92 protein-coding genes (1 of these 92 running past the window's edge) are annotated in these 115,343 nt (G+C 40.4%); 43 read left to right on the plus strand and 49 right to left on the minus strand.

Translation table 11 applies throughout. The annotated features are described in order from the left end of the window. Nucleotides 1–286: 286 nt before the first annotated feature. From cofH to AACW45_RS08055, 3 genes are all read left to right on the plus strand, one after another. The gene (gene cofH, locus AACW45_RS08045) at nucleotides 287–1,420 is read left to right on the plus strand and encodes a 7,8-didemethyl-8-hydroxy-5-deazariboflavin synthase subunit CofH (protein WP_190632524.1); all 1,134 of its coding nucleotides are present in this window, start codon (nucleotides 287–289) and stop codon (nucleotides 1,418–1,420) included. Nucleotides 1,421–1,509: 89 nt separating this feature from the next. Beyond that, nucleotides 1,510–1,911, plus strand: coding sequence for a photosystem II protein Psb27 (psb27, locus tag AACW45_RS08050; protein WP_190549469.1), 402 nt, complete (start codon nucleotides 1,510–1,512; stop codon nucleotides 1,909–1,911). Between the two features lie 573 nt (nucleotides 1,912–2,484). Continuing rightward, a complete protein-coding gene (locus AACW45_RS08055) occupies nucleotides 2,485–3,984 on the plus strand; it encodes a family 10 glycosylhydrolase (RefSeq protein WP_190632525.1) in 1,500 nt (499 codons plus the stop codon). A 289-nt stretch (nucleotides 3,985–4,273) separates the two neighbouring features. On the opposite strand, the gene AACW45_RS08060 is transcribed toward AACW45_RS08055, so the two are convergent. Together AACW45_RS08060 and polA are read right to left on the minus strand one after the other, a co-directional pair. Further along, a complete protein-coding gene (locus AACW45_RS08060) occupies nucleotides 4,274–5,242 on the minus strand; it encodes an alpha/beta hydrolase (RefSeq protein ID WP_190632526.1) in 969 nt (322 codons plus the stop codon). A 332-nt stretch (nucleotides 5,243–5,574) separates the two neighbouring features. Continuing rightward, nucleotides 5,575–8,496 (minus strand): DNA polymerase I, encoded by a 2,922-nt coding sequence (gene polA / locus AACW45_RS08065; protein ID WP_190632638.1) that lies wholly within the window; start codon nucleotides 8,494–8,496, stop codon nucleotides 5,575–5,577. Between the two features lie 478 nt (nucleotides 8,497–8,974). Between polA and AACW45_RS08070 the strand changes: the two genes are divergently transcribed. Continuing rightward, nucleotides 8,975–9,850 (plus strand): Cof-type HAD-IIB family hydrolase, encoded by an 876-nt coding sequence (locus AACW45_RS08070; protein ID WP_190632527.1) that lies wholly within the window; start codon nucleotides 8,975–8,977, stop codon nucleotides 9,848–9,850. A gap of 248 nt (nucleotides 9,851–10,098) precedes the next feature. Here the strand turns inward: AACW45_RS08070 and AACW45_RS08075 are convergent, their stop codons facing one another. The 3 genes from AACW45_RS08075 to AACW45_RS08085 all read right to left on the minus strand — a co-directional run bounded on the left by AACW45_RS08075 (nucleotide 10,099) and on the right by AACW45_RS08085 (nucleotide 14,018). Continuing rightward, nucleotides 10,099–11,205, minus strand: a complete 1,107-nt coding sequence (locus AACW45_RS08075) for an EcsC family protein (RefSeq protein ID WP_190632528.1) — start codon at nucleotides 11,203–11,205, stop codon at nucleotides 10,099–10,101. 904 nt (nucleotides 11,206–12,109) lie between these two features. Further along, nucleotides 12,110–12,940 carry an alpha/beta fold hydrolase gene (locus tag AACW45_RS08080; protein ID WP_190632529.1) on the minus strand — a complete coding sequence of 277 codons (831 nt, stop codon included), beginning with the start codon at nucleotides 12,938–12,940 and terminating at the stop codon, nucleotides 12,110–12,112. Between the two features lie 352 nt (nucleotides 12,941–13,292). Then, the gene (locus tag AACW45_RS08085; RefSeq protein ID WP_190632530.1) at nucleotides 13,293–14,018 is read right to left on the minus strand and encodes a lysophospholipid acyltransferase family protein; all 726 of its coding nucleotides are present in this window, start codon (nucleotides 14,016–14,018) and stop codon (nucleotides 13,293–13,295) included. Nucleotides 14,019–14,389: 371 nt separating this feature from the next. On the opposite strand from AACW45_RS08085, the gene metG reads away from it, so the two are divergent. The 3 genes from metG to lptC all read left to right on the plus strand — a co-directional run bounded on the left by metG (nucleotide 14,390) and on the right by lptC (nucleotide 18,043). Beyond that, a complete protein-coding gene (metG, locus tag AACW45_RS08090) occupies nucleotides 14,390–15,991 on the plus strand; it encodes a methionine--tRNA ligase (RefSeq protein ID WP_190632531.1) in 1,602 nt (533 codons plus the stop codon). Between the two features lie 163 nt (nucleotides 15,992–16,154). Further along, entirely contained in the window at nucleotides 16,155–16,784 is a 630-nt protein-coding gene (locus tag AACW45_RS08095; RefSeq protein WP_096643008.1) for a LabA-like NYN domain-containing protein, read from the plus strand. Then, complete coding sequence (gene lptC, locus AACW45_RS08100; RefSeq protein WP_190632532.1) at nucleotides 16,784–18,043, plus strand: LPS export ABC transporter periplasmic protein LptC; 1,260 nt, start codon at nucleotides 16,784–16,786, stop codon at nucleotides 18,041–18,043. Before AACW45_RS08095 ends, lptC begins: the two co-directional genes overlap by 1 nt. An 85-nt stretch (nucleotides 18,044–18,128) precedes the next feature. On the opposite strand, the gene AACW45_RS08105 is transcribed toward lptC, so the two are convergent. The 11 genes from AACW45_RS08105 to AACW45_RS08155 form a co-directional block, all read right to left on the minus strand. After that, the gene (locus tag AACW45_RS08105) at nucleotides 18,129–19,454 is read right to left on the minus strand and encodes a D-alanyl-D-alanine carboxypeptidase (protein ID WP_190632533.1); all 1,326 of its coding nucleotides are present in this window, start codon (nucleotides 19,452–19,454) and stop codon (nucleotides 18,129–18,131) included. An 805-nt stretch (nucleotides 19,455–20,259) separates the two neighbouring features. Further along, nucleotides 20,260–21,780, minus strand: coding sequence for a peptidoglycan-binding domain-containing protein (locus AACW45_RS08110; protein WP_190632534.1), 1,521 nt, complete (start codon nucleotides 21,778–21,780; stop codon nucleotides 20,260–20,262). A 642-nt stretch (nucleotides 21,781–22,422) separates the two neighbouring features. After that, nucleotides 22,423–22,986 carry an SH3 domain-containing protein gene (locus AACW45_RS08115; protein ID WP_190632535.1) on the minus strand — a complete coding sequence of 188 codons (564 nt, stop codon included), beginning with the start codon at nucleotides 22,984–22,986 and terminating at the stop codon, nucleotides 22,423–22,425. Nucleotides 22,987–23,146: 160 nt separating this feature from the next. Further along, nucleotides 23,147–24,658 (minus strand): AAA family ATPase, encoded by a 1,512-nt coding sequence (locus tag AACW45_RS08120; protein ID WP_190632536.1) that lies wholly within the window; start codon nucleotides 24,656–24,658, stop codon nucleotides 23,147–23,149. Nucleotides 24,659–25,108: 450 nt separating this feature from the next. After that, nucleotides 25,109–25,615 carry a YceD family protein gene (locus AACW45_RS08125; protein WP_190539689.1) on the minus strand — a complete coding sequence of 169 codons (507 nt, stop codon included), beginning with the start codon at nucleotides 25,613–25,615 and terminating at the stop codon, nucleotides 25,109–25,111. Between the two features lie 149 nt (nucleotides 25,616–25,764). Next, a complete protein-coding gene (locus AACW45_RS08130; RefSeq protein WP_190632537.1) occupies nucleotides 25,765–26,280 on the minus strand; it encodes a Jag family protein in 516 nt (171 codons plus the stop codon). Between the two features lie 2 nt (nucleotides 26,281–26,282). Continuing rightward, entirely contained in the window at nucleotides 26,283–27,428 is a 1,146-nt protein-coding gene (yidC, locus tag AACW45_RS08135) for a membrane protein insertase YidC (RefSeq protein WP_190632538.1), read from the minus strand. A 236-nt stretch (nucleotides 27,429–27,664) separates the two neighbouring features. After that, nucleotides 27,665–28,054, minus strand: a complete 390-nt coding sequence (locus tag AACW45_RS08140; protein WP_096643017.1) for a PH domain-containing protein — start codon at nucleotides 28,052–28,054, stop codon at nucleotides 27,665–27,667. After that, nucleotides 28,041–28,463 (minus strand): ribonuclease P protein component, encoded by a 423-nt coding sequence (gene rnpA, locus AACW45_RS08145; protein ID WP_190632539.1) that lies wholly within the window; start codon nucleotides 28,461–28,463, stop codon nucleotides 28,041–28,043. The genes AACW45_RS08140 and rnpA overlap by 14 nt, the downstream gene beginning before the upstream one ends. A 24-nt stretch (nucleotides 28,464–28,487) precedes the next feature. Then, nucleotides 28,488–28,622 carry a 50S ribosomal protein L34 gene (gene rpmH, locus AACW45_RS08150; RefSeq protein ID WP_015139827.1) on the minus strand — a complete coding sequence of 45 codons (135 nt, stop codon included), beginning with the start codon at nucleotides 28,620–28,622 and terminating at the stop codon, nucleotides 28,488–28,490. A 201-nt stretch (nucleotides 28,623–28,823) separates the two neighbouring features. Then, nucleotides 28,824–29,336, minus strand: coding sequence for a DUF2808 domain-containing protein (locus tag AACW45_RS08155; protein ID WP_190539697.1), 513 nt, complete (start codon nucleotides 29,334–29,336; stop codon nucleotides 28,824–28,826). Between the two features lie 815 nt (nucleotides 29,337–30,151). Between AACW45_RS08155 and AACW45_RS08160 the strand changes: the two genes are divergently transcribed. The 4 genes from AACW45_RS08160 (at nucleotide 30,152) to AACW45_RS08175 (ending at nucleotide 35,181) form a co-directional block, all read left to right on the plus strand. Beyond that, complete coding sequence (locus AACW45_RS08160) at nucleotides 30,152–31,315, plus strand: Re/Si-specific NAD(P)(+) transhydrogenase subunit alpha (RefSeq protein WP_190632540.1); 1,164 nt, start codon at nucleotides 30,152–30,154, stop codon at nucleotides 31,313–31,315. 101 nt (nucleotides 31,316–31,416) lie between these two features. Beyond that, nucleotides 31,417–31,710 (plus strand): NAD(P) transhydrogenase subunit alpha, encoded by a 294-nt coding sequence (locus tag AACW45_RS08165; protein ID WP_096643021.1) that lies wholly within the window; start codon nucleotides 31,417–31,419, stop codon nucleotides 31,708–31,710. Next, nucleotides 31,707–33,110, plus strand: coding sequence for an NAD(P)(+) transhydrogenase (Re/Si-specific) subunit beta (locus AACW45_RS08170; RefSeq protein ID WP_190632541.1), 1,404 nt, complete (start codon nucleotides 31,707–31,709; stop codon nucleotides 33,108–33,110). The genes AACW45_RS08165 and AACW45_RS08170 overlap by 4 nt, the downstream gene beginning before the upstream one ends. Before the next feature lie 235 nt (nucleotides 33,111–33,345). Beyond that, entirely contained in the window at nucleotides 33,346–35,181 is a 1,836-nt protein-coding gene (locus AACW45_RS08175) for a pentapeptide repeat-containing protein (RefSeq protein ID WP_190632542.1), read from the plus strand. A gap of 200 nt (nucleotides 35,182–35,381) precedes the next feature. Here AACW45_RS08175 and AACW45_RS08180 read toward each other — a convergent pair whose 3' ends face one another. From AACW45_RS08180 to petN, 4 genes are all read right to left on the minus strand, one after another. Then, on the minus strand, nucleotides 35,382–35,648 hold the full coding sequence (locus AACW45_RS08180) for a hypothetical protein (RefSeq protein WP_313933769.1): 267 nt from the start codon (nucleotides 35,646–35,648) through the stop codon (nucleotides 35,382–35,384). Between the two features lie 119 nt (nucleotides 35,649–35,767). Further along, entirely contained in the window at nucleotides 35,768–38,911 is a 3,144-nt protein-coding gene (locus AACW45_RS08185; protein ID WP_190632543.1) for a GAF domain-containing protein, read from the minus strand. A gap of 251 nt (nucleotides 38,912–39,162) precedes the next feature. After that, nucleotides 39,163–39,324, minus strand: coding sequence for a hypothetical protein (locus tag AACW45_RS08190; protein ID WP_190539707.1), 162 nt, complete (start codon nucleotides 39,322–39,324; stop codon nucleotides 39,163–39,165). Nucleotides 39,325–39,331: 7 nt separating this feature from the next. Next, nucleotides 39,332–39,421: a cytochrome b6-f complex subunit PetN gene (gene petN, locus AACW45_RS08195; protein WP_010998401.1), complete on the minus strand. Its 90-nt coding sequence runs from the start codon at nucleotides 39,419–39,421 to the stop codon at nucleotides 39,332–39,334. Between the two features lie 211 nt (nucleotides 39,422–39,632). Between petN and AACW45_RS08200 the strand changes: the two genes are divergently transcribed. From AACW45_RS08200 to AACW45_RS08220, 5 genes are all read left to right on the plus strand, one after another. Continuing rightward, a complete protein-coding gene (locus tag AACW45_RS08200; protein ID WP_190632640.1) occupies nucleotides 39,633–40,082 on the plus strand; it encodes a hypothetical protein in 450 nt (149 codons plus the stop codon). Nucleotides 40,083–40,191: 109 nt separating this feature from the next. Next, nucleotides 40,192–40,758 carry a 3'-5' exonuclease gene (locus tag AACW45_RS08205; protein ID WP_190632544.1) on the plus strand — a complete coding sequence of 189 codons (567 nt, stop codon included), beginning with the start codon at nucleotides 40,192–40,194 and terminating at the stop codon, nucleotides 40,756–40,758. A 256-nt stretch (nucleotides 40,759–41,014) separates the two neighbouring features. Further along, nucleotides 41,015–41,353 carry a carbon dioxide-concentrating mechanism protein CcmK gene (locus AACW45_RS08210; protein ID WP_096643033.1) on the plus strand — a complete coding sequence of 113 codons (339 nt, stop codon included), beginning with the start codon at nucleotides 41,015–41,017 and terminating at the stop codon, nucleotides 41,351–41,353. A 9-nt stretch (nucleotides 41,354–41,362) separates the two neighbouring features. Beyond that, complete coding sequence (locus AACW45_RS08215; RefSeq protein ID WP_190632545.1) at nucleotides 41,363–42,553, plus strand: pyridoxal phosphate-dependent aminotransferase; 1,191 nt, start codon at nucleotides 41,363–41,365, stop codon at nucleotides 42,551–42,553. A gap of 192 nt (nucleotides 42,554–42,745) precedes the next feature. Further along, on the plus strand, nucleotides 42,746–43,183 hold the full coding sequence (locus AACW45_RS08220) for a secondary thiamine-phosphate synthase enzyme YjbQ (RefSeq protein ID WP_190632546.1): 438 nt from the start codon (nucleotides 42,746–42,748) through the stop codon (nucleotides 43,181–43,183). Nucleotides 43,184–43,257: 74 nt separating this feature from the next. Here the strand turns inward: AACW45_RS08220 and AACW45_RS08225 are convergent, their stop codons facing one another. Continuing rightward, the gene (locus tag AACW45_RS08225; RefSeq protein WP_190632547.1) at nucleotides 43,258–43,935 is read right to left on the minus strand and encodes an SDR family oxidoreductase; all 678 of its coding nucleotides are present in this window, start codon (nucleotides 43,933–43,935) and stop codon (nucleotides 43,258–43,260) included. 1,259 nt (nucleotides 43,936–45,194) lie between these two features. Between AACW45_RS08225 and AACW45_RS08230 the strand changes: the two genes are divergently transcribed. Then, nucleotides 45,195–45,941: a hypothetical protein gene (locus tag AACW45_RS08230; RefSeq protein ID WP_190632548.1), complete on the plus strand. Its 747-nt coding sequence runs from the start codon at nucleotides 45,195–45,197 to the stop codon at nucleotides 45,939–45,941. Between the two features lie 180 nt (nucleotides 45,942–46,121). Further along, nucleotides 46,122–47,186, plus strand: a complete 1,065-nt coding sequence (locus AACW45_RS08235) for a methyltransferase (protein WP_190632549.1) — start codon at nucleotides 46,122–46,124, stop codon at nucleotides 47,184–47,186. 196 nt (nucleotides 47,187–47,382) lie between these two features. Here the strand turns inward: AACW45_RS08235 and AACW45_RS08240 are convergent, their stop codons facing one another. Beyond that, complete coding sequence (locus AACW45_RS08240; RefSeq protein ID WP_190632550.1) at nucleotides 47,383–53,001, minus strand: ATP-binding sensor histidine kinase; 5,619 nt, start codon at nucleotides 52,999–53,001, stop codon at nucleotides 47,383–47,385. A gap of 254 nt (nucleotides 53,002–53,255) precedes the next feature. Here AACW45_RS08240 and AACW45_RS08245 point away from each other — a divergent pair, with 254 nt between their 5' ends. The 8 genes from AACW45_RS08245 to AACW45_RS08280 all read left to right on the plus strand — a co-directional run bounded on the left by AACW45_RS08245 (nucleotide 53,256) and on the right by AACW45_RS08280 (nucleotide 63,433). Beyond that, the gene (locus AACW45_RS08245) at nucleotides 53,256–53,423 is read left to right on the plus strand and encodes a hypothetical protein (protein ID WP_190632646.1); all 168 of its coding nucleotides are present in this window, start codon (nucleotides 53,256–53,258) and stop codon (nucleotides 53,421–53,423) included. A 204-nt stretch (nucleotides 53,424–53,627) separates the two neighbouring features. Next, on the plus strand, nucleotides 53,628–53,999 hold the full coding sequence (locus tag AACW45_RS08250) for a hypothetical protein (protein ID WP_190632551.1): 372 nt from the start codon (nucleotides 53,628–53,630) through the stop codon (nucleotides 53,997–53,999). Between the two features lie 403 nt (nucleotides 54,000–54,402). Next, nucleotides 54,403–56,196, plus strand: a complete 1,794-nt coding sequence (locus tag AACW45_RS08255; protein WP_190632552.1) for a WD40 repeat domain-containing protein — start codon at nucleotides 54,403–54,405, stop codon at nucleotides 56,194–56,196. Between the two features lie 563 nt (nucleotides 56,197–56,759). Continuing rightward, nucleotides 56,760–57,404: a PEP-CTERM sorting domain-containing protein gene (locus AACW45_RS08260; protein ID WP_242045782.1), complete on the plus strand. Its 645-nt coding sequence runs from the start codon at nucleotides 56,760–56,762 to the stop codon at nucleotides 57,402–57,404. 359 nt (nucleotides 57,405–57,763) lie between these two features. After that, complete coding sequence (locus tag AACW45_RS08265) at nucleotides 57,764–58,081, plus strand: hypothetical protein (RefSeq protein ID WP_086691328.1); 318 nt, start codon at nucleotides 57,764–57,766, stop codon at nucleotides 58,079–58,081. A gap of 300 nt (nucleotides 58,082–58,381) precedes the next feature. Further along, on the plus strand, nucleotides 58,382–60,109 hold the full coding sequence (locus AACW45_RS08270; RefSeq protein ID WP_190632553.1) for a succinate dehydrogenase/fumarate reductase flavoprotein subunit: 1,728 nt from the start codon (nucleotides 58,382–58,384) through the stop codon (nucleotides 60,107–60,109). 505 nt (nucleotides 60,110–60,614) lie between these two features. Next, nucleotides 60,615–63,221 (plus strand): PAS domain-containing sensor histidine kinase, encoded by a 2,607-nt coding sequence (locus AACW45_RS08275; protein ID WP_190632554.1) that lies wholly within the window; start codon nucleotides 60,615–60,617, stop codon nucleotides 63,219–63,221. 2 nt (nucleotides 63,222–63,223) lie between these two features. Next, on the plus strand, nucleotides 63,224–63,433 hold the full coding sequence (locus tag AACW45_RS08280) for a hypothetical protein (protein ID WP_190632555.1): 210 nt from the start codon (nucleotides 63,224–63,226) through the stop codon (nucleotides 63,431–63,433). Between the two features lie 4 nt (nucleotides 63,434–63,437). On the opposite strand, the gene AACW45_RS08285 is transcribed toward AACW45_RS08280, so the two are convergent. The 8 genes from AACW45_RS08285 to AACW45_RS08320 all read right to left on the minus strand — a co-directional run bounded on the left by AACW45_RS08285 (nucleotide 63,438) and on the right by AACW45_RS08320 (nucleotide 72,479). Further along, nucleotides 63,438–64,892 (minus strand): hypothetical protein, encoded by a 1,455-nt coding sequence (locus AACW45_RS08285; RefSeq protein WP_242045496.1) that lies wholly within the window; start codon nucleotides 64,890–64,892, stop codon nucleotides 63,438–63,440. A 26-nt stretch (nucleotides 64,893–64,918) separates the two neighbouring features. Next, the gene (locus AACW45_RS08290; RefSeq protein ID WP_190632556.1) at nucleotides 64,919–65,578 is read right to left on the minus strand and encodes an FHA domain-containing protein; all 660 of its coding nucleotides are present in this window, start codon (nucleotides 65,576–65,578) and stop codon (nucleotides 64,919–64,921) included. A 222-nt stretch (nucleotides 65,579–65,800) separates the two neighbouring features. Continuing rightward, nucleotides 65,801–66,022 (minus strand): type II toxin-antitoxin system HicB family antitoxin, encoded by a 222-nt coding sequence (locus AACW45_RS08295; RefSeq protein ID WP_190632557.1) that lies wholly within the window; start codon nucleotides 66,020–66,022, stop codon nucleotides 65,801–65,803. Between the two features lie 59 nt (nucleotides 66,023–66,081). Further along, entirely contained in the window at nucleotides 66,082–67,362 is a 1,281-nt protein-coding gene (locus AACW45_RS08300; protein WP_190632558.1) for a vWA domain-containing protein, read from the minus strand. A gap of 146 nt (nucleotides 67,363–67,508) precedes the next feature. Then, nucleotides 67,509–68,498 (minus strand): PP2C family serine/threonine-protein phosphatase, encoded by a 990-nt coding sequence (locus tag AACW45_RS08305; protein ID WP_199331090.1) that lies wholly within the window; start codon nucleotides 68,496–68,498, stop codon nucleotides 67,509–67,511. 45 nt (nucleotides 68,499–68,543) lie between these two features. Continuing rightward, entirely contained in the window at nucleotides 68,544–70,721 is a 2,178-nt protein-coding gene (locus AACW45_RS08310; RefSeq protein ID WP_190632559.1) for a serine/threonine-protein kinase, read from the minus strand. Nucleotides 70,722–70,877: 156 nt separating this feature from the next. Beyond that, nucleotides 70,878–71,234, minus strand: a complete 357-nt coding sequence (locus tag AACW45_RS08315; protein WP_190632560.1) for a hypothetical protein — start codon at nucleotides 71,232–71,234, stop codon at nucleotides 70,878–70,880. A 30-nt stretch (nucleotides 71,235–71,264) separates the two neighbouring features. Continuing rightward, the gene (locus tag AACW45_RS08320; protein WP_190632561.1) at nucleotides 71,265–72,479 is read right to left on the minus strand and encodes a hypothetical protein; all 1,215 of its coding nucleotides are present in this window, start codon (nucleotides 72,477–72,479) and stop codon (nucleotides 71,265–71,267) included. 306 nt (nucleotides 72,480–72,785) lie between these two features. Here AACW45_RS08320 and AACW45_RS08325 point away from each other — a divergent pair, with 306 nt between their 5' ends. Then, the gene (locus AACW45_RS08325) at nucleotides 72,786–73,139 is read left to right on the plus strand and encodes a DUF760 domain-containing protein (RefSeq protein ID WP_190632562.1); all 354 of its coding nucleotides are present in this window, start codon (nucleotides 72,786–72,788) and stop codon (nucleotides 73,137–73,139) included. Nucleotides 73,140–73,297: 158 nt separating this feature from the next. Here the strand turns inward: AACW45_RS08325 and AACW45_RS08330 are convergent, their stop codons facing one another. From AACW45_RS08330 to pilM, 4 genes are all read right to left on the minus strand, one after another. Further along, a complete protein-coding gene (locus AACW45_RS08330) occupies nucleotides 73,298–75,736 on the minus strand; it encodes an AMIN domain-containing protein (protein ID WP_190632563.1) in 2,439 nt (812 codons plus the stop codon). A gap of 134 nt (nucleotides 75,737–75,870) precedes the next feature. Next, a complete protein-coding gene (locus tag AACW45_RS08335; RefSeq protein ID WP_190632564.1) occupies nucleotides 75,871–76,644 on the minus strand; it encodes a pilus assembly protein PilO in 774 nt (257 codons plus the stop codon). Next, a complete protein-coding gene (locus tag AACW45_RS08340) occupies nucleotides 76,641–77,411 on the minus strand; it encodes a PilN domain-containing protein (protein WP_190632565.1) in 771 nt (256 codons plus the stop codon). The genes AACW45_RS08335 and AACW45_RS08340 overlap by 4 nt, the downstream gene beginning before the upstream one ends. Nucleotides 77,412–77,415: 4 nt before the next feature. Beyond that, entirely contained in the window at nucleotides 77,416–78,522 is a 1,107-nt protein-coding gene (pilM, locus tag AACW45_RS08345; protein ID WP_190632566.1) for a type IV pilus assembly protein PilM, read from the minus strand. Nucleotides 78,523–78,663: 141 nt separating this feature from the next. Here pilM and AACW45_RS08350 point away from each other — a divergent pair, with 141 nt between their 5' ends. Next, complete coding sequence (locus AACW45_RS08350; RefSeq protein WP_190632567.1) at nucleotides 78,664–79,965, plus strand: ABC transporter substrate-binding protein; 1,302 nt, start codon at nucleotides 78,664–78,666, stop codon at nucleotides 79,963–79,965. A 115-nt stretch (nucleotides 79,966–80,080) separates the two neighbouring features. Here AACW45_RS08350 and AACW45_RS08355 read toward each other — a convergent pair whose 3' ends face one another. The 5 genes from AACW45_RS08355 to AACW45_RS08375 form a co-directional block, all read right to left on the minus strand. Beyond that, complete coding sequence (locus AACW45_RS08355) at nucleotides 80,081–81,148, minus strand: sensor histidine kinase (RefSeq protein ID WP_190632568.1); 1,068 nt, start codon at nucleotides 81,146–81,148, stop codon at nucleotides 80,081–80,083. A 5-nt stretch (nucleotides 81,149–81,153) separates the two neighbouring features. Next, nucleotides 81,154–82,320: an FIST signal transduction protein gene (locus tag AACW45_RS08360; protein ID WP_190632569.1), complete on the minus strand. Its 1,167-nt coding sequence runs from the start codon at nucleotides 82,318–82,320 to the stop codon at nucleotides 81,154–81,156. 344 nt (nucleotides 82,321–82,664) lie between these two features. After that, nucleotides 82,665–83,915: a glutamate ligase domain-containing protein gene (locus AACW45_RS08365; RefSeq protein WP_190632570.1), complete on the minus strand. Its 1,251-nt coding sequence runs from the start codon at nucleotides 83,913–83,915 to the stop codon at nucleotides 82,665–82,667. Between the two features lie 163 nt (nucleotides 83,916–84,078). Then, a complete protein-coding gene (locus AACW45_RS08370) occupies nucleotides 84,079–84,204 on the minus strand; it encodes a photosystem II protein Y (RefSeq protein ID WP_045870083.1) in 126 nt (41 codons plus the stop codon). Nucleotides 84,205–84,407: 203 nt separating this feature from the next. Continuing rightward, nucleotides 84,408–84,938, minus strand: coding sequence for a gamma carbonic anhydrase family protein (locus tag AACW45_RS08375; RefSeq protein WP_190632571.1), 531 nt, complete (start codon nucleotides 84,936–84,938; stop codon nucleotides 84,408–84,410). A gap of 317 nt (nucleotides 84,939–85,255) precedes the next feature. Between AACW45_RS08375 and AACW45_RS08380 the strand changes: the two genes are divergently transcribed. The 5 genes from AACW45_RS08380 to map all read left to right on the plus strand — a co-directional run bounded on the left by AACW45_RS08380 (nucleotide 85,256) and on the right by map (nucleotide 91,074). Next, on the plus strand, nucleotides 85,256–85,774 hold the full coding sequence (locus AACW45_RS08380) for a TIGR02652 family protein (protein ID WP_445223156.1): 519 nt from the start codon (nucleotides 85,256–85,258) through the stop codon (nucleotides 85,772–85,774). A 92-nt stretch (nucleotides 85,775–85,866) separates the two neighbouring features. After that, on the plus strand, nucleotides 85,867–86,292 hold the full coding sequence (locus AACW45_RS08385) for a VOC family protein (protein WP_190539803.1): 426 nt from the start codon (nucleotides 85,867–85,869) through the stop codon (nucleotides 86,290–86,292). A gap of 140 nt (nucleotides 86,293–86,432) precedes the next feature. Beyond that, nucleotides 86,433–89,312 carry a M16 family metallopeptidase gene (locus tag AACW45_RS08390; RefSeq protein ID WP_190632573.1) on the plus strand — a complete coding sequence of 960 codons (2,880 nt, stop codon included), beginning with the start codon at nucleotides 86,433–86,435 and terminating at the stop codon, nucleotides 89,310–89,312. 162 nt (nucleotides 89,313–89,474) lie between these two features. Next, nucleotides 89,475–89,891, plus strand: coding sequence for a cupredoxin domain-containing protein (locus AACW45_RS08395; protein WP_242045507.1), 417 nt, complete (start codon nucleotides 89,475–89,477; stop codon nucleotides 89,889–89,891). Between the two features lie 355 nt (nucleotides 89,892–90,246). Further along, nucleotides 90,247–91,074 (plus strand): type I methionyl aminopeptidase, encoded by an 828-nt coding sequence (gene map, locus AACW45_RS08400; RefSeq protein ID WP_190632575.1) that lies wholly within the window; start codon nucleotides 90,247–90,249, stop codon nucleotides 91,072–91,074. 39 nt (nucleotides 91,075–91,113) lie between these two features. On the opposite strand, the gene AACW45_RS08405 is transcribed toward map, so the two are convergent. After that, nucleotides 91,114–93,159, minus strand: a complete 2,046-nt coding sequence (locus AACW45_RS08405) for an amylo-alpha-1,6-glucosidase (RefSeq protein WP_190632576.1) — start codon at nucleotides 93,157–93,159, stop codon at nucleotides 91,114–91,116. A gap of 138 nt (nucleotides 93,160–93,297) precedes the next feature. Between AACW45_RS08405 and AACW45_RS08410 the strand changes: the two genes are divergently transcribed. The 3 genes from AACW45_RS08410 (at nucleotide 93,298) to AACW45_RS08420 (ending at nucleotide 95,397) form a co-directional block, all read left to right on the plus strand. After that, entirely contained in the window at nucleotides 93,298–93,909 is a 612-nt protein-coding gene (locus AACW45_RS08410) for a peroxiredoxin (RefSeq protein ID WP_190632577.1), read from the plus strand. A 266-nt stretch (nucleotides 93,910–94,175) separates the two neighbouring features. Beyond that, nucleotides 94,176–94,721: a peroxiredoxin family protein gene (locus AACW45_RS08415; RefSeq protein ID WP_190632578.1), complete on the plus strand. Its 546-nt coding sequence runs from the start codon at nucleotides 94,176–94,178 to the stop codon at nucleotides 94,719–94,721. Between the two features lie 19 nt (nucleotides 94,722–94,740). After that, entirely contained in the window at nucleotides 94,741–95,397 is a 657-nt protein-coding gene (locus tag AACW45_RS08420; protein ID WP_190632579.1) for a glutathione S-transferase family protein, read from the plus strand. Nucleotides 95,398–95,461: 64 nt separating this feature from the next. Here the strand turns inward: AACW45_RS08420 and AACW45_RS08425 are convergent, their stop codons facing one another. Continuing rightward, the gene (locus AACW45_RS08425; RefSeq protein ID WP_190632580.1) at nucleotides 95,462–96,442 is read right to left on the minus strand and encodes a DnaJ C-terminal domain-containing protein; all 981 of its coding nucleotides are present in this window, start codon (nucleotides 96,440–96,442) and stop codon (nucleotides 95,462–95,464) included. Nucleotides 96,443–96,854: 412 nt separating this feature from the next. On the opposite strand from AACW45_RS08425, the gene trxA reads away from it, so the two are divergent. Further along, the gene (gene trxA / locus AACW45_RS08430; RefSeq protein ID WP_190632581.1) at nucleotides 96,855–97,172 is read left to right on the plus strand and encodes a thioredoxin; all 318 of its coding nucleotides are present in this window, start codon (nucleotides 96,855–96,857) and stop codon (nucleotides 97,170–97,172) included. A 75-nt stretch (nucleotides 97,173–97,247) separates the two neighbouring features. Here the strand turns inward: trxA and prmA are convergent, their stop codons facing one another. The 4 genes from prmA to AACW45_RS08450 all read right to left on the minus strand — a co-directional run bounded on the left by prmA (nucleotide 97,248) and on the right by AACW45_RS08450 (nucleotide 102,455). Further along, nucleotides 97,248–98,168, minus strand: coding sequence for a 50S ribosomal protein L11 methyltransferase (gene prmA, locus AACW45_RS08435; RefSeq protein WP_190632582.1), 921 nt, complete (start codon nucleotides 98,166–98,168; stop codon nucleotides 97,248–97,250). A gap of 72 nt (nucleotides 98,169–98,240) precedes the next feature. After that, nucleotides 98,241–99,821, minus strand: a complete 1,581-nt coding sequence (gene serA / locus AACW45_RS08440) for a phosphoglycerate dehydrogenase (protein WP_190539769.1) — start codon at nucleotides 99,819–99,821, stop codon at nucleotides 98,241–98,243. Nucleotides 99,822–100,083: 262 nt separating this feature from the next. Continuing rightward, nucleotides 100,084–100,212 carry a hypothetical protein gene (locus tag AACW45_RS08445; protein WP_277880343.1) on the minus strand — a complete coding sequence of 43 codons (129 nt, stop codon included), beginning with the start codon at nucleotides 100,210–100,212 and terminating at the stop codon, nucleotides 100,084–100,086. 173 nt (nucleotides 100,213–100,385) lie between these two features. Further along, nucleotides 100,386–102,455, minus strand: a complete 2,070-nt coding sequence (locus tag AACW45_RS08450; protein ID WP_190632583.1) for a serine/threonine-protein kinase — start codon at nucleotides 102,453–102,455, stop codon at nucleotides 100,386–100,388. 105 nt (nucleotides 102,456–102,560) lie between these two features. Between AACW45_RS08450 and AACW45_RS08455 the strand changes: the two genes are divergently transcribed. Further along, a complete protein-coding gene (locus AACW45_RS08455; RefSeq protein WP_190632584.1) occupies nucleotides 102,561–103,406 on the plus strand; it encodes a Uma2 family endonuclease in 846 nt (281 codons plus the stop codon). A 402-nt stretch (nucleotides 103,407–103,808) separates the two neighbouring features. Here the strand turns inward: AACW45_RS08455 and AACW45_RS08460 are convergent, their stop codons facing one another. Further along, a complete protein-coding gene (locus AACW45_RS08460) occupies nucleotides 103,809–104,681 on the minus strand; it encodes an HIT family protein (protein ID WP_190632585.1) in 873 nt (290 codons plus the stop codon). A 236-nt stretch (nucleotides 104,682–104,917) separates the two neighbouring features. Here AACW45_RS08460 and AACW45_RS08465 point away from each other — a divergent pair, with 236 nt between their 5' ends. Next, nucleotides 104,918–108,376 (plus strand): HEAT repeat domain-containing protein, encoded by a 3,459-nt coding sequence (locus tag AACW45_RS08465; RefSeq protein WP_190632586.1) that lies wholly within the window; start codon nucleotides 104,918–104,920, stop codon nucleotides 108,374–108,376. Here the strand turns inward: AACW45_RS08465 and AACW45_RS08470 are convergent. Next, nucleotides 108,373–108,576, minus strand: coding sequence for a hypothetical protein (locus tag AACW45_RS08470; RefSeq protein ID WP_190632587.1), 204 nt, complete (start codon nucleotides 108,574–108,576; stop codon nucleotides 108,373–108,375). The two genes, AACW45_RS08465 and AACW45_RS08470, sit on opposite strands and share 4 nt — an antisense overlap. A 414-nt stretch (nucleotides 108,577–108,990) precedes the next feature. Between AACW45_RS08470 and AACW45_RS08475 the strand changes: the two genes are divergently transcribed. The 3 genes from AACW45_RS08475 (at nucleotide 108,991) to AACW45_RS08485 (ending at nucleotide 111,048) form a co-directional block, all read left to right on the plus strand. Next, a complete protein-coding gene (locus AACW45_RS08475; protein WP_190539777.1) occupies nucleotides 108,991–109,467 on the plus strand; it encodes a hypothetical protein in 477 nt (158 codons plus the stop codon). A gap of 1,055 nt (nucleotides 109,468–110,522) precedes the next feature. Beyond that, nucleotides 110,523–110,768, plus strand: coding sequence for a hypothetical protein (locus AACW45_RS08480; RefSeq protein WP_096604706.1), 246 nt, complete (start codon nucleotides 110,523–110,525; stop codon nucleotides 110,766–110,768). Continuing rightward, nucleotides 110,749–111,048 carry a hypothetical protein gene (locus tag AACW45_RS08485; protein ID WP_096644228.1) on the plus strand — a complete coding sequence of 100 codons (300 nt, stop codon included), beginning with the start codon at nucleotides 110,749–110,751 and terminating at the stop codon, nucleotides 111,046–111,048. The genes AACW45_RS08480 and AACW45_RS08485 overlap by 20 nt, the downstream gene beginning before the upstream one ends. Before the next feature lie 791 nt (nucleotides 111,049–111,839). Here AACW45_RS08485 and panB read toward each other — a convergent pair. Continuing rightward, complete coding sequence (panB, locus tag AACW45_RS08490; RefSeq protein ID WP_096644227.1) at nucleotides 111,840–112,610, minus strand: 3-methyl-2-oxobutanoate hydroxymethyltransferase; 771 nt, start codon at nucleotides 112,608–112,610, stop codon at nucleotides 111,840–111,842. 189 nt (nucleotides 112,611–112,799) lie between these two features. Then, nucleotides 112,800–113,915 carry a ligand-binding sensor domain-containing protein gene (locus AACW45_RS08495; RefSeq protein ID WP_190632588.1) on the minus strand — a complete coding sequence of 372 codons (1,116 nt, stop codon included), beginning with the start codon at nucleotides 113,913–113,915 and terminating at the stop codon, nucleotides 112,800–112,802. A gap of 849 nt (nucleotides 113,916–114,764) precedes the next feature. On the opposite strand from AACW45_RS08495, the gene AACW45_RS08500 reads away from it, so the two are divergent. Further along, nucleotides 114,765–115,343, plus strand: the start of a protein-coding gene (locus tag AACW45_RS08500) for a form I ribulose bisphosphate carboxylase large subunit (RefSeq protein ID WP_096644225.1). Its footprint extends 852 nt past the window's final position; the window shows 579 of its 1,431 coding nt (coding positions 1–579); the start codon lies at nucleotides 114,765–114,767; its stop codon lies off the right edge, out of view.

The raw sequence follows: 115,343 nt of genomic DNA on the forward strand, positions 1-115,343 counted from the left end.
GGGGAGATAAGACCAAAGATGGGGCGAAAGTCTCACCTGCGGCACTCGCCTGTGAGTACAGAAGCTCAGGGTGTAGCGAAGCGAAACCCTGAGTAGTTCACTTTCACCAACCAGTAACTAACTCAACAACAGTACTCGGTCAAAGTAGAAAGTAAAATCTACCCTAATATAGATTAAAGATAAATTTTAAATGTAAATTAAGTAACAATTATCACTTATAATTAGTCGCTGAGATCCCTATTGAGATTCCTGGCAAAATAAAAGAAGTAACTTGATTTTCACTCCTGTGAAGCATAAAACTGTTGATGATATTCTCGACCGTGCCTTACTGGGATACGATATATCCCCAGTCGAGGGAGTGGTGTTATTAAAACAAACAGAAGAAGAAGCGATCGCTCTGATTCAAAATACAGCCGATAAACTCCGCCAGCGTCAAGTTGGTGATGTAGTTACCTACGTCATCAATCGTAATATTAACTTTACTAACATTTGCGAGCAGCATTGTAGTTTTTGTGCATTCCGACGCGACGATGGAGATAATGGTGCTTACTGGTTAGATTGGGCACAAGTGTTAGAAAAAGCTACAGATGGGGTAAAACGAGGTGCAACGGAAATCTGTATGCAAGGGGGATTGAACCCACAAGCCTTGATTAATGGCAAATCCCTGCCTTATTATCTCAAGTTAGTAGAAACTATTAAGCAGGAGTTTCCCCAGCTACACTTACACGCTTTCTCGCCCCAAGAAGTACAATTTATCGCCAGACTTGATGGACTGGAATATGCTGATGTGATTGCGGCTTTGCGGGATGCCGGTGTTGGTTCTATGCCAGGAACAGCCGCCGAAGTGTTAGATGATGAAGTGAGGCGGGTACTGTGTCCCGAAAAAATTGATACAGCAACTTGGTTAGAAATTGTTAGTACAGCCCATCAATTAGGCTTGCATACTACTAGTACAATGCTGTCAGGACATATTGAAAGCAAAGAACAGCAAATCGCACATTTAGAGAAATTGCGATCGCTACAAATGACAGCCATGAAAAACGGCTATCCGGCAAAAATCACTGAGTTTATTTTATTACCTTTTGTTGGGCAGGAAGCACCCAAACCTTTACGGCGGCGGGTAGGACGCGATCAACCGATTTTAAGTGATAGCTTACTGTTGACGGCTGTAGCGCGGATTTATTTGGGAAATTGGATACCTAACCATCAACCAAGTTGGGTAAAGCTGGGGCTAGATGGAGCGACAACAGCTTTATTTTGGGGTTGTAACGATATTGGCGGCACATTGATGGAAGAACATATTACCTCAATGGCGGGTGCGGTAGGCGGTACATCAATGGAAGCAGAAACCCTGCAAAATGCGATCGCTTCCTTAGGTAGACCTTACCAACAAAGAGACACTCTCTATCAAAAACATTGAATTCAATACTGATGCTTCATCCTTCGTCATGATCCCCCGGATACCAATCCAAGATACTATGGACGTTGATTTATGCATTATTTCAGTACATGCTTATGAAGCGCTATTGGTCGCGTCTGCTTGCCCTGGTTTTAGTTGTAACCATCGGCTTAATGGGCTGTTCTAGCCCTGATAGTTTGACAGGAGATTATCGCCAAGACACCTTAACGGTAATCCAAACTTTAAGAAACGTCTTAGAGTTATCAGATGATTCACCAAGTAAAGCAGCAGTTCAAGCAGAAGCGCGTCAAAAAATAAATGACTTTTCAGCCCGCTACCAAAGAGCTAACTCTGTTTCTGGACTTAGCTCCTTTACTACCATGCGTACAGCCTTAAATTCCCTAGCAGGACATTACAGTTCTTACCCCAATCGTCCTGTACCAGAAAAACTCAAAAATCGTCTAGAACAAGAGTTTAGTCAGGTAGAGGCGGCGCTAAGACGCGGTGCGTAACTGTCAATAAAATACAGTCAGACAATTTTAGATTTTGCGAACAGCTTTAAAATCTAAAAATTGGCACAGTCAAGAGTCTTATTAAATTGGGACTCTTGGCAAATTTGTTTAGCTTAGTAGACTCATTAAACACTTTTTAAATTTTGCATTTAAATTCATCAATAAGAAAATAGCATTTTCTCTGCTATCATCTCCAGTACCTAAATTTGTTCATCGGGATTAACTTATCTCCTCTACCTGATGCCATAAACGGGTAATATCTTGGATGACAAGCAAATCATCAAAAATTGGGTAATTACCTGAATCTGTTTTAAAAATCCAATTAATAACAAAATCCGGCAACATAAATAGCGGTTTGAAAGTCGGAAAAAATAGGCTTCAAAGCCCCTATTTACTCAATAGAGAATTTGACATCCATCAATCTCAGTTATGTAATTGAAAGTTGATGGTCAGACTGCTTGTATAAAAGCTTTTAGCCCAAAAATCTGGACAAGAGCAATCAATCAAAGATTGTTAAATTCCAGCCTGTGCCCAGCTTTTACAGCCAGTCTACTTTTCCTGCTACCTTGAAGTATGTTTAACCTTTCCTTGAACGTTACGAAATCAAAGTCATTTACCCGAAGCCTCTTAGCTGCGATTTTCACTAGTAGTTTATTGACTCCCTATTTGGCAAATCAACCAGCACAGGCGCAAGTGCAACAATATTGCCAACTATCGCCAAAAGCTGTCAAAGAAAAAGAAAACTTACGTTTGGCAGCACTAAGAGGTAATTCAGAAGCGCAAAAGCGTTACCAGCAGATATTAAAACAACATGCGCAGGAAATGCAGGCTTGTCGTAATCGCACCTGGCCGCAAAATCAAGCTATTTGGTTGCGCTTATATCCTTGTGACATTCAACCTGGGTTACTCGATCACATGATGGATCGGATTGTAAATCTGGGCTATAACCAAGTTTATGTGGAAACCTTTTATGATGGGCGAGTATTATTACCAGCCGCCAGTAACCCGACAGCTTGGCCTTCTGTGATTCGCAATCCAGGTGCAGAGAAAGTAGATTTGCTAGCAACGGCGATTCAAAAAGGGCGACAACGGGGTTTAAAAGTTTACTCGTGGATGTATACAATTAATTTTGGCTATAGCTATGCGCTGCGTCGAGATCGAGAAGGAGCGATCGCGCGTAATGGCAAAGGTCAAACTAGCTTGTATGTTGTAGATGTGGGTACTCATGTCTTTATCGACCCCTACAACGAACGAGCAAAACGCGATTACTATCAAATGGTACAGGAAGTACTGCGCCGTCGCCCCGATGGGATTTTATTTGACTATGTACGCTATCCCAGACAAGGGGGAAGCAATTCTATCGCCACCAAAGTTACAGATTTATGGCTATTTACTGCTGCAACTCAAGAAGCTTTATTTCGACGGGCACAAAATAATAAAGGTTTAGATTTAATTCGCCGCTTTTTGGCTAAAGGATATATTACCCCCGCCGATATTTCCGAAGTCGATCAACTTTATCCCCAAGAGGGAGAACCTCTGTGGCAAGGACGAACTGTATCCTCAGCGCAAAAATCCCTAATCAATCCTACTCAAAGACAACCGCTTTTACAATGGGATTTGTGGCAACTCGCTGTTGCTCATGCCATGCAAGGTATCTTAGATTTTGTCGCCTTAGCAACTCATCCTGCCCAAGAATTAAATATTCCCGCCGGGGTGGTATTTTTCCCTGAAGGTAACCAAAGTGTCGGACAAGGCTATGATTCGCGCTTACAGCCTTGGGATAGGTTCCCTAATTCTTTAGAATGGCATCCTATGGCTTACGCGACTTGTGGTGATGTTAGTTGTATTGTGCCGCAAATACAAAGGGTTTTAAGTATGGCGAAACCAGGTACCCAGGTAATTCCGGCTTTAGCTGGTAAATGGGGAGGTTCAATTAGTAATCGTCCATCTTTAGAAGCCCAAATGCAAGCACTGCGACAATTTGCGCCCCAAATCAAAGGGGTAAGCCATTTTGCTTATTCTTGGCAATATCCTGACCATGATAGCGATCGCAAATTATGCCGCGCTCAATAATTTAAAATAATACTTTTTATCCCAATTCAAATAATCTTGGCGACACATCAAGATATTCTAGAGGGCATGGCAGTGCCAGTGCCCCTACAATCTGGTGCATTCTGTGGCATTGCTGAATTAGGGGATGAATTTTGAGCTATTGAAATTTTCCACTCCTTATTCTCTCTGCGTCTCTGCGCCTCTGCGTGAGATAAATCATCCCGCAATTATGCAACGCCAATTCTGTTTTCCAATTGGTATGAGATTTTGTACTTTGTTGGGCTGAATACATCAGTTCAACAGCAAATTCTCAATTACACCAATCCCCTAATTGCGTAGCCAGAAAATAGCGTACATGGTCAACAAATGTAGCCCCCCACTGTCTAGTTCCATGTCCCATCCCCGGAACGACATAACAAGCACCATCAGGAAATTTTTGGGCACAAGCACGGGTATCTTTAATTCTGACAATGGGGTCGTTAGCACCGACTAAAAAGCGAACTTTACGCGGTAACTGCACTTGCTCAACATAATTCATCGGATTGCAGTTCCAAGCATATTCATCGTGATATTTCAGATTTTTGGCTAACTGTAAAAGCTTGACTACAGGTTGTAAATCTGGCTGTACTTTTTGTAACAGTGCTGTTGCTAATCCACCTAGAGGCGAAGCTGCCAAATCTGGTAACAAGCCATAACCCCAACTATTGGCAAAGGACTGGAGATCTGTATGACCAATGGTTCCCAGTAACCTCTCCCCCAAACCTTGAGCAGTAAAAGCGTAACCAGATAGCAAAACACCCATACTCACGCCAAATAAAGCCAATTTGGAATTACTCAACCCATAGCGATCGCTACAAAATTTACTAATGCTATCAATATTACTAGCGGTATTGCGGAATATACTTAAAAGTAATGCCGTATCAAAGGCAATACCTTGGTTAATTAATGGCTGAATTTCATTTTGTACAACAGCCGTAAAGGTGCGTACTAAACTGCGTTCTCCCGCCAAAGGCGTATCAAATAAAGCAACTGCAATACCCATTTGTGTCAGTGTTGGCACAATAAAAGCATTCCAGCCATAAGGCGCACTCATCCCTTGTAAACCAATAACTAACGGTGTTTCCCTGGTAGGTCGATGTGGTAAAAAGACAGCTACAGGAAAGCCGCTTAAGCGTTCGTCAATCTCCTTTATACCAGTATAAGGATAAGGCTGATAGAACCAATAGCGATCGCCATTCACACCGTCAAAATTAATTGTATCTGGCCCGTAAATCTGCATATTTTCAATGGCAGAGTGTTGATGGTTAACTGTTGACTGTTGACTGTTGACTGGGAACAGTAAATTATTCTGCCTTAATTGCCTACCCAGGATATAAGTGTTTATAGCCTGCCTAAGCAGACTTTACTAGTGGTTCATCGCATTAATTATGTGGGATAAGTTTCTTCTTCTTTTCTCTTCCTACCCTTCGGGAACGACTTCGTCGAACGCGGACTTCGCGTCTACCCTGCGGGAACGACTTCGTCGAATGCGGTTCGTTTTTTTACTCCTCTCCATTAATGCGATGAAACAATAAAAGGGTATTGATTAAGGAAGTGAGATGTTCTCTATCATCACTTTGTTTCCATCCAATTATCACCTGCGCGAACATCAACTAATAAAGGCACAGATAACTCAACTGCATTTTCCATCACTGACTTAATTTGTGGTTGTAATTCATCCCATTCTGACGGCGGAACTTCAAACACTAATTCATCGTGAACTTGTAATAACAACCGCGCCTGATATTTACTCAAAACATCATGCAATCTCACCATTGCAATTTTGATAATATCTGCACTAGAACCTTGAATTGGTGCATTCGCAGCCGAACGCAGTAAACCAGCATCTAATGGGCCTAGATTTTTTAATTTACTCAAATCAATGTCTTCTGGGTTGCTACCTTTTAACTGACGTAAACTATTACTAGTAAACTCAAAATACCGCCGACGACCAAGAATTGTTTCTACATAACCTTTGGCGATCGCTTCTTTTTTGACTCGCTCTAAATATGTAAATACTTGTGCATAACGTTCGTTAAATCGCTTGATAAATTCATTGGCAATATTTTTATCAACCCCAGTAGAACGGGCAAATTTTAGCGAACCCATACCATAAATTACACCAAAGTTAATAGTTTTGGCTAATCTGCGTTCATCTGCTGTAACATCTTCTTTTTCAAATACTAACTTTGCTGTCACAGTATGAATATCTTCATTTTGCTGATAGGCTTGCACTAAAACGGGTTCTTGGCTTAAATGCGCTAAAATTCTTAACTCAATTTGTGAGTAATCAGCAGCCGCCATTAAAAAGCTAGATTCTGGTAAAAATGCTTTGCGAATTTGGCGACTAAAAGCTGTCCGAATGGGAATATTTTGTAAATTAGGATTAGAAGAAGATAACCTTCCAGTTGATGTTGCGGCTTGGTTAAAATCTGTATGTACTCTTTGCGTATCGGGACGTACTAATGCTGGTAATGCATCTACATAAGTAGACTTTAATTTAGATAAAGTCCGGTATTCAATGATGGCATCAACAAAACCAGTTTGGTCAACTTCTTGGAGTTTTTCTAATGTCGCTGCGTCTGTAGAGTAACCCGTTTGAATTTTCCGCGAATACTTGGTACTTAAACCCAATTTTTCAAATAAAATATGACTTAATTGCTTAGGAGAACCTAACTTAAATTTTTCGCCAGCGATTTCTGTCGCTTTTTCTTCCAACTTAGCCAAATCAATTTCTAATTGCTGCGAAAGTTCTCTTAAGTAATCAGAATTAATTCGTACACCTGTATATTCCATTTCCGCTAAAACTGCTTCTAGCGGTTGTTCTACATCTATAAATAGCTGATATAACTCGGTAAATTGTTGTAATTCTTCACGCAGTTTTACTACTAAACCAAATGTAGAATAAACATCCATACCACAGTAATCAGCTACTGTAGGAATGTCTAAATCAGCAATAGTTTTACCCTTAGGAACTAAATCTACATAACTTTTAGCTGTTAAACCCAAATATTTCTGAGCTAAATCGCTTAAATTATGGCTAGCATCGGGATTTAATAAATAACTCGCTAGCATGGTATCAAATACCACCCCTGCCAATTTTATGCCTTGACACCGCAGAACTAAACGGTCAAATTTGGCATTTTGCAAAGATTTGGGATAATCAGCACTTTCTAAAATTGGACGTAAGGCTGTTAATACAAAATCTAATTCTAGATTTTTCGCATTTTTGTGCCCAAGGGGAATATAAGCCATTTCATCGGTTTTTGTCCCCCAACAGCAACCAATTCCTACTAAAGCTGCGTCTCGTGGTTCTAAATCTGTGGTTTCTGTATCCCAAGCAACGGGTATTTCTGGATTAGTAAATTTCTGTAATAATTTAACTAACTTTGTCAGTTTCGCTTCACTATCAATAATTTGTGGTTGAATTGCAGAAACTGGCTTTTGTTTTGCTGCGGCTGTATCATCTGCGCTAAAAAACCACAAATCTGGATCGTTATCGTCAATATTGAGTTGTGCTGTGGTAGTTTCGGGAACTTCTGCAACTTCTCCGCCAAATTTCTGCTGGAGTTCGTTGATTTGCTTGAGAAAGCGATTAAACTCTAATTTTTCTAAAATCGGTACGAGTAAATCTTTATCGAAACCTTTTAATTTACAATCTTCTAAATTTACTTCTAAAGGCACATCAATCACAATTTTCGCTAAATATTGCGACTTTTTCGCATCTTCTTGCCCTTCTACCAGTTTTTTCTGAGTTGCGCCTTTAATTTCATCTATTTTTGCATAAATATTCTCTAACGAACCGTAAGTACTGAGTAACTGAACTGCGGTTTTTTCGCCAATACCCTTGACACCGGGAATATTATCTGATTTATCGCCACAAAGAGCTTTAAAATCAACAATTTGTTCTGGTAACACACCCAGCTTTTGTTGAACTTGTTCCGGGCCGAATTCGCTGATACCATTTGTCGATCGCTTCCAGGCATCGGGTGTAAAATTAAGCACAGTGATTTGCTTTTCTAAATCGATCAGTTGAAACAAATCGCGATCGCCTGTGAGAATTTTCACTTTATACCCAGTCCCAGTTGCAAGCTGTGCTAAAGTACCCAACACATCATCAGCTTCAAAACCAGGAGCCGTAAAAATCGGTAAATTGAACCCTGCAAGTAGTTCATGTAAATTTTTTAAATCTGGGACAAAATCTTCTGGCGTACCGGGGCGATCGGCTTTATAAGTATCATCAGCTTCATGACGGAAAGTAGGTAAACCCAAATCAAAAGCTATAGCCATTGCTTGAGGCTGTTCTGTAGTCATCACTTCCAGCAGACACTTAATAAAGCCAAAACACACGCTGGTAGGAATCCCTGTTTTTGTCCGTAATCCCCCATCTCGTCCCTTAATAAAAGCAAAATAAGAACGGAACGCCAAGGAATGTCCATCTACGAGGATGAAAGTAGGGCGTGTTGCGATTGTAGAAGAAGAAATTTGCGACATAGCCTTATTGTAGCCAGAAGCTTCAGTCTCAGATATTGGTCTATCAAGCATAGTATGAATAGTTGAGACGGATACAACGACTTAGTGAAACTAGCAAACACTCAACTTATAATCCTAAATCTCTAAACTTGCGTCTAATTCTCCTCTTCTCTTCTTTCTTGGCGTCTTGGCGTTCTTGGCGGTTAATTTTCCCCAGAATTATATAGGGGACATCCAATTTTTTAAATCCCCAATCAATTTGTAGTGCGAGCAGCGTTCGACTGAGCGCTCACGCCGAAGTCTTGCTCGCTTTAGAACAACAGCGAGCAAGATGTTTGTCCTTCCCTGCGGGAGGCTGCGCCAACGGACACGCTACGCGAACGCACTACGGAATATGGGTAATTTATTTTTTGTAAGTCCCTAGGGATGTGCGATCGCTCCCCATTCATCCCTAGAGCCTGTTAACCTCTTAACTGGAAGCCAAAAACTTGGGGAATTTATGGATCTAACAGCTGCCACTCATCTACAATCTCTGGAAAATCAGGTTCAAGCTGCGGCAGAAATTAAATTATTGGTTTTAGATATCGATGGCACAATTTCCGGTAAATCTAACAAAGTCAGTAAACCCGTAAAAAAAGCGATCGCCGCAGCACAAGCAAAAGGAATTCAAATAGCGATCGCTACTGGACGCATGTACCGTTCAGCTTTACGCTTTCATCAAGCAATTGGCTCTACATTACCATTAGCAGCATATCAAGGCGCTTGGATTCAAGACCCAGCCACCGAGAAAATTCATCGCCATTTGACAGTTCCGCGAGAAATCGCATCCCAGCTACTAGATTATTTTGAACAACCACAACTGCGATCGCTTCTCTCCGTTCACTTTTATATCAACGATCAACTTTACGTGCGAGAGTTAACCCCAGAAACCAAACTCTACGCCAAACGTTCCGGAATTACAGCCATTCCCGTCGGTGATTTACGCCAAGCTTTAGATAACGAACCCACAAAAGTCCTAGCTTTATCTGACGACAGCGAAGTAATCAACAAAATTTTAGGCAATTTACGCCTTCAATACACACCCGCAGAACTTTACCTCACCACCTCTGTTGCTACCTTCTTTGAAGCAACTCACCCCTCTGTCAACAAAGGAACTGCGGTGCGTTACCTTGCAGAAGAATTACTCGGCTTACAAAGCAAAAACGTCATGACTATTGGCGATAACTTTAATGATTTAGAAATGCTAGAATACGCCGGCATTGGTGTAGCTATGGGTAATGCGCCAGCAGATGTCCAGGCTATAGCAAATTGGGTAGCACCTCCAGTTGAAGCAGATGGAGTTGCAGCCGCAATCGAACAATTTTTACTATCTTAAAAACTATCTCAGTAAACGTTGCCCCTAAAAAATCAGAAAGGACACCGACGACTGGCCGTGTTTCGTCTCGGTGCCCCTGCTGGTTCGCTCCTCACACACCAGATAATATATATCACGTGTTCAATTGAGTCAACACTTGTTATATAAATTTATATTTACTTTCTCAGAAGCTTTACGGAAATGGGGCATGGGGCATTGGGCATCGGGCATTGGGCATTGCTTAACAGTCAACAGTCAACAGTCAACAGTCAACCGTCAACACTTCGGCAGCTATGCCCAATATCAAATTTTTTAGCGATCGCATCAATGATATTCTGTTCTACTTCTGTAGTTTCACCGTTAAGATGGGCAATTTTTTGACATTGGGCTAGCAAGGGAATGGCAAAATCACGATTGAGTTGATTCAGCAAGCTATCTAAAGGTTGGGGCGATTTGATATTCTGAGCGATCGCATTTAATGAATTCTCACTCAGATTAATCACTTTTAATTCTGGAATAATTTCCGCCCAAGTTTTGTCAGGATGGCTCGCAAGAATCATGTGGACTAAAATTTGATCCATTACCGCTTCTTGTGCGATCGCAGTTTCTAAATACCTTTCACTTTGTTGCTTTAATGTATTTAATGTCTCTGGGGAATTGAGAGACGTAGATTCATCTAACTTGGCTTCGTAAAATCGACAAGCAGCATAACCCAGAGAATAAATCATTGTCGCATTAGAACTAGCTGCGATCGCTGCGCCAGCAAAAGGTACATTTCGCAGCAAACCTAAACCCGCAGCTTTCAATAAACGACTACCGCCCAAAGCTAAACCAAAAATTGCCAACACTTCGCCCTTACGCGCCGAATCTTTTAAATCTAATCCGTAGGCGGCAGCAATTTGATACAACATTTCCGATTGCAATTCTGTTGTTGCCGCCAAATCAATGGCTAATAAAGCTGCTGCTACTCCTGGCAAAATACTAGTAGCTAAACCAATTCCACCAGCTTTCGTAGCTTTTTCTACCATGATGCGGTGAGAAATTTGGCTAGGTGATTCTTGAGGATACTGTTGTTTGAGTTTGTTCACTGTATCTTGGGCTTTTTGCAAATCAATATTTGCACTAGCACCAATCAACCAATTAAGATTTAAGACACCAGATAATTTACGAATTAGCCAATTTTCACCAAGGCTATTAACTAAATTTCCGGTATTTTGGGTAGATTGTTCAATTAGCTTGTGGGTTTGCTTCACAAAATTTCCGGTTACCCAGCTTACAGTTTCCGCAACAGTTTCTAAAAATGATTTTTCATCTTTTTTTGTATTCTTAATAGAAGAATTATTTTCTTGATGATTTATTTTAATTTTTTCTGCCATTGCTGGGAACCTTAATTGTTAAGCCTTGCTAGTTTATTTGTAGCAAATATGCCCGAAATTAACCTCTTTCTCTGAGAATAAGTCTTTAGTTAATCATCGACTATAATACCAATTGGAAAAAATAATGCGCCAGATTGTAGGGGCACTGGCACTGCCATGCCCGCGAGAATATTTTGATGTGTCGCAAAGATTATTTGAATTGGTATAACCATTCGCCAATACAATTCACTTAAGCATTACTTCTTTCTATTTCTTCTTCTCTCCGCGTCCTACCCTTCGGGAAGCCGCTCTGCGTCTAATGCGTCTTCTCTGCGAGACGCTGCGCGTTGGCGGAAGCCTCTCGAAGAGAAGGCGGTTCATTAAAAAAATTGAGCATTGCAGCACGCAACTCGCAGGGGCGGGGTTACCCCGCCCCTACAATTTGGCATAATTTATTTTTTGGAATTCCCGGATTGTCGTGTCAATCGCTTTTTGGGTATCTTCATCAAAACAACATAATCAAACCGATTGTCATCATCCAACAGGCAAATTCCTGCATAATTTAGCGAAAAACTTACTCATTTTGCCTTTTTGCTTACTCATTTATTGAAAATGCTTACTTAAAAAGCTTTAACGCTTACTCATTTTGGTGTTTTCCGCAGATGAAATGCTTTAACGCTTACTTAAAAAGCTTAAATGCTTACTCATTTTGGTGTTTTCCGCAGGTGAAATGCTTTAAAGCTTACTCATTTTGGTGTTTTCCGCAGGTGAAAAGGTTAAACACTTTCTCATTTCGGTGTTTCACGAACTTATTTTGCGCTACAGCTTACCCAAAATAAAATTAGGGATTGAACCGCTAAGACGCGAAGTACGCGAAGAAATAAAAGATTAGGAGAATTGAGAGTATCTTCAGCAAGAAAGGCTATTATCTGACAGCATCTCTAATTTTCATCGCCTGACTCAGTACTGCGCCATTTGACAAAAATTGATTATCCCGCAAGATTTTATAGAGATTTGTCTGACTCTCTAGTAAGCAAGCATGTCCACTCTCAGGTAAAACTACCATTTGGCTGTGAGGAAATATATTAACTAGCCGCTTGACTTCCTCTACAGAAGGTAATAGCCGATCCTGAAGACCGGCGATGAGTAATACTGGTTGTGTCAGTTGGCGGAGTTTTTCTTCTTCAACCTCAAATTCGCGCAGTAAAGCCAAGCGCCAGAGAATTGTTTCGGGGGGTACGGAACGCATACTTTTGAGTAGTTCTTGGCGATCGCTCTGCGTCATCCGTTGTAAAGATGCTAAAAATGGTAAAAGTCCTAACGCGCCGATTTCATACAGCCAAGGGTGTACTAGGTAAGTTAACTGAGAAGCCCAGGTGAACCAAGGACGTAATTTAAAGCTAGAAGCTGGGTTAATCAGGATAATTCTTGTAAATAACTGGGGTGCTTGGATGGCTACTTTCATCGCTAAACAACCACCAAAGGATTCGCCACATAGATAAATGGGGCGCTGAGAGTTTTTGGATAACTCAGTATAAATTAATTCCACTACGTTATTGGTGAGTACTTCCCAGGTAGTCAAGTCTTGACGGGGAATTGCTAAACAGCGCACATCAAAACCCGTTTCCAATCCCGCAGTTTGCGATCGCAATAGTTGACCGGTGCCATCCATTCCTGGCAAGTAAACAAATAGGGGAAATTCTGGCTGGATACGTTTAGGACTGAGGAAACAGGGTTTTAACTCAACTTCTGACATTGTCAACTTTTAATTAATTTTGTTATATTTCTCAACTTTACCTGGTGTCAGCGCCATATTTTTTAAGTTAGACCATTCATTTGCAGTTAATTTGTGAATTTATATACATTTCTGGTCAAAAATCGGAGATAAAAAATCAAAATCAATATACATATATATTGTGTAATTTTTGTGTAAATTCTTGCCAAAAAAATTTACAAATTCCCTAATTTAAAACTCCTTGACATTTAATTTTTGCTAGTGCTATCACTAAAAAGATTGTCCTGCGGTCGATGTATAGGCAATTAATCTATAGTAGGTATCGCTATGATGTTGTAGATGGTGAGATAAACCATCCACAATTGGAGATATTTTAATAACAACCTTGGCGAAGTAAGTTGGCGATTTCATCATGACAGCTATCTGTCAGTTCAGCCACAACATTTTTCGCTTGTTTTCCTTGATATTGTTTTTGATGTTGGGGCTTAATCCAATAGGGATTACCAATTAACACTGCGACTCGACGATAGATAACCAAGGGATGCCAACCTGGTTGATTAAACAAAGCTTCGCTAGGGTCGAAGAGACTTAATAGGCGTAACGGCACAGATGTGGTGTTGACTTCTTCTAAAGAGGCGATCGCGATTGGTAAAACCGCCAAGTCTCTCACCGATGCTCGTAATGCCAAATGCGCAAATCCTCGCTGAAATTCGCCAACATGATGGGGCTGAGTATATTTTACCATTGGTTCAGTGCCTTCGGGAAACACCCCTACCATCTGTTTGGACTGCAACAGCATCTGCGATTGGGCAAAAAAGCTCTGTTGGCGTTTATGAGTATCCTCTAAAGGAAAGCACCCCAATTGATCTGTCACCAATTCCCGCAGAATTGGTACTTGTCCCATGTAATGATGACAAGCAAAGCGGATAGGAGTGGATAGCGCCGCCATTAAAATCAGCGCATCCATAAAGCTGCGGTGATTGCTAACGACTAAAACACTAGCATCACGGGGAATCCGATCCTCGTAATAAAGAAGCATTCTCGTTGATAATGCTGCTAATGACCATCGAGAAATCTCCAGAGGGTTATTTACATTCATAGCAATCAATATATTTTTCCGAAAATATCGCAGTTTATCTTGACTTAAGATTACATTTCTTCACCAGTATCACGACTGTCTTCAGGTAGAAATGTCTCCTTCCCAAGTCGTCTATATTTTCTGAGTCAGGATTTTTGTATTTTTCGCCACAATCAGTCCAATTAAACGCTTTACTAACTATGTGTTAGCCGCTATTTTTTAACTATTGGCATAAATTAGCTGGCGTTATATCGACCATAAAATAATTGGTCTGAATAGATTTGCTAATATTAAGGTGTCATTTGAAAAAAAAGTAGCAATGTTATATAATTACGTGGTTTTGCCGACAAAAGTAAGATAAAAACGTTTTAATAAGTTGTTTTTAATTGTGCATGAATCTAGTGAATAAAAAAGTAAAAACATTTGCACTGACAACACCGTTATATTATGTCAACGATGTCCCTCATGTTGGTAGTGCTTATACAACGATGGCTGCTGATGTCGTAGCACGATTTCAAAGGCTTTTAGGAAATGAAGTCCTGCTCATTACCGGAACAGATGAACATGGTCAAAAAATCCAGCGTTCAGCAGAAAATCTCGGCAAAGCGCCCCAGGAATTTTGCGATGAAATCTCTTTGACTTTCTCTTCTCTGTGGGAATTGCTGAATATTAAATACGATCGCTTTATTCGCACTACCTCACCCCGTCATGAGGCGATCGTCAAAGAATTTTTCCAGCGAGTGTGGGATGCTGGTGATATCTATCAGGGACAACAAAAAGGCTGGTACTGTGTATCTTGCGAAGAATTTAAGGAAGAACGCGAACTATTAGAAGGAAACCGTTGTCCCATTCATACCAATAAAGAAGTTGAGTGGCGCGACGAACAAAACTACTTCTTCCGCTTATCCAAATACCAAAGTCAACTCCAAGCACTTTACGCAGCCAAACCTGATTTTATCCAGCCAGCAAGTAGGCGTAATGAAGTCCTTAACTTCGTAAATCAAGGGTTGCAAGACTTTTCTATTTCCCGAGTCAATTTAGATTGGGGTTTTCCTGTACCAGTAGATCCCCAGCATACCCTTTATGTCTGGTTTGATGCCCTGCTGGGTTATGTCACAGCATTATTAGAACCAGATGAGGAACCCACTTTAGCTAATGCTTTAGCTAAATGGTGGCCGATGAATTTACATCTAATTGGTAAGGATATTTTACGCTTTCATGCAGTGTACTGGCCTGCTATGTTACTAAGTGCTGGCTTACCCTTACCAGAACAAGTATTTGGACATGGTTTTTTAACTAAAGACGGGCAAAAAATGGGTAAAAGCTTGGGGAATACCCTCAACCCCGTAGAACTTGTGCAGCGTTATGGTAGCGACGCCGTTCGTTATTACTTCCTTAAGGAAATAGAATTTGGCAAGGATGGCGATTTTAATGAAGTTAGATTCATTAATGTTTTGAATGCAGATTTGGCAAATGATTTAGGTAATTTGCTCAATCGTACCCTCAACATGGTGAAGAAATACTGCGGCGGTAATGTACCAGCAATTGCTAGTGCAGCCATTCCAGTAGAAAATCCTTTAAAAACGATTGGGTTAGATTTAGGAGAAAAAGTCAAAAATGCTTACTATACGCTAGCTTTTAATCAGGCTTGCGAGGCTATTTTATTGCTAGTGCAAGCCAGCAATAAATTTATTGATGAACAAGCTCCTTGGACATTATACAAGCAAGGACAACAGGAAAAATTAGAACAAGTGCTGTATGCAGTTCTAGAATCAGTTAGACTAGCTGCTTATCTGTTGTCCCCAGTAATTCCTAATATCAGTAGCGATATTTATCAGCAATTGGGCTTGGGAATTAACTTTAATGAGCCAAGAGAAAGTGCGATCGCCGCACCTTTCGATGTTCATGCCAGCTGGGGGTTACTATCGGATCAACAACAGTTGGGTACACCCCAACCAATTTTTAAGCGGATAGAAGCTCCAAAAAACGATTAGTATTTTCATTTTTTGATTTTGCCTAATCTCTAATTCTGTCAAAAAAAGCTTGGGGCTATAGAGATTAGCCCCAGGGGATTATCATAAATCGCTGTCAATTCCCATGAAAAAAGTTAAAACCAGTATCAAAAATCACAAGAATAATAATTGAGGTATGACATCAATGTTGAATAATTTAGAAAATGATTCCATATTTACCCCGGAACAAGTTTTAGAAAATCGGGGTCGTGTAGCTATATTTATTGATGGTTCAAATTTATTTTATGCGGCACTGCAATTAGGAATCGAAATTGATTACACCAAGTTACTTTGTAGATTAACTGGCGGATCTAGACTGCTACGGGCTTTTTTCTACACTGGCGTAGATCGCACCAACGAAAAACAACAAGGCTTTCTGTTGTGGATGCGGCGCAATGGCTATCGAGTCATCGCCAAAGATTTAGTCCAGCTACCAGACGGCTCAAAAAAAGCCAATTTAGATGTGGAAATAGCCGTAGATATGATGGCATTAGTTGACTCTTATGATACCGCAGTCTTAGTCAGTGGTGATGGCGATTTAGCCTATGCAGTCAACTCAGTCAGCTATCGGGGTGTCAGGGTAGAAGTAGTCAGTTTACGTTCCATGACTAGCGACAGCTTAATCAACGTAAGCGATCGCTATATTGACTTAGAAGCAATCAAAGAAGATATCCAAAAAACCCCCCGCCAAAGTTATCCATACCGTCCTTTATCGGGTATGGGCTTTTTGGACGATCCCAGAGACGCTGATGGACATTTAGAAATTCAAGATTAATGAAGCAGGACGCGAATAATTATCGAGGGAGACGAGTTTCACAAAAACAGGGGGGAATTATTCAAGCACATTCTCCCCAATTATTTTTCCCAACAATTCTCAGTGCTTTAGCAAAGAAAATCAATTGGTTGAGTCTCCCTTTGATATTTTTCTTATTATTTGGTTTAGTTGCTTGCAACAACAAAGCTAATAATAATCAAGCAAATAATTCTGGCGCACAAAATACAGATAGTAAATTAACCTTTTTTGGTGTAGCGTTTGAACAATTTGATGAAGTCGGAAGACCAATTTGGAAAGTTAACGCCAAAGCCGCAAAATATACCAAAGAAAAACAAATCGGTGAAGCCGAAAGCCCCTATGGCGAACTATATCAAGATGGCAAAGTAGTATATCAAATTAAAGCAGAACGAGCAGATATTGAACAGGATGGTAAGCAATTATTTCTTAAGGGTAAGATAGTCGCCACAGACCCCAGTAATGGCATTGTATTGCGCGGTAACGAATTAGAATGGCGACCTAAAGAAGATTTATTAATTGTCCGCAATCAATTAACAGGTAGTCATCAAAAACTCCAAGCAATAGCCCAAGAAGCAAAAGTTAAAACCCGCGAACAGCGCATGGAATTTTCTGGAGGAGTCATAGCTAACTCCCTCGATCCCCAACTGCAAATGCGCACAGAACATTTAATTTGGAAAATTAAAGAAGAAAAATTAATTGGCGATCGCCCCGTACAAATTGACCGTTATAAAAACAATCAAATTACCGACCGTGGGCGCGGAAATGCAACAGAAATTAATTTAAAAACCAAAATTGCGACTGTAAAAAATAATGCCCAGTTAGAATTACTAGACCCACCCATGCAGATAACTAGTAATTCTATGACCTGGAACATGAATGCTGAAACTGTGACGACAAATTCGCCATTGCGGGTATTTCATAAGGCAGAAAATGTCACAGTTACCGCGAATCAAGGAGAAATGAAGATACCACAAAAAACAGTTTATTTAACAGGTAATGTTAACGCTATTGGACAGCGTCGCCAGTCTCTCAAATCGCAAACATTAACTTGGTATCTAGACAATAAATTATTGGAAGCAAAAGGTAATGTATCCTATCGACAAATTGAGCCACCATTAAACTTCGCTGGAGATACAGCCGTTGGCAACCTGCAAACAGAAAATATCGTTGTCAAAGGCGGTGGAAGTGGTAGCAGAGTCGTTACAGAAATTATTCCTCAAGAGAAAGGAAGAGGGCAATAATGATTAGTCAATGGTCAATTGTCAATGGTCAATAGTGATGAGATATTTGACTGTTGACTGTTGACTGTTGACTGTTGACTGTTGACTAACTCTTAAACATAACTTGATTGCGGCTGGTTGCACCTAGTTCGGGGAGATTGTTGACGGTGGTGGAATGAGGGGTTAAGGCTGCGGGGATTTGGGGTGCTAGTTGGAATTTTTGCACGAGACTTTGTAATAATTGGTCTTGTCCTGTACGGAAACCGGAGACATTATTACCTCGGTTAATAATCGCAAACCAAACCAAACCGCGATCGCGTGTGGGTATAACTCCCGCTAAAGCACTGACATCTCGTAGCGTTCCAGTTTTCATTACTGTACCAGCCGGCATGTGTCTGGCGTGCATTGTCCCCCGATGATCGAACCCAGACATCGGAAATAAATCGGCTATGGTGAGATTATTAACTACAGCTTGTTGTTGTAGTGCCATCAGCATCGCACAAGCAGCACGGGGAGAAATGCGATTTTCTGTCCCTAATCCCGAACCATTGATTAGCAGAATTTCGCCTTCTGGAACTCTCGCTAATTTGGCTGCGGTTGCTTGGACTACCGTATGTCCGCCTACGGATTCGGCTAGCATTTCTGCGATATCATTGTTGCTGTAAACGTTCATCTCTTTGATGATTTGCTTCATCGGTAAAGACAGATGACGAATTAGCACAGCCCGTTGAGCTATTGGTTGAGCTTCGACTTTCACAGTACCCGCGATCGCTACTTGTGGTTTTGCTGTCCCCTTAGGCATGATTGAATGAATGTAAATCGCCGGACGAGTCCAAGTAGCCGAATTTAGCGCTTGTTTAAAGATTTGCCCAGCTAATAAAGGATGGCGCTGGAAATTCATCGAAAACGAGCCAGTAATCACCAAATTGCCTTTTACCTGCTTAATTCCCATGCGGTTGAGAGTATTCCCCAAAGCGATCGCTTCTTCCCAAACCATCATCGGATCGCCACCGCCAGTAATGACTAAATCGCCTTGCAATACACCATTAACTATTGGCCCTGTAGCGCTGACTAAAGTCTCAAACTGATGATTTGGCCCCCAAGTTTTAAAAGCAACCAGTGAAGTAGCAATTTTAGTTAAAGAAGCAGCAGGTAAAGGTGTTGTCCCTTGATGATTAGCCATCAACATCGGCCCCGACTGCATCCAAATTCCTTGACTTGGTGCGAGATTTTGTTCTATTAGTTTCGATGTAATCAGCCCCTTCAAATATTCTTGGACTGTATTAACACTAGCTGGATTAGGATCGGGAGCTACAACCAAGCCAGGGCTAGTTTGCCAAGCCAATGCATCTAAAGCATCCAAAGGCTTAATTTGTAAGCCAGCCATTTCTAGCCAAATTGAAACTAAACCTGAACTCAATAACTCCAGCATTCTTGATGTCCTCTATTAGGATTATTTAAGATTTGCGAACTAGTTTACAGTGCTAATATACAAACTTTTTGCTGCCGATCAGCATGGAGTCATAATAACTAGTGTTTTTCCCAGATAAAAGTAAAGCAGATAACATAGATAAGGTGTGATTTTTACATCATTAACCAACTAGTAAATTAGTAAAATCTACTAACTATAAACATAGTAAATATCATTGCGCCTTGATTAAAATAATTAATCTGGCACAATTAAACGTTTAGGTGAAAATTAGTTCACACCTGGAAATAGGTATAATTAATTTTTGCCAGTACTGACACACTTACATAAACAAATTTCCCTCAGAGAAATCCATGCTGTAGCAAAAGTTGTGTGCATTGGTATAGCACTATAACACCAATTCAGCAATAGGTCTCAACAGAAAATAGTCAACTTAGCCATTGAGAGTGAGAACAAAAAGGACAAGGAAGACAAGGAGGAAAAGGAAGATAGGTGTTTGCAACTCCTAAACGGATTGCTATATATCGATGTTTTTCATATCCATTCATAGATAAACAATGATAGTGATGATTGTTTATCTATGCTGAATACAATTCTCTGCCTAACTTTCTCCAAAAAACCCAATCTATCAAGAAAATTTCTCCCGCACCTAATCCCTATCCCCTAACCCCTAATACATTTCATTAATATTAGTAGCTCATTCTCTGCGTACCTTTGCGCTTACCTTTGCGTACCTTTGCGTTTAAATTTTTACCCTCAATGAACCACGATTTTATACAAAACTGTACTAGCCCCTAGCCCCTAGCCCCTAAAAATAATCAACCCTTGCATCTAAACCATAAGAGCGTAATTGCTTAGAAAGATTTTCTGCTTCTGCGCGATTCCTAAACCTCCCCGCATTGACATAATCACCTAAACCTGATTTTTCCACTACAGGATTAGCGATATATTGACGTACTTTGTTGAGAGTATCAGCATTATGAATTGGTATGACTACCACATAGCCTTTTTGATTATTATTATTGCCGTTAACTCCAGGGGTATTATTTGACCATAAGGCTTGCCAAGTTTGAGGATCGACATTTCCCGTTGGTGTTAGTCGCATATATTGTTGAAAAGCATACACATATTGTCTGGTATTGTCACCGTAATAACCATCGGGATTACCATTAAAAAAGCCTAATTGTAACAATCGCTCTTGAACAGCTCTCACATTATCGCCACTGTCACCAACTGTGAGATAATTTCTACCTGGTTGGATAGATCTGCCTTGATTTTGTGCAACTGTGCGTACTGCTTCTAAAGCTTGGATATTGGCTATACCATCAGCAGGTAGTTGATAATTTCGCTGGAACCGGATCAGCGCATCCCTAGTTAAAGCGCCAAAATTACCAGTCGGATTAGCTGTTAAATATCCCATCTCCCGTAAGAGTTCTTGCAATTCGCGAATTTGTACGGAAGAAAGACTGTTTCTTTCAGGTGAGATCACAGTTGAGGAATTGAATAGTCTATTCCAAGTTTGTTGATCTGTAATCCCATTAGCATATAAACCAGAGTTGCTCTGGAATGCAATTAATGCGTCTCTTGTCAAGAGGCCAAAATTCCCGGTGGGATTAGCATTAAAATAACCTAACTGTTGCAAACGCTGTTGTAGTCTGGTGACTGCTGGGCCTTTACTACCTTGGGAAAGAATCGGGTAGTCTCCTCCTTGGCTGGGAGTGTTAAATTGTGCTGGTTGGACTCTGGGAGTAACAGCAGGATTACGAGGAACTTTAACACCTTGCTGATAGCGGATGTATGCTTGCTGAGTTTGTTGTCCAAAATAGCCTGTAATGGGGCCTTGAAAATAACCTAAACGCTGCAAACGCTGTTGTAGTTTGACAACTTCTGGGCCTCTGCTACCCAAGCGCAGATTACCACCGACATTACTATTAGCAACTCTACCTTGGCAAGCTTGTTGTAGCGATCGCTCTGTACCCACACCCACAACACCATCAGCAGGTAATTTCTTGGCTTGCTGAAAAGCAATTACAGCTTGCTGGGTTTGGGGGCCAAAGTTACTATTAATCGGGCCGTTAAAATATCCTAATTTTTTCAAACATCTTTGGATATTGGCTACTTCTGGGCCGTTACTGCCAAATTTTTGCACTGCCAAACTTTGCCCAGCTATACTGACAATACCTAACGTAATTCCTAAAGATAAAAAACGCATCAAAACTGCGCTAGATAGCTTTGTCCAATTCCAAAATCTGAAATTTATAGGCACAATATCAGAACTTTCAGATAATTCAGAAACTGTGTTGATAGGTAGAGCGCTGATAATTTTCATAAGTAAACACAAGAAAATCTTGATTATTAACTAAGTAAAAATTTTTATAACTTTTGGAGTGCGATCGCGTCATCTAAATATCTCAGTAGATGAACGTTCCCACCATCATCGCCAGCATTACATAGAGAAAACTCAATCAACTCTAATTCACATCACGGGAATATAGCCTTGCAACACAAGGATTATTACTCTCAAAACAGGTAAGGCTTTAATCTTTTACCTTTTTTGTGAAGTTACTTTTGAGCTACATTTGTGAGGAATTTTGGCTACCAGTATACTATAAAATAAAGATAACTTGAAACAATTAATACATAAAAAAATAACCTGGTAAGCAAGCCTTAACCAGGTTGTTGAAATCAGCTATTCTGCTTTTAAGTTGCACAATCCATCGTGAGGGCTGTTAACAGTCAACAGTCAATAGTCAACAGTCAACAGTCAACAGTCAACAGTCAACAGTCAACAGTCAACAGTCAACAGTCAATAGTCAACAGTCAATAGTCAACAGTCAATAGTCAACAGTCAACAGTCAACAGTCAACAGTCAACAGTCAACAGTCAACAGTCAACAGTCAATAGCCCTTATTAGTAGTTATGCATTAGACGCCCATTAGCTTACCTATTCAGTGAAAATTTATCAGTCTATCTATTGGTTTTCTGGTTGCTGGTTTTCTGGTTGTTGATTTTCTTGTGGCGCTTGTGGTTGTTGAGTTTCCTCGTTATCGTCAACTCGTTGCGTATTACCAGCTTTGACCCAACCTTCTTGATTGGTATCTTCTTGGCGAATTTTCTGCCAGAGTTTATCAGGACTTTCCTCTAAAATTACCACTTTTTGATTAAAACCAACCCCACCCACACGTTCTGCATCTTGTTTTGGTTCAGCTCGCAAACTCAAACCTTGAGACCAAGTAACTTTTCCGCGATAAGCTCCATCTGGTAAAGGTTTGGGAGATGCTTCATCTGTAGGCGATTCTGTGGGAGTAGGTGAAGGTGAAGCGCTAGGAGATGGTGACGCAGTAGATTGAGCTACTTTTCCCGTTGGTTTTGGCGATTGGATTTTCTGAGATGGGTTATCGTTGGGAAAAATTGGTTTTGACGGCGGTATAGCCGTGCGATTCATGAAATACAGCGCTGTAGCTACACCACTACCGATTAAAATAGCGATCGCCAACAAAACACCAAGTATAAATTTTAGTACGTTAGTAAACATAATTTATAACCTTATTTCCATTGGTCAATTGTCAATGGTCAATAGTCAAGGGTCAATGGTTATTGGTCAGTTGTCAGTTGTCAGTTGTCATTCTTAATTGGACTATTGACTATTGTACAGACGCGATTAATCGCGTCTCTACTGACTATGGTTAAAAACCTTAACGTAGCTTACCAAAGCTATCGCTTAAAGGAGCTTGTTTTGAGGCTAGTCTAGCGCGTCCAGCAGCAGCCCATTCTTGTAATTGCTGAATTTGTTCTACAGCAGTCCGTGCTAAGGGGATGATTTGACTAGCAGCTTCTAAAATGTCGTCGTTGGTAAAATCACGATTTTGACTAAATCCAATATGCATCGCTTCTATTAAAGTTTGTTCAATTTCCGCGCCAGAAAAATCTGGTGTCTCGTATGCTAGCCTATCAATGTCATAACTTTTCAAGTTATGGGGGCGCAGTCGGGATAAATGGACGTTGAAAATTGCTTTTCTCTCTTCTTGCGTCGGTAAACCCACAAAGAAAATTTCATCAAATCGCCCTTTACGCAGCATTTCTGGTGGTAAGGCTTGAATATCGTTAGCGGTAGCAACGACAAATACAGGTGAGGTTTTTTCGGCTAACCAGGTAATAAATGTCCCAAATACACGGCTAGTTGTCCCCGCATCGCCTTTACTCCCCAATCCCGAAAAGGCTTTATCAATTTCATCAATCCACAATACACAGGGCGCTAAAGCTTCCGCAACTTGGATCATTTGACGGGTACGCGATTCGGATTCGCCTACTAAACCGCCAAATAACCGCCCAACATCTAAGCGTAATAAAGGTAAATGCCAATGATGAGCGATCGCTTTTGCTGTTAACGATTTCCCTGTACCTTGAATACCCACCAACATTAAACCACGCGGGTGCGGTAATCCGTACTGTCGCGCCCGTTCGGTGAAGGAACCACCGCGACGCAGCAGCCAATCCTTGAGGTTATCCAATCCGCCAATATCGGAAATTTGCTCGGTTGCGGGGTAAAAGTCCAAAATTTGGGTTTGGCGGATAGTTTGGCGCTTTTCCTCTAAAACTAAATCCACATCTTCCGGTTGCAATTCCCCGTGAGTTGCGATCGCTTTTGCTAATACCCGGCGAATCCTTTCCATTGATAGCCCTTGACAAGAGCGCACCAAATCGTCGATGACTTTACTACTGAGAGAATTAGCCGTTGCTTGCAACAAGCGTTCTACCTCGGTTTTAATTTCTGCTGCTGCTGGTAAGGGAAATTCCACAACTGTCAGCACTTCGGTTAAATCGTCAGGAATGGCAATTCGCGGCGATAAAATTACAATATTTTTGGGTTGCGATTTTAACAGTTTTGCTAAATTGCGCAGCTTACGCGCGATCGCCACATCTTCTAAAAATCGGTGATAATCTCGCAATACAATTACCGCAGGCGCTGACGCAGATAATTTTTCGATGAATTCCAAAGCTTGCAACGGGTTACGCCGTCCAAAATTTGCATCATTGGGATTTCCTTGGTAACCATCAACAAAATCCCAAGTATATACCGGACGATTACCTTGATTTGTGGCTTCTTCCCGGATTGCTCCTTCTACTCGTTCCTCTTCGTATGTAGGAATATAAATCAAAGGATAACGGGCACGTAGTAGTAGTTTAAACTCATCACGAAAAGTCATTCACTTACTCCTATCAAATTGGGCATTGGGCATTGGGCATTGGGCATTGGGCATTTGTTATCGTTTAAATCTTTGACTGATAATGTCTTTAATTTTGAATTTTGAATTTTGAATTTATTTCCTCAATGCTTGCTTTGCTGATATTTGAGTTTTATCGTCATCCTAAATCATTCCCGAACAACAAGATCCCCGACTTCTTATGGAAATCGGGGATCTAAAGTTCTCTTTGTTGAGAAACAGGAATATTTTTGAAGAGGTTTAGTATATATGCCCACACCTTCTCCATTATTTATATGATATCCTGTCAACAATTCAAAAGTCAACAGTTAGGGGAACTCCAAAAAATAAATTATGCCAAATTGTAGGGGCGGGGTTACCCCGCCCCTACGAGTTGCGGGTTTGGTAAGTTAATGATTGGAATATTTTTTTATTTGGAAGTCCCTAGCATCACTAACCCGGAAGTTTCTTTTTCAAAGCTTCCAAGGAAGCCCAGCGCTTATCAACAGGCTTTTCGGAACTTTCAGCACTACTATTCACAATTCCTGGGCAATTGCGATCGCACAATTGGCGTTGCGGCAAAGCTAAACACATTTGCTCATACAGCCATTCACTAGCATAAAAATAGCCATCAGGTGGTAGAGTTTCTACCAAATCTTCTACCGCTACTTCTCGCTCTAATGGTAAGTCTTGTGATTGATTAGCTGTGGCATCTAACCAAATAACTTCTTTGGTATCAACCACCAAACGCTGATTGTATTGCTGTAGGCATCGGTTACAAGTACAAGTAATTATAGCTTCTGCCTGTCCAGCCACTTCTAAGTAATTACCCTGATGCTGTACGCGGATTGTACCGCGAACCGGGGTTAAAGTTTCCAAACCAGGCAGAAAATCCTTAACTTGAATTTCCTCTGTCCGCTCCGGGGCTTTGGTGAGCTGCGGAATAAAAATTGCGTCCATAGGATTTGTGAGACATCCTCACTCAACGAAACTTAGTTTAATTACCAGCAAAATTGCCGATCTTAGATCTATATTTTAGCTGTTAGTGTCAATGGTCATTTGTGAAGAAGACAATAGGTATTTGTCCCCCTTGTCCTTTGTCCCTTCCCTCAAGGAGCGATCGCGGGACGCACGACAAGATGACGATGGGGTTCTTTGCCTCGGCTAAAGGTTTCTAAATCGGTAAATTCTTTCAAGAATGTGTGAATTTGCCGTCTTTCTGCCGAACTGAGAGATTTTATTTCTACTTCTCTACCTGTAGCCCGCACTTCTTCTGATGCGGCTTCTGCCAAAGCGTGAATTTCCGCTTGTCTTTTGACGCGGTAGCCATTCAACTCAATGGTATAGGAAGCTTGGTCTTCTTGTGCTTGGTTAATATTCAGTACTGAATTCGCTAGGTACTGAATTGCATCCAAAACCGAGCCATCAGCCCCAATCAAAATATTGGTTTGTTCGGGACTGAGAGTGGTTTGATCAATGGTTAACCAATAATTATCTGGTTCTTCGGAGTCGCCGCTCTGAGGTTGAGCAGGTTCTAAATTTCCCTCAACCTCAGTAGATACCCCAGTAAGGAGCAGCAATGTTTTTAACCATTGCTGCCCTCGCTGCATGGGACTGTTGCTCATGATCAACTGGTAGCCTTTTTCTTAGAACTTTTTGGTTCAAACGGCAACGCTTTTTGTTCTGCCGTTGCTGCTTCCTTTTCTTGGGTTGCTACGATTTTTTGCAATTCTTCCGGTAAGGGTTCGCGGGAGAGAATAAAGGTTTGCAGAGTTTGGAAGATATTTCCAATTACCATATACATTAAAACCCCAGCTGGCAGAGGGAAGAACAAGAACATCCCCGAAAAGATCACAGGGGTGATTTTGTTCACAGTATCCTGCTGTGGATTGCCACCGCCAGAATTTTGCCCGGAAAGAATTTGGCTAACGTAGAGACTGATCCCAAAGAAAATCACCATCGCCACAATATCCCAGTGGATTTTGCCATCTGGATCGATCGCGCCGACTCTACCTAAAGCGTCAATAAACAGAAACCCTTTATCTGCTGCTAATCCGGGAATAGTACCTTGCAGTGTCACATCTCCCGGCTGTAAGGCTTCTATATTGCCTTCAGCGTCAATTTTGATTCTGTCTTCGCCCTTGGTAATTTTCCAATCAGGAATCAATTTATTTTCTGGGTGTTCTGCTAAAAGCACCTGAAATGGTTTGCCTTCAACAGTTTGGTATTGGATCTTAGTGTGTTCTCCTACCGCTAACTTATTACCGCCTGGCAGAATTGCTGTAACGGGAGTGTGTTCGCCATCAGCAATATAGATGTTCTGTGGTGGAGTTGCAAAAGCTTGGGGTTGAATTCGTTCGATTTGTTCGGCGGGCAGTATTTGCAAATTAACGTTGTAATTGACACCAGCAAAGGGTGAACCCCGCAAAGTGGCAAACAGCGCTAACAATACTGGCATTTGCAACAGCAGTGGTAAACAGCCTGCTAGAGGATTGCCAAATTCCTTTTGAACATTGACCATTTCCTCTTGCTGCTTTTGGGGATCGTCTTTATAACGCTCCTTAATTTCTGCCATCCGCTTTTGCATGAGCGGTTGAACAATCCGCATCCGCCGCATATTCCGAATGGAACCGGCACTCAGGGGATAGAGCGCGAAACGAATTATCAAAGTTAAAGCAACGATCGCCAATCCATAGCTAGGCACAATGCCATAGAAAAAGTCTATGATCGGCAGCATCACGTTGTTCGAGAGAAACCCGATACCAAAATCCATTATTCTGAATTCAACCTGAGGTACTGTAAACTGACTGAATCTAATTTATCTAAATCACGATCTGTCTGCGACTATCATTCACTACGGATAGCCGCCCATGATATGAAAAAATGAATGCTAAATATCAACCGGGCCAAAATTTCCCAAAGCTATGTGTATAGGTAGTTTTCACCACTTGCACGAGCTATTGCTGCTGAGTAAGGGAAGGTGTTGGACTCAGCATTAATGCTCATAGATTATTTGGCAGCAGTAGTATATTCAGAATTTTTGGCAGCAACTCTTTCGTTAATGTAGTCATAAACCGCCCGAAAATTAGGCACAGCCCGCATTTCTAGACGGCTACCATTTCTCAGGGTGATGACCATATCTCCCCACAAGCCTACGCCACGGGGAACTTTAACCACTTTGACAATTTCTGCATAAATTACGTCAGTGCGATCGCGTCCCATCCAACCCCCAGTCACAGTCACTCGGCGATCGGTGATGCGGAAGCGCAGCCACAATGCTCTGACAATGGCTCCAACTGCCAAAGGTATGCCCACAACCGTTAATCCCACGAGCAAATTTAGAATCAAATCACCAATATGAGGGCCACCTTCATAATAAATTTCTTCACGAATGCCCATTGAGTACCTCAACTTGTGCTAACAACTGCTCTAATTCTTGCAGAAATTGTTGGCTTACGCACTCTTGTTCTGCTGCTGTTGGTTTCACAACTACCACTAACCGCCATCCAGGTGACAATCTGGGCAACAACTTATACAAAGCTACTGTTATCTGACGTTTGATACGGTTGCGGACTACTGCACGCTTACTGACTTTGGTGCTAATGGAAATGCCAAATTTGGTGCTGTCTAAAGGTGCTGTTTGGATTAACTGTGAATTTTCACTGGCAGTATCCACAGAAGGTTGTTTGGCGATCGCCGGTTTCAAGGCCCTTAATGTGAACAAAGAACCATGACGCCGAATTCCTTCGCGGAAAACTGCCTGAAAATCTTTGCGAGATTTTAGCCGATATGCTTTGGGCAAAGCCACAGATGCTCTTTCGCCTAATACGCCCTAAACACTCAAACGATGACGACCCTTTTTTCTTCTAGCTCTAATCACGTTTCTGCCGTCTGGAGTCCGCATTCTGGCGCGAAAACCAGAAGTTCTCTTTCTTTTACGGTTAGTACCGCCCAGGGTTCTTTGCATAATATGCTCCTCTTAGGTGCTGATAAAAAGTCACAATCTCTAATTTTATCACTCTTATGGCTAAAGGGTAGATATTAGGGTTAAGAGTCAACAGTCAATGGTCAATAGTCCACAGTCTAGAATTTATTGACAACTAACAATTGTACAGACGCGATTAATCGCGTCTCTAACACAAGCGATTAATCGCGTCTCTAACACAAATTAAGAAATACTCAAAATCCACGTTCCCAGATAGCGCAATAGGGGAACGTCTCCAGGAGAGAGAACTTGGCAGGTGAAATAGAAGGTTCCACCAAAAGAGGGGTTTTTCACATCAGATAACACAACTTCGACTTTACTGCCTGAGGGTATTGGCTCTTGGGGGTAAATTTGAATTATTCGACCTTCTTTATCCCACTTCACCTCAGACAAGGGGACAGGTTTATTTTTGACCATCACCTCAATCTTTTTGGGATTGAAACTGCCTTTGTAATAGTTAGGGTAAGTAATGGCAATTTGCGCCACTGCTAATTTCATCTTTTGGGCAGGGATTCTTAATATATAGCGATCCCAACCATCAGCTTGTCCGCCAAAGTCTAAACGATAGGGTAGTTGATTTTCACCCTTAATACCGCTAAATAGTGTCAATCCTGGTAGGCTTTGTGCCCAGCTGACAGCTTGAAAACCCGTCAACAAGCAGCTAGCCACCGCTAAAGTAGAAAGTAAACGTTTCATAATTAAGCTCCTCACTATCAAGTAGTCAGCTGGGATTTTTGTACTAAATAACTAAAAATTTAGTATTCGTAACTAAACTTTACTACTGAATTTCTGTAAATAGACGTTCAATGCCATAAAAAGTGCCATTGGGCATTGGGCATTGGGCATTGGGCATGGGGCATGGGGCATTGGGCATTGGGCATGGGGTAAGAGTCAAGAGTCAAATAGAATTCTTAATTTTGAATTTTGAATTTTGAATTTTGAATTGTTTGTCCTCCCCTTACCTCACTCTCTAGCCTTAATCTCGCACATGGGGATCAAGGATTGTTGCTGAATATGTACAAATGTATCTGGATTGTAAGACTTTTGTTATAAAAATTGAGCAATTCAAACAGCGATCGCTGGTGAACTTGGGCTAGATTGATAAAAACAAGCACGAATCCAAGTACTAATCAGTAAAATTTACTTTGGGCATAATCAAGTTTTTTCTAATTGGATGCATATTGCAATATGTCATAGAGGAATACAAAATTTTTTCAATCCCTAAAATAAGCTGAAGACACAGATGCAAAGTCTGGAAATTAACATAGGATATGCAGTATGTAAGCCTATTTAAATTATCTCAGATTGTTAACATTTGTGATTAAAAAAATGAGACTTGGCCGTAGAACCAGCAAGATGATACAACCAAGGGTCAAGATTCAATCTAGAGAATCAATCAACGGCTGAAATGACCAGCCGATAAGGCATAAGAGCGGGGAATCATTCAGCGAATAATTGCAGAGTTTGCGCATAGTTTGCAGAGATGTAAGTATTTATCTCCAGGAGATTTCATGAGAATAGCAGTAGCTAAAGAAATTGAAGTTGGTGAGCGTCGTGTATCATTAATTCCTGACATTGTTGCCAAATTGGTCAAACAAGGTTTAGAAGTTTGGGTAGAAACAGGTGCGGGAGAAAGAGCATTTTTTAGCGATTCTGCCTATGAAGCAGTAGGAGCAAAAATTATCTCCGATCCCGCTACTTTATGGGGCGAAGCTGATATTTTATTGAAAGTTAGTCCACCACAAGAACGGGAAGATGGACGCTCAGAAATTGATTTTCTGAAAGCAGGTTCTGTCTTAATTAGCTTCCTCAATCCTTTAGGAAATCCGGCGATTGTAGAAAAATTGGCAAGTCGCCAAGTAACAGCCTTGAGTATGGAATTGATCCCCCGGACTACCAGGGCGCAAAGCATGGATGCATTATCCTCGCAAGCATCCCTAGCGGGTTACAAATCTGTATTAATTGCGGCTGCTGCATTGCCAAAATATTTCCCCATGCTCACCACAGCCGCAGGTACAATCGCCCCAGCGAAAGTATTTGTCATGGGCGCAGGTGTAGCCGGATTGCAAGCGATCGCCACCGCCAGACGCCTGGGAGCCATTGTAGAAGCCTTTGATATCCGTCCCGCCGTTAAAGAAGAAGTCCAAAGCTTAGGCGCGAAATTTGTCGAAGTTCAACTAGAAGAAGAAACCGTAGCAGCTGGTGGCTACGCCAAAGAAATCTCCGAAGCTAGCAAACAACGCACCCAAGAAGTTGTTAGCGAACATATTAAACATGCCGATGTGGTAATTACCACCGCCCAAGTACCAGGGAAAAAAGCCCCCCTACTAGTCACCGAAGACATGGTGAAACAAATGAAACCAGGTTCAGTGATTGTAGACTTAGCCGCCGAACAAGGTGGTAATTGTGCTTGCACCGATCCCGGTAAAGACATCGTATACAACGGTATCACCATCATCGGGCCGATCAATCTGCCATCATCAATGCCAGTTCACGCCAGCCAACTCTACGCCAAGAACCTGACATCATTGATGCAATTGTTGATTAATAAAGAAAAAGCTTTAAATGTGGACTTTGCCGATGACATCGTTGAAGCAGCTTGTGTCACCCATGCCGGTGAAATTCGCAATCAACGAGTCAGCGAAGCATTAGCAGCGTTGAAGGTTAGAGGCTAGGGACAAGGGGGACAAGGGGGACAATTGTAGAGACGCGATTAATCGCGTCTTTGCCCAATGCCCAATGCCCCATGCCCATTTAAACAAGGAGTTTTTATTTCATGACAGAGGCATTACTTGCTGCTTTGTTTGTGTTTGTGCTGGCATCTTTTATTGGGTTTGAAGTCATCAATAAAGTGCCACCAACATTACACACTCCCTTGATGTCGGGATCGAACGCGATTTCAGGAATTGCTGTATTAGGCGCGATCGTGGCTTCTGGTGCTAGAGAAACCAGCGTATCAGTGATTCTCGGTTTAATTGCCGTAGTACTAGCGACGGTTAACGTTGTGGGCGGCTTTCTCGTAACAGACAGAATGTTGCAAATGTTTAAGAAAAAGGAGATTAAGGCGTGAGCGATTTTATACCAACTGGGATTCAGTTAACGTACTTAGTCGCTGCATCCTTATTTATTCTCGGATTGAAAAAGCTAGGTTCACCTGCAACAGCTAGAAACGGTAATGTTGTCGCGGCTGTGGGGATGTTGTTGGCGATTGTCGCCACAATGTTGGATCAACACGTATTGAACTACGAGATGATTTTGTTAGGTTTAGCGATTGGATCGGGGATTGGTGCGATCGCGGCTTACAAAGTCCAAATGACAGAAATGCCCCAAATGGTGGGTTTACTCAATGGTTTGGGTGGTGCAGCTTCCGCATTAGTCGCTGTGGCTGAATTTTGGCGATTATTAGATTCAGGCTCACCCATACCTTTAGATGTCAACATTTCCATGCTGTTGGATGTGTTAATCGGTGGTGTTACCTTCACAGGTAGTTTTCTCGCCTTTGCCAAGTTGCAAGGTTTAATTAGCGGTTCCCCGATTACATTTCCTTTCCAGCAACCATTTAACCTTTTATTGCTAGGTGCTTATATAGTTGGTAGTGCCTACTTAATCATTACACCCGATAGCCTACCCATATTCTTAGCAGTAGTAGCTGTTTCTCTCGTACTAGGTGTAATGTTCGTCATCCCCATTGGTGGCGGCGATATGCCGGTGGTAATTTCGCTGTTGAACTCTTTATCTGGTGTAGCAGCATCCGCCGCCGGTTTCGTGGTGATGAACAATATGTTAATCATCGCTGGTGCATTGGTGGGAGCCTCTGGGATCATCCTCACCGAAATTATGTGTAAAGCCATGAACCGCTCTCTCTTCAGCGTGTTGTTCAGTGCTTTTGGTACAGGCGGTGCGGCTGGTGGTGCGGCTGGTGGTGATGTCATCGATCAAACCGTGCGCAGTATCGATCCCGAAGAAGGCGCGATGATGTTGGGTTATGCCCGTTCTGTGGTAATTGTGCCTGGTTATGGTATGGCGGTAGCACAAGCACAACATAGCGTGCGGGAGTTGGCAGATCAACTAGAACGGATGGGTGTTGATGTTAAGTATGCCATTCACCCTGTAGCGGGAAGAATGCCAGGACACATGAATGTGTTGCTGGCTGAGGCGAATGTGGCTTACACCCAGTTATATGACATGGAAGATATTAATCCCCAATTTGAACAAGCAGATGTGGCTTTAGTAATTGGGGCTAATGATGTAGTCAATCCAGCAGCCCGTACTGATGTGAATAGCCCAATTTTTGGAATGCCAATTTTAGAAGTAGATCGGGCGAAGCATACAATTGTGATTAAGCGCGGGATGAGTACGGGTTTTGCCGGTGTAGATAATGAGTTGTTCTACAAGGATAAAACTACGATGCTTTTTGGTAGCGCGAAGGATATGGTGTCGAAGTTGGTTTCGGAAGTGAAGCAGCTTTAACGAACCGCGTTCGGGAAGCGTCTCGCAGAGAAGACGCGAAGGGCGCGAAGGAAAGAAAGAATTAGAGAGTTGGCTTGCCTTGGGAGTTTAATGCTTCTAAGGCAAGTTTTCTGTTTTTTCTAGTCTCACACAAAGCTGGAAAGAATACGGTAAAAACTGTAAGTGTTGCCTGTTAATCAATGTTTGAAATTGGGCAATTTATAAATATAGGCACAATGCAGTTATCGATAGATTTATGAATAACCACAACTCTGAATTGACTTTAGAATCTTTAGCATCGCGGATTACACATTTAGAATTAGAACAGGATCTACGACGAAAAAATATTGCTTGGCTAAAACACTATTTTGATGAATTTAAACAACTATTTAACAACAGAAGTGAATTACAAGAGATTGAAATTATACAACACAATATTGCAGAAATAAATGCACAATTAGCAGAATTACAATCGTCTTTTAATCATCCATCGAATACTAGTGAAGATTTGGATCATAGTGAAGCATTAACTAAAAATGCAAATCTTGATGATGGTGAATTAGTAAAGAAATTTTTTGATCGGGTTGAACAGGAACAAAGTAAAAACGTGTTAATAGATGTAGCTGCTGTTACTCAAAATAATGATGTAGTTGAAAGTGCTAAAAGTGAGCAAGAAGAAAAAGTAGATATATCTGAAGAAGATACGCACAGTAGCAATGTATTCAAGGATATAGAATTTCAGATTGAGAGAATAATGTGGTTAGTTAACAGAATTTATGCAGCAGAAGAACCAAATCAAGAAATACCTATTGATGCTAAAGAATTTTGGCGGCGTTATAAGGCGGGAGAACGTAACTTTAGCGGAATTAATTTAGCTGGAGTAGATTTGAGTGGTACACAACTAGCAGACGCGGTTAACCTAAGCCAAGCTAATTTGGCAAATGCGAATCTAAGCAATGTCATCTGGAGCAACCTAAATTTGAGTGGCGCAAATTTCAGAGGAGCAGATATCAGTAAATCTAATTTTTATAGGACAAATTTAAGTCAAGCCAATTTAAGTTTTGCCAATCTAACTGCTGCTAATTTTAGTTATGCAAACTTAACTCATGCCAATTTAAGAGAAGCAGATATCAGTGAAGCCGACTTATCTAACGCTAAATTAACTGAAGCTAATCTAGAGTATGCATATCTTCATAAAACAAACCTAAGTTTGGTCAAGTTAGATAAAGCAAAATTGAAAAAAGCTAATTTTCGTAAGGCTAATTTAACAGGGGCATCTTTACGCGAGGCTAACTTGAGTGAAGCTAATCTCAGGGAAGCTATTTTAGATGATAAAGTCAACCTCAGTTTAGCAAATCTCAGTGGAGCAAATTTAAGCGGGTTAAATTTGAGAGGAGTAAAATTGATGAGGGCAAATCTAAAGAATGTCAGTTTCAGGAATACAAACCTGTTAGAAACAAATTTTGAGGGAGCAAATCTTCAGGGAATAGATTTCCAATATAGCTATTACAACACATTGACTATCTTTCCCATAGATTTTAACCCAGATGAAGTAGGAAGTTATTTGATTGCTCCTGGAGCATCGCTACAAAATGCTAATTTTGCTGGTGCTGATTTGAATAATGTAAATTTAGCTGGATCTGATTTGCAAGGAGCCAACTTAAGTAAAGCAAACCTAAAAGATGCGAATTTGACTTTAGCAAACCTCAAATTCTCGAATATGCATCAGGCAAATTTAGAACAAACTAACTTAAATGCGGCTCAATTGAGTCAGGCAAATTTAACTCAAGCAGAATTAATTAAAACAAATTTAATTGGTGCTGACCTAAGTTTTATAAATTTAGTAGGGGCATTTTTTAATTATCCAGAACTTCAGGGTGCAAACTTGAGTAAAGCTAATCTTTGTGGTGTTGATCTAGCCCAAGAAAACTTAAGTGGAGTAAATCTAACTTCAGCTGATTTGCGTGGAGCCGACTTGAGTAATGCAAATCTACAAGAAGCTAACCTTACAGATGCAAATCTCTCTGGTGCAAATTTAGAAGATGCAAATCTTGCTGGTGCTATTATGCCAGATGGTACAACCCAAGATTAAACTTTGATGCATTTGACTAAAATGCGATCGCTCTCTTCTTCCTTTGCGCCTCTGCGCCTTTGCGTGAGACAAAAAAAGCGATCGCATCTCACGCGCCAAAATGCGTAGGCAAAGCCCGCCGCAGGCATCGCTAATTTCTGTCCCTACGGTTGGAGCTAAATTAACTAACCAGACTTCACCTCTATACATAAGAATCTGAGTTACTTTAAGTCCTCATCTGGATATTCATAAAAATCTTCTCCATCCAAATCAGAAAAGATATTTAATTCACCATCAGGTGCATAATCTGTAATAGCTGTCATTGCGGCTAGTTTTAATTGACGTTTTTGCTCATCTTTAGTAAGTGAATTTTGCTCTTGAAGCACCAATTTCAAAGCTGCTTCAGCTATTTTTAGGCGATCGCTTACATTTAGATTTGCAAGTGCTTGGAGAATTTGCTGAGTTTCCATGTTAATTACTAGAGCCACCTATATTACTCATAGTAATGAAATTATAAAGTTAATAGTATTTGCCCAGCTATAGCCCCTCCTCCTCTTCCTCCGCGCCTCTGCGTGAGATAAAAAAGCGATCGCACAGCTAAAATTGCTTAACTTACCTCGCGTTTTATCGGTATTTCTACCCGAAATTCAGCACCCTTACCAGGTTCGGATATACATTGAATTTGACCGCCATGTTTATCAACAACAATTTGATAACTAATATATAATCCTAAACCAGTACCTTTACCAGGTTCTTTTGTGGTGAAGAAGGGATCAAAAATCCGCGATCGCACATCATCAGGAATACCACAACCATTGTCAACAATCCGAATCGCAATAGAGTTTTCATCTATTACTTCTGTCTGAATATGAATTTTTGGCTTATGCAATTTTTTGTCTTTGCTGATTGAATGTTCTAGCGCATCAATGGCGTTACTAATCACATTCATAAAAACTTGATTTAACTGAGCCGCATAGCATTCTACTAAAGGTAAGTTGCCATATTCTTTAAATACCTCAATTGCTGTAAAATTATCCTGTGGCTTTAAACGATGTTCGAGAATTAATAAAGTACTATCAATACCCTCATGAATATTGACTGGTTTCATGTCGGCTTCATCTAAGCGAGAAAAAGTACGTAATGAAAGTACTAATTCGCTGATTCGTTCTGCTCCAACAGTCATGGAATTGATAATTTTGGGCAAATCTTTCGCCAGAAAATCTAAATCTAGATTTGCTATATGCTTTTGAACTTCTGCTTTCGGGTTAGGATAGTTTTTTTGATAAATATGTAGCAGTTTTAGTAAATCTTCTGCGTACTCAGATACATAGGTAATATTCCCATAGATAAAATTTATGGGGTTATTGATTTCATGAGCTACACCAGCCACTAACTGTCCTAAACCTGCCATTTTTTCACTTTGAATTAATTGGCTTTGAGTTTGTTGTAATTCTTGTAGTGTCTGCTTGAGTTCTTCTTTTTGGATCTGAGTCTTTTCTAGTAACTCTGCTTGCTGAATTCCTACACCCAATTGATTGCCAATATGTACCAATAAATCGATTTCGTCTTGTTGCCAATTCCGGGGCTTAGTATTTTGATAAGCTGCTAATAATCCCCAGATTTTATCTCCTTGAAAAATCGGTACAATCATATATGCTCTAGCCACAATGGGTTTGAGCAAATTAATTTGACTAGGATAATCTACAGTATTGTAAATATCCTTAATTATGACAATCTGACCAATATCATAATTTTCTCCTTGAGTTTGTTGTAAGTAATCCTGAATAATAAAAGGTACAACTTCTTGATTTGATGTACTATTATGAGCTAATGATTCAGCCACAAATTGCACAGTTTTGTTAGGAAGTAAACGGTAAATTGTCGCCCGATCCACTTCTAAAAGCTGTCTAACTTCCTTTGTACTGATAGCAAAAATATTCTTTAAATCAAGGGATTGGCGAATTTTTTCTACCGTTGCAGCTAATGTTTTTTCCCTTTCAGTAGCTTTGCGTTCGCGTTCTGCGGCTTCCCGTTCGCGTTCTGCAGCTTGTGCAAGTTGCTGTGCTTGTAATTGTACTTGCTTTAAGGTTTCTGCTTGTTGTATGGCTACGCCTAATTGCACGCCGACTTGCGCCAGTAAATTGATTTCTTCATCTTGCCAATAACGTGCGTGGGAGTTTTGATAAGCTACTAACAATCCCCAGAGTTTCTCGCCTTGAGATATGGGGACAAAAACTTCATGACGGGGATGTTTGTTTGCTGGTGTTTTGGGTAAGAGATTATGTGCGATCGCTAATTGCGGTCTCATGTCGGCTATGGCATTATCAGCAATAGAATCAGCAACAAAATCACCACTCCAATCAGGGTAGAAGCGATAAATTGATACTCTCTCTACTTCTAAAAGTCCACGCACTTCTTGAGTAGTCGCCTGAAAAATTGTATCTATATCTAAAGACTGGCGAATTTTCTCGACGGTATTCGCTAAAGCTCTTTGTCTTTCAGCCGCTTTGGTGAGTGCTGCTGCTTGAGTTTGTAATTGTTGTAAAAATTCTGCTTGCTGTAATGCTACACCTAGTTGAGTACTAACTTGGGTAAGCAAATATACCTCATCTTCTTGCCAATCACGCGGATTGTCGTTTTGGTAAACAGCTAGCAAACCCCAAAGCCTTTGTCCGTGGTAAATAGCAATAATTACATAAGCTTTTGCTTGATAGCTTTCTAGAACTTTGAGGTAGCATTCACTAAAACCAGCATTGTATATATCATTACAGACGCGGTAGACTTCACCCCTAGCAAAACGACCGCCTTCTGTGTCTTGTAAGTAAGTATCTACTACTGGCGTTTCCGCTAAATCTTTAACACTACATTCACTGACATTTTCACCTAATTCTGGGCGTTGAAGTTGTTCATCTATTAAGGAAGTCCAACCTGCTGCTACCGATTCAAAGACAAATTCACCGCTCCAATCTGGATAAAATCGGTAGATAGCAACGCGATCGGTATTTAAAAGTTTTCTGAGTTCTTCAGTACTAGCGCGAAAAATGCTTTCTAAATCAAGAAACTGACGAATTTTTTCTACAGTTATAGCTATGGTTTTTTGCCATTCTGCTACTTTGGCTCTAGCTTTTGCTTTTGCTAGTTGTGCAGATTGTATTTTTGCTTGTTCGAGATAATCTGCTTGTTGCAACGCCACACTTAAATGTTCAGCAATCAGTTGCACAAATTCAACTTCTGAGGCTTGCCATTGTCTAGCTTCGCTACAATGATGAATACAAAGCAATCCCCATAAATTTTTACCTTTCATCAAGGGAGCCGCAATATTAGCTCTGACTTGAAATCTTTCGAGAATTTTGATATGGCAATCACTAATACTAGCTTGATGGATATCAGCTATAACATTAATACTACCTTGCTCATAAAGTTCTACAAATTCCTCTGCAAAGCAATGGTCGTAAAGTTTAGCTGTTAGTACAGAATTCCATTCATTTCCCACATCTTCATAGATAAATTCTCCTTCCCACCCCAACTCAGGGTAAAAACGAAACACCCCTACTCTGTCATTATTTAAAAGTTGGCGTACTTCCGTAACTGTAGTCTTGAATATAGTATCTATATCTAATGACTCGCGAATTCGGGCGATCACTTTAGATAAGGCTTTATACTTATCACCTTGATGAAAAGAATGATCGGGTTGATATTCTTTTAGCTCTGAATTCGGTTGTGTTGATGTCAGGGTAAAGGAGTTTTCCATGCCGAATAGAACTTTAAATATTGAAAGTCTTCTATTTCAGAATTCCCTGAATCACTATCAAGGTAACAACTATGTAAATATATCTCTCTGAAGTAACAGATATTCACATAAATCCAGAATTTTTTACAATGAAAGTAATAAATATCACAAAAAATATTAATAATTTTTACTTAGTAATATACAAAACAATATAGGGACAACGATCGCTCGTGTCCCTATATAAGAATTATTGGTGAAAGAAAAGCGGGAAATCACCGTCGCTTAGGAGTGATGGGTTTGGTATCGCGTTTTTCATTTTCTTGACGACGGCGATCGCGCCAATCAGCCAAGGTTAAATAACCAACACCCCCAGTCACTAAGACTAGCAGCAGTATGCCCAACAATGCCAAAATATTTAGGACTGGATTTTCCACGTTACCTCTATAATCCGTTACGTCCCCAAACTACCATTGCAATAGACCAAGTAAACACGACTAAGAGCGATACCCAACCCAGTGTCAAAATTGCCATAATCCCACTTTTAAAATAATTACAAAACGTTTCTAATATTTATCATACTGGGAAAGGGGGCATTGGGCATTGGGCATTGGGCATTGGGCATTGGGCAAAAGTTATTTATCTCTCCCCTGCTCCCTGCTCCCTGCTCCCTGCCTCCTTCCCTTGTCCTTATTTCCCTCTTTGGCGTTGCAATATTGTGAAGAGAATTTTCGAGCCTCAGTTAATGTTAGAACGGATAGAATCGCTAAAAGTGGGAATTATTGGTGCTTTTTCCCTGTTTATCGCGTTTATTATCGCCAGTCTTTTCAATACTCTGGTTATATCCAAGTATTTCCCGGTGCTTGCAAGTTTAGCAATTGAGCCGTTAGAGTTGGATTTTGCCCTGAGTGGCGCGATCGCATCTTTCTCTGGTTTTTTATTTGGCGCTACCTATCGCTATATTATCCGCAAAGACAGCAATCCTCATCTCAAATCTGGTGGTGTGTTGGCTTTTGGCTTGGTGCGGGGGTTAGCACAAATAGAAGCTAGCTGGAATTCTCTGGCTACAGTCTTACCTTCTGTGGTTTTAGCTGGTGAAAGTGTCTTGTGGTTTGCGATCGCGGCTAGAGTCATAGATACCGCGATGCAAATTGGTTGGCTCAAACCTTTCCCCTCAATCCCCACAGACTATTGACGGCTAAAACAATTATGTAATATATGTATTACATAGAGAAATATTATTAATCTAACTGCGTTATAACTAGTAACGCAGTTAACTAACTTACTTATATTTACTTATCAATATGACAGCTAAAAATTCCCAATATTATCTCATCATAGATTTAGAAGCCACATGTTGTGATGCTGGCTCAGTTCCCAGACATGAAATGGAAATCATCGAAATTGGTGCAGTTATCCTCAATCGCACCACATGGGAAATTGATTCCGAATTTCAACAATTTATCCAACCTGTAAGACATCCACAACTAACTAGCTTTTGTACAACATTAACTAGCATTCAACAGCAAGATATTGCCCAAGCACCCAAATTTACCGAAGCAATAGAGAAATTACAAGCATGGCTGAAATTATTTCCTAATTATATTTTCTGCTCTTGGGGCAACTATGATAAAAATCAATTCTTGCAAGATTGTAAATATCATAAAATTCCTTACCCCTTTAGTTCAGAGCATATAAATATTAAAGAGAAATTTTCCGAATATCTGGGTGTATCTAAAAGATTTGGCATGGCACAGGCACTAGAACATCTAGGATTAGAATTGCAAGGTACACACCATCGCGGTATTGATGATGCTCGCAATATCGCAGCTATTTATAAATATATGAACCTCAATCAAACTAATAAATAATACCCTTGAGTAGAGCATAAAAAACTGTTTTAATAGCAATTTTATGTCAGCCTACATATTAAAGCCCTCACCCTCCAAGGGTGGGGCTAAACCAACAAAGCCTGCCTTCGCAGGCTAATTATATACATCTTCATTAAGAATTGGTATTACCAAATGACTATTGACTATTGACTATTGACACCCATCGCCAATATTTACATTGCAACGCCCCACTGACTTATAGTAATTTTAAATTTTAAATTCGGAGCGAGGCGACGTGACACTGGCACTGGGAATGATTGAGGTTTATGGTATCCCCGCAGCAGTGGAAGCTGGGGATGCTATGTGTAAAGCTGCTCGCATCACTCTGGTAGGGTATGAAAATACTGATTTGGGAAGAATTACCGTGCTGATTCGGGGGGAAGTGGGTGAGGTAAATGTAGCTGTAGTTTCCGGGTTAGCAGCAGTAGGGCGAGTTAATGGGGGTGAAATTCTTTCTCATCATATTATTCCCCGTCCCCATGAAAATTTAGAATATGTGTTACCGATTCATCGCAGTGCCAATGTTGAGCAATTTAGTGCCGATATCCGCTTTCCTCCTCCCCTATCAGCGTAAAAACTTCATATGAAATCCCTAATCTCTCGTATGCAGGCGGTACAATCGCCGATTATTCCAGTGGTTGGGGAATTAATTAAAAACTCTCCCGGAACAATTTCTTTAGGACAAGGTGTTGTTTCATACAGTCCACCGCAATCATCTGTAGACTTTTTAGCCAAATTTTTATCAGAGCCAACCAATAATTTATACAAAGCTGTTGAGGGAATTCCGCCATTAATAGCGGCATTAACTGCCAAGTTACAAGCTTTTAATAACATTGAAATTAACGCCGAAAATTGCATAGTTGTGACTGCGGGTAGCAATATGGCGTTTATGAACGCTATTTTGGCAATTACTAGCCCAGGCGATGAGATTATTTTGAATAAGCCGTACTATTTCAATCATGAAATGGCGATCGCAATGGCGGGTTGTCGGGCTGTATTAGTAGATACAGATGAAAACTATCAACTGCGTCCGGAAGCGATCGCGCAAGCAATTACACCCAAAACCAAAGCAGTGGTGACAATTTCACCGAATAACCCTACAGGTGTGGTGTATCCAGAAGCAACATTACGGGCAGTTAATCAATTATGTCGCGTTCACCGAAGGTGTGCCGAAGGCACTCGCGGTATTTATCATATTAGTGATGAAGCCTATGAATACTTTACCTATAACGGCGTAAAACACCTATCGCCTGGGGCTTTTGCTGGTAGTAGCGATTACACCATTTCTCTTTACAGCCTGTCTAAAGCCTACGGTTTTGCTAGTTGGCGTATTGGTTATATGGTAATTCCTCAACACCTGCTCGATCTGATTAAGAAAGTCCAAGATACAATTTTGATTTGTCCGCCTGTAATTTCTCAGTATGCCGCATTAGGGGCATTACAAGCCCCAGAGGAATATTTTACAGAACATATTGGAGCAATCGCCCAAGTGCGAGAATTAGTAATTGAATATCTCAATCGCTTACAAGGCTTATGTACTATTACCCCTGCTGATGGCGCTTTTTATTTTTTCCTCAAAGTTCATACCCAAATCGATGCTTTTGAATTAGTAAAACGACTCATCCAAGAACATCAAATCGCCGTAATTCCTGGTACAACATTTGGGATGGAAGATGGCTGTTATTTGCGAGTTGCTTACGGTGCGCTGCAACAAGAAACAGTCAAAATAGGTATGGAAAGATTAGTACAAGGCTTACAAACAATATTGAAGTAAGCTATTCTGCTTTTAAGTTGCACAATCCATCATGAGGGCTATTGACAGTCAACAGTCAACAGTCAACAGTCAACAGTCAACAGTCAACAGTCAACAGTCAACAGTCAACAGTCAACAGTCAACAGTCAACAGTCAACAGCCCTGATTAGTAGTTATCCAATTTAGACTTGTATTACCTTAGTAATTGAAGATATGACAATTATTAATCAACTCATAGAAATTCAAACAGAACAGGGAATTAATATCCATAACATCACCCCCCAAATTCAGGATATAATTAACTCCACATCAATTCAAAATGGACAAGCCTTAGTATTTTCACGACATACCACAACAGCTTTAGCTATCAATGAAAATGAAGAACGTTTGTTAGAAGATATCAAAGTCTTCTTGCGGAAATTAGCGCCAGAGTCAGATAAATATTTACATAATGACTTGCATTTAAGGATTGTTCCCGAAGACGAACCGATGAATGCACATTCTCATTTAATGGCAATGATGCTCAGTAGCAGCGAAGTTATTCCCATTGTTGATGGCAAATTAGCTTTAGGAACTTGGCAATCAATATTATTTTTTGAATTAGACGGGCCCCGTCAGCGTACAGTATTTGTACAAATCTCTGGGGAGTAGTCCAGATTAATTCCAGAAAATCTCTCCCCTCAGTCAACCGTCAACCGTCAACCGTCAACCGTCAACCGTCAACATTAATCTAAAACAAATTCCGCAAAATCCGCTTGTGCAAACAACTGATTTTTATCAACTGCTGATAACACCTTATTATTAGCACGCTCAGAATTGAGAGTGCGGACAACTAACTGCGCCACATCTGCACGATGAATACTACCAACAATACCTATATCTTCAGTTAAAACCGCACTACCCGTTGCAGGTTCCGACTTTAGCCCCCCTGGACGGATAATCGTATAGGTGAGTCCACTATTAATTAAATGTTGTTCAGCCTTGTCTTTTTCAATCAAAACATTTTGCAACACCGCTAAAACTTGTGGCGACAAAGCACCAACACTATTACCCGTACCAATCGAAGTCACGAGAATAAACTTTTGTACCCCAGCTTTAACTGCTGCATCAATCAAGTTTTTATTACCTGGGTAATCAGCCCTGGTTGCCTCATCAGGCACACCACCTATAGTACTAATTACCGTATCAATTGGTTCATCTGTCAGCATTGCACGTTCTACATCGCTGACATTCAGCGCATCGCCAAACACCACCTGAACACCTAATGCTTCCAAATCAGCAGCCGCATCTGGCTTTCTCAGCAATGCTTTAATTTTGATGTGTTGTGCTGTGAGGTAGTTGGCAATTTCTCGCCCCACACCACGACTGGCTCCAGCCAGAAAAATGTAAGATGCCTTTGTCATAGCTGCTGTTACTTATCTCTTGAGACAGAAATGTTGACATTTCAAAGATGCTATCAAAGGATGGGCGTTATTTTGCAAACATTACCAGCATAGCCAAAAAATATCTGCATTGTGAGCTTTGTACTAATGATTTACCTACGAGTTCAATTTACTACTTAAGTAAATCCCACAAATAAATGATTCTGCTTTAAGTTTTTCATAGATGTACTCGCTTGCCAAAGTATTGAATTTTGAATGTTAAGTGCGAATTTGCCGCTATATCCACAATCCTGTATGCTGACTACAGCCATATAGGAAAGCTAACTCAAGACTTACCTAAGTACGTAATTTCAGACAAAAAACACACTTAATGTGCCACTCTGTCAAGCAACGATGACATTTATGTATTAACAATGAAAATAAAATGTATATTTTATTACTAAATTATTTTTGTTTTAATTATACAAAAAATGTCTAACTATAATAAAAAATTATGTTTTTCAGTTAATCTACAGAAAAATACGTATATATAAGCACAATTTAATATAATGTTCTTAGATAGAAAGCAAGCTATACCTAGCTTTACAACCTAGACAGACATTTCAAGCTATCTTTTATATCAACATGTATTTTTTTTTACGCTGTATTTGAATGTAAAAAAAAAATAAATAATTGCCGATATTTACGGATACTTTTGTAGCTTAAAAATTAAAAAATAATTACACAGATTAATTCTTGGACATCTAAATTATCAATCATACATACTGCTAATAGCAGCATACATAATATTTATGAAGTTGTGTAGAAGTAGTATTAAATTGATTAATGTTTCCAGAAATTTTACGGATAAGAATTCTTTGATGACTTGTTAGTCATTAATTTGTTCTGTGTTGCGGAATGATTATGGTAATCAAGGTGCATTTGAATACCTAATGTAATTAAGGTGAGGAAAGACAGATTCTCATTACAGTTCAGTAATTCTTTATTTATCGCCTCATGAACAGCCAGCTTCATAAATTTGGCGGCACATAAATTATATATCCAAGCACAACATCGTTGTGTTTATAATCATCTGTTGCATGATTTTTAAAGATTGGTATGCATATTTTTTGAAAGAGTATTGCATATAGAAATGAATAAATGCATCTCAGAAATATCTGAAATGTATTTATGAGGCAGTCATATATGTATTGCTGTTCATCATTGCAATATCTACTCTTTTATTTCCTAATAAGTATTCAAAAAATCCAAGAAACATTAATTATTTTTGAGTCAATACAATGAAAGATGTCCTAGCTTTAATTGAAATCAAAAAACAAGAACTTGAACAGTTGCCGCTATTAAAATTCATGCAAGATGAAAGCTTAGAGCCTTTACAAAGATTAAGCTTTGCACCTTGTCTCACACCGTTTGCCATGAATTTTGGAGATTTAAATAAATATGTCTTGCGGCAAGAACCTACTAATAGCAGAGTCCAAGAAATTATCAATATCCATACTTATGAAGATGACCATCACTGGATATGGTTTTTAGAAGACATGAAACGACTAGGATTAGATCGTGCAATCAAATTTAGTGATTCCATGAAATTTATGTGGAGTGATGAAACTCATAAAACACGATTGGTCTGTCATAAAATTGGCTTGTTATATACTTTTAATATAGATCCTTTACTTCGGCTAGCAATATCTGAATCTATAGAAGCAACTGGTCATGTAATTTTATTCAGAACTGCACAAATTGCTAAGGAACTGACCAAAGTTACTAACCAAAAGTATATTTACTTTGGGCAAGAACATTACGATCTAGAAACTGGTCATATGCAAGGAACAGATGATATAGAACAATTTATTACTAGCTTGGAATTACCAGACGAAATTCGAGAACAAGCCTTTACACTAGTGCATCAAGTGTTTGCAATTTTTACAGACATGTTTGAGGAGTGCATGGAATATGTAAAAAATCACACATTAGATCAACCTTTTGCAAAAGCTAAAAAGGTTCATCAAGCATTGCACGTAGCTTAACTATAATAACTGCATCTCTACATGTAATATTTATTAGAGAGATGCAAGATATTCAGTGTTGAATATACGATAATATCAAAACTGCCCAAAGTCTGACATACAACTTCTGCATTTAAATGTTTGGCGATGTGTCGTAGTTATCAATTGATTAGGACTACTTAGTATAGAGTAGTTAAACAGATGTTAGAGAATCTCCTATTTTCAGAGCATTCCTCAGAGCATTCCTCAGAAGATGAAAGAATGCCTTCTATGGTTTTACTTCAGTTATTATTTGGAACTTGGATTGCTCAAGGTATTTATGTAGCTGCTTCTTTAGGGATTGCTGACTTACTTAAGGATGGATCAAAAAGTATTGATGAACTTGCACAATTAACTAATACTCATCCCAAAAACTTATATCGAGTTCTTCGCGCTCTTGCTAGCGTCAATATATTTACGGAAGTTGCACCAAGACAATTTTCACTCACGACAATGGCCAAATATCTTCAGAGCGACTTTAGTAACTCGTTACGCTCTCTAGCAATGATGTTAGGTGATGAATGGCATTGGCGATGCTGGGGAGATATTCTTAACATTGTGCAAAGTGGTCAACCAGGATTGGCACATCTCTATAATGTTGATGACACCTTTAAATATTTTGAGCAAAATCCAGCGTCTGGTAAGCTGTTCAACGATGCTATGACAAATTTCTCAAAAAATGTTCATACAGCAGTTATAGATGCTTACGATTTTTCTCATATTTCCAAAATAGTTGATGTCGGTGGTGGTTATGGTACACTCATCACCTCTATCTTGGCAGCAAATTCACAAACTAATGGCATTCTCTTTGACTTACCAAATGTAGCAGATTCTGCAAAAAAATTAATCAAACAACATGAAGTTAGCAAGCGTTGTGAAGTGATTAGTGGCAACTTTTTCCACTCAGTTCCTAGTGGAGGTGATGCATATATATTATCTTATATAATCCACGATTGGGATGACGATCGCTGCATTCAAATTCTCCGCAATATCCGTCAAAGTATTGCGGCAGATGGTAAATTACTGTTAGTTGAGGGAGTCGTTCCTGACGGAAATAAACCTCACTTAAGTAAATTAATGGATTTGGAAATGATGATCTTTTATCCAAGTGGTCAGGAACGTACTGAAGATGAGTATTCTCAACTCTACAAGGCTGCTGGTTTTCGGTTAAATCGAATTATACCTACTGCGGCTCCAGTAAGCATCATTGAAGGAGTTTGTGTCTAAATTTGACTGGAATTAAATATCAGAATCTAGTTTTTGGTAGCAATTATCTATTTTTGAAGCTTATGTTTTGAGTGGCAATAACCACCTTAATGAGCTTGAAAAAATAGATAATTAATTATTTGCGAGATATTTGGGCAATGAATTAAGATGAAATCTACATCTGTGATGAATTAAATTAGTAGTAATTGTTCATTAATTATTGTAATGGTATCTCAATAATAAACTCTGTTCCTGCTCCTGGAGTAGAACTACAGCTTAATAGACCTTTGTGCTGTTCAACTACAATTTGATAACTAATTGATAACCCTAATCCCATACCGCTTCCTATCTCCTTAGTTGTAAAAAATGGGTCAAAAATTTTCTGCTGAACTGCCTCTGTCATACCAAAACCATTATCAGCAATCGCAATTCTTATTCTCTTAGAGTCTGTCATTTGAGTATTAATAGAAATTTGTGGATGCTTGCTGATTAATTGTTGATTCTCTTGTTTATTTTTATTCAGGAATGACTCTTCTAAAGCGTCGATAGCATTATTGATAATATTCATAAATACCTGATTAAGCTGACCTGCATAACAATTAACTGTTGCAAGTTTTCCATATTTCTTGATAACTTCAATCTCGAATTTATCGTTTGGTTTATGAAGCCGATGCTGCAAAATCATTAAAGTATTGTCAATTCCTTCATGAATATCAACAGGCTTCATATCAGATTCGTCTAAGCGAGAGAAATTGCGTAAACCTAAAATAATATTCCGGATACGTGAACTACCTATTTTCATAGAATCTAATAGCTTAGGTAGGTCTTCTGCTATAAAATCTATATCAATTTCTTCTGCTTTTTCTTCAAGTAAATCAGAATAATTAGAGCATTCTTGGCGATAAAGAGCAATAAAATCTACTAAACCCTGGGCATACTCATTAATATGAGCAATATTGCCATGAATAAAGTTGATAGGATTATTAATTTCATGGGCAATTCCTGCTACCATCTGCCCTAAAGAAGACATTTTTTCACTTTGAATTAATTGAATTTGAGTTTGTTGCAGTTCTAGCATAGCTTGCTGTAAAGTTTGATTTTTTTCATTTATCTCCTGTGTTCTTTCCTTCACTTTTTCTTCTAAAGTATGGTTATATCCTTCTAATTTACTATTAACTTCATTCAAATTATTGTAGAGTATGGCATTTTTCAGAGAAATTGCTGCTTGAGTTATTAACAGTTTAAGTAACTCTACACGATTGCGGGTAAAAGCTGCTGTAGCCAAATTATTTTCTAAGTAAAGAATGCCAAGTAATTTACCTTGATTAATTATTGGCATACATAAAATACTCTTAGGTTGGTGATGGTTAATGTAGAGATCGTCAATTATCAATTTATCAGCTTTAATCTGATCTATCACCAATATTTCTCTAGTACGTTTGACATAGTTAATCAAGGTTACGGGTACATCATTGCTTAATTCTAGAGTCGTACCTGGAAAGATGACAGAGTTAGGTGCAAAGGTTGAATTAGAACTGATAGCAGTTATATTTAGCTCGAAATTCTCTCCTTTACTCAAAAGCAAAGCACATTTAGAAGCACCAGCATTTTCCATCACTACTTCAATTAAGGTAGAAAGTAGTCGCTCAAACTCAATCTCTTCAGAGACAGCTTGAGATGCTTTAATAACAGCAAATAAATCCAATGAATCGGAAATGCTAGTTTGTGATGTATTGATAGTTTGTTTCTTTTGATTAATTGTCAAAGATAAACTATCAGCAGATATATTTGTTTTTTGATTATGGAAGTTAAGCTTTTCTTGACTCAGTGTAGAAGCTAGAAAATGTGGATAAGATTTTTCTAACTGCTCAACCTTAGCTAATGCTCCCCAGCGAATATAACCATAGTAGGCATCAGTCAAGTAGATTTTGGCAATCTTCAATTTATCCCAGCCTAAGTAAAACTTAGCTGCAAGTTCGTTCGCCAAAGCTTCTTCCTGAAGATATTTGTGTTTATTAGCTAAACTAATTGCGCGATCGTAGTAGTCTACTGCTTCAATATATTGCTTGTCAATTCGCGCTCTTTCAGCCTCTACTAAATAGTATTTATGTAGAAAATTCATTGGTGCATGATTCGCCCAATTTTTCATTTTTTCTTGGTTAATAGCTACCAGTTCTAAAATTTGTGTTTTTTCCGATTGGTTAGCTGTTTCATATAATTGCAGCATTACTAAAGATTCATAAAAACACAAGACAGCACAAACAAATTTGGCTGGAACTGAATCTATATAGTTAGCTGCAAGTCTGGCTTGCTGAGAGGCGTTAAGGTAATCTTGAAATAAATAACAGAGAAATAGTTTATGTAAATGTAAATGGAAAATAGCTGTCCTGTAGCCTACTTGCTGATGCAACGGCAGCATGATATTTTCATCATAAGCTTGACCACTTAAACAGCAAACTTCTTCAGACTTTCCTAACAAGTTTAAAGCTGCTTGCCAGTTACTAGCATGAGTCTGACGAGGTATTTCTTGCTTAAGCTGAAAAATTACTTCATGATATTTAGCCATTTCTTGCTCAATATCTAGCAACGGCTTACCTTGCCAAAACGCATGTTCTGAGTACATATATAAGGAATATGCAGCATGTTCTAAGTCTCCAGTTTCTAAAGCAATAGTGTAAGCCTCAAGGAAGGAACTAAGAGTTTCTTCAATATGTTCTTTCCAAGATTTAATAAACATATTGACAACAAAAATAACTATTGCTTTTAGCTGGATAGCATTAAATTTAGCTAATATATTTAACGCTAGTTGACCAAATTTATAACTGAGATCCACATCTTTCCATATATTCCAGAGAATAATGCCATAGGTTCCGTATGACATGGCAGATGCAGCACAATTACCAAATTGAAGCGATAAATTTACTTGTTTGTTAACAAGTAAAATAAACAGCAATGGATTACTAACAGCACAGATAGGTAGAAGTCTGACTAAAATATTCATTACTGCCAGTATTGATAAGTCAGTCATTTGAGGTAAGTTAACTAATTCCTCAATATTTTTCTCTACTAAAGCTAATTTTGTCTCTTGTAGCGCTATCCCAATGGTTTCTTGAGTAGGGTGTTCGGGAAACTCAAAACCAAACAACTTCAACACTTGTAAACCTGTGGTAATTGCTTCGATACTTTGACTTTGAGCTTTATATGCTTCAATCTTTACTTCAAAAACTTTCACTTGATCTAAAAGTGTTTTAGCATTGCTCAAGACTAGTGCTACAAAATGTTCTATCTCCGCAAATTCGCCAGCTAAATATGCTGCTTCTGCTGCTGTTTCATATAAAGCTAAAGTCAGTTCATATTTGCTATCCCAGCTATCGTCAGCTAGTAGTTCAATACCAATCTTTAAATACTTAAGTGCAGATGAATAAGCTGTTGAAGCTAAGGCTTTACGTCCAGCCATTAAATTCATCTCAGCCAAATTATTGCGTTTAGATTGGTGAGTAATAAACTCTAAAGCAATATTGAATTGGTTAACAAGCTCAAAAATCTTTTCTTCTCGTTCAGATAGAGGAATATTACTTAATAACAAAATGCCAATTTTTAAATGAATTGGCTTTTTCTCTTCAACTGGAATTAAAGAATAGGCTGCTTGCTGTATTCTGTCATGAACAAATTTATATTTGGGAAATTGAAAGTTAGATATTTGTAATGCTTGCTTTTCTTGACGATCAATACTAATTTCTAGATATTGTTCATTCTGAAATAATTTGTAAGCCTCATTCTGAGGTAAAACTAAGCCATCACGTAGTGCTGGTAATAAATCTAATGATGTATCTTGAGCAGATTTTTCATGGACGATCGCTAAAGTCTTTAAGTCAAATTCATTACCAATACATGATGCTAACATCAATACATTTTGAGTAGGTACTGGCAACTTTTCTATTTGCAGCGCCATGAATTTGACAACATCATCTGTCAGAGATAATGCTTCTATTTCTCTAATATCATATTCCCAAAAGCCAGTATCAAAGTTAAATTTAATTAAATTGTCATCATGCAAGCTCTGGAGAAATTGATTGGCAAAAAATGGATTACCTTTAGTTTTCGCAAATACCATTTGTGTTAATGGTGCCGCAGTTGTCTCTTGGCAATAGAGAGTATCTACAATTAAGTGGTTTAAATCGCTTTGAGTTAGAGGTGCTAAATTAATATTATTAATTTTTACTCCTATCTTCTCAATATCTTGGAGTTTCAAATAAAGAGGATGAGCCTGTGAAACTTCATTATCACGATAAGCACCAATCAGTAGTAAACCTCTAGCTATTTCTGCTTGATTTTCAATTTCACCAATCATCTGAGAAGATGTATTTTCGCTCATTAAAAGTTGAATAAATTTTAACGAAGTTACATCCGCCCATTGCAAGTCATCTAAGAAAATTACTAGAGGATGTTCTTTGCTACTAAATACCTGAATGAATCTCTGAAATAATAAATTGAAGCGATTTTGCGCCGCGCTACCAGAAAGTTCTGTAACTTCAGGCTGCTTACCTAGAATTAATTCTAGTTCGGGAATGACATCAATAATTAGCTGACTTTGTTCGCCTAAAGCTGACAAAATCTTTGTTTTCCATTGTTGAATTTGGGCGTCGGTTTCGCTGAATAATTGCCCAATTAAATCGCGAAATGCTTGTACTAATCCAGATAAGGGTATATCACGCTGAAATTGATCGAATTTACCTTTAATGAAGTAACTCCGTTGGCGGACAATTGGTTTATGAACTTCATTAACTACAGCAGTTTTACCAATCCCCGATGAACCTGTAACTAAAACCATTTCGGTTTTACCACTGGCGACTCTTTCAAAAGCAGCAAGTAGAGTTTCTACTTCTTGTTGACGACCATAGAGTTTTTCTGGGATGAGGAAGCGATCGCAAAAATCACGCAATCCTAACTCAAATGTGGGAATATCGCCTGTATCTTGCCACAGTTGGCGACAGTTTTCTAAGTCATGCTTAAGCCCTTGGCTGCTTTGATAGCGGTCTTCAGCATTTTTCGCCATCAGCTTATCGATAATATCGGATAATATTTGTGGTATATTAGGGTTAATTTGGCTAACTTTTGGTGCTTCTTTGGCGATGTGGCAATAAACTAACTCCATTGGATCGGTTGTAGTGAAAGGTAACTGTCCGGTGAGGAGTTCAAAAAGAGTAACACCTAAAGAATAAAAATCGGTACGGTAATCAATACCTCTGTTCATTCTTCCCGTTTGTTCGGGAGAAATATAAGCTAATGTTCCTTCTAAAACGTTGGGATTAGTCAGGAATTGAATTTCTCTAGGTAGGAGAGTTGCAAGACTAAAATCAATAATTTTAACTTCACCTGAAGTAGGGTGAATTAAAATGTTAGCTGGTTTAATATCCTTATGAATAATGCGATCGCGATGCAGTTCTTCTAATATAGATGTAATTTCGATGGCGATAGGAAAAAACTCATCAAGGGAAATACAATTAGCTTCTATTTTCTGATGAGATAATTGCCATTCCTTGAGAGAGAGTCCACCAAAATCTTCCATAATTAAGGCGTAGCCATTGCGGCAATTTTCTAAGCTTAAAGGCTGGACTATGCCTTTAATATCAAGGTTTTTGATAATGTTATATTGATTGCGGAATTGAGCAATTTCGCTAAATGTCGGGTATTCATTCTGCATCAGTTTAATGATTACAGATTTTTGGTCTTGTTCTCGGATACCCCGATAAACAAGGGTTTTATTCCCTGCGTAAATTTTCTCTGTGAGACGATATCCAGCAAAAAGATTTAATGTATTGATCAGTGCGGACATTGGATTTAAGTTTTATATACTTGCTTGTTAGTTATTATTCCCAGGTAACTCTGGCAAATATCATAAAACTTTAAAAAGATGTCTTAAGAAACACACTTTTGGTGTAATTTTGTCAGTAATACAAGCTAGAAATAGTTAATGCAGAAGTCTAACTATCCTATAAAAATAATTTATTAATTTCAAATCCACTGATTAAAGTTTCCCAATGAGTATCGTTGTGTAATTAAACAACAGCAGCACTGGATTGTTGATATATGACTCAGAATTCAAAAATTGATATTTCCGGCTTTTATGCCAATACCTTTCAGTTAGCATCAAAAACCTTAAACCGCATAGGTTGGGTTGAGGAACGAAACCCAACATTTTCGGCGATTTGTTGGGTTTCACTTCGTTCAACCCAACCTACATTGCTCCTTAACTGAACCGTATTAGCTTTTATACTGCTTTGAGTAATTTGAATTTTAAATGTTTTCTAAATTACTTAAAATATTTACATTCAAAAATTAATCCATCAGGATGCGATCGCATCTCCAGGGTAAATCAAGTAAATATACTTAACCCAAACGTAGGAAGTATTTTTACGGGTAATTGTGCGAACCTAGAACTACCTCATCTAGGATCAAGTTATGGCTTCTCAATCACAAAACAACCTAGAGTCAGCCGACAATTTCCGAGTTGCTGCTACTGCTAAAATCTGGGGAACTACAGTAGGAATCTTTGCATTATGCATTCCTCTATCAGCCGTTACAAGAAGTGGAGCAATTTTACCTTTAGCGGCTCTCGGTGGTGCCGCAGTTGGTACAGTGGTTGTATGGCGTGGTGATGACAAAAAATCTCAACCTAATTATTTGGCGCAACAGCAGATACAACTTTTAGAAGCCAGAATTGCAAATTTAGAAACAATTGTTAGCAGTAATGATTTGGATTTGCACCTGAAAATTCAACAATTAGCAGGGAGCGATCGCCATCCAGATTCACTACCAGAACATCAAAATTAAAATTAACTGCTATTTATCGTTGATGTTGATCTGATTACTGAAGCTTGAGAGTGAGCATAATCAGATGATTTTGATATAGCTATCTATAGTTTAGCATTTCTGCTGCCATTACTGTCAGCCTTTAATCAAACTATTCATTGCTGTCAGAACTGTTTCCATCGAAACAATATATTATTCTCTATATTAGTTAGAATGATTTGACATCAATTAACTCTCTATACCTCAGCCATATCAGTTATTGTGTGTTTGAGGGCTATCTAGGTGTATCTTTACCGCGAACATCTGCTTTTGCTTGTGTTCTCTGAGACTGTTAGAATTACGGAATTTTCATCCACAAAGATGATTAACTTGAGTAATTGTATTCGTATAGATTACCTTAAGTATGCAATAGTGTGCGGCTCTAATGCAGATGGATTGGATTAGCTTACTCAAAGCTCAACAAGCTGACTTTCTCCAACGAGTCAAAAAACTTAAAACTTATGACTTGTCTGTACTCAAAAGTCAAATGAAAGGTTGTCATAGTGAAATTATGACTTTTTGGGGTGAGCAATTGGCTCAATTAATCGAATTATCTCGCCAACAAGCGGAAATTTTCGCCAAAAATCCACCACCAACACCACCAGAATATCCCGAACCTCCTGACTGGACGATTCCTTTTCCCCAATACTTTCAACAGCAAGCTCAAGATTATCTTTTGCGCGAACAAATTGTTGATCGCGCGATCGCCGAACGCTTGGGTAAAATAGTGAAAAAGGTGTCTCATGATACCATCAACAACATGGTTTTAGATGATGAGGGCAATTTACGCGGTGATAGTAAATTTGCTTATGTACTCTCAGCTAACAAAAAACTGAGTATTCAAGTTTATGCTGCTGATGGCGAAAGTTTTAATAGTCTGAAAAAGAATAAAATTAATTGGACAGTTACCCAAGAGGATTTAAAAAAGCACCAAGTCTTAATTTTTTTGGCTTTATTTTATCCCAATTCTAGTAAAATTGGCTATGAAAAAAAAGTTATAATTGCTGGCTTTTTACCTACTGCCCAACTAGAACTTACTGAACAAAAAATTACCATCAATCCCAGTAATTTATTATATGCGGGAGGATTGAATTGGTATTTAGAATCATTAGTGAAGAAGCAAGATCTAGCCATAATAGTGAATGAGGTAAGAATAGCCGAAAAGGTTGAGACTGTCGCCGCAGAACATCCTCTGAAAAAAATCATTGGTGACTGGGAATATTGGCAGACTTTAAAAGGACATACTAGAGGCATTAATTGTCTAGCTTATTCTGCGAGAATCCCACAACAGAATGTTTCGGTATGTAGTCTCAGCAAAACACCGCCGATATTAGCTAGTGGAAGTCGAGGCGAAACTAAGTTATGGGATTTATCTAGAGGAGAATTAATCGAAACATTATCAGAGTCGCCTTGGGTTGTCTCTGGATTAGTTGATGAAGTTAATTCCCTGGCTTTTAGTGCTGACGGACAAACTTTAGCCAGCGTCGGCGCAGATTCCACGATTAAAATTTGGCATGTCGGTGCATTAGATTTAATTGATATCTTGCACAAACATAACGGGGTAGTGAGATGCGTAGCTTTTACCCCTGATGGCAGAATGTTAGCTACTGGTGGAGACGATCGCAAAATTTTATTTTGGGATTTGATGCAGCGTCAAGTGGCGATCGCACTTTCTCTTGATGATACCGCAGCCCATTCTCTCGCATTAAGTCAAGATGGTCAAACTATCGTTACCGGTAGTTATCGCAAAATTAAAGTCTGGTGTACTTCTCACCTCGAAGGTGTCAAAGATTTTCAAGATGTGCAACCCCTTTACACCCTCATGGGACATTCTCATATTGTTCGCTCTTTAGCGATTTCTGGGGATGGTAAACTCTTAGTTAGTGGTAGTCGCGATCAAACAATCAAAATTTGGCATTTAGCAACTGGGGAATTAATTCGTACCCTTAAAGGACATCAAGATGAAGTCTGTACAATTAGCCTCAGTCCCGATGAACAAATTATCGCTAGTGGTAGCGCTGATAAAACTATCAAATTGTGGCATTTAGCAACTGGGGAATTACTCGCTACTTTTATCGGACATACGGATACTGTCACAGCAGTCACTTTTACAGCTTCCGGCGACATGTTAGTTAGTGGAAGTTTGGATAAAACCATTAAAATTTGGCAACGCAGCTGAAGGTGAGTAACCCAACACATCAAAACCTTGTCTATGTTGGGTTTCCACAAGGTAAACTCAATCTACCCATTTGTCGCATTTTTTACCTACAATTATCCTTAACAGAAGCGTGTTGTCGTATAAATAGTCACTTTCTTTATGAAAACTTTATGAACTTGCTGAGTTCGCATAGTTGCATACGAGTGAGTAATTGTATATCTTTTGGTATATTTTTCGCTGAAATGAACTAGTTTATTTAATATATTTTTTACGTAAAGACACTGTATAAACTTGTTTTTTAAAGGAAATTTTTGTAGATTAAGTGTGTTATCAGTAATCAAATAATTTATACAAAATTATTTGCGTACACAAAAGCATACCTAAAAGTTAAAGTTATCTTTTAGTAAGACTTTTAGTACAAGATGCTTTACCAATAGAGAGAAAGCGTTGGTAATAGTTGTAGCATCTATCGCTCAATATTCTGCTGCTGTAATTAATTTTTTTTGGGTATATTGCGCGCCATTATCCGCAACTTTGTATACCCAGATTTTCTCCAACCTTGAAGCTTTTGAGGAATAAATTTCATGACTAGTGTAACTTTTTTCAAGAAGTTATCAATAGCTACTGCTGGAGCAGTGTTGATTGGTATGGGGATGGGAGGAACAGCTCATGCTGCGGCAATTAACTTTGATTCACCTACAATAGACGCCAGTAATGGCGAGTGGAGCCTGGGTTTTAAATTCTCCACTAATAAACAAATCGCCATCAATCAACTTGGGTTTTATGATGACCTGAAAAATGATTTAACTCAAACACATGATGTTGGTATCTTTAATGATGCTGGTCAGCTTCTAGTATCGGGAACTGTTAAACCAGGCGATCCCCTCGATGGATGGTTTCGCTACACATCAGTAGCTAAAACAATCTTAGATGCGGGTCAAACTTTTATTATTGCAGCTGCTACTGGCTCAGAGAATTACACTTGGGACCCAGTTGGTTTTACAGTAGACCCAGCCATCAACTTTATCGGCGATCGCTATCAATCTAGCGCAACTCTAGTTTTTCCAACTGATGGGCCTAGTGTAGCACAAGGATACTTTGGCCCAAACTTCAAAACTACTGCTTATTCTGTCCCCGAACCTCTAACTATAGGCGGTACATTAGTAGCTGGTGGTCTTGGTTTGCTAATTAAGAGAAGAAAAACTGCTTCTCAACAAGCTAGCGCTTAATTTCGGGAGCATCCCAAATGTGCAAAAACGCCCTCACCCTATAAGGGTGGGGCTAGAAATACGAAGCCTGCCAAGGCAGGCTATCAAACTTTTAGCCTGCCTTGGCAGGCTTTGTTGGTATAGCAATACCCTTCTAGGGTATTGCGTCAAAATTGGGATGCTCCCTTAATTTCCGGCTTCACACAGTTAAATTAAATAGTCAAGAGTCTAGAGTAGAGAACTTTTGACTATTTTTTATATTTACAGAGTCAGTAATTTATAAAGTAATATTAAAAACCTTGGAAAAATATTGAGAAATTGACGCATCGTCAAACCTGGTTCTAAGGTAGAACCTATAAGATAGACTTGAGGCGAATGTGATGAACATGAATAATATTCAAAACTATCGATTTGTCTGTACTTTAACCTTTGGTGATATCTACGGTCAAATAATTGTTTGGTTAATTACAATTACTATAAGTTTGGCATCGGCATTGGCACTGATGGGTGCGAGAAGACCGGTGTATGCTTTAGCTACTGTCGGTCTTGTAGTTCTGTTATCTCTGCCTTTCTTGTTATTTGCATTTGTAACTACATTGTTAAATCATATTGAACTAACTGCTGTCGAGCCAGGAACAAAAACTGAACCAATTCCAGGTAATGTTTCTCAACAAAAACCCGTACAAGCAACTAGCTGAATAGTTAGGGACTTCCAACTGAAAAATATTCCCGAAGTGACTGTTGACTGTTGACTGTTGACTGTTGACTGTTGACTGTTAATAACTTGAACGGAATAATTTATTTTTTCGAGTTCCTCTGAAAGTTGAGATTTGCTGTTAGGGATTGATATCGTCTGGCTTAAGAAATATAAATATCTCAGCGATCAGTTACCTAAATTATGCAAAATCTCAAAATACAATCCAAAATCGCAACTATATCCCTGTCCTGTGGCAGGGAATTTCTTTGTCTACACTATTAAAAATTCATAAAAATTAATTATGCTGGAACATGATGTAATTATTGTTGGTGGTGGCTTGGCGGGATGCCGTGCGGCGGTGGAAATTGCCCGGATTAACCCCAGTTTAAATGTAGCTGTCGTGGCAAAAACTCACCCGATTCGTTCCCACTCGGTAGCGGCGCAAGGTGGCATGGCAGCATCATTAAAAAATGTCGATTCTGAAGATAGTTGGGAAGCCCACGCTTTTGATACTGTTAAAGGTTCGGATTATTTAGCAGATCAAGATGCTGTGGCTATTCTCGCCCAAGAAGCGCCAGATGTGGTGATTGATTTGGAACACATGGGTGTGTTGTTCTCGCGGTTACCAGATGGACGGATTGCCCAGCGTGCTTTTGGCGGACATTCTCACAATCGTACCTGCTACGCGGCTGATAAAACCGGTCATGCAATTTTACATGAATTGGTGAATAATTTACGCCGTTACGGTGTGCAAATTTACCAAGAATGGTATGTAATGCGCCTGATTTTGGAAGAGGGACAGGCAAAAGGTGTGGTGATGTATCACCTGCTAGACGGGCATATAGAGGTATTACGGGCGAAAGCTGTGATGTTTGCCACTGGGGGATATGGTCGCGTATATAACACTACTTCCAATGATTACGCTTCGACCGGTGACGGTTTAGCAATGACAGCGATCGCAGGTTTGCCCCTCGAAGACATGGAATTTGTGCAATTTCACCCCACAGGGTTATATCCGGTAGGCGTGCTGATTTCTGAAGCTGTGCGGGGCGAAGGGGCTTATTTAATCAACTCCGAAGGCGATCGCTTTATGGCAACCTACGCCCCCAGTCGCATGGAACTAGCACCCCGCGATATTACATCAAGAGCGATCGCTTACGAAATTCGTGCTGGGCGGGGTATACATGCCGATGGTAGCGCTGGGGGGCCGTTTGTCTACCTGGATTTGCGCCACATGGGTAAAGAAAAAATCATGAGTCGCGTTCCCTTCTGTTGGGAAGAAGCCCATCGCTTAGTTGGTGTTGATGCGGTGACTCAACCTATGCCAGTCCGCCCGACTATTCACTATTGTATGGGCGGTATCCCAGTGAACATTGATGGCAAAGTCCGCAGTGGTGGCGATGAATTTGTTGAAGGCTTTTTTGCTGCTGGGGAAACTTCTTGCGTGTCTGTACATGGTGCTAATCGCTTAGGTAGTAATTCGCTATTGGAATGTGTAGTTTATGGCAAGCGTACCGGAGCCGCGATCGCTCAATTTGTGCAAAACCGCAAATTACCCACAGTCGATGAACAACGTTACATCAAGGAAGCAAAAGAGCAAATTCAAGCTTTACTAGAACAGCCAGGAACATACCGAATTAATGAAATCCGCCAAGCCTTTCAAGATTGCATGACTCAATATTGCGGCGTTTTTCGTACCGAGGCAGTTATGCAGGAAGGGTTGGAAAAACTTGCCCAAATACAACAGCAATATCCACAAATATATTTAGATGACAAAGGCAATTCTTGGAATACGGAAATTGTTGAAGCTTTGGAATTGCGGAGTTTAATGGTAGTAGGACAGACGATTTTAGCTTCCGCCTTAAATCGTCAAGAAAGTCGCGGCGCACACTTCCGTGAAGACTATCCCCAAAGAGATGATGATAAATTCCTCAAGCATACAATGGCTTATTATTCACCAGCAGGGATTGATATTCAATATCGTTCGGTAGCCATTACCATGTTTCAGCCACAGGAGAGGAAATATTAGTTAACCACAGCCAAAGAAACCCTTACAGGTATTCTTGGCTATGAGAAAATTGGCGTTGCATAAATGGGGGATGATTTATTTCACGCAGAGGAGGCAGCGCGTTGCGGGGGTTCCCCCCGTTGTAGCGACTGCCGTCGCGCAGAGACGCAGAGAGAATAAGGATTTTTAAATTTTTAGCTGTTAAATTTCATCCCATAATTCAGCAATCCCAGAAAATTCTCCAGCGTTCCCAAAACTTGCAAGCACAAGAGCGATCGCGCAGTCATTTATCAGTGTTTTGGCGATCGCATCATGAAAAATATTAGGACTTACGCAGTGTCAGATATTTTTCATGCTTTTTGTCAATTGTCAATAGTCCATAGTCCAAAAACCTGAATTTTGACCATTGACTTTTGACTTTTGACGAAGTTAGGTAATTTTTGTTTACTTGTTGTCATACAAGGGAACTCTAGATTAAGTACAACTAGAGCATCTAGGAAAACTAATCTGCTACGGGTTCAAAGATATGACTCAGTTCTCTTCCACTCACAATGAGATATCGCCAGAATCAATAGTTATAGAAACTGAGAGCGCAGCTAGCCTGAAGCAAGAATTAATGACTCTCCGAGAAAGGGTAGCGCAGTTAGAGCAAGAATTAGGGCAGCAAACAACACCAGGACGAGAAAATAAGATATTTTTTGCTCAACCCAGCGAAGAACATCAAATTTTGATAAAAATTCTCGAAGCCAGTGCCGATTTTATTGGCGTTGCATCAATTACAGGGGAACCTTTTTACCTGAATCCAGCAGGAATGAAGTTAGTTGGATTGCAGGATATGGAGGAAACTAAAACCAAACATATCAGTGAGTTTATCTTACCTGAAGACATGGAGTTATTTCAGGAAAGTATTTTACCAACTGTAATCCAGGAAGGTTATTGGCAAAGTGAATTTCGGTTTCGCCATCTTGTCACGGGAGAGCCGATTTTAATTGACTATACTCTGTTTTTAGTGAAAGATCCAGTTACGAATCAGCCTATAGGCTTGGCAACTATTAGCCGCGATATACGCGATCGCAAATGCACCGAACAGCGTCTGTTAGAACAAACTCAGCTATTACAAAGTGTCTGGGAAGGCGTAGACTATGGCATTTTTGTCTTTGATGTTTTAGATAACGGTCAAGAGTTCCGCTTTGTCGATTATAATCCGGCGATCGCTCGTAACAGAACTGTAGATATGCCAAGCATCTTGGGTAAAACTTTGGCGGAAGCAATGTCTAAGGATATGGCTGCACTTTACCGCCAACATTATGCAGAGGCTGTCCATTCCGGTACAACTAGCTTTTTTGAAGAACATTTTTGTGCTAATGGCCAAGAAACCTGGTGGTCTGTCAGTGTCACACCTTTAAAAGATAGTACTTCGCGCATCCATCAAATTGTCGTCACCGCCACAGATATTACAGAACGCAAACAAGCTCAAAACGCACTAGAACAACAAGAAATTCTCTACCGTACCATTTTTGAAAATGTTAGTGATGGTATCAACATCATTGATGTAGAAACAGGAAAAATTGTTGTCGCTAATCATGCTATTTGTCAGATGCATGGCTATTCTCAAGAGGAATTTGTCAAACTTCAGCCGCCAGAGTTTGTCCATCAAGATACCCTACCAAGATTTGCTGAGTTTATCCGTGACATTAGATCTGGTAATCAATTTCACGGTCAAGGATTAGATCTACACAAAGATGGTACTTTGATCGATGTTGAGGTATCAGCCAGTCCTATTTTTTACAATGGTAAAATCCATGCCTTGGGAGTCATTCGAGATATTAGTGAACGCAAGCGTTCTGAACTGGCGTTGGCTGAAAGCGAAGCCAAATTCCGCAACCTTGTAGAAAATGCCAATGATGTTATATGGAGTACCTTACTAGATAGTACTATCACTTATATATCACCCAAATTTGAGGATATTTTCGGCTACGAAGTTTGCGAATGGTTAAATCAATCATTTGTACCATTGATTCACCCTGAAGATTTACCGCAAGTGATGGCATTTCTCAACCAAATTATTGAGACAGGTGAGAGCGGTAATGATATCGAGTTTCGCCATCCGAAAAAAGATGGAACTTGGGGTTGGGTAACATCTAATACCTCAATTCTCAAAGATGCTGATGATCAAGTTATTGGATGGCAGGGGATTTTGCGAGATATTAGCGATCGCAAACAAGCAGAAATTAAACTCCAACAACAAACCCAAGAACTAGAAAACACCTTGTATGAACTTAAGCAAACCCAACTGCAAATGATTCAAAGTGAAAAAATGTCCAGTTTGGGGCAAATGGTTGCAGGTGTAGCCCATGAAATTAATAACCCTGTTAACTTTATTCATGGTAATATTTCCCATATTAGTGAATATACTCAAGATTTAATAAATCTCGTAGCACTATATCAAAAATATTATCCTCAGCCGCCAGAAGAAATTGCCGATGTTCTCGAATCTATCGATATAGAATTTCTCATCGAAGACTTAAGTAAAGCCTTGCAATCAACGCGCATAGGAACTACGAGAATTCGAGAGATTGTGCTTTCGTTAAGGAATTTCTCGCGTTTGGATGAAGCCGAAGTTAAAGATGTAAATATTCACGATGGCATTGATAGCACTATTATTATTCTCCACAATCGTTTAAAAGCACATTCAGAACACCCAGAAATTCAAGTTATTAAAAAATATGGTGATTTACCGCCTGTAGAATGTCATGCAGGACAATTAAATCAGGTATTTATGAATATTATTAGTAATGCGATTGATGCTTTAGAAGAACATAGTAAGCAACAATTGCAAACAAGAACTGCTGTTAATTCCTGTATCATTTCAATTCACACAGAAGTAATTAATAACAACTGGGTGCAAATTTGTATCGCTGACAATGGCCCGGGAATTAAACCAGAAATTTGTCAGAAGTTATTCGATCCCTTCTTTACGACAAAGCCAGTTGGTAAAGGTACAGGCTTAGGTTTATCTATTAGTTATCAAATTATTACCGAAAAGCATGGCGGTAAATTGTGGTGTGAATCTACACCAGGACAAGGAACAAAATTTATTATTGAAATTCCTATAATTTATGTCAATAGATAAGTGTGTTGGCGTCAACAGTCAACAGTCAACAGTCAACAGTCAACAGTCAACAGTCAACAGTCAACAGTCAACAGTCAACAGTCAACAGTCAACAGTCAACAGTCAACAGTCATTTATCTCCCTTGTCCTTCTTGTCTTCCCTTCCCTACTTGCATAGCGATTGGTTATTTTTTGAATTGGAAATCACCACAACCTATTTGGAATTGCTGTAGATGATTAAACAAAGTACTCTTTGATACGTGGTGTTAGCCCGAATAATGTTAAAAGCGCGATCGCACTCAGCGCTACTGTAGCTTTAAGTTCAAAACCTTCGAGATCGCGAAAGCCTTGCTTGATTGCTTTGTCGAAAGCAGCTTGGTTAATATCAAAAGCTTTTTGATTATTTGCTTTCAACTGCTCAAACGCCCAACTTGACTGTCCTGGGTTATTACCTAAGGATAAAGCGATCGCTTCTTGATGTTTGCCGCTTTTTTCTAAATCGCGAATTTGGCGATCGATTGTCAAATAAGTTCCCAAACTCGCCAGATTTGCTAATGTTGCTGCTTTTTCACCTGTAAAAACAATATTTTTCAGTTCATCAGCTAAGTAACCTGTAAACCCATCGACTTTGGCATACTCATATTTATAAGCTTCTACTACTGACTCAATAGTCTTTCCTGGTGGTACTTGGGCAATTTGAGCGATATTTTGTACAAAAGCTTGTTCATGATTGCTAGCAAAAGCAGTGTCAAGTAAATAGCGACTTTTGGCAGTATTAGCGATATAGGCGATCGCTCTAGCTTGGCGTAAGGTATGCATAGAAGTAAAAGCGTCTTCTGTCGCTACTCTCAGGTTTTGGGAAGCTGATAACAAAGCACCAGCTGTATAATTTAACAAGCCAAGTGCGATCGCAGTTGCTAATAAAAGCGCTGGATTAAAAGTACGACGCATCTGTCTGCTGAGAAATATTTGTAGCCAACCCAGCAAAATAATTAGTGCTAAACCAATTAAAAAAATAGAAAATATATAATTTTGTGTAGCAACTTTTTTCTGAGTGTAAGTAGCATCTAAAGCTTGCAGATTTACCTTATCTAACTCATCGGCTGCGGGGAGAAGGGTTTTATCCATGATTTCGCTAGCAGCGCGATAAGCAATCAGCATGGCATTATTATCCCCACGGGCGTGAGAATCTCTCGCTTGCTGGATTTTAGCTAAATAGTTACCTAAAGCCAACTGCATAGTTTCAATTGGTTTGCGTTCTATATCTCCAAATGAGATACTTTCAGCCGCCGCTACTAACCTTTCTGTAACTCTTAAATATCGTTCTTCGTAACCTTTAATAGCATCTTGATTTTGTCCCGTTGGTACTAGGAGTTCGTTCACAACATTAGCATCCATTCCCGCCAGTCCATCTTTTAGGCGTTGCGCCGTGACGATACTGGGGGTGGAATCTTGTCCTACAGTTTTAATCGCCTGTCTCTGTGCTTGAACTCCGCTAATAATACTAATTAGTAGTAAGACACTGGTTAGCCAGGTTAGATATAAACCACCGTTGAGCAGTTGCGGTGTCGTCAGTCCGCGAATTGCTTTATTTGAAACTGCAATAATTTTACTCATATTGGGTATGGGGCATGGGGCATGGGGGAGGCAGTGCGTTGGACGGGTTTCCCGGCTTAAAGCAACTGCCGTCATTGGGCATTGGGCATCTGTGACTTAATTCAGCGAATTGCTGCGATCGCAATTCTTGTCCAATGTCCTAAGGTGAATTCGTCGCCATCTTGTAGAGGAATATCTACCATTGGCTTTAACTCTACGCCTTTGAATTGTGTACCGTTAGAAGAACCAATATCACGCAGGGTGAATGTACCATTTGCTTGACGGTTTAATAAAGCATGGCGGTGAGAAACTGCACCGTCAAAATCTAGAGCAATTTCTGGATGAATAGCCCTAACTTGACTATTGCGACCGATAAGGTTAGTTTCCTTTTCTAATGGAAAAACTATCGGCGCTTGTTCTGTTGGGGGTTCTGGGCTTTCGGGATGACGCAGAGATGGATCGATTGTCACCACTACTTGCCAACCGATAATCGGGGATGGGGGAGTAAAAACAGATGCTTGTTTTTGTGTTACCTTTTCTTCTTGGGGAATTTTAGCGATCGCTAATTCTCCATGTGCTTGAGTAACAAAGTTATAACCACAAATCTCGCAATAGTCCCCACTGTCAACTTCGTGAGGCGCACTACAAGCTGGGCAAGTTTGAATATTTACTGTTGTTTTAGCTATTTTTGGTTCAGCTATACCGAGAATTTTGGCACCACACTCCGAACAAAAATCTGATTCTGTGGATTCGTGACCTTTAGGACATTTATATATAGGCATAATTATTTCTATACTTCTTCGCTGTCACAAGAAATATGAACTGCTTTATTAACGAAGTTGCTCAAACTCTTCTTCTGTAATACCCATTTGCTTCTTGAATTTCGTGAAATAGCCAGCTACCAATTTCCGCATTTCCATGAATTGGAATTGTTGTTGCTCGCCCCTTTTTAGCGAGCTCTAACAAAGCCTAACTTTTTTGCTACCTTTTCTAATTCACTGGCTTTAGCTGGCATTGGCAATTACTAGCTCAACATCTTCAGGTAGCGATCGCCCATTTTCTGCATATTCTTCTTGTATCATATCGAATACCGAATCTAGCTCAGTACGTGCTTCATCTGGAGTTGTACCCCAAGCATGACAACCCTCAATTGCGGGAACATAGGCAACAAAGGTGCCATTGTCATCAGGACGGATAACTGTTGTGTAATCTTGTAGAGACTTCATTAAATTCGCATTTTTAGTAATGAGTCTTGATGTTGACATTAACATAATTACATGGTGAGTTAATTAGACTTAGGAATGCGAGTAGTTTTTGTAGAACGAGTTTCTAATGCCATCGCGTCTTCCTTGGCTACATCTCGCTTCAACCGCACTGTACCTGTAGGTGCATCCTCCACATCAACAACAGTTTTGAGCAGTTTGGCTGTAGCTTCATTTCCAGATTCATGAGCTAATTTCACAGCTTTACCTAATTTGGCGGTAGCAACTTCAATATCGCCCTTAGCACGGGCTTCTAATCCTTCTTGAATTGATTGCGCTAGTTCTGCTTGTCCGGTATAGTGCGCAACTCGCTTATTAATTTTGGTAGATTTGGCTTCATCATCTGTCCAAGTTGCCAAAATCCGGGCTTCTGCTACTTTTGTTTCTACACCATTAACGGTATAAACTAAGCTAGCGCGACCGGCTAACATTTCATCCCCCACATTACCGGCATTAACTTCGATGCAAAAGTGGTAATCGCGGGACTCATCCCTACCCCAAGCACCAGTAGGGTATTCCAACATTTGTGGTTTAACTGCTTTACCACGATGTGTTAAATCAACAATATCTGGACTCACCTGTTTGCAAAATAGTACCTTAGCTCCTTGGGGCGTCCACAAACGCATAGTGACATCGCTGACATTCTTACTCATAGCTTTTGCTAAAATTGCCTGAAAATCAGCTTCAATCATTGCCGCATCGGGAATAATATCAGTCGTCCCCAAGAGTTTCCCAGCGATTTGCTGGAGTTGAGCAACCCGCCAATCAGTCCCCACACCTCGGCAATCACACTGAAACACACCCTCACACTGCTGTAAAATTTTCTGCAATGCTTGCTCATCTGTATCATCATTCATACCATCAGTTAGCAGTAAAGCTTGGCGCACAGCGTCGGGTTTCTTGTTAAACTGTGCCAGCGCTTCAGTTAACCACTTAGACATGAGCGTACCACCATTAGCCAGGATTCTTTTAATTGCGGCGATCGCTTCTTCTTTCTTTTCAGGTGTAGCTTTAGACACCGGGAAAACTACACTCGCTTTACTAGAACCTGTGACAATAAAAAAGTAAGCATCCTCTGGTAACAAACTCACAACTTTTACCATTGCATCCTTAGCAGCGTGAATTTTACCGCCGCCCATTGAACCAGAGACATCACAGATAATGCCAAAAAGTCTGTCATTACTAGTAGAAACGGGTACACCATCACCCTTTTCCACGCTGACAGTCATGATGGCATGAACTTCTTTAGCACCTTCGTGTAAATATTGGTTTTGAAAAACTTCCGCTTTGAATTGGTTTGACATATTAGGGGCTAGGGGTTAGGAGCTAGTGGTTTATCGCCAAAATTTTGATGAGTTTACTCATTCTTAATATTTCTTCTTTTCTTTCTTCATTTTCTTCTTCGTGTACTTCGCGTCTTCGCGGTTCGTTTTTTACACCATAATTGAGCTTATAACGCCAAAACAGCCACCGTAATATTGTCATGTCCGCCACCTTGCCGCGCAAACTCCACCAAACTCCGAGAGACACTAATCGCATCTTTCCCAGGCGATCGCGCCACCAACTGAGCTAATTCCTCAGCTTTTGGAGCATAATTCCATAATCCATCACTACATAAAAGCAAATATCCCGACTCAGGAACCGTAAAATTCACTATTGAAGGCGTAGCATCAGCCACCGCATCTGCTCCTAGCCAGCGAGTAATCGCATGAGCTTGAGGAGATTTTCTCGCTTCAGCTTCGCTCATTTCTCCTGCGGCTACCACCTCATATAACCAAGAATCATCCTGAGTTAATTGTTGGGAAGCCTTACCAGAAATCCAATAAGCGCGACTGTCACCTAACCAACCAATAGTAACGGTACGGTTATACACAATCGCCGCCACAATAGTAGTTGATGGTGGATCGGAATTTACACCAGATATACAAGGAATATTACATACAGAATCGAGCGCCGCAGCAAAGGCGGATTTAATCGCTAACTCTGGTTTTTCTCCACTTTGCCAAACATGAGCTAATTTCCCAGCCGCAGTTTCAGCAGCATTACGGGCGGCTAAATCTGGTTGTTCCGCACTAGAAACACCATCACAAACTACGAGAATATTTACCTGCGAGTCATTAATCTGGTGTAGAGCCAAAAAATCTTCATTGCGGTGATGTCTCAAACCGCGATCGCTCACTCCCGCTAACTGTGAATTAATAATTATTTCGATGCGATCGCTCTTTTTAGCTTCCCTGCGAAATCCGCAATTACTACAGTAACCATCTGTATCAATGGCTTCTATTCCCGCACCGCATTTTTCACAGCCTTGCGTAGCTGTTGGCGGTTTACTAGCGGTTAAAGGCGTACCGCATTCCTCACAAAATTTGTCCTCTATTAGGACTGAAGCACCACATTTTGGGCATTGCATAATTATTATTGGGCATTGGGCATTGGGCATTGGGCGGAGACGCGATGAATCGCGTCTCTACAATTGTCTGCTGACTTAAATTAAAGTCCTTGGGCGTATGCGGTTGGCTTCATCAACTAAGTGGATTTTCTCCTTACCTGTGGCTAGATGTGCCATGTCTCGCAAGGCTTTTTCTAGCCCTTGGCGCAGATGTTTTTCTTGCAGGGGTTGTCCTAAAATCTTCATACTAGGAGTGACTTTTAATTGCTTTGAGGTGAGTAAATTTAAGGCTGTTTCTAGAACTTGTTGAATGAGCCGATAGCGATCCATTCCTTCTAATGTCAGGGTTTCGATCGCAGAGGAAGCTGTTTGTAGTTCTTGAAAACTGGGAATATCGCGATCGCGGTTAATTAAAGTCCGAGCAATTTCGACTCGCGATCGCATAAATAAACTAGAACTTGGCGGTACTCTTCCTAAAGCGGCGACTGCTCCTTGGCGATCGCCTGTTGCAGACAAACAACGGGCTAAACCAAAGGCTGCTGTTACATAGCTGGGATCTGTACGGATAACTAACTCGTACATCTTAATTGCTAGTTGATAATTTTGCGCCTGTTCTGCAGCTAAACCCAGCGCCAACTTGGGTGCTAACTCTCCCGGTAAGTCAAAATAAACTTGATCGAAAGCTTTTTGCGCGGCTTGTGCTTGATTTTGCGCCATTAAAGCCCGCCCCCGATACCAAAAAATTCGCCAATCCCAAGGATCTTTAGCTTCGAGTTTGGCTAAGGTTTGCTCTGCTTCGGCAAAATTCAACCCCTCAATCAAGCTATTGGCTAACCGCAATAATGCTTCGCGGGAATCAGGAAATTGCTTGACAACTTCATCTAAACTCATCGCCCGTTTCATCGGATCGGCGATCGCGCTAGCATTTAGCACTGCATTAAATCCAGGATCGTTAGAATCTAGGATTGGTAACGGTAATTGTTCATAATCTGGTTTAATTGGCTCCAAACTACCACCGTAAGTCAGCGCTAGCATATCTCCCCCTAACACATGGCTAGCAGCTGGACGAGGAATATTTGTTTCCAGGGCGACAACTTCCCGCAGTACACCCAATAACTGATCCGCCATTTCATCGGCTGATTGAAAGCGATCGTCAGGATTTTCCGCAGTGGCTTTAATTAAGAAGCGATACAGAGATTCTTGTTGGGCAAATAACGGTTCTTCTTCGGGACTGGGTAATGTATACAGGTGTTCTTTACTAAAGCCTTTAATATTAGTCAGCAATACTGCCAAAGTTCTGCCAATAGTAAATAAATCGGATACAACTGTCGGCCCTTCACCTGCTTCTGGGGCGCTATAACCTACTGTACCGTAAATATCGCCATCTAAATCCTCAATCCGGCGCACGCCACCCAAGTCAATTAGCTTCACATCGCCGCCTTCAACCATAATATTGTCTGGTTTGAAGTCGCAATATACCATCCCTAAAGAATGTAAATAAGCAAAAGCACTGAGAATGCGGTGAATATAAGCGATCGCTTCCGCTACAGGTAAAGTCCCCCGACTTTTACGAATTTCCTTGAGAGTTTTACCGCCAACATATTCCATGACAATAAAACCTTCAGTACCGTGATTCACAAAGTTGTAAATTCCTACGATATTGGCGTGTTTTACGGCTGCAAGGAATTGTCTTTCGGCTACCGCGACTGCTGCGCTAGCTGCATCTTCTGTATTCAGCAGTCCTTTTAAGACAACATAGCGAGAGAGAGTTTTATCAAAACCTAAATAAATCCAGCCTAAACCACCATAAGCGATCGCGCCTTTGACTTCATATTGTCCGACAACTAAATCCCCAGGATTCAGACTAGGAATAAACGAATATTTCTGTCCGCACTTGCTACAAAATCCCTTTTCCCGGCGCAACTGGTGATTGCAATTACTACAAAAACGCTTATTCTCCGGCACCATTGGGTTAAGCAGAAGCGCCTTTTCTGGATCAGTAGAAGGTAATTCTGGTACAGAGATTAACCCAGCACCTAATTGTCTGCGACTACTGCGAGCAGAAGTACCGCTAGTACGCCGCGAACCCTTAGAACGGTTAGTTAACGGCGAAGAACCCGTACCCGTAGTCACCGGAGAACTTCTTGCAGTCACATTTACACTTTGCTTTTGGCTGACAGGGGCAGATTTTACCGCCGCCAACCCACAGACATTACAGTAACCATCTTCAATCATGCCAGTACAGGCATTTCTCGTACAGCGATCGCCGTTCATTTAGTTCTCCTAGTCATTTGTCATTTGTCATTTGTCATTTGTGAAGAGATAAGGGTGAAATTTCGAGATAAAAAGCTCAACATTCGGGATAAGGGACTTCCAAATAAAAAAATATACAACTATTGATTGTGGGGTGGGCGTCTCGCCCGCCCATAGTCAAAGGCGGGCAAGACTTCGGCGTGAGCGCTCAGTCGAACGCTGCCCACCCCACAAGATTGGATAATTTATTTCTTGGAAGTCCCTAAAAGGCTCAACTTTTGAGATAAAAGGTGCAACGTTCAAGATAAAAGGCTCAACATTCGGGATAAAAGGCGCAACTTTCAGCATAAAAGGTGCAACGTTCGAGATAAAAGGCTCAACGTTCGACATAAAAGGCTCAACATTCGAGATAAAAGGCTCAACGTTCGAGATAAAAGGCTCAACGTTCGAGATAAAAGGCTCAACGTTCGAGATAAAAGGTGCAACATTCGAGATAAAAGCCTCAACAGCCATCATCAATTCATTACCCCCCATGCCCAATGCCCTATGCCCAATGCCCCATACCTAATTCCCCATGCCCCAATTCAACCGCTTCTCATACTGAGAGACTAACTCAGCCGCCTTATCTAAAGCCGTGGGGCGCGTGTATAAAATTTGCTTTGCTTGTGCAGCTATATCGGATAGTTTGCCATCTTCAATTAATCCTTTAGCTAATGCTTTAGCTTGGAGAGCATCTAAACGTCCGCGTAACTCCTGACGATTGGCTAAAAGGGCGCTATTAGCAGTAAATACTTGCTGTTCTGATGCTATGTAAGCTTGAGCTTTATCGATCCAATTCTCTAAACCGATGATAACTGGATTAACTAACCCCTCCGCCAGCTTAGTTTCTAACCTAGTTAACCATTGAATCAGGGCATTTAACTCCTCCGCCGTCAATGAAGGCGATTTGATTAAATACCCCACGATTTTCTCCTGAGTTTCCGCAAAAGTAACTAGAGAATTTGCCTGGATTGTAGTTAATTTTTCTAACAAATCGTGAGCGATCGCAAATCTTGCGCGGATTTGACGTTGCTGTTGCAGTGCTTGTTCAACAACCGACTTTACTTTTATCAACATCGGCTGAATTTTTTGTTCAACCTCCACCCTCACCCCTAGAGGATCTTCTTCTACTCTTTGACGCAAAGATGCGATCGCAGTTTGAATTTGTACCAGTTCATCAATCACTTGACTATCTAAGAATTCTGCTGAATTTTGCAGTGCGTAAATTTGCGATTCTGTATCTGCCAAAATGTTATCTAAATGATTCCAAGCCTCATCCACAGCTAAAACAGCATCCCTAGCCACAGAAAAAGCGTGAGTCATCACTTGTAATAACTCCCCAGGTGCGATCGCATTTACTGTATGAGTAGCACTCAGCAATTCTCTTTGTGCAAGCGGTGTCTGTACTGCTGGTAAATCAATGGAAGCACCTATCAACAGTTTTTTAATCTCATCAATCTTGTCTGCGCTGGCTAAAAATCGTGGTAATTGCTGACGTAACTTACTCGCCTTCTCCACCACCTGCACTAATAAATCGAAATATTGAAACAGATCGTTCATCGCCTCCAGTGCCGGAGTCACCCTTATCGCCGTAATTCCCGCCAACTTAACTTTAGGATAGCCAGAATAACCACAAAGTCGCTGATATGTAGACTGTTCTTGTAATTCCAGGAGATTTTGGCTAGCAGCATTAATTTTATGCTGCCAATCCGCCAAAAGTTGGTCGATTTCATCTATCACAGCGCAGACTCCCGTATTCAAGAAACTGTTGTGCTAAAGAGCGATCGCTATCTGCTCACAAAGTATTATCTGTACTTTTGTTTTATAACAACCATTGGTTAACGAAAGTTGAAGATTTAGAACCTCAAAAAACCTCAGCGTACCTTCGCGCCAACCTCAGCGTACCTTCGCGTTAAAAAAATAAATTTCCTCCTCCCAAGCCAGAGTAGAACAAACCCTGCCTTCAAAGTTCGGTTTCACCAACCCTCTCAAAATCAACAACCCGATAAATTAATAAATAAATCAAGCGTAATTGAAGTAAAAAACATGAGTAACCTTTCCCCTCGCCAGCCAGATTACTTTGAATCGCCAACCCAAAACAATAACTTGTTGCAATACATACAATCCTTAAATCCCCAAACAGTTGCTCAACTTTCTCAACCCACATCACCCGAAGTATTGCGCCTAATTCAACGCGCCATTGTAGAAATGTTAGGTAACTTACCCAATGACAAATATCAGTCCTTAATTACCACCAATCGCGAAGAACTAGGTAGACTCTTAGGTTCCGCAATGGTAGACGGTTATTTCCTCCGCAACGTCGAACAACGCCTAGAAATGGAAAAAACATTACAACTTACAGGTATCACATCCACAGAACCTGACAGCCATAATGCTTAAATTATTATTACCTTCCTCACTCAAAACCCAAAAAATAAATAGAGATGAGAGACCAATAAATCTCTCATCTCCCTAATCCCAAAATCTCTAAAATTCGTCAACAAATTCTCACCAGCCTCCGTAATTACGAATTACGAATTACGAATTACGAATTATTATTATCGCTTATTAGAAGGCTGCCAACCGCGACGTTCCAACAATTGCCGCACCTCTGGACTGGGATTATAGTTATAGCCATAAGAAGAGCGTTCCGAATCATCCATAATTTGAGGTGTTAGCATCACAATCACCTCTCTGCGTTCATTACTTCTATTAGTCTTTCTAAACAGCGAACCAATTAAAGGTAAGTCACCTAAAATAGGAATCTTCGATACACTAGTCCTATCTTGGTCTTGAATAATACCTGAGAGAATCAGCGTCTGACCATCTCGTAAACGAATCATCCCAGAAGTCAAAGAACGTTCCGACACTAAAACGATTTGTCCATTTCCTGTATTTTCAGCAGCTGTAGGTGCGCTGACAGTGGGAGCAACCGACAGAGAAACAAAACCATTATCATCAATTCGTTCAATTTTTACATTCAACGTCAGACCAACTTTTTGTTTTTCTATTGTTCTCTCAGTTCTAGAACCACCTGAAGTATCCGTTGTTTGAAGCGTGATGTTTCCTACTACTTCCTGAGTCAGATTAACAAGAGCTTGCTGACCTTCTTGTACAATTAAAGTTGGGTCAGTCAAAATCTTGGCATTACCATTTGTCACCTGAGCCTGCAAACTAGCAAGTAACCGTTTGGGGAATTGGTATAAAGAGGGAAGAGCTGTTGTAACTGTACCAAGAGTACCTTGTGTAACAGTTGTTGTTCCATCAGAATTCCGCGTTACAACAGTATCAGTAGCTGGAGTGATAGTAGAGAAACCTGGTTGTAGTGGATTAGTACTACTCGGAGCAATAGGTTGATAAAAGGTTCCGCTTCCGGGGTTTTGGGTTCTCGTGGTTGTACCATTTGGATTCACTACTATAGTACCTGGAGTAGTCCCAGGAATACTGATACCGCTATTAGGATCAAGGAAAGGCGTTCCTGTAACAGGGTTGGTGATAACTGGAGTTTCAGTCACACTTCTTGATGCTTCACTAGCGTTAGCAGGTCTAGAGCCACCAAAATTGAAAGATGCTGCACCACCATCAACAGCAAAGAAGTTGTTCCCCGCACCAAAAGAAAAGCTGGTGTTGTAATCTTGGGTTCCTGTGAGATTCACATCCACAATTTTGACATTAACCACCACTTGACGACGGCGGATATCAAGCTGAGTTAATTGCGCCATTGCAATATCAATCAGCCGGGGAGAACCAATTAAAGTAATAGAATTAGTCCGCTCGTCTCCTAAGGCCTGTAAACCTCTAAGTAATGGATTAGAGTCTTGAAAATCAACTCTTTGAGTCTCTAATTTAGTTTCTGTAGTGGTCTGAGTTTGGGTAACGGCGGCGGTTGAATTACCCACAGGAACAGCACTAACACTAGTAACCAATCGTTCGCGGCTAATGGCGCTTTCTGCACCCATACCGACTAAAAAGTTGAGCGCCACACCCACTGTTACCTGATTTAGACGCAGACTACGCATCACCGTATCACGGGTAGAAGTAGGCAGTTTTGAGCCGACAAAAATAGTCCGCCCACTACGGTTGGCCTCTAAACCACTCAAACGCAAGACGTAATTAAATACATCTTGTACAGGTTCATTTTCTATATCTAAAGAAATCGTTTGAGAACTGGCTTGTCCACCTGCTGTTGCACCACCTGCTCCTGCTCCTGCTCCTGCACCCTCTCCACCTATATAAGCGAGGTTCAAACCAGCCGCACGAGCTAGTAGGGATAAAACCTCTCGCACTGGTGCATCTCTGAGTACTAAACGCGGGACACGTTCTTGAGTAGCTAGGTCAATCGTACTGGGAGAAGCATCAGTATTAGAAATAGCAATATCTCCTACTGGTGGAGCTACAGCTCTAGGTAAGAAAGGCGGCCCTTGATATACAGGTTGACCAGGGCCTGCCGGTTGTGCAGGCTTCCCATCAATCGTCACTTCCGGATTGGGGACTAGAACACCTGAGGGTTGACTTGGTTGGGATGGGGTAGTAGTAGATGGCGTAGTCGATGGTGGTGTTGCTGGTGTTGGTGTTGATGCTGTCGTACCAGCAGCAGGGCTAAAGCTAAGAGTAATACCATTATCTTTTCGCACTACAGGCTGATTGCTAGGGGTATTATTGCTTCCAGTTACCACCACCCGGACGCTATTAGCATCAAGCTGAATAATTTCGACGGAGGCAATTCCCGAAGCGGGGTTATCTTTACGGAAATTATTGCCTTGTGGTAACCGTAGTTGAGTATTAATAATATCTGTAACTAGAGCTTTACCTCTTTTTGTTGTAAAAATTTGTGGGCGCGAACCTGAGGAGGTTTTTAAAACGACATTAATTCCGCCATCAACGGGATTTAACTGTACGTCAGTAATTTGACTAATATCTGCCCAAACCGGTTGAGCTGCCAAGAAGATAAATGCGGCAGTGCCCAATAATAAATTATTACCGTGAAGCTGTTTCACAGTTCATTCCTCACCTAATAAAACCTTGTTGACAAATAATTTTTGAGTAGGTATATTTCAACCTGTTTTACCCATAAAAGGTTGACGGGCTGGGGATTAGGGTTATTTCCTGGCTTTTTTGTGACTAATTGCTGTTACTTCTTAGGAGGGGTAGCTGCTGCTGCCGCCGCCGCTATTTCCTCTGTAGTAAGTGGCATTAATGCTTGTAACTGGAAATTTGTATTAATTGAGGTTAAAAAAGCAGTTGGCTTCTTTGCACCTTGGTCTGACGACGATTCAATGGGTATTCTTTCCAAATTTGATTGATAATCTTTGACAATCAACAATGGTTGTAAACGCTCAATATTCCGCAGAATTGATTGCGTTTGTTCATAAGTACCAACAATTTGAATATTGACGCTGCTGCGTTTTAGCTTGCCATCAACTTGTAGCCCCAGACTGCCATCAACTATCGGTTCTGCTTTTTGTGATACTGGTGCAAATTTTTTCAGTTCACCTCTCACACCAGTGGCAGAAACTTGAGCATTAGTAGTTTCCACTAAGCGATTCAAATCTAGTAACAATGTATCTAAGGTTTTTTCACTAGCAAATAAACTTAAAACCTGGACTTGTTGCTGTTTTGCCTGCTCTAGTTCAGCTTTCACCAGATCAATTTTTCTCAGGCTGGCTTTTTTTTGATCGACTTGTCCTTGTAGTTCACCAATTTTTCCTTGCTGTTGTTGATAGCTATCCCAAGCAGGCATTACCATATTCAAGACAACATATAAGGCTCCAGCAATACCTAAAACCGCTACTAAAATACCAATCAGTTGGGGGGTGATACTAATGCCAAACAGCTGTTTACCACCTGAAGATTCACTCAAGTCCCCATTATTTTCTGCAAAATTAAAATCTTCACTTACCGTCATTTGGCAATGACTCCTGTTTGTTGCATACTACGAATTCGTGCCACCAGTCCCACTGTGCCTTTCTGCTCCAACTCTCGGATTAATTCCGAGGCGGGAACATCACTCAAGCTTGATTGAATAGTGTATTTAACCACTCGAAGCGGCGGAATTTTTTTACCCTCTTTAGCATTCACATCTGCTGGTTGTACTGGTGCATCCACTAAATCTGCTGTCACAATTTTGCTTTCTGAGGATTTTAAAAATCTTGACTGTTGCAAACTGAGCAAGAAATCATTGACATCGTTGAAAGAGCGTGCCATTCCGACAATTTCTATGCCACCAGCCGGATTACCTGCTGGTTGCCCTGCTACTGGCGCTGTAGGTGCTGTTTGCTTGATGTTTTCAATTTGCACTTTAGCTGGAATGCGATCGCGCAAATCTTGTAACATAGCTGACCAAGGGCGAATTTGGTCAAACACTGACACTAAAGCTTGTGTCTCTCCTTTAACTTTGTTAGTCTCTTCTTTAATTTTGTTAATATTTCCAATTTCTGTGTCTAACTTCTTGTTTTCCTCATCTAGTTGTGCTATTTTTTGCTCTGACTCCACCACTTTCGCTTGTAACCACCACAAACCACCTACCGCCGCCGCAGGGAAGCAAATGCCTAATGCTACTCCCACATATAACGGTGTTAAATTCCCAGTGGGGAATTTAATTCCAGGTTTTTTACTGGTATTTTTTTGGTAATTTGGGCGGTCTTTGAGAAAGTTAATATCCAGACTGTACATTCTGTTAAACCTCCCTCATTCCTAGACCTAGTACTGTCGCTAACCCAGAGCGTTGTACTATAGGGTACTTTTCGTCGTTAATTTCTAAGGATAAAGATGCTATTGGATCGATTTGGGCAGTTGGCAAGCTTAATCTTTGGGTGAAAAACTCATCTAGCTGTTGTAGCCCACCACCAGGGCCAGCCAGGAAAATTTGTGCTATCTCTAGGTTTTCACTCTGATTGAGATAAAAATCAATAGAACGACGCAGTTCGTCAGTTAGTTCTCCCAAAACTCTTAATATAGCTGCCATACCTGGATTGATGTCGGTAAGACCAGTTTTACCAGCCTCTACAGGAGTTGCCATAATCGCCATACCTTGCAACAATTCCATATCTCGCGTAGTTGGTAAACTCATTGCTTTTGATAAGGCATGTTGCATTTGATAAGTGCCTATCGGTACAGTTCGCGAAAATTGGGGTACACCATTGACAATAATGGCAATTTCTGAACTGTCAAACTCGATATCGACTAATACTGCTGCTTCTTGGGGGCCAAATTGTCGCAGTTGATCGCGAATTGTGCGAATGAGCGCAAAACTGTTAATCTCTAAAACATCAATTTCTAATCCAGCTTGCTCAAATGTATTTATGTATGTGTCCGTAACCTCCTTACGTGTAGCTACTAATAGTACTTGTACCTTTTCTATCCCATCTTCGTCTACAAAGTAGCCGAGTTTTTGGTAATCTACATCAGCTTCTTCACGGGGATAGGGTAAATATAAAGCTGCTTCATGGTTGAGTACCATTTCCCGCAGTTCTTTATCATCTAACTCGGCTGGTACAGGTATTAAACGTACAATTGAATCTCGTCCTGGTACAGCAGTCGCAACCCGAGAAGCTTTGATTTTATTGTCATTCAGCGCTTGCTGAATTAACAGCGCCATTGCTGGCGGATCGACAATTTGACCATCGGTAATTAGTCCTTCTGGAACTTCTACCGATACTAAGGCTTCTATTTTAAAGCCTTGACGCTGTTTGCGTAATTGAACTATATTCACACGTTCAGGTGCTAGTTCAATACCGACTCCTTTATTCGATTTGCCAAACAGACTATTGAAGCTTTTCACCACTTTCTTGCCCGTCGCACTGCTAAATTGAAAAGTTAAATGATACTAAAAAACTATCTTGGTACTAGGTAATTGATTTAGCCTATAATCTCGACAATTCTGCATAAGCTTTTCGTTCAAAGCAAGCGTAAATATACTAGTAAAATGTTTAAAATTCACAAATTCAAACGTCTATCTGTATTTGTACTGCTAGGTTTATTAACTAGCTGGATTGTTAGTTGTAGCACGGGTAAAGTTGCTACAGAAACCAAACAATCTGTGGCACAAGGAGCAAAGATTGAGTTTTGGACAATGCAACTTCAACCTCAATTTACGGACTATTTTCAAAACTTGATTGCTCGTTTTGAGTCACAAAATCAAGGTATAAAGATTAATTGGGTGGATATACCCTGGGCTGCGATGGAGAACAAAATCTTAACAGCTGTATCAGGGAAAACGCCACCTGATGTTGTCAACCTCAATCCGGATTTTGCAGCGCAACTTGCAGGAAGAAATGCTTGGTTGGATCTAGATACTAAAGTTCCACAAGAAGTACGTTCCTCCTATTTGCCCAATATTTGGAAAGCCAGCACAATCAATGGTAAAAGTTTTGGTATTCCCTGGTACCTCACCACCCGGCTAACCATTTATAACACTGATTTGTTAAAACAGGCAGGTATCAACAAATCACCGAGTACTTACGCAGAATTAGCCCAAGTTGCCCAACAAATTAAAGATAAAACTGGTAAATATGCCTTTTTTGTCACTTTTGTACCGCAAGATTCTGGAGAAGTATTAGAATCTTTTGTACAAATGGGAGTCACCTTAGTAGATACCGAAGGGAAAGCCGCTTTTAATTCTCCTCCAGGAAAAGCCGCTTTTCAGTATTGGGTGGATTTGTATAACAAAGGATTGTTGCCGAAAGAGGTATTAACTCAAGGTCATCGTCATGCTATTGATTTATATCAAGCGGGAGAAACAGCATTTTTGGCTTCTGGGCCTGAGTTTCTGAAAACGATCGCCAATAATGCACCAAAAATTGCTCAAGCTTCCGCGATCGCACCGCAAATTACCGGCGATACTGGGAAGAAAAATGTAGCTGTGATGAATGTAGTCATCCCTAAAGATAGTAAGTACCCAGATGCGGCGGTAAAATTTGCCCTATTTCTCACTAACGATCAAAATCAATTAGCTTTTGCTAAAGCGGCTAATGTTCTTCCCTCTACAGTAAAATCACTTACTGACAGCTACTTTAAAGATGTTCCTGCTAATGCCACAACTGTAGAAAAAGCTAGGGTTGTCAGCGCCCAACAACTACAACAGGCGGAAATATTAAAGCCGAATTTGAAAGACATTAAAAAATTGCAAAAAGCAATTTATGAAAACTTACAAGCTGCAATGTTAGGCGAAAAAACTGTAGATAAAGCTGTAGAAGATGCAGCGCAAGAATGGAATAATCGGGTGTAGGGCATTGGGCATTGGGCATTGGGCATTGGGCATTGGTAAAAATTTTAGATTTTGGTGAAATATCACATTCAAAAATTTAAAATCTAAAGTTCTTTGTCCCTATTTACTTCTAGCATTAACTAGTGGGAATTTGGATGACAAACTCAGCACCTTTTCCTGGTTCTGAATAGCATTCTAATTTCCCATTATGTAATTCAATAATAATTTGGTAACTAATTGCTAAACCTAAACCTGTACCTTTACCTACTTGTTTAGTTGTAAAGAAGGGATCGAATAATTTTGTCAGCACCTTTTCATCCATGCCCATACCATTATCAGCAATCCGAATTTCTAGCCAATTATTCTGTATAACTGCTGTTTGAATTTTAATTTCTGGCTGCTGCATAATTGATTGAGAATCAGTTTTAGCTGCCTTTAATATTGTTTCTTCTAAAGAATCAATAGCATTAACTAAAATGTTCATAAAGACTTGATTCATATGTCCAGCATAACAATTAATTAAAGGTAATTTGCCATAATTTTTACTGACTTTAATTTCGGCAATATTACCGCCTGCTCCTTTGAGTCGGTTATTTAAAATAACTAGTGTGCTGTCGATACCTTGATGAATATCAACTGCTTTAAATTCAGCTTCATCTAATCGGGAAAAAGTCCTGAGTGATTTAACTATTTCTGTAATTCGCTCTGCTCCTACATTCATAGATTGGAAAATTTTTTCCAAATCTCGCTGGAGAAAATCAAGGTCAATTTCTTTTATTTCTTTTTTAATTGCTAAATCTGGTTCGGGATAATATTGTTGATAAAGTAAAATTAGCCTCAGTAAATCTTGAAAATATTGTTGAGCATAATTTAAATTAGCATAGATAAAGTTGACTGGGTTGTTAATTTCATGGGCAATCCCAGCCACCATTACTCCCAAAGCGGACATCTTTTCTGATTCCACTAATTTCATCTGTAAAGTTTTGAGATTTTTGAGCGCCTCCTCTAACTCATCGCCACGATTTTTCAGAGCTATTTGTGACTCCTCTAACTCAGAAATGACATTTTTGAGGATGTTTTCTCTGACTTCGCTGGCGTTTTCTAGTTGTTGGCGATCGGCTTCCGATCGCTCTAGCTTCTTTTTTAATGTCCGAACATTTTTTTCTAATTCTTTTAGTTTTTTCTCATAGTCAATGGGTTCCATAGTCCCTATTTTGTTCCTAGAAGCAAAGTCACAAAAGTTTCTTGATGATAGTAAGAAGAACCATGAGGTTCTAGGGGCGCAAATTCACCATAGGTATAGAATCCACAAATAGGTATTTCTTGAGCAACGGCATTTTTGACTAGTTGATATTCTTCTTTTGCTCTAGTGCCTAAAAGCCAACGGCGACAGCAACAAGAAAATAATAAAATCGCTTCTGGTTCAGTTCCGGGATAATTTTTTAAAGCTGTTTGGAATGAAGCTTCGGCAGCAGCAATTACCTCATCCCGACGACTATCTGTAACTTGAATTGTGGCATTCTCTGGGACATTACCGAGAAAATTGATACTGCCAGTTTCCATATCGTGTCTATTAGGCACGCGCATATAATAGCGATCGCTATCTCCTTCATATACAGCTAGGGGATGTTCTGCTGTTGGCGGGCGATCGCCTAAATATTTCTGATAATATTCCATTGCTGTCCTACCATCAATTTCGTAAAGGACGGTTCCTTCGGCTTTGGTAACTACGCTTTTGCGTCCAATCGGTTGCCAACCACAGGCAATGCCATAAGAAAAATTAATATCTCCGGCAAATATCAAAACTGGTAAAGCATCAGTCAGTACTTGATTGTGATAAAATTGGTAGGTTTTTTGAAATCTAAACTGATCTCCTGCTGCACCGCCGACAATTGGCATTTGGGAGCCTAAGACTAGTTTCAAACCTTGGAGAATTAACTCTCCATTCGTTGTTGAACCATCTTCTAGATAGCTGGCTGGTAGAGTAATACATAATTTTGGGCTATTAGTCATTTTTGCTGTTGCTTGTTTGACAGCTTGTTCAGCAGCAGCGAAGGGGTTTTCTTTGGCTTGATAACCGATACCAGCACTGATTTCTACAGTGTCAGAAGAAAACAGCATTAGGGTTACAGAGTCTTGTTGAAACCCTAATACCGAGGAGGTTTCACCATCTGTAGTACAACCTATCAAATCTAGTTCGGGAAATACTTGGTTAATTTCTTTGAGAATTAACTCATGCTCAAAATCAATAGCTGTAAATAAGATACCTGCTTGAGGTATAACTCCTGCTAAATCGTGAACACAATGTTCTAAAACTTCGGCAATTGCGTCTTGAGAATCTGGATCATCACTGTGACCAACAACTACTTTTAGCATATTTATCTCCTATTAACTAGAAATTCTTATAGCAGTGTCAATTAAGGTATTTTTCTGCCAGACAATTTCTCAGTTAATTTTGCCCAGAAAATATAGTTGTCGCTACAAATATAAATTAAATTTACATAATAAATTTAAATACTTACTATCAGCGTTCAAACTAAGTCAAACCACGACATCTAACTAGGGAAAAGTCTTTGCTAGTGAAGTTTGTAGACTTGAGTAGCCAAGCGATCGCACTCATCAAGAGTTCTGACATTTCCAGGAAGCGTGTTTAAATTATCATAAATATATGAAGATTTGTAATTTATTTTAACTAACTATTTATATTTGCATTGCCTCAATTATTTATTTGCGAGAAAATGTCCGATTAAATATAGGGAACCGCACAAGACAACTAAGTTGTCTGATGCCGTAAAGGCTGCTTGTAGGGCTGATAATAAATCTGGATGAGATTGGCACAAACTTAAGTTTGGACAAATATCAGTAGCTAGTTTGGCTAATTTATCGGGACTAGCTGAAGATGTATCCGGTACTGGTACGAGAAATAATTTATCTTCTGGGCGTAATAATACTTGAAAAATATCAGCGTGGTCTTTATTTGCCATCATTCCCATCACCCAAGTCACAGAGGGATGATTGAGACTATCTACATAATCGCGTAATACTTTAGCACCAGCCGGGTTATGGGCACCATCCAGTAATAATGTATGCTTTTGCCAAGTTACCCATTGAATACGTCCAGGCCATTTAGTTTGTCCCATACCATTAATTATGGCTGTTTGGGAAATGTGCCATCCCTGTTTTTGGAGAATTTCTATAGCAGCTAAAGCTAAGGCGGAATTAGTTAATTGAATTTGTCCTTGTAAAGGTAGGGGATATTGAATAATTTTAGAATTTTCCTGAGTTTGGTATTCAGCCCAGCCGGAGGATATGGAGCGTGCAGGCTGGGGTATGACTACTGGGCATTGTAATTCTCCAATTCGCGATCGCACAACTTCTAGGGCATCTGCTGGTAATTGTCCCACAACCACCGGGCATCCTGGTTTGAGAATTCCCGCTTTTTCTCTAGCAATATCGGTTACAGTCGGGCCTAGTTGTTGCCAATGTTCGCGACTGATGGAAGTAATTACTGTTACTAACGGGTTATCACACACATTAGTTGCATCTAAGCGCCCACCTAATCCCACTTCTACCACTGCTACATCAAGTTGCTGCTGGGCGAAATATAACCAAGCTGCGGCGGTAATCACTTCAAATTGAGTTGGCGATTCTTCATCAGGAGCAATAACACTTTGGACTTGTTGTAATAATTTAGACAATTCTTCTGAGGAAATTGCTTGTTCATTAATACAAATCCGTTCAGTCCAATCGACTAAATGGGGAGAAATATAACGTCCTGTACGATACCCCGCCTCAGTCAAAATCGATGAAAGATAGGCACATACAGAACCTTTACCATTAGTCCCGGCAACATGAATTACTGGCACTTGCTGATGAGGATTGCCCAGATTATCCAAAAGTTTGACAATCCGTGCAAGTCCTAAATTTATACCAAAAGGCTGGAATGATTTAAGTAAAGAATCAATATCCACAGATTTGAGGAGGATGAATAAGGATGAGGTAGCAAAGGGAACATAGAAAACAAAGGAAAATAATCAATGCCCAATGCCCAATGCCCAATGCCCTAACATTAACTAACCGACTGTTCCTAGAAAAAGAAACAGCCGGTTAAAAAATGTTAATTTTTATGTGAGTTTAGGCTTCTCTGTTTAAAAAGTTTTGCACTTGTCTTAATGCAGCAGCGCCAATATTAAATACAGCCCAACCAGCAGCAATGGCAATTGGAGCTAGAACAACTGCTACGCGAAAATCAATGTCCATATTTAGAACCCCTCTGTTAAATAAATTAAACTTTTGTCAACTACTCTCATTTTTATTGTTAGCTAGAAGTGGAAAATTTTTCCAGTCCTATTGTAAAGAATGTTTACAATTTGGTCAGTTGTCAGTTGTCAGTTGTCAGTTGTCAGTTGTTTATCCTGCTTCCTTGTCTTCCTTGTCTTCCTTGTCTCCCTTGTCCCCCAGCCTCATACCGGCTTGGTAAAGCCAATATCAGTTCCCTTACCGGCGTGAACCAAGGCTAATTTTTGGTATTTTTCAGCGTGTGCGATTAATTCTGCGGCTTCGGTGTCGGTAATTTGGCGGACAACTTTGCCAGGAACGCCCATAACTAAGGAAAATGGCGGTACATCCTTAGTAACTACAGCACCAGCACCAATAATGCTACCAGTACCTACACGTACACCATCTAAAATGATTGCGCCAATGCCAATCAAACTTCCTCGCTCAATGTAGGCAGAATGTATCACAGCACGATGTCCTACGGTGACACGATCTTCTAAGATAGTAGGAAAGCCAGGGTCACAGTGTAGGATTGCACCATCTTGGATATTTGTGTATTCACCAATATCAATGCGTTCTACATCTGCTCTGACTACGGCTCCATACCAAATGCTTACTCCGCTTTTGATGTTTACTGAACCGACAACGATCGCATTAGCTGCTACAAAAGCAGCAACAGAAAAATCAGGAGATGGCCAGTAAGAAGCTGTAGACACGATAGAATATAAATATGGTACCCAGGAACACTGGAGAAACTCCAACATTTCAGGCTGGTTGCAAAACCAGAATATCACAGTGTCAACTCAAGACTAAAGTCGGAAGTCTAAAGTCTGAAATTCTGAATTCATCCTTTAAACTTCAAACTTCTTTGGTCAACCTTCTATACTGAGTAAGACACTGGTGAATACTGTTCTTGCTATCAGTCAGTAGACTATGTAGCAATGAGGTGGTAACCCCAATTGATGGAGCCGAAGTGTAAAATCAAACCCACTGGTGCTGGTGAAGACAAAACTATGTTTCTACGCACTTCATGATGAATCCAGGCTTGCAGTACCCAATATTTGGCCCCGACATTCAGTGTCCCCACTGTCGCCAAACAATTCAGGCGTTGACGCTTACGGATACCTATTTATGTCCGCGTCATGGGGCTTTTGAAGCTAATCCGAAAACGGGTGAATTAATTCATTTACAGTCGGGACGCCATTGGCGGAAGTGGAATAACGAATGGTATAGACAACATACCCATCCCGATGGTATAAGGTTTGAAATTCACGAAGCGTTGGATAAACTTTATACTCAAGGTTTCCGAGCTACGCGGGTAATTATTGCGCGTCGTTATCAAGAGTTAATGAGTGGTTATTTAGAACGCAGCACTACTTGGCGTTCTGGACAACAACAGACGACGGAAAATACCTCAGCGCGGCTATACGGTTTACCGGTAGAGTTTAGCCCCGATCCCACAGATGAACCTTGTTGGGAAGTGATTAATTTTGATTTGGAAAAAGAGCCTGGTGTCCCTGTACGCTATCCTTATTTCAGATTGTTTGAGTAATTGTCATTGGTCAATTGTCAGTAGTCAGTGGTCATAATTAATTAACAACTGACAACTGACAACTGACAACTGACGACTGACAACCAAAAATTATGCACCACGCTTCAATTCGGACTGCGAATATTCATCGGGCGATCGCTTTTTACGAACAATTGGGGTTTACAGTTTGCGAACGCTTCACTACAGGCTATACCCTGGCTTGTTGGATGGAAGGATTGGGTGGGAGAATTGAACTAATCCAAATTCCCGAACCGAAACCAGCCCCAGATGCTTTTGCTGATGAGCATTATGTGGGTTATTATCATCTTTCCTTTGATTTAACAGAAATTACACCAGATTTGCCCAGTTGGTTAACCAATTTACAACAACAAGTGGCAACAACAGATTTAGCACCAATAAAAATACTTTTAGAACCGACACAGCAACAAATAGGCGATCGCATTTTTGAAGTGGCTTTTATTGCAGATACTGATGGCTTACCTCTGGAATTTTTGCGAATTTTAGCAAAAATAAATTAATTTCTAGTTTATTTCTCCGATATTGGCTGGTAGAATATCTGATCTCTATGACTGTGCTAAGGTGAGAGACTGGTTATAGGGACTAAACTAGATTAATCACTCAATTTATGTAACTTAGTTTACAAGCATCTGCAAAATCCATGCCTGTGTTTACTACCTTGTATCGATATCGTTTTTTGTTATTGCTGTTCACTTTATGGATGATTGCGGTATTGTTATTTAGCGGTAAATCTGCTGTTAGCCAACATATAGTTACATCACAGCAGATACATGCTCAGTCAATAGTAAATCCACAAGAAAATCTACCCCCAACAGTGACAGAAAACGTCCACAAGACATTACTCGAAAATGGCCTGACAGTACTGACAAAAGAAGTACATACTGCGCCAGTAGTAACTGTACAAGTATGGTACAAGGTAGGTTCGCGCAACGAAGAACCAGGGCTGAATGGGATTGCGCACCAGTTAGAACATATGATGTTTAAAGGGACAGAAACTCGTCCAATTCAATTTGGCAGGTTATTTAGCGCTTTAGGTAGTGATTCCAACGCTTTCACCAGCTACGATCAAACCGCATATTACGGTACTGCGGAACGCAATAAGCTGAAGGCGCTACTTATTTTAGAAGCTGATCGGATGCAAAGTTCAGTAATTGATACCGAACAGCTAGGTAGTGAAAAACGAGTAGTTATTTCTGAGTTACAAGGTTACGAAAATAGCCCAGAATACCGCCTCAATCGGGCTGTGATGCGTGCAGCTTTTCCCAATCATGCATATGGTTTACCTGTTGGGGGAACAAAAGCCGATGTGGAAAAATTTACAGTCGAGCAGGTGAGAAAGTACTATCAAAAATATTACAGTCCTGATAATGCTGTTTTAGTCATTGTGGGAGATTTTCAAACTGCGCCCACTCTGGAAGTAGTTAAAGAGATATTTGGGAAATTACCGAAGAGTCAACAGTCAATAGTCAATAGTCAACAGTCAACAGTCAACAGTCAACACTTCGACAAGCTCAGTGCAGCGCAGTCAACAGTCAACACTTCGACAAGCTCAGTGCAGCGCAGTCAACAGTTATCCGAGTCTCCTATTGTATTGCGAGAAGCAGGTGCGGGGGAACTGTTACAAGTCGTTTATCCATTACCTGATATCAACCATCCAGATGTACCTACATTAGATGTGATGGATTATATTTTGACAGAAGGGCGAAATTCGCGCTTGGATCGGGTATTGATAGAATCTGGGTTAGCTAGTGATATTGGCGCTTCTGTGACTAGCCTGCGAGAATTTGGTTGGTATGAATTGTTGGTGACAGCAGCTTATAATCAAAGTTTAGAGAAAATTGACTCGGTTTTAAATCGGGCGATCGCGGATTTAGTTAAATCAGGAGTCACAGCAGCAGAAGTTAATCGTGCAAAAACCCAATTAGAAGCTGCGGTAATTTTAGCTAACCGCGATCTCACTAACCAAGCAATGCAATTGGGTAATGATGAAACCACAACTGGTGACTATCGCCATACAGAACGCTACTTAGCTGCTATCCGCAAGGTAACACCAGCAGATGTTGTTGCTGTAGTTAAAAAATACCTGAAACCAGAAGCACGTACAGTTGGTTACTTTGAACCTAGCCAAAAAGAGTTAAAAGGTACAAGCAAACCCAATTCTACTCAAACTACAGAAAATTTCGGTTTAGGCTCGCCTGTAGCACCCACTGAAGTATTAAAATACTTACCCCCCGTGGATGAAATCACAGATATTGGCGAGCGAGAAATACCACAACAATTTCAACTTGCCAATGGTTTAAAATTATTACTACTACCCGATCGCAGTATTCCTACTATCACTCTTAGCGGTCATATTAATGCAGGTACGGAATTTGACCCTGAAGATAAAGCAGGATTAGCATCGTTAGTAGCAGATAACTTAATGAATGGCACGAAAACTCAAGATTTTTTACAAATTGCCCAAGCTTTAGAAGATAAAGGTGCAAATTTAGAGTTTAGAGCCTACCGCGAAGGCGTGCGCATTGATGGTGACAGTTTAGCGGGTGACTTACCTGTAATTTTAAAAACTTTAGCAGATGTCGTTAAAAATAGTAACTTCCCAACGAAAGAGTGGGAACTTGAGCGCCAACAAGCTTTAACTAATCTCAAATTAGATTTAGACGATCCAGATGAGGTAGCTATTAGAACATTTGTGCAGTCGATTTATCCGCACAAACATCCTTTACATAACTTTCCTACAGCAGAAAGTTTAAAAAAGATTAAGCGCAAAGATGCGATCGCTTTTAAAGAAAAATATTATCGTCCTGATAATATGGTGTTAACAATAGTAGGAGATTTTGAACCTGCCAAAGTGCGATCGCTACTAGAAAAAGAATTTGGCGGCTGGAAAGTTAGCGGCGAAGCGCCAAAATTACAATATCCTCAAGTATCAATGCCCGACAAGGAAGTACGTGTCAACTCTATCCTACCGGGTAAAGCCCAGGCAATTACTTATATGGGTTACAAGGGTATTAGCCGTAAAGATCCCCGATTTTATGCAGCTTTAGTCTTAAATCAGATTTTGGGAGGCGATACCCTATCTAGTAGATTAGGGGCAGAAGTACGCGATCGCCAAGGGTTAACCTATGGAATTTATAGTTACTTCCAAGTCGGGAAAAATGCAGGCACATTTTGGATAGAATTGCAAACTAGTCCAGAAGATACCATAAAAGCGATCGCTAGCACTCAAAAACTCTTAAAGCAAATTCATCAACAAGGTGTTGTAGCCGCAGAAATTGAAGCAGCTAAACAAACATTAATTAGCAACTACAATGTTTCTTTAGCTAATCCAGAAGAATTAACTAAAACTATTTTGATGAATCAAGTACATGGACTTGATAAAGTCGAACTCCGCGCTTTTACAGACAAAATTCAGCAAGTTACCCTCAATCAAGTCAATCAAGCCGCTCGTGAATTAATCCATCCAGATAAGATTGTAGTAGCAACAGCAGGCCCGGCTGTATTAGCCCAAATGAAATAATTACTAATTCGTCATACCCTTCGGGAAGCCGCTACTCTTCGAGAACGCTCCGCGAACGCGTCTACGTAATTCGTAATTAAATGAGTCAATGAGAAAAAACAAATTTAAATACTATTTTGGACGATGAAAACTATCAAGCAGATTTATATCATATTATTATTAATGCTGTGCTTGGTTTTCAGCCATAATTCAGCATTAGCAGCAACTGGATCTGGTGATTTACTCAAGCAACCAGCAGTTGAAGTTTCTGTTAGTTTGGGTAATGCAGCTAACGAACTCAAATTTGAGCCAAATAGTTTAGAATTTGTGGCGGGAAAACGTTATAATCTCCGGCTAGCTAACCCTAGCCAAATGAAACATTATTTTACTGCCAAAGACTTCGCCGATGGTATCTGGACACAAAAAGTCGAAGCTGGGAAAGTAGAAATTAAAGGAGCTATTCATGAAGTGGAACTCAAACCCGGTGCGACAGCAGACTGGGTATTTGTACCGCTCAAGTCAGGAAAATATACCCTACGCTGCTCAGTAGCAGGACATACAGAAGCAGGTATGACGGGAGAGATTACTGTTACCAATTGAAAATTTCAAAGTTACAATAAAAAACTCCACCCATAAAGGGATGGAGTTTTGTTAATAGTCAGTAGTCAGTGGTAGGGGCGGGTTTATTTGGATCTTTCTTGAACAGTGAGGATATCTGTAAACCCGCCCATACAAAGATTTGTAAAAACCACCCATAAAGCGAAAAATAAGAGATGAGGCTTCCTTAAATCTGAACTTTTTAAGACAGCCAATCACGAGAAAATCTCATATAAATTACTGTCACAAATCAATAAGACAGTAAAAAATAAGTTAATTTAAATATAGATATTATTTCTCAACTAATCTAGAAAAAACTTAACCTTCAGCGTGACAGCGCCGATCGCTTTAATCTCTCATGAACATACTCAGTAACTTACTTGCTCAAGCCACTCAGCCACCATCTCCCAGTAAACAACGCCGAGGTATCGAACTTAAATCGCCGCGTGAAATTGATATCATGCGAGAATCGGCAAAAATTGTCGCCACCGTACTCAAAGAAATTTCTGAGCTAGTCCAACCAGGAATGACTACGGCTGACTTGGATGCTTATGCAGAAAAACGCATTCGCGAAATGGGTGCTACCCCAAGCTTTAAGGGATATCACGGATTTACTGGTACTATTTGTGCCAGCATTAACAACGAAGTTGTACATGGAATCCCAAATCCAAAGAAAGTAATTCGGACTGGGGATGTATTAAAAGTAGATACAGGCGCTTATTTTCAAGGTTTTCATGGCGATTCTTGCATTACAATTGCTGTCGGTGAAGTTACCCCAGAAGCCGCTAAATTGATTCGCGTCGCTGAAGAAGCTCTGTATAAAGGTATTGAACAAGTAAAAGCGGGTGCATACTTAATGGATCTAGCCGGAGCCATTGAAGACCATGTGAAAGTCAATGGTTTTACAGTGGTAGAAGAATTCACAGGACATGGTGTAGGACGCAATTTACACGAAGAACCTTCTGTATTTAACTACCGTACTAGAGAAATGCCCAATGTAAAATTACGTGCGGGAATGACTTTAGCCATCGAGCCAATTTTAAATGCAGGTTCTAAGCATACCAGAACTTTAGCCGATCGCTGGACAGCAGTAACTGTAGATAATTCTTTATCAGCCCAGTTTGAGCATACTGTATTAGTGACAGAAACCGGCTATGAAATTTTGACCGATCGCACAAAGGTTTAGTTAGAGACGCGATGAATCGCGTCTGTACAATCGTCTGTTCTAAAGCTGAGATTTTGGTAGATAACGAATAACCTCAGCCACTGACCAAGCTTGGGCGATCGCACCTTTGGGTTGATGGGGTGGATCGCCATCAAAAATTTCGGAAATTGAGCCAAGACAAGCATCGTCTAGAAAGTGCTTTAATAGAGGTTGCCAATCAAAAGGTACTGGTTGTTCGGGATAATAACGTTGCCAAGCACGAATAAACGGCCCTATCAGCCAACTCCAAACTGTACCTTGATGGTAGGCGCGATCGCGTTGTTCTGGGTTACCTTGATATTTGCCAATATACTGCGGATCGGTAGGCGCTAAACTCCGCAGTCCATAGGGGGTGAGTAACTCAGAAGCCGCAACTGCAAGTACTTGACGCCCTTGTTCTGCGGGAAATCCGCAATGATATAAGGATAAAGCTAAAACTGCGTTAGGGCGGATTTGCGCGTGACGGCGATCGTCCAATTCGATGGTGTCGTAAAAATAACCGAGTTTTGCATTCCAAAATTTTTGCAGGGAAGCTTTTACCTGTTCTGCTTGTTGTCCATAACGCTGTGCTTGCTTTGCCAGCCGTTCTGAATTAGTATCCTGATTTTGACTTAATTTTTCTGCCCACTGACTCAGCCAACACAAAGCAGAATACCACAAAGCATTAATTTCTACTGGCTTACCCAAGCGAGGTGTGACAGGTTCTCCTTTCACTACAGCATCCATCCAAGTCAAGGCTACATGAGGCGCATCCCAACTAACTAGCCAATCAGTAGCATCAACATGGATATTGTAGCGGGTAGCACCAACAAAGGCTTTATAAATTTGCTGTACTATCGGGAATTGTTCGGCTAAAAACTGCCAATCTTTTGTAGCTTCTAAATAAAGTCCCAAGGTTTCAATCCATAATAGTGCAGCATCAATACTGTTGTAAAAAGGCTCACCACCAACATCAGGAAATGCATTAGGAATTAAACCTTGGTGACAGTAATTTCCAAAGGTTTGCAACAGTCCTTTTGCTAAATCAAAGCGTTGCGTTACTAGTGCTAAACCTGGTAAAGCAATTAAAGTATCGCGTCCCCAATCATTAAACCAATGGTAACCAGCAATCACAGTAGGCCCGGTAATTGAAGCGCGATAAACAATAAATTGATCGCTAGCTTTAAGTAATTTCTTCCATGTTGGGTGTGGGGCATTGGGGTTTTGATTAGTCCCTCGATCAAAGCCAAAAACCTGAGCTAGTCTTTCTTCTTCAGATGCGATCGCTTCGGTAAAGGTTTCACCAGTTAAAGGTTCTGGCTGTGGGTTGGGGAAACCTACTCTAGCTTCTAAGGTAACAACATCACCGGGTTGAAGATGAACTGTTAAATAACCCGGACTATAAAGGTCTTCTTTGTCGCCTAATCCCCGCCGAGTTTCTTCTATTAATTGATAATCCCAATACCACACACCATCAGCTTTATAGTCTCCTTTTGTCCAGCGTAAATGCCAAGGCGTGCCAAAACGCCCATCCATAATTGCTTGGAGACAAACTTGCTGGGGTAATAGCACTTGGGAAAAGTGTAATTCTGGGGAAGCTGTTTGTTGATGATGAAAATCGCGATCGCCAATTAGCAGTCGTAACCTTAAAATACTGGCTTCTGTACCTTCATAACGATACTGAATTAATAGTCGATGGCATAACTCAGGCGCAGAATTTGGCGAATTTACCTTTCCCTCAGTTTCTACCAAACCATAAGGCATGATCAATTGCCGACTCAACTGCCAATTATCCTGTCGCCAAATCCATTTTGGAACTGGATGAATCTCAAAATCACGTAGCAATTGGTAGCCGGTAGCTTCTATTCGCCCACTACGCCAATAATTTGTCCCTAAGGTGACAACTTTTTTTTCTACTTCTAGGCTAGCTTCTAAATGCGAAAGCAGCAGAGTTCGCCCAGATGGGGGGTTTGTGGCGGCAAATAGCCAACCGTGGTAGGTGCGCGTCCTGACATCAGCTACTGTCCCACTGGCAAAACTACCTAAGCCATTGGTCAATAACCACTCTCTTTGATCTAAATCAACCATTTGCTACTCAAAATCGTTATGACTATGATATAGTCGTAACAGATCGTAATTAAACTGTGACAGCGTGGAAGGGAAAGTTTTCACTGACCCGAATTCCAACGCTAGTAAATGGATATAAGTTGAAGGAGAATTAAGATAATGTCCCTCACTTACGGAACAGAAGGAAGCCTCCGCGTTGGTCAACAGGCTCCAGAATTTACAGCAACAGCTGTGGCGGATCAAGAATTTAAGAGCATCAAACTTTCCGACTATCGCGGTAAGTATGTTGTTCTATTCTTTTATCCCCTAGACTTTACCTTTGTTTGTCCCACTGAGATCACAGCATTTAGCGATCGCTACGAAGAATTCAAGAAAATTAACACCGAGATTCTTGGTGTTTCCGTTGATAGTGAGTTTTCTCACCTAGCTTGGATTCAAACTGACCGCAAATCTGGTGGTGTTGGCGACTTGAATTATCCCTTAGTTTCCGACATTAAGAAAGAAATCAGCGCAGCTTACAACGTTCTCGATCCAGCAGCAGGTATTGCTTTACGCGGTCTGTTTATCATCGATAAAGATGGTGTAATCCAGCACGCAACCATTAACAACCTCGCTTTTGGTCGTAGCGTTGATGAAACCCTGCGGACATTACAAGCAATTCAGTACGTTCAGTCTCACCCAGACGAAGTTTGTCCTGCCGGTTGGCAACCAGGGGATAAAACCATGAATCCCGACCCCGTGAAGTCTAAAGTTTACTTCTCTGCAGTCTAGATTGCTCTTGCCATAAATTGGCAACGCAGTATACTGGATTGAAGAGCAGTATCATTTATAACCACAGATAATCACCGATAAACACAGATACAGATGAATCAGTGTTAACTTCAGTGCCTATCTGTGGTTTTTTCGTTTGTCATTGGTCAACAGTCAACAGTCAACGGTCAACGGTCAACGGTCAACAGCACATAATTGACTATTGACTATTGACTATTGACTATTGACTATTGACTCTTAACTTTCAATTATCAAGGATAATAAATATGCTAACTTCAACTGATTTTAGCGGCTTAATAAATGAGCGTTTCTTTCGGAATTTTCTGCCAATTCCGGCGATAAATGAATTAAGACTGGAAGTGGGAACGCCAGATTTTCAATTACCAGATATTACAAATAATAGTTTGGTAAAATTGTCTGCGTTTCGCGGTAAGCGACCAGTATTATTGGCTTTTACCAGAATATTTACAGAAAAGCAATATTGCCCATTTTGCTATCCGCACATAAAATCTTTGAATGAAAATTACGAGCAATTTCAAGAGCGTGATGTCGAGATATTGCTGATTACTAGTACCGATGAAAGGCAAAGTGAAATAGTAGTCAGAGACTTAGGTTTAAAAATGCCTTTACTCAGCGATCCTGCTTGTGGTGTCTTTCGCAGATATCGCGTAGGACAAGCCTTAGGCGCACCTTTACCTGCACAATTTGTCTTAGATAAATCAGGCAAACTCCGCTATTATCATTTATTTTCTTTTCTGGATCATAATGCTAGTGTGGAGACATTATTAGCACAATTTGATGCTTGTAGTTGAGTGAAAATAGGATTTACTGATGCTCAAACTTTATCACCAACCGATTTCATTTAACTCCCGTCGTCCTTGGATTGCTTTACTAGAAAAGGGACTGGATTTTGAATTAATCGAAATGCAGCTGAATGGCGATCAGTTTCAGCCAGAGTTTGTGGCGCTAAATCCCTTTCATCATGTTCCTGTATTAGTTGATGATGACTTTCGGGTAGTGGAATCTCTAGCAATTCTCGATTATATAGAAGCTAAGTATCCTAACCCTAGTTTATTGCCCAAAGAAGAGAAAGCTTTAGCAATTGTGCGCATGGTGGAGATGGTAACCGTAAATGAACTTTTACCAGCCATAAATCCCCTATTGCGGCAAATGATTGGCTTAGACTCCGACCCTGAGAAAATTGAGGAAGCAAAACAGAAAGCGACTATCGTACTAAATTTTTTTGAGCAACTACTAGGCGATCGCCCTTACTTTGGTAGCGAACAATTAACTCTGGCGGATATTGTTGCAGGTAGTAGCATTCTTTTCTTACCACAAATGGGGGTTAGTTTTAATTCTAAATTGCAAAATTGGAGCGACAACATCATGCAACGCCCATCTTGGCAAACTACTCAACCTACTCCCGAGACAATTGCAGCGTTTAAGTCTCGGATAAAAACTTTAATGGCGAAAAATCAAGCTAATTAAACCAAATAAACCCTAAAAATGGCTTCGCGCCACAGATTCTCTAATTCTGGGCGCGAAACATTTCCTATAACTTGACCTGTTGCAAGTGACTGCGGGGATTATAAGTACGTATAGACCGAATTTTTTCATAATATTCCCGCTCTTGTTGGCTAAGTTCTTTGGGTGGTACAATCGCCACCTTCACCAACTGATCGCCTCGTCCACCCTTAGCTATCGGCCAGCCTTTACCACGCAAACGTAGGGATTGACCAGAACGCACACCCGCAGGTAGCTTAACGTTTACTGAACCATCTGGTGTCGGTACATCAATGGAAGCGCCTAAAGTAGCTTCATCTGGTGTAATTGGGAGTTCACAAACCAAATTATCGCCTTCGATTTGGAAGAAAGAATGGGGTTGTAGTTCTACCTTTAAGTACAAATCACCCCGTTGTTGAGTCATGGGATTAATTTGACCTTTTCCTCGCACGCGCAGACGAGTACCCGATTTAGCACCAGCCGGGATACGCACATCTATGGTTTCGCTACCTAAACTAAAGCGCTTTTGTACGCCAGCAAACGCTTCATTAAAGGTTAGAGATATAGTTGCTTCACTATCTTGTGAACCACCAGCACCTACATCTTGGAAACCAAAATCATTAAAACCGCCAAAACCCCCAGGTCTACCTGTGGAACTTTTATAAGAATAGCTTCGGCTACTGCGAGGCCCAGCACCACCAAATAACTCATTTAGGAAGTCATTAAAACTACCATATTGGCTAAAGTCAAAACCGCCCATATCAACCCCAGCACCACCGGGGAAGCCTTCACCTGCTTGTTTCCAGTATTGACCAAATTGGTCATACTTTTTGCGCTTATCTGGGTCAGACAATACCTCATAAGCTTCGTTAACTTCTTTAAAACTAGCTTCCGCCTGTTTATTGCCTGGGTTAACATCAGGATGATATTTACGAGCTAACCGACGAAAAGCTTGTTTAATTTCCTCTGGACTAGCAGTCTTACTAATTCCCAAAATTGTGTAATAGTCTTTAAAGTCGGTTGCAGCCATCTACCAGCCTCCTCTAGAAATTTGTATTATGTTATCTTTCTAAGATATGAGATTCTGTGATTTGCCAGGTATAATCTCAAGCTTTATAACATCTGATTTTAAATTAACAAACATCCGAGAAAATCAAGTGAGGTTCTTGCTCACCGCAAGAGTGCAATATCCGTACTTTCGTGATGACGAACGCTAGACAAGGGAAGGGAAGGGAAGGGAGACAAGGAGGACAAACAATTCAAAATTCAAAATTCAAAATTAAGAATTAAGAATTCTATTTGACTTTTGCCCAATGCCCAATGCCCAATGCCCAATGCCCCATGCCCCATGCCCCTATTTTTAAGGCTTGACTCTTGACTTAGTACCATTTTCTCAACCAAGCATTACTATTAAATCAATCAAGACAAAATCGGTGTGTCATATGGCTACTAAAAAACAATTCAACAGCTTTGAAGAGATGTTGTCTGGTTCTGATGTACCTGTGTTGGTAGATTTTTATGCTTCATGGTGCGGCCCTTGTCAAATGATGGTGCCAATTTTAGAGCAGGTTAATGCCCAACTTAAAGATAAGTTACGTATTGTGAAAATAGATACAGAAAAATATGAAGAAATAGCTACTCAGTATCAAATTTACGCTCTCCCAACTTTGGTACTGTTTAAGCAAGGTCAACCAGTAGATAGAATTGAAGGCGTGATGCAAGCACCTCAGTTAGTACAACATCTCCAAAAGATTATTTAAGATTTGGGAGCAAAAACAGCAGCCTACCCAAAAGGTAGGCTAACGCCAATTAGCAAAATCATCAGGCTGGGTAGTTCAAGAACGGCGGACATTCAAACAACACCACTCTTTCTTTTTCCACAAGGTAGCAACAATCCAGCCATTATCTTCTAAGGCATCAGCTACAGCTTTTGATTGCTCTAGGAGAATACCGCTAAAGACAGCCCAAGTAGTGGGTTTGACGATCGCGCTCATTTCGGGTAGTAATTCGATAATGACATCAGCCAAAATATTGCAGACAATCCCATCTAGTGGTTGAGCGATGAGTTTTTGTAATATGTCTACACTGCCTTCTGCTGGTACTAAGCGTTCTGGGCTAACGTCGTTGAGTGCGCGATTGCTGAAGGTAGATTGCACTGCTAATGGATCGGTATCGACGGCATAGACTTTTTCTGCACCTAATAGGACTGCGCCAATAGACAGGATACCAGAACCGCAACCTATATCCGCAATTACCACAGGCTCTTTTTTAGTTGATACACGAGTGAAAGACTTTGGTAATTCACTCATCCGCATTTCTAGAGATTCTAAACACAGCTGAGTTGTGGCGTGATTGCCTGTACCAAATGCTACTCCGGGATCGAGGCGAATCACGAGGCGATCTGTACTTTCGGGTAATGGTAGCCAGGCGGGATTAATCAAAAAGCGATCGCCTATTTTCTCCGGGTGCCAATATTGCTTCCAGCTAGTACCCCAATCTTCCTCATTGATGATCTGCCAATTTAAAGCAGGTGCGGTTAACCCAACACACAAAGCATCTTGACGCAGCCACAGCGATAGCGCCGCTAAATCTAACAAATGTGCTTGAAATTCCGGTAAATAAGCCTTGACTAAAGAGGCATTACCTTTATTTTCAACTGCCGTACCGCGACAGCCAAAATTTTCCAGACGCCAAAAGATTGAATCTTCTAAGTCTGGTTCACATAAAATCTGTAATTCCCACCAGGTTTTTGCCATATTTTCAAGTATGAATGGTGAAGGATAAAAGATGAAATTACTTCAGCCTTCATCCCTCATCCTTCATGCTATTTACAGGGTTACCGTGTATGCGTCCCGAATACCAGGCACTTTGGTAATTTCTGCCAAAATGCCCTCAGGTAAGGGATCGTCGATGCTGAGAGCCATAACTGCATCACCGCGAACAATTTTCCGCCCTACCTGCATACTGGCAATATTGACATTAAAACTGCCTAGTAAGGAACCGAGTTTACCGATGATCCCTGGCATATCGCGGTGCAGGGTAAACAGCATATATTTGCTGGGGGGAACGTTAATCGGGAAACCATCAACGTCAGTTAGGTGAATTTCTTTCTCGCCTAACAACGCGCCGGTAACAGAATGAGTTCCCAGAGTACCTGTAGCTTCTAACCGCAAGGAACCTGCGTAGTCGCGTACAGAAGCATCTCTGGTTTCAATCACGCGAATTCCCCGTTCTTTAGCTTCAATGTTGGCATTGACGTAATTTACCCGTTCCCGCAATGCTTGGTAAAGCAGTCCTTTGAGGGAAGCAACTACTAAAGGCTGACTCTTATTAGTTGCTAGTTCGCCTTGCAATCTGACATTCAGTAATTCTACTCGACCGCCAGCTAATTGTCCGACGAGTTTGCCTAAAGTTTCTGCCAATTCCATGTAGGGTTTGAGTTCTTCCAACACATCGGGGCTGAGTCCGGGAATGTTGACGGCAGAACGTGCGGGAAGTCCTAAAAGCACATCGCGAATTTGTTCGGCTACATCTATGGCAACATTCACCTGGGCTTCGGCTGTGGATGCACCTAAGTGGGGAGTGAGGAGGACATTTTTACCAAGCGATCGCAAATCGGATTCGCCTAGAGGTTCCGACTCAAACACATCTAAAGCCGCACCAGCAATTGTTCCTTGCTTGATGGCTTCAGCTAAAGCCGCTTCATCAATGATGCCACCACGAGCGCAGTTAATAATCCGGGCAGTTGGTTTCATCTTTGCCAAAGTTGTGGCATTGATTAAATGGGCTGTTTCCGGAGTTTTGGGGATGTGTAAGGTGATATAGTCAGCTTGCTGAATCAGCAAATCTAAATCGACTAACTGACAGCCAATTTGTTCAGCCCGTTCTGTGGAGATAAAGGGATCGTAGCCTAATAGCTTCATCCCCATTGCCTTAGCAACAGCCGCCACATGGGAGCCAATTTTACCTAACCCCACAATCCCCAGGGTTTTTTTGTAAACTTCCGCGCCGACAAAAGTTTTGCGATCCCACTCACCTTTTTTCACCGACACATTAGCGTCGGGAATATGGCGAGATAAAGATAACATCATCGCGATCGCATGTTCGGCAGCCGCGATCGTGTTACCTTCAGGAGAATTGACTACCACAATACCGTGGCGCGTGGCTGCGGGGACATCCACGTTATCCACACCCACACCAGCACGCCCAATTATTTTTAATTGCGTACCGGCTTCAATAATTTCTTGAGTAACGCGCGTACCCGAACGAATCATCAGCGCGTCATACTCACCAATAATTTCTATCAGTTCTGCTGGTTTTAAACCTGTTTTGACATCAACAGTAGCAACTTGCGAGAGAATGTCAATTCCAGCTTGGTCAATAGGATCGGAGACAAGAACCTTGGACATGATTACTTTAAGTTAAAGCTACAGGTTTTGCTGCACAAGACTTTTAAGTGTAGTCTTTATCCGTTACAATTCAGCAAAAATTCTTTGTTTTAATATCAACTTATCCTTACACTGACACCTGGGATCGAGGATATACATCAGTTATAGGGGTGGTACGATGCTGCCTCCTCATGTTTGAAGATCAGTGGCCGCTTGCGCCACCTTTGGGTAAATATAAACCATTAACTGGTGTCAGCAATATATATTTATTAATAGTTAAGAGTTACCTATATTTCTCAGAGACTCGGTAGATGCTGGGGAATTCACCTTGTCTTGGTAATGGAGCGAAAAAGGCGATCGCTACCAGTAAATTTCCCAGACTAGTAATTGTCGCCTTTGATTCATTAGTCATCCATAAATTTAGTACATCTATCTATTGATAGATTTTTTAGGGGCATAGGGTATTGGGTGACTAGTGAGCAGAAGGGGAAGAGCTGCTTTAGGGGCAGAGCAAGAGTACTTATATAATTTGCCTCCTCTGCACCCCTGCTTCCTCTGCTTCCTCTGCCTTTTTATCCTCCTTCCCTAAGGCGATCGCCAAATTTTAATCGTCCTGTCGCTACTACCACTAATGACACTCTGTCCATCTGGACTAATTACTACGCTATTTACTCCACTTCTATGCCCAGTTAGAGTATTTTTAATTGCTCCAGTTTTGAGGTTCCAAATTTTAATGCGATCGTCCCAGCTACCACTCACTAAAGTCTCTCTATTAGGGCTAATTGCTAAAGCACTTACCGGATAAAAATGTTCGGTAAGTGTATTAGTTAATTTTCCAGTTTTTAAATTCCAAATTTTAATCGTATCATCTGAACTACCACTAACTAAAGTTTCATCATTAGGGCTAATCGCCACACTCATCACTGATTCTTTATGTCCGGTGAGAGTATTCTTTAATTGTCCAGTTTCTAAATTCCAAATCTTGATACTATTATCAGCGCTACCACTAGCTAAAGTTTGCCCATCAGAGCTAATAGCTACAGCCATCACTGCTTTTGTGTGTCCATTCAGGCTATTTTTTAGCTTTCCAGTTTGCAGATCCCAAATCTGGATTGTATTACCTCCGCCACTAACTAAAGTTTCACCATCTGGTGTAATTGCAACATAATTTACTGCATCTTTACTCTTTGGTAGATTAGTTTTTAATGTTCCCTCTGGTAAATTCAAAATTTGAATACTACCATCTTTACTCCCACTAAATAAAGTTTTCCCATCACGGCTAATAGCAACAGAATTAATCGCGTCTAAATTTTTGCTAAGAGTAGTTTTTAAATCTCCAGATGCTAAATTCCAGATTTTAATTTTATTATCTGCACCGCCACTAATTAAAGTTTTTCCATCAGTAGTAATTGCTAGAGAATTAACCGCGCCATCATGAGCATCTAAAGTATTAGCTAATGCTAATTTTTCCGCCTCAATTCTTTTATTTACAATCGTTTGACTCAATTGTAAAACACCATATCCTCCCAAACCCAGCAGTAAGATAGCACCACTTATCAGCAAAGGTAATTTTAATTGCTGTTTTGGTTTAGCTAAGTCTACTACTGTTGATGGCGGAGGTTGATAGTCTAATTTTGTTGGTAATTCTGTTGATGAATTTGATGATGGAATTTGATAATTTACCGTCGGTACTAATTCTGGTGATGGCGGTGAAGCTAACTGCGGATAAGCAACTGTATCAGGAATTTGTGAATGAGATTCAACATCATTAATATCTTGTAAAACTTCCTCTGCTGATTGATAACGTTCCTGATAATTCAGTTGCAGCAACTTATCCAAAATCATCGCTAACTTGTGACTAATTGGTAGCGATAAATGCTGTCGCCAATTAGCAACCCAACCATATCCTTGTTGCTTCCATAATTCCCAAGGTGAAACACCAGTTAATAAATGAAAGCAAGTAGTACCTATACTATATAAATCGCTAGCTGGATATACTTGTCCATCTTGCATTTGTTCTGGAGGCGCATAACCAAACGAGCCGATAGTTGTGCCTGGTTGAGTAATTACCGTCTCACTCAATTGTTTTGAAGCACCAAAATCAATGAGTACAATATCACCATGATTTTTAGAAGGTAATTTACGCCGGATAATATTCGGCGGCTTAATATCTCTATGAATTACCTTTTGCTCGTGAACTGTTTGCAGAATAGTTAATAAATTGATCAGTAAATCCCAAATCTTTTGCTCGTTAAAATTACCCTGTTGTTTTAATTCATCAAATAAATTATCTCCATCAATAAACTGCTGCACTAAATACAATCGATTATTTTGCTCAAAATATGCTAACAGTGTAGGAATTTGGGGATGTTCTCCTAAAAATTGCAGTCGCCTTGCTTCTTGCTCAAATAACTCCGTTGCTTTTTGTATCGCACCAGCACCCTGTATTTGGGGAGCAAATTGCTTAATTACACATAGTTCATTAAACTTTTCTACATCTTCTGCTAAATAAGTTTTGCCAAATCCGCCACTACCTAATACCCTGATTGGACGATAATGGCGCAATACAATTAGGGGAACACCACAGTGAGAACAAAACTCTGTTCCATCAGCATGGGATGGATTGTGACAAGAAGAATTGAGGCAACATATCATAAAGAAATGTTTATCAGTAAATAGAGTAGCGATCGCATAATGATTAATTGCTGTCAGTAACCCCAGAAATCGCTATAATTCTGGTGAGTTTTGGGGAAAGCCGCCATGTTAAACTACAATCTGCCTCGGTACTTGCCCTCAGCCGAAGAACTACCAGACTCTGACGACACACCTGTGGATAATGAACTACAAGAATTAATACCAGGATTACTGAAGGCAATTCTGCTCATACTCTGGGCAGATAGAATGGATTGGTTTTTTGGGGTAGACATGGGTATATATTATCACCCCGATGAACCTGCAATTGTGCCCGATGGGTTCCTAAGTTTAGGTGTAGAGCGGTTTTACGATGAAGAATTGCGTCCCAGTTATGTATTGTGGGATGAGAATGTTATACCTAGTTTGGTTTTGGAAGTAGTTTCCCAAAATTATCGTAAGGAATACACAGCTAAATTAGATCAATATGCCAAATTAGGCGTACTGTACTATGTAATTTATTCTTCTCGCCGTCGTCGTAAACCGCGCCTAGAAGTATATAAGTTAGTTAATGGTAGATATGAATTGCAATCAGGAAATCCAGTTTGGTTACCAGAAATTGGCTTAGGAATTGGCTGCGAAAGAGGAAATTATAGCGGTGTCACTAGAGAATGGCTCTATTGGTACGACGTAGACGGTAAACGCTATCCCACCCCCAAAGAACAAATTCAGCAAGAAGTACAACGCGCACAGCAAGAAACTCAACGCGCACAGCAAGAAGCTCAACGCGCACAGCAAGAAGCTCAACGCGCACAACAAGAAGCTCAACGCGCACAGCAAGAAGCTCAACGCGCACAGCGAGCCGAACAACAAGCCGAACAAGCAGAGCAACGCGCTCAACAAGCAGAGCAACGCGCTCAACTATTGGCGGAACAATTAAGAGCGTTAGGAATCGATCCCGATAGTCTCGGTTAAATATTATCAAGTAATACCAATTTTAAAAAAGAATGCAACAGATTGTAGGGGCATTGGCACTGCCATGCCCTCTACAATATATGGATATAAAAGACTCTCACCTTGAGCGAAGTCTCTGTTCTCGACTTATACTAATTCAAATAATGTTTGCGACAAATAAATTCTTTGTAGGGGCACGGCATCCACAATCTTTCGGTATCTCAAATTATCTTACTGGTGCCGTGCCCCTACCCATCTGTCGCATTCTTTTTTCAAAATGGTATTACTTACTTAGTTTCCAGAAAATCAATTATCCCATTTCGAGAGAAGATATTCTTATTTTTTCCCCCTGCTCCCGTTCGGCTGACGCTCACGGCGGAAGCCTGCTCCCTGCCCCCTTGCCAAAAAAGCGATAGTATTTTTTTAATTGGAAATCCCTGACTTATTCCTCTGCGGGATCGCATTTCGCATTCCACCTTTAGCGCCGACAGTATCACCTTTGTAGCGAGGGATAATATGAATACTGGCGTGCATCATATTTTGTCCGGCTGCTCGATTAATGTTCATTCCCACATTAAAACCATCAGGTGCAAACTCTTGTTTAAGAATTTCTTGAACTTTATTTGCCATGAGCCAGCAAGCAGATTGTTCTTTAAACGGAAGCTCAAAATAGTTGCTGACATGGCGTTTAGGAATGACTAAAACATGACCTTTACTAATAGGATAACCATCAAAAATTGCATAGGCTGTGGCTGATTCAGTTAATAATGTTAAATGTTTATAAGGATTGCAGAATAAACAGTTATGAGATGAATTGCGTTGATAATTATAATGGGTATATTCATAAAATTCTCGCATCTCATCCAAGTAAATGGAATGAAAGGGGAGTTTAACTACACATTGATAGGTAGGTTTTTTATGGATATAATGCTCCCGGAAACCTTCTTTTTTAATATCCCTTCTAACTGCATAATAAGCTTTACCTCCTGGCTTGAGTAGATGAGAAACTTCCATGAGGACATTCGCTTGTTCTTCAGTAAATAAAACGTTTAATACGTAAAAGCAGATAATAGTATCAAATTTTTCTTGAGGATATTCAGGAGAATAATAAGGATCGTAACCTGTAATATCAAAGCCTTTTTGACGTAAAATTTTCACATCATTACCAAAGCCACAACCAAAATCTAAAATTTTACCTTGCAATAGATTTTGATTTAATAAAAACTGTGCCGGAAATGAAAGGTTATTTCTTTCTATAGCTGTGAGATGGCTGAATTGATTTTTTGGCAATTTCATGGAATTTCGGTGCTGATGTGCTACTCCGCCTATAGGTAGATTTTTGGTAAAGCGGGGTAGCTTATTATGCCCGTTATTCCTTTATGCGATCGCATCTGGATCGACATCTAACCCACGTAACCTAGCAGCTAACTTTTCAGCGCGTTGGCGTTCTTGTTTTTAAATTATCGTAAAATCTGCAATGCTTGCTGAGACTGATGTATATACTCGTAGTCAAAATATCAATAGACACGAGTATGCTGATTGAATGGTTCACTACCTGGGTAGCTGGTAAAGCATTTGGATTTCTCGTCAAAACCATTATCAGCGAAGACTTTGCCAAAGATTTAGTCAAAGACTGCGCTAAAGATTTTTTTAAATTTATCTTTCAATCTGCTGTAACTGTTCCTTTTCAGCAAGAACCACTGCAAAAAGCTGAAGTTATGGCGCTGACGGAATTTTTACAACTGATGCAACAGGATTTAGAAGATGGTGAACTTGCTGAAGATGAAATTAAAAAGTATACCCAGCCACTCAAGCAATTTCTCAAGCATCCACAAGTCAGAGAAATTTTAGGCAATGCTTTTCAGTATGATTCTCAGGCTATAGATACCAATAAATTAGCAGAAATTTGGTATCAACTTAATTCTTCATCACCCTTACCAGATGATTTTAACTGGAAACGGGTGGGTAAGAAATATGTGCAAAAAGTTAAAGAAATTATTTTAGGAGTTCCTGAACTTAGAGAAATCCTTGATTCTAGGAATTTAGATACAATTCGCGAGAACACTACACAGATTGCCGGGATTATTCCCGATTTTGATTTAGAACGCTATCAAGAAGGAATTCGAGAAAGTTACGGTCATCTCAAATTAGATAGCTTTGATACTAGTGGTTACGCTTATAACGAACTAAAATTATGGCGCATATTTATCGAGCAAAATGTCCGGGAAGTTGAACAAGTTTTACCCGCAGTTTACGAACTACCCAAAGAACATCTCAGACGATTAAAAGAAACTAACCAATTAGAAACAGAAGTCGCAACAGAAGAATTAGAAAAGCATAAACGTGTTTATTTAGAACAACCAATACGTCCAGTATTAGATATAGTCAATGAAAAACAAAAGTATAAATATGTTGTGATTTTGGGCGATCCTGGTTCAGGTAAGTCTACATTGTTGCAATATCTGGCTTTAAATTGGGCAGAGTCGCCACTGAATAATATTATCTCCTTACCGATTCCTTTATTAATTGAGTTACGCACTTATATGCGACGGCGAGATGAAAAGGAATGCCATAATTTTCTCGAATTTTTCCATAAATGTAGCGGTGCAATTTCTCATCTCAATCAACATCAACTGCACGCACAGCTTAAAGCTGGTAAAGCTTTAGTGATGTTTGATGGTTTAGATGAAGTTTTTGAGCCTGGTAAGCGAGAGGATGTAATTACAGATATTCATCGCTTTACTAATGAATATCCTCAAGTGCAGGTAATTGTCACTTCCCGCGTCATTGGCTATAAACCGCAACGGTTAAAGAATGCTGAGTTTCATCACTTCATGTTGCAAGATTTAGACTCAGCACAAATTCAGAATTTTATTCAGCGTTGGCATGATTTAACTTTTACTGATACAGCAGATAAAGTCAGAAAACGGGAGCGATTGCAAAGAGGAATTGAAAATTCTAAGGCTATTCAAGAATTAGCAGGTAATCCCCTATTGTTGACAATGATGGCAATTCTCAATCGCAATCAGGAATTACCTAGAGATAGAGCCGAACTTTATAACCAAGCATCGCGGGTATTGTTACATCAATGGGATGTAGAACGTGCATTACAAGAAGATAAAAGAATAGATCCTAAAACTATTGATTATAAAGATAAGCAAGCAATGCTGCGTCAAGTTGCTTATTTTATGCAAACTAGCGACAAGGGTTTAGCAGGTAATTTAATTAGGGAAGATGATTTAGTTAAGATTTTGACTGACTATCTCAAAACTATAGAAGTCAGTCAAGCCAGAGAAGCTGCGAGGGTAATGATTAATCAACTGCGGACTCGCAACTTTATGTTATGTTTTTTAGGTGCAGATTACTATGCTTTTGTACATCGAACATTCTTAGAATATTTCTGTGCTTGGGAGTTTGTCTGGCAGTTTAAAGAAACGCAGACCTTAACAATTGAGCAACTAAAGAATGAAGTTTTTGGTAAACACTGGCAAGATGAAACTTGGCATGAGGTATTACTGCTAATTGCGGGAATGATTGAGCCTAAATTTGTTGGTGAAATTATTGAATATTTAATGCTGCAAGATGGGGAAGAGGAAAAGTTCATCAATTTATTTCTAGCAGCTAAGTGCCTTGCAGAGGTGAGAAATAGCTCGATAATTGCGTCAATAGCGAATCAATTACTGAACAAGATAAAAGCCTTAACTAAATATGACCTCTGGTACTATTACATCCCCTATCCCCATGAAGAAAAAACTCAGTTAGTTCAGAAGATTCGCACTCAAGCAGTTGCAGCAGTCGCAACAACTTGGCAAGAATCTCTCGATACTAAAAACTGGCTCAAACACCGCGCTACCCAGGATGATAATTACGATGTGCGAGGTACAGCAATCGCACTATTAGCCGAGCACTTCAAAGATGACCCGGACACCAAAACCATCCTCAAACACCGCACTACCCAAGATGATAATTACTTTGTGCGAGGTACAGCAATCGCACAATTAGCCCAGAATTTCAAAGATGACCCGGACAGCAAAACCATCCTCAAACACTGCGCTACCCAAGATGATGATAACTATATGCGAGATGTAGCGATCGCACTATTAGCCGAGCACTTCAAAGATGACCCGGACACCAAAACCATCCTCAAACACCGCGCTACCCAGGATGATGAACACCTCGCTACCCAGGATGATCATGAGTATGTGCAAGGTAGAGCGATCGTATTTTTACCTAAGCACTTTCCAGATGACCCGGACAGCAAAACCATCCTCAAACACCGTGCTACCCAGGATGATGATAACTATGTGCGAAGTGTAGCGATCGCAGAATTAGCCGAGCACTTTAAAGATGACCCGGACACCAAAACCTGGCTCAAAGACTGCGCTACCCAGGATGATGATAACTATGTGCGAGGTGCAGCGATCGCAGAATTAGCCGAGCACTTTAAAGATGACCCGGACACCAAAACCTGGCTCAAAGACCGCGCTACCCAGGATGATGGTAACTATGTGCGAGGTGCAGCGATCGCACAATTAGCTCAGAAATTCCCAGATGACCCGGACACCAAAACCATCCTCAAACACCGCGCTACCCAGGATGATTATGAGTATGTGAGAGGTACAGCCATCGAACAATTAGCCGATAAATTCCCAGATGACCCGGACACCAAAACTATCCTCAAACACCGCGCTACCCAGGATGATAGTTACTCTGTGCGAGGTACAGCCATCCAACAATTAGCTAAACACTTTAAATATCAACTTGAGTTGTTTGAAATTTACTACCACTGCGCTGCTAATGACCCGTTTAAGGATAACCACAATTTCCTGTCTAACCCAAATCCTCGGTACATTGCCCTTGACATAATTATCAAGCAGTTTCCTCAACATCCTCAGACTTTACCACTGTTGCAAGACAAAGCCAAAAATGACCCAGATGAGAAAGTGCGGGAGTTTGCTCAGAAAAAGTTGAAGCAGTTAGAAGTCATTTAAGCTAATATCAATTCTCTGTAAACTGGCACTGAATAATTACTTCTTTTCTCTTGGCGTACTTGGCGTACTTGGCGGTTCATTAAATACAGCAGATTGCAAGTTGGTGAGGTACAGATAATCGTTGATTGTAGGGGTATGGCAGTGCCCATTGGTGTCAACTTAACGTGAAACCCTTTTGGTTGACAAGGTTTTGTGCTCATCCCCAACCCCTCGCTTACCCAATAAACCGCCGTCACCCTCGAAGGGTGCGGCTAATTGAACAAAGCCCACCTGCGTGGGCTAAGAAAATCTAGCCCACGCAGGTGGGCTTTGTAACGTTAGCCCCAGGCTTACAGCCTGTGGGCGGTCTGTTGGGTAAGCCAGAGATACTTAAGTTGACAGGTATGGGCAAGTGCCATGCCCCTACCTGTGTACTTCATTTACCTGATATACGCTGTATCAATAAAAAATATACTCTTCGTATCTGTTTAGACCATAACCAAGCCCAACTACTCAACAACAAACATCAATTTCTGCCAAAATCGCTGCAAAATGTTCAATTAGCCAAAACAGTGGGAATTATATACTGAGCAAACAATGCTACCAAGCTCATATAACTACCAAAGGAATTGGCAATGCCCTATCAAAATATTACTGCAACCGTTTCCCCAGAAGATATCCAAGAAATTAAAGCAGCACTACAAACCATCCAAAAAAAGCTACCCTTTCTCATTACCCTAAGTACAGAAGAACGGCGCAAATTATACAAAATGGGTGATAAAAGCTTCGCCTTTGTCAACAATAGCGTCAGTGCGGCGCAATCTAACCGGGAGATTCTCCCAGCCAGCTTTAATGTTGAGGAATTGGTGCAAGATTATCAATTAGCCACCACACTCACCGAACTTTTAATCTCAATGCGCCAACTCACCGAGCAAGTAGATGATACCCTGTTAGCCGTTGGTAGTGAAGCGATGACTAGCAGTTTAACAGTGTATGATTACGTCAAAACTGCTGCGAAAAAAACACCAGGCTTAAAAACTCTAGCAGAACAGTTAGGTGAACGCTTCAAAGCTCTCAAAGGTAGACCTACTAAAGCTGCATCTGGTAATTAATAAATTAATACTGCTAACCGAGGCTTGGAACTTCATTAACCAGCCTCAGATACTCGTTAACCAGTCTTTGATACTCATTAACCAGTCTTTGATACTCGTGAATGAGTCTTTGATACTCATTAATCAGTCTTTGATACTCGTGAATGAGTCTTTGATACTCATTAACCAGTCTTTGATACTCGTGAATGAGTCTTTAATACTCATTAACCAGTCTTTGATACTCGTTAATCAGTCTTTGATACTCATTAATCAGTCTTTGATACTCATTAATCAGTCTTTGATACTCGTTAACCAGCCAAAGTTTTTCTATCGCCTACCATCAAGCTCCGCGTTACCCCACCCCGGCTTTGCTAACGCAAAACCTCCCCTCCCCGCAAGCGGGGAGGGGATTGAGGGGTGGGGTAAAAAGCTTGTGGGGTAAGCGTTTGAACTTAAGTTGACACCAATGGTTCCTCAACCCAACCTACGTCTCAATTAACCAGTCAAGATTTTTAAGTGTTGGGTTTTGTTCCTCAACCAAACCTACATTTGTAGCTATGCAATCATGGGAAAAACCCAGAGAAATTGATATTATGGCAACGGATAACCGTGAATATTCGTATAAGCTCCAAAATTCTAACTAAAGTTATATTGGCAATGTTGCTAAATGTAAAGCATAATTCTTTTTTGGAGTCGTCAGCCAGCGCTGCACTTCCAAGCTGAAAAGTATTTTGTCATCAGAAATTTTCTAGTTTTTTTCGGTTGAAAGTTGAGTATTCAACCCTCTATTACCTGCGTGATAACACTTAAGTAAATGCAAGTAAGTATACGCAAAAAATTAAAAAAAGATTAACAACAAAAGGCTAAAACCTTTTTGCTGCTATAAATTACCAAGCAAATACATAGATACTGGCAGTGTATCAATTCCAAATATAAGGGAAGCGATCGCCCAAGAACTTTAACCGTAAATACCCGGATATTCTCCCCCCCCTCCTAGAGAAATTCCGCAATAACACGGTTACGCCATTTTGTTGTTCAGATAAAAATGGCGAATATAAAGTTAGGAGGGTAAATTGATGACAAGCCCTGTAATGACTGTAATTCGAGTCAACCTAGAGAAAGCTAAAGAGGTGGCTCGAAATTGGGAAAGAGCTTCATATACTGAACTGAGTGCTTACTGTTTGGAAATTTTGCGGGAAATTGGCTGTTCTAGTAGTGAACTACCCGTAAATTTACAGACTCGCGAGCAACAGCTTAATTTCATCGCCGGTTTCGCTTCCTATGCATTTGGAGAGGTGCTAAATGTCCAGAACGCTAAATGAAGATATCTTTAACGAACCAGAACAGGTAGAAGAAATTAGTTTACCTGTCACCGAAGAAGACTTGTTTATTTTAATGCAGAAATTTTCTGGTTATGAAATTCCTGCAAAGGTTTTCTCTCAAGCAGTGGCTATCGCTACTTACGACCGTGCATCAGCTTTCCGCTATGCTGATAATTATGTAAGTATCCTCAAAAATAAAAATAAACGTAAACATTGGCTGAAGCTAGAACCTGCGCCTGATTTTCGCCTTGATAAAAGATTTGCAGATTTACATAATTAGCAGTTTTGAATTTTGCTATTTCTCAATAGAATTGGCAACTTACCAGAAATATAAATCTGCATTGGCTAGGGAAAAATTCCTTTAAGTCTGATAAATATTTATCTTAGCCGTTGCATGAAATATTCGGTCGTTAAATACTCTAACTCTACAGATATTTGAGTTTTGCGATTTTTTTGAGGTTAGCGAATGTGGAACAATTAGCTAGTTTGTTTGCTGAGATTATCTAAAAGCCCAAAACAACAGCTGTGTTATTTGTTCTACAATTTAGCTTTCTGCTAAAAATTTAGTACCTCTGTAATTGAGTCAAAGCTTTAGTCAAAACTCAAAAGCAGTTAATTTGGTTCTATATCTTCTCTATCTGATTTTTTCTCAATTTTGAGCCTCAGAATGGCTTTCCAGAAACTATAGGAGTTACCTACACTAGTCATATTGGGTATAGATAGCAATTCTGTGTCAAAATATCTACCCTTCTCATAAAAACACGTTTCCTGTAAATAAAACTCAATATTTAAGTTTTTCCTCCCGATTCAAGTTAGAACTGTAGTAATTGTTGATGGGATATTGCAAATTAGTCGCTTGCTTATTTCGCGTGGTTGATTTTCCGGCAGTGATAATTGCAATATTTTCATCTTCAATTACTATTTTTTTGTCAGAGACGCGATTAATTGCGTCTGTACAATTGTCAGTTGTCAGTTGTCAGACATTTACTAATTTTTGTAATTACAGTCACAAGCCTTGAGTATTATCCTTTTGACTTTTGACTTTTGACTTTTGACTTCCGCATAGCGGTGCTAGGGAAATTTTTGCTCGCGCACTTCTAGCGCATAATCTTGTACGGCTTTGGTAATGGTCTCCCGGAGATTAGTATAAACTTTGGCAAAAGGTGGGTGTTTTTCTGAAAGCCCTAGAACGTCAGAGGTGACTAACACTTGTCCATTACAATGGATTCCCGCGCCGATGCCAATAGTAGGAATACTGAGTTTTTGGGTAATACGGAGTGCTAGATCTGCGGGAATATGCTCAAGAACGATCGCAAATACTCCAGCTTGTTCAAGAGCGATCGCTTCATTTAAAATTCTCTCAGCAGTTTCCTGAGTTTTCCCTTGTTGTCGCAAACCCAGTTGATGAACTGATTGTGGCGTTAAACCTACATGTCCCATCACGGGAATTCCCGCTTGTACCAGTCGCGCAATAGTTTCTACCATCGCCGGGTAGCCACCTTCTAATTTCACAGCTTGAGCGCCGGTTTCTTTTAACACCAGCCCAGCTGAATGCATAGCTTGTTGAATACTTTCTTGATAAGTCAAGAACGGCAAATCTACCACCACTAAGGCACGTTTAACGCCACGACGCACAGATTTAGCATGGTAGAGCATTTCCTCCAAAGTAATAGGCAATGTAGTCTCATAGCCAAGAACCACAGCCATCGAGTCACCTACCAGGATTAAGTCTACCCCAGCTGCATCGAGTAATTGCGCGATCGCATAATCCCAAGCGGTCAACGCGACAATTGAACGCCCTTGTTGTTTCCATTGAATTAATTGCTGGGTGGTAACGACCATTTTCAATCCGAGTAGAGGTTAGAGGTAAGGGGCTAGGGAGGCAGAGGACTGAGGAAGGGCGACAAGGAAGACAGGGGGGAAAAGGAATTTTAGATTTTAGATTTGCGATTTTGGATTCCAATCTAAAATCCAAAATCCAAAATCCAAAATTGTTTCAATGCCCAATGCCCAATGCCCCATGCCCAATCCCTACTTCACCGCACGACTAAAAGCCAGATGGGTTTTTGCACTCTCCATTTTCGGCATTAACCAAGCTAAACCTTCACTAGTGCCAATCCATAATTTATTGGCAATATCAGGAACCAAGGCAAGTACCCGACTAGAAGGAAGTCCTGCAACCTCATCTAAGACAGCGCCTGTATTTGGATTTAATCGTAACAAACCATTGTTGGTACCGATCCATACACTACCATCTTGAGCGAAACGTATTGCTGTGACATTACGTCCGCGCAGGCGAGTGACAGAACGCATGACTGCACCAGTTTTCGGGTTAATCACTAGCAAATTATTTGGCATCCCCGCCCAAATTAATCCTTCTGGACTAATCGCCAAAGCTTGCACAGTTGTTCCTGGTAAATCGGCAATTCGCTTGATAATTAAGGCATTAGCAGTATTTACCCGGATCAGTCCGTCTAAAGTGCCTACCCATAATTGACCATCTGCATCTAAAGTTAAGGCGTTAGCACTAACACCAGGCAAATTTTTTAACGTAGTCATAATTAAACCTTGGTCAGGACTAATCAAGGCCAAGCCATTATCAGTTCCCGTCCATAAATAGCCACGTTTGTCAATCAATAGCGATAAAACTCGTTTAGAAGGCAAAAATAAATTTTGAGCAGTAATTTCACTGGTGCGGGGTTCAATGCGGATTAATCCTTCATAATTTCCCACCCAAACGCGCCCTACTTTGTCTTGTGCTAAAGCGCTAATGGCGACATTAGGTAAACTCACGCGAGAGATAATCTTGCCCGTTTTCGGGTCAATGCGAGACAAACCCCGCCAAGAAGCCACCCAAAGATTACCAGTCACATCCGCTAATAAGTTGCTAACACGGTAATCTGGTTCTAGAGAATTTTCCTGTTCTTCCCTTTCATTGGGCAAGGGGTCTACTCGCGGAGGTGGCGCAACAGCTGGATAAGAGTTAGTTGGCTTAGACGAATTAGTAACAGGTTTTGTGGGTGTTGGTGCAGGACTATCGGTTTTTTGGGCTGTCGCTGGATTGCTCAAAGCGATAATTCCCATGCTGGGTAGCATCACCATTCCTGCAAGGATAGAAGTAATCAATACATTAGTACGCTTAATCATGGTGAGATTCCCTTAAAGAGAGGGTTAATTTTCAGTGTTCCCTTCACCAAGATTTTTTAAACGCCTTCAGCAATTTTTCTGGTTATTCATTAGTCATTTGTCAGAGACGCGATGAATCGCGTCTGTACAATTGCTTCCTTGTTCCCCTTGTCCTCCTTGTCCCCCTTCCCTTGTCCTCCTTGTCCCCCGTCTCCCCTACTAGCCCAAAGCATATATAACTATAAATGTACTTTTGTAAACCACTCTTAACAAAATGTTTAAAACTTTATGTAATAAAAAATTTAAATATATAAGTTAAAAAGTTTCAAAGTATAACTTATTGATTTCTTGATATATTGTGAGACAAGTTACAAATTACGTGGTGTGCAATTTTTGTCTTGCGCTCACCATTTCTCTAAACCCAACTCAAGCCACATAAATCTGAGTATTTCCTTGTAGAACAAGGAAAGTAGACGGATATACAGGTGAAAAACCCCTAATGCCTAAGTTGTACTTCAGGAAAAATGGGTAAAAAATCACTTTGCGTCACAGCAAGGTTATGTGGGCTGGGAAACACATTAGAGAAATGAGAGAAAGAGATAAAAAGAATTTATATGCCTGGGAAAGAGGAATAGTAGAAGCACATAGCTGTGTGCGTCGAAAAATCAAGGAAATTGGCGATTGTGTTTGAAATAGCACACCAAATGTTCCGAAATCAAAACCGCTACCCTTTGCCATAGACAACCCCTAACTAACAAAAAAATTTTCTTGGGCTTCCCCTTGCTTACAGGGGGAGAGCGCAGGGTGAGGGGAAATTGCACTAAGCGTGATTTGTGAAGTAATTAAGTGTGACTTCTTGGAAGGGAATTTATGTCTTACGCTCAAACGAAGACTCAGGCAAAAGCTGGGTATAAAGCCGGGGTTCAAGATTACAGACTTACTTATTACACACCCGATTACACACCCAAAGACACCGATATTTTGGCGGCGTTTCGTGTTACACCCCAGCCTGGAGTTCCTTTTGAGGAAGCAGCAGCAGCAGTAGCGGCTGAGTCTTCTACTGGTACTTGGACAACCGTATGGACTGACTTGTTAACCGATCTAGATCGCTACAAAGGTCGTTGCTACGATATCGAACCTGTTCCTGGCGAAGACAACCAGTTTATTGCTTACATTGCCTATCCTTTGGATTTGTTTGAAGAAGGCTCTATCACCAACGTTTTGACCTCAATCGTCGGTAACGTATTTGGTTTTAAAGCTTTGCGGGCATTGCGTTTGGAAGACCTTCGCTTTCCTGTTGCTTACATCAAGACCTTCCAAGGGCCTCCTCACGGTATCCAAGTTGAGCGTGACAAATTAAACAAATACGGTCGTCCTCTGTTGGGTTGTACCATCAAACCTAAATTAGGTTTGTCTGCTAAGAACTACGGACGCGCTGTATACGAGTGT

The sequence above is a fragment of the Calothrix sp. FACHB-168 genome, assembly GCF_963889195.1.
In the GTDB taxonomy this organism is placed as follows: domain Bacteria; phylum Cyanobacteriota; class Cyanobacteriia; order Cyanobacteriales; family Nostocaceae; genus Aulosira; species Aulosira anomala_A.

What these genes read in the sequence shown, in the direction of transcription:
- serA (WP_190539769.1), bottom strand. Translation starts at nt 99,821, where the DNA reads ATGTCCAAGGTTCTTGTCTCCGATCCTATTGACCAAGCTGGAATTGAC.
- AACW45_RS08420 (WP_190632579.1), top strand. Translation starts at nt 94,741, where the DNA reads ATGCTCAAACTTTATCACCAACCGATTTCATTTAACTCCCGTCGTCCT.
- AACW45_RS08275 (WP_190632554.1), top strand. Translation starts at nt 60,615, where the DNA reads ATGACTCAGTTCTCTTCCACTCACAATGAGATATCGCCAGAATCAATA.
- AACW45_RS08240 (WP_190632550.1), bottom strand. Translation starts at nt 53,001, where the DNA reads ATGTCCGCACTGATCAATACATTAAATCTTTTTGCTGGATATCGTCTC.
- AACW45_RS08480 (WP_096604706.1), top strand. Translation starts at nt 110,523, where the DNA reads ATGACAAGCCCTGTAATGACTGTAATTCGAGTCAACCTAGAGAAAGCT.
- AACW45_RS08460 (WP_190632585.1), bottom strand. Translation starts at nt 104,681, where the DNA reads ATGAAATTGCCAAAAAATCAATTCAGCCATCTCACAGCTATAGAAAGA.
- AACW45_RS08370 (WP_045870083.1), bottom strand. Translation starts at nt 84,204, where the DNA reads ATGGACATTGATTTTCGCGTAGCAGTTGTTCTAGCTCCAATTGCCATT.
- AACW45_RS08425 (WP_190632580.1), bottom strand. Translation starts at nt 96,442, where the DNA reads ATGGCTGCAACCGACTTTAAAGACTATTACACAATTTTGGGAATTAGT.
- AACW45_RS08290 (WP_190632556.1), bottom strand. Translation starts at nt 65,578, where the DNA reads ATGCCTATATATAAATGTCCTAAAGGTCACGAATCCACAGAATCAGAT.
- map (WP_190632575.1), top strand. Translation starts at nt 90,247, where the DNA reads ATGAACATACTCAGTAACTTACTTGCTCAAGCCACTCAGCCACCATCT.
- AACW45_RS08115 (WP_190632535.1), bottom strand. Translation starts at nt 22,986, where the DNA reads ATGTTTACTAACGTACTAAAATTTATACTTGGTGTTTTGTTGGCGATC.
- AACW45_RS08405 (WP_190632576.1), bottom strand. Translation starts at nt 93,159, where the DNA reads ATGGTTGATTTAGATCAAAGAGAGTGGTTATTGACCAATGGCTTAGGT.
- AACW45_RS08300 (WP_190632558.1), bottom strand. Translation starts at nt 67,362, where the DNA reads ATGTCAAACCAATTCAAAGCGGAAGTTTTTCAAAACCAATATTTACAC.
- AACW45_RS08165 (WP_096643021.1), top strand. Translation starts at nt 31,417, where the DNA reads ATGACAGAGGCATTACTTGCTGCTTTGTTTGTGTTTGTGCTGGCATCT.
- AACW45_RS08295 (WP_190632557.1), bottom strand. Translation starts at nt 66,022, where the DNA reads ATGAAGTCTCTACAAGATTACACAACAGTTATCCGTCCTGATGACAAT.
- AACW45_RS08495 (WP_190632588.1), bottom strand. Translation starts at nt 113,915, where the DNA reads ATGATTAAGCGTACTAATGTATTGATTACTTCTATCCTTGCAGGAATG.
- AACW45_RS08315 (WP_190632560.1), bottom strand. Translation starts at nt 71,234, where the DNA reads ATGGGGGGTAATGAATTGATGATGGCTGTTGAGGCTTTTATCTCGAAT.
- AACW45_RS08360 (WP_190632569.1), bottom strand. Translation starts at nt 82,320, where the DNA reads ATGCTAAAAGTAGTTGTTGGTCACAGTGATGATCCAGATTCTCAAGAC.
- AACW45_RS08485 (WP_096644228.1), top strand. Translation starts at nt 110,749, where the DNA reads ATGTCCAGAACGCTAAATGAAGATATCTTTAACGAACCAGAACAGGTA.
- AACW45_RS08395 (WP_242045507.1), top strand. Translation starts at nt 89,475, where the DNA reads ATGCTGTGCTTGGTTTTCAGCCATAATTCAGCATTAGCAGCAACTGGA.
- AACW45_RS08355 (WP_190632568.1), bottom strand. Translation starts at nt 81,148, where the DNA reads ATGGAACCCATTGACTATGAGAAAAAACTAAAAGAATTAGAAAAAAAT.
- AACW45_RS08255 (WP_190632552.1), top strand. Translation starts at nt 54,403, where the DNA reads ATGCAGATGGATTGGATTAGCTTACTCAAAGCTCAACAAGCTGACTTT.
- prmA (WP_190632582.1), bottom strand. Translation starts at nt 98,168, where the DNA reads ATGGCAAAAACCTGGTGGGAATTACAGATTTTATGTGAACCAGACTTA.
- AACW45_RS08260 (WP_242045782.1), top strand. Translation starts at nt 56,760, where the DNA reads ATGACTAGTGTAACTTTTTTCAAGAAGTTATCAATAGCTACTGCTGGA.
- AACW45_RS08130 (WP_190632537.1), bottom strand. Translation starts at nt 26,280, where the DNA reads ATGAGCAACAGTCCCATGCAGCGAGGGCAGCAATGGTTAAAAACATTG.
- AACW45_RS08095 (WP_096643008.1), top strand. Translation starts at nt 16,155, where the DNA reads ATGTTGAATAATTTAGAAAATGATTCCATATTTACCCCGGAACAAGTT.
- AACW45_RS08245 (WP_190632646.1), top strand. Translation starts at nt 53,256, where the DNA reads ATGACTCAGAATTCAAAAATTGATATTTCCGGCTTTTATGCCAATACC.
- AACW45_RS08285 (WP_242045496.1), bottom strand. Translation starts at nt 64,892, where the DNA reads ATGACGGCAGTTGCTTTAAGCCGGGAAACCCGTCCAACGCACTGCCTC.
- AACW45_RS08055 (WP_190632525.1), top strand. Translation starts at nt 2,485, where the DNA reads ATGTTTAACCTTTCCTTGAACGTTACGAAATCAAAGTCATTTACCCGA.
- AACW45_RS08155 (WP_190539697.1), bottom strand. Translation starts at nt 29,336, where the DNA reads ATGAAACGTTTACTTTCTACTTTAGCGGTGGCTAGCTGCTTGTTGACG.
- AACW45_RS08470 (WP_190632587.1), bottom strand. Translation starts at nt 108,576, where the DNA reads ATGAGCACAAAACCTTGTCAACCAAAAGGGTTTCACGTTAAGTTGACA.
- yidC (WP_190632538.1), bottom strand. Translation starts at nt 27,428, where the DNA reads ATGGATTTTGGTATCGGGTTTCTCTCGAACAACGTGATGCTGCCGATC.
- AACW45_RS08200 (WP_190632640.1), top strand. Translation starts at nt 39,633, where the DNA reads ATGTTAGAACGGATAGAATCGCTAAAAGTGGGAATTATTGGTGCTTTT.
- rpmH (WP_015139827.1), bottom strand. Translation starts at nt 28,622, where the DNA reads ATGCAAAGAACCCTGGGCGGTACTAACCGTAAAAGAAAGAGAACTTCT.
- AACW45_RS08230 (WP_190632548.1), top strand. Translation starts at nt 45,195, where the DNA reads ATGAAAGATGTCCTAGCTTTAATTGAAATCAAAAAACAAGAACTTGAA.
- AACW45_RS08160 (WP_190632540.1), top strand. Translation starts at nt 30,152, where the DNA reads ATGAGAATAGCAGTAGCTAAAGAAATTGAAGTTGGTGAGCGTCGTGTA.
- AACW45_RS08205 (WP_190632544.1), top strand. Translation starts at nt 40,192, where the DNA reads ATGACAGCTAAAAATTCCCAATATTATCTCATCATAGATTTAGAAGCC.
- AACW45_RS08305 (WP_199331090.1), bottom strand. Translation starts at nt 68,498, where the DNA reads ATGCCCAATGCCCAATGCCCAATAATAATTATGCAATGCCCAAAATGT.
- AACW45_RS08175 (WP_190632542.1), top strand. Translation starts at nt 33,346, where the DNA reads ATGAATAACCACAACTCTGAATTGACTTTAGAATCTTTAGCATCGCGG.
- AACW45_RS08335 (WP_190632564.1), bottom strand. Translation starts at nt 76,644, where the DNA reads ATGACGGTAAGTGAAGATTTTAATTTTGCAGAAAATAATGGGGACTTG.
- polA (WP_190632638.1), bottom strand. Translation starts at nt 8,496, where the DNA reads ATGTCGCAAATTTCTTCTTCTACAATCGCAACACGCCCTACTTTCATC.
- AACW45_RS08415 (WP_190632578.1), top strand. Translation starts at nt 94,176, where the DNA reads ATGCTAACTTCAACTGATTTTAGCGGCTTAATAAATGAGCGTTTCTTT.
- AACW45_RS08085 (WP_190632530.1), bottom strand. Translation starts at nt 14,018, where the DNA reads ATGAATGTAAATAACCCTCTGGAGATTTCTCGATGGTCATTAGCAGCA.
- AACW45_RS08325 (WP_190632562.1), top strand. Translation starts at nt 72,786, where the DNA reads ATGAGTAACCTTTCCCCTCGCCAGCCAGATTACTTTGAATCGCCAACC.
- AACW45_RS08350 (WP_190632567.1), top strand. Translation starts at nt 78,664, where the DNA reads ATGTTTAAAATTCACAAATTCAAACGTCTATCTGTATTTGTACTGCTA.
- AACW45_RS08215 (WP_190632545.1), top strand. Translation starts at nt 41,363, where the DNA reads ATGAAATCCCTAATCTCTCGTATGCAGGCGGTACAATCGCCGATTATT.
- AACW45_RS08075 (WP_190632528.1), bottom strand. Translation starts at nt 11,205, where the DNA reads ATGGCAGAAAAAATTAAAATAAATCATCAAGAAAATAATTCTTCTATT.
- AACW45_RS08465 (WP_190632586.1), top strand. Translation starts at nt 104,918, where the DNA reads ATGCTGATTGAATGGTTCACTACCTGGGTAGCTGGTAAAGCATTTGGA.
- AACW45_RS08080 (WP_190632529.1), bottom strand. Translation starts at nt 12,940, where the DNA reads ATGTCAGAAGTTGAGTTAAAACCCTGTTTCCTCAGTCCTAAACGTATC.
- psb27 (WP_190549469.1), top strand. Translation starts at nt 1,510, where the DNA reads ATGCTTATGAAGCGCTATTGGTCGCGTCTGCTTGCCCTGGTTTTAGTT.
- trxA (WP_190632581.1), top strand. Translation starts at nt 96,855, where the DNA reads ATGGCTACTAAAAAACAATTCAACAGCTTTGAAGAGATGTTGTCTGGT.
- AACW45_RS08070 (WP_190632527.1), top strand. Translation starts at nt 8,975, where the DNA reads ATGGATCTAACAGCTGCCACTCATCTACAATCTCTGGAAAATCAGGTT.
- AACW45_RS08140 (WP_096643017.1), bottom strand. Translation starts at nt 28,054, where the DNA reads ATGGGCATTCGTGAAGAAATTTATTATGAAGGTGGCCCTCATATTGGT.
- AACW45_RS08120 (WP_190632536.1), bottom strand. Translation starts at nt 24,658, where the DNA reads ATGACTTTTCGTGATGAGTTTAAACTACTACTACGTGCCCGTTATCCT.
- AACW45_RS08410 (WP_190632577.1), top strand. Translation starts at nt 93,298, where the DNA reads ATGTCCCTCACTTACGGAACAGAAGGAAGCCTCCGCGTTGGTCAACAG.
- AACW45_RS08185 (WP_190632543.1), bottom strand. Translation starts at nt 38,911, where the DNA reads ATGGAAAACTCCTTTACCCTGACATCAACACAACCGAATTCAGAGCTA.
- AACW45_RS08060 (WP_190632526.1), bottom strand. Translation starts at nt 5,242, where the DNA reads ATGCAGATTTACGGGCCAGATACAATTAATTTTGACGGTGTGAATGGC.
- AACW45_RS08265 (WP_086691328.1), top strand. Translation starts at nt 57,764, where the DNA reads ATGAACATGAATAATATTCAAAACTATCGATTTGTCTGTACTTTAACC.
- AACW45_RS08105 (WP_190632533.1), bottom strand. Translation starts at nt 19,454, where the DNA reads ATGCTGGAGTTATTGAGTTCAGGTTTAGTTTCAATTTGGCTAGAAATG.
- AACW45_RS08220 (WP_190632546.1), top strand. Translation starts at nt 42,746, where the DNA reads ATGACAATTATTAATCAACTCATAGAAATTCAAACAGAACAGGGAATT.
- lptC (WP_190632532.1), top strand. Translation starts at nt 16,784, where the DNA reads ATGAAGCAGGACGCGAATAATTATCGAGGGAGACGAGTTTCACAAAAA.
- AACW45_RS08450 (WP_190632583.1), bottom strand. Translation starts at nt 102,455, where the DNA reads ATGATATGTTGCCTCAATTCTTCTTGTCACAATCCATCCCATGCTGAT.
- AACW45_RS08445 (WP_277880343.1), bottom strand. Translation starts at nt 100,212, where the DNA reads ATGACTAATGAATCAAAGGCGACAATTACTAGTCTGGGAAATTTACTG.
- AACW45_RS08475 (WP_190539777.1), top strand. Translation starts at nt 108,991, where the DNA reads ATGCCCTATCAAAATATTACTGCAACCGTTTCCCCAGAAGATATCCAA.
- AACW45_RS08310 (WP_190632559.1), bottom strand. Translation starts at nt 70,721, where the DNA reads ATGAACGGCGATCGCTGTACGAGAAATGCCTGTACTGGCATGATTGAA.
- AACW45_RS08225 (WP_190632547.1), bottom strand. Translation starts at nt 43,935, where the DNA reads ATGACAAAGGCATCTTACATTTTTCTGGCTGGAGCCAGTCGTGGTGTG.
- metG (WP_190632531.1), top strand. Translation starts at nt 14,390, where the DNA reads ATGAATCTAGTGAATAAAAAAGTAAAAACATTTGCACTGACAACACCG.
- AACW45_RS08340 (WP_190632565.1), bottom strand. Translation starts at nt 77,411, where the DNA reads ATGTACAGTCTGGATATTAACTTTCTCAAAGACCGCCCAAATTACCAA.
- AACW45_RS08455 (WP_190632584.1), top strand. Translation starts at nt 102,561, where the DNA reads ATGTTAAACTACAATCTGCCTCGGTACTTGCCCTCAGCCGAAGAACTA.
- AACW45_RS08235 (WP_190632549.1), top strand. Translation starts at nt 46,122, where the DNA reads ATGTTAGAGAATCTCCTATTTTCAGAGCATTCCTCAGAGCATTCCTCA.
- AACW45_RS08390 (WP_190632573.1), top strand. Translation starts at nt 86,433, where the DNA reads ATGCCTGTGTTTACTACCTTGTATCGATATCGTTTTTTGTTATTGCTG.
- AACW45_RS08380 (WP_445223156.1), top strand. Translation starts at nt 85,256, where the DNA reads ATGAATCCAGGCTTGCAGTACCCAATATTTGGCCCCGACATTCAGTGT.
- AACW45_RS08250 (WP_190632551.1), top strand. Translation starts at nt 53,628, where the DNA reads ATGGCTTCTCAATCACAAAACAACCTAGAGTCAGCCGACAATTTCCGA.
- AACW45_RS08270 (WP_190632553.1), top strand. Translation starts at nt 58,382, where the DNA reads ATGCTGGAACATGATGTAATTATTGTTGGTGGTGGCTTGGCGGGATGC.
- AACW45_RS08110 (WP_190632534.1), bottom strand. Translation starts at nt 21,780, where the DNA reads ATGAAAATTATCAGCGCTCTACCTATCAACACAGTTTCTGAATTATCT.
- panB (WP_096644227.1), bottom strand. Translation starts at nt 112,610, where the DNA reads ATGGTCGTTACCACCCAGCAATTAATTCAATGGAAACAACAAGGGCGT.
- petN (WP_010998401.1), bottom strand. Translation starts at nt 39,421, where the DNA reads ATGGCAATTTTGACACTGGGTTGGGTATCGCTCTTAGTCGTGTTTACT.
- AACW45_RS08125 (WP_190539689.1), bottom strand. Translation starts at nt 25,615, where the DNA reads ATGGACGCAATTTTTATTCCGCAGCTCACCAAAGCCCCGGAGCGGACA.
- AACW45_RS08385 (WP_190539803.1), top strand. Translation starts at nt 85,867, where the DNA reads ATGCACCACGCTTCAATTCGGACTGCGAATATTCATCGGGCGATCGCT.